Here is a 111770-nt window from a genome sequence, read left to right on the forward strand (position 1 = left end):
GTGTGCTTTGCATCCTTAACGCATCATAATCCGGGAAATTATACTGTTCGACCTCACCATCGGCAAAGGTGATCTCTTCTTGAACGGCGGCAGACAATCCGTAGATCATGCCGCCGATCATCTGCGCCTCGACCGTCGCCGGATCCAAAGCCAAGCCGACATCGCAGGCGATCCAGGCCTTGTTGATGCGGATGGTGCCGTCTTCGTCCACCACTTCGATGACCTGTGCGACAGGGGTGCCAAAGCTGTAGGCCATTGCCACGCCACGTCCGACACCATCGGGGGTTTTGCCGGTCCAGCCTGACATCTCTTTCACGGCCTCCAGGCACCCCGCAGCCGGGGCGAACTCGGACCTTGCCAACTCCAGCCGGAACTCCAGCGGGTCGCGCCCGGCGGCATGGGCCATTTCATCCAGGAAGGTCTCCTGGAAGAAGGCATTGTGGCTGTTGCCGACCGAGCGCCAGAAACCAACCGGTACAGCCAAATCGGCAACGTGACCACTCATTCTGTAGTTCGGCACCGCGTAGGGCTGGTTGAAAAAGCCTTCGACCAGAACCTTGTCGGGGCCGCCGCCAGAGAAACCCGTCACACGTTCGACCGCTTGGTGGGTCGGGGATTGCGAAGCAACCTTACCGTCGATCAGAACGGCCTTGCCATCCTTCACTGCCCCCCGCATGCGCGCCATCGCGCCGGGGCGGTAGAAATCGTGACGCATATCCTCTTCGCGGCTCCACGTCGTTTGCACAGGGGTGCCTGGAATGGCCATGGCGACCTTAGTGGCGATCTCGCCGAAATCCAACTCGCCCCGGCGGCCGAAACCGCCGCCCAGATAGGTGGTGTGAATCTCAACCGCTTCGGTATCTAGACCGGCGGTGTTGGCTGCGCGGATCTGGATCAGGGTCGGGGCCTGATTGCCGCACCACAGGTCCAGCTTGTTACTTGTATAGAGCGCCGTGGCGTTCATCGGTTCCATTGTGGCGTGGGCCAGATAGGGCACGGTATATTCTGCCGTAATCTCGGTGGCACCTTCAGGAAGCGTTTCGACATCGCCTTCATCGCGCATGGTCGAGTTCGGGGCGTCATCAAACGCCTTGGCAATTTGCGCGAATACCGCATCAGTATCGGGCGGATAGGGGGCATCGCCCCAATCCACGTCAATCGCCTCGACCGCCTGCATGGCAAGCCAAGTGTTGTTGGCAATCACCGCGACGCCCGTGCCCAGATCGACGATCTTTTCAACGCCGGGCATGGCTTCTGCAGCACTGGCGTCAAAGCCGTTCATTGCCCCGCCCAGCTTGGGGTTCATGCGGATCGAGGCGAATTTCAGGCCCTCGGGGCGCACGTCGATGCCAAAGGTGGCGGTGCCGGTGGATTTGCCCGGAATGTCGACGCGGGGCAGGGATTTGCCGAGCAAACGCCATTCGGACGGATCACGCAGGGAAACCTCGGGCGGTTCGATCTGGCCTGCGGCCTCGGCCAGTTCGCTATAGGGAATGCGCGTGCCATCCGGGGCAACCACAGCACCATTTTCGGTCATGAGTTGATCGCGATCGACCCCCAGTTGGTCCGCGGCAGCCTGCTTCAAGGTTTCGCGCGCAGTAGCGCCAGCCATCCGCATCCGTTCGAACCCGTCTTTCATCGAGGTTGAGCCGCCGGTAACCTGCAGGCTTAACGTTTTGCCCAGAACACCCAGTGCCTCACCCAGATTGTGCTGGAAATCCGAGATGTCATAGCCCTTGCCTGGCAGGCTTTCCCCCATAAGAGCATGGTTGTAATAGGCGGCAGCAGCAGGTCCGTGCAGCACACGGATTTCGTCCAGCTCAACATCCAGCTCCTCGGCGATCAGTGCTGCCCAGGTGGTCATAACGCCCTGACCCATTTCAGCGCGGGGTGCGAACAGGGTCACGCCCTGCTGGTCGATCAGAACAAAAGGGCTAAGCGCGGTTTCCCCGTCACGCGGTTTCAGCGGGTTCGCAGCTGGACGCGTGACGTAGTAGGCACCGAAGGCCACTCCACCTACGATGGCGGCAGATCCGATCAGGAATGTGCGGCGAACGATTTTACCGATACGTCCCATGGCTCAAGCCTCCTTCAACTTGGCAGCGGCATCATGGATGGCCGCGCGGATGCGAGGATAGGTGCCACAGCGGCAAAGGTTGCCTTGCATCGCATCGTCGATGTCTTCGTCCGTTGGGGCCGGGTTTTCAGCCAGTAGCGATGCGGCCTGCATGATCTGGCCCGACTGGCAGTAACCACATTGCGCCACTTGGTGGTCAACCCAGGCCTTCTGGATCGTTGCCATGGCGTCAGGCGTGCCAAGCCCCTCGATCGTGGTGACCTCACCCCAAACATCCGAGAGCGCTACCTGGCAGGACCGCACGGCCTCACCATCAATATGAACGGTGCAGGCACCGCAGGCAGCCACACCACAGCCGAACTTGGTACCGGTTAGTCCAACCTCATCACGCAGAACCCATAACAAGGGCACATCATCAGGCAGATCAACCTGATGGGTCTTTCCGTTGATCTTAAGGGCCGTCGCCATGGCGCACCTCTCTTAGCTTTGGCTGGTTTCTGACATAATTAATGAAAAGTGTCAGCTTGTCAATTGACAAAATGAACAAGAAGTGTCAGAGGTTCTCGCATGACGAGTGTAAGTGAAGATTCCAAGACAGCGGCCATTCTGAAATCGGCATTTCAGGCCTTTGCGACCTATGGGTTTAAGAAAACTTCGATGGATGACATTGCCAAAGGGGCAGGGATGTCCCGGCCTGCAGTCTATCTGCATTTCAAGAATAAAGAGGCCATCGTTCGCGAACTGACGCAGTTTTATTATGGCGAGAAAGTTACCCTAGTCGCTGAAGCCTTGGCCAGCGAAGGTCCTTTGCCTCAGATCCTCGCTCAGGCGATCGAGGCGCAATCAAACGGGATGGCTGAAATTTTGGCCTCACCTCATGGGCTTGAAATGCTGGACGCGACCAAATCCATGTCGACGGATATCGTTCAGGAGGGCGAGGCCAAATTGACGCGACTTTACGCCGAATGGTTACGGCGCGAGGATGCGGCAGGTCGCGCGCATTTGCCTGTCGGCCCGGATGAGGCCGCAAAGACAATCACCACATCGCTGAAGGGCGTCAAGATGACGGCCTCCAGCGCTGAAGAGTTCGAACAAGGCATTTCGCAATTGGCCACGCTTTTGGGCGCGGCGCTTGAGGTCAGGTGACGCGCTGACGGATTTTGTATTCCGGTTTGTCCCACAGCTTGTTGGTTATGATATCGGCCAGAATTTGGGCGGCCTGTTCTACATCCCCTTCATCGACATATAGCGGTGTGAAGCCAAACCGCATGATATCGGGCGCTCGGAAATCGCCGATCACGCCACGCGCGATCAAAGCCTGCATGGCAGCGTATCCTTCATCAAAATGAAACGATACTTGACTTCCGCGCTGGGCTGGATCGCGGGGGCTTGCGAGTGTCAATCCCGGGCAGGTAGCCTCAACCCGGGTAATGAACAATTCGGTCAATTCGATTGACTTGGCGCGCACATCGGCCATTTCAGCCATGTCCCAGATATCCATCGCTGCCGACAGCGCTGCCATCTGAATGACCGGAGGGGTTCCGACCCGCATCCTCTCGATTCCCGCGCCGGGGCGATAGTCGAGATCGAAGGCAAACGGGGCTTCATGCCCCAACCAGCCCGAAAGCGCCGGGCGCACGCGATCCGACAGACGCGGAGCGACATAGACGAACGCTGGCGCACCGGGACCGCCATTGAGATACTTATACGTGCAGCCAACAGCGAAATCCGCGCTGCAACCGGTCAGATCGACCGGGATTGCCCCCGCAGAATGGGCAAGGTCCCAGACGGTCACGACACCGTTCGCATGGGCCAGTTCGGTCAAAGCCTTCATGTCATGCATACGGCCGGAACGATAATCGACCTCGGTCAGCATCAGAACGGCGACCTCTTCGGTGATATGTGCAGCGACGTTTTCGGGATCGACCACGCGCAGTTCGTAATCCGTCCCCAGTGATCGCAACAGCCCATCTGCCATGTAAAGATCCGACGGGAAGTTGCCGTTGTCCGACAGGACCAGCTTGCGGGTCGGGTTCAGTTCCAGCGCTGAGGCGACCGCCTGATAAACCTTGATCGACAGAGTATCGCCTACCACGACGCTGCCGGGCTCTGCCCCGATCAGCCGTCCGATCCGATCCCCAAGGCCGGTCGGCATACCCATCCACCCGGCTTTGTTCCAGCCGGTGATCAGCAACTGACCCCATTCGTCCTTCATCATGCTTCCGACACGGTCACCGGCTGATTTCGGCAACGGGCCCAGAGAGTTACCGTCGAGATAAAGAATGCCCTCGGGCAGGTGAAACATGGATTTGGTTTTGGCGAAATCGGTCATGGCGAGGCTTTGTCTTTCTGAAACAGTCAGGTTGTAACTGGCTATCTGATCCCGTTGTGTCTGTCTATTGGTGCGGGTTGTCCAGCGCCCTGGGTCGATGCGACACCCTGCGCTTTTGCCAATGCGGTCAGAAAACGATAGGAGAGCGATCAGAAGCGACATCTGCCACCATGTGTCGCCGCGTGAAGGGACAGCCATGCGCCTGATCGACATACCACCTGTTTGGCTTGTGGGCTTTGCCTTGCTCGCCTGGGTCCAGGCGCGCGTGTTGCCGCTGGGGTTGTCTCTGGATGGAGCGGTGACAGATTTGCTCAGCGGCATACTGATCGGTGGCGGTATCATTCTGGCCGTGATGGCGGTGATCGAGTTCCGCCGGCACAAAACCACGGTCTTTCCGCACGAAATACCCTCGACCATGGTGCAGACTGGGATTTACAAGCGCAGCCGCAATCCAATCTATGTGGGTGATGTGTTGATCCTGACCGGGTTGATCCTGCGTTTTGACGCGGTGTTGTCGCTGGTGCTGATCCCGGTTTTTGTCTGGGTGCTGGAACGCCGCTTTATCATACCCGAGGAAGACCGTCTGCGCCGCACATTCCGCGCCGATTTCGCCCGGTATGAACGCAAGACAAGACGATGGATATAAGGGTGTGGTCATCATGACACAGCGTCATAATTGCTGCGCTTGCGAAATAATCTTGCGCAGGATACATGTCTGCTTGTCATTCTATGCTGAACACCCACCTGGCCTGAATCAAAAATTAGGGGGAACCGACTGGTGAAAATTGGGACGCCAAAGGAAACGTACAAGGGCGAGAACCGGGTCGCGATGACTCCGGACTCGGCTTTGCAGTTGCAGAAACTGGGCTATGAGTGCCTGATCGAAAAGGGCGCAGGCGCTGCTGCGGGGTTTTCGGACGCCGCTTATGAAGCCGCAGGCGTTGAGGTCATGAAGACCGCTGCCTCGCTTTGGAAGGCTGCGGATATCATTGCCAAGGTGCGTCAGCCCGATGCCACCGAGCTGAAGCGTCTGACCAAGAACAAGACCCTGATTTCATTCTTTAATCCGGCTGGGAATGAAGACGGGATGGAGGCCGCCAAATCCAAGGGCGCGACCGTGATCGCGATGGAGATGGTCCCGCGTATCTCGCGCGCGCAGAAGATGGACGCGCTGTCTTCGATGGCCAATATCGCCGGGTACCGTGCTGTGATCGAGGCAGGCAACAACTTTGGCCGTTTCTTCACAGGTCAGGTGACGGCGGCTGGTAAGGTGCCACCTGCCAAGGTGCTGATCGTCGGTGCCGGTGTGGCCGGACTGGCCGCGATTGGGACCTCAACCTCGCTGGGTGCGATCACCTATGCGTTCGACGTGCGCCCCGAAGTGGCCGAGCAGGTCGAATCCATGGGGGCTGAGTTCGTCTATCTGGATTTTGAGGAAGAACAGCAGGACGGTGCATCGACTGGTGGCTACGCATCGGTCCAGTCGGAAGAATTCCGCAACGCCCAGCTTGCCAAGTTCCGGGAACTGGCACCCGAGATGGACATCGTCATCACCACGGCGCTGATCCCCAACCGTGAGGCACCTGAGCTTTGGACCAAAGATATGGTCGAAAGCATGAAGCCGGGTTCGGTCATCGTTGACCTTGCAGCGGAAAAGGGCGGTAACTGTAAACTGACGGTGCCGGATGAGAAGATCGTGACCGACAATGGCGTGACCATTATCGGCTATACCGACTTCCCCAGCCGGATGGCGGCGCAGTCATCGTCTCTGTACGCGACCAATATCCGTCACATGATGGCTGACCTGACACCCGAGAAGGACGGCAAGGTCAATCACGACATGGAAGATGACGTGATCCGTGGCGCGACCGTGACCCATGAGGGCGAGATCACCTTCCCGCCACCTCCGCCCAAGGTGCAGGCGATTGCGGCACAGCCTAAGGCCGAGGTCAAGGAACTGACACCGGAAGAGAAAAGGGCGCAGGAAATCGCGGCCTTCAAAGCGCAGACCAAGCAACAGTTCACGTTGCTGGGCGTCGGCGGTGCGTTGATGTTGCTGGTGGGGTTGATCGCTCCGGCCAGCTTCATGCAGCATTTCATCGTCTTTGTGCTGGCGATCTTTGTGGGCTTCCAGGTGATCTGGAATGTCAGCCATAGCTTGCACACACCACTGATGGCGATCACCAACGCGATCTCTTCGATCATTATCGTTGGAGCCTTGATGCAGATCGGATCGGGGTCGTTCCTGGTCATTCTGCTGGCGGCGCTGTCAGTCTTCATGGCCGGAATCAACATCTTCGGCGGCTTCCTCGTAACCCGGCGCATGCTCGCCATGTTCCAGAAATCTTAAGGAGGCCGGGCAAATGGAATTTGGCTTCACTACTGCCGCCTATGTCGTTGCGGCTGTCCTTTTCATCCTGTCTCTGGGTGGATTGTCGAACCAGGAAAGCGCCAAGAGGGCGGTCTGGTATGGCATTGTTGGTATGGCGCTCGCGGTTTTTGCGACGCTGGTTGGTCCGGGTTCAGGCCTGTGGCTGCTGTCGTTGCTGCTGATCGCGGGCGGTGGTCTGATCGGTCAGTACGTGGCGCAGCGCGTCCAGATGACCGAGATGCCACAGCTTGTGGCCGCGATGCATTCGCTGGTGGGTCTCGCGGCTGTGTTCGTGGGATTCAATGCCCATTTCGAGATCGGCAATGTGGCACAAGTCATGGCGATTGCTGACAGTGCGTCTCAGGCAGACCTGTCCGATCTGGGGGCGTTCGCCAAGCTGATCGCGAAGAAGACCGCGGCCGAACTGGCGATCCTGCATGTTGAGCTGTTCCTCGGTATCTTCATCGGTGCGATCACCTTTACTGGATCGGTCGTGGCTTATGGCAAGTTGGCGGGCAAGGTGACCTCGGCGGCGACCAAGCTTCCGGGCGGTCATGCTCTGAACGCGGGTGCGGCTGCTTTGTCGTTGATCTGTCTGATCTGGTACACCAATTCGGGCGGTTTCTTCCCGCTGTTCCTGATGACGCTGGCAGCGCTGTTCATCGGCTATCACCTGATCATGGGCATCGGCGGGGCCGACATGCCGGTGGTTGTATCGATGCTGAACAGCTATTCGGGTTGGGCGGCTGCGGCCATCGGCTTCTCGCTAGGCAACGACCTGCTGATCGTGGTTGGTGCATTGGTGGGCTCGTCTGGTGCAATCCTGTCCTACATCATGTGTAAGGCGATGAACCGTCACTTTGTCAGCGTAATTCTGGGCGGCTTTGGTGGCCCGCAGGGCGAACAGATGGCTGTTGAGGGTGAACAGATCGCCATCGAGGCAGATGGTGTCGCGGCGGCGCTGAATGATGCAGATAGTATCGTCATCATCCCCGGCTATGGCATGGCCGTGGCGCAGGCGCAGCAATCGGTGTCCGAGCTGGTTCGCAAGCTGCGCGCCAAGGGCAAGAACGTGCGCTTTGCGATCCACCCCGTTGCCGGTCGTCTGCCGGGCCACATGAACGTGCTGCTGGCCGAGGCGAAGGTGCCGTATGACATTGTTCTGGAGATGGACGAGATCAACGACGACTTCCCGGATACGGATGTGGCCATCGTGATTGGCTCGAACGATATCGTGAACCCTGCGGCGCAGGAAGACCCGAACAGCCCCATCGCCGGGATGCCGGTGTTGGAATGCTGGAAAGCCAAGCAGGTGTTTGTGTCCAAGCGTGGTCAGGGCACCGGCTATTCGGGCATCGAGAACCCGCTGTTCTTCAAGGAGAACACCCGCATGTTCTATGGCGACGCCAAGGCTTCGCTCGACAAGCTGTTGCCCATGATCGATTGATCAGAAGGGACAATCTGATTGCAAAGGGCGCCTGAGGGTGCCCTTTTCTTTTGTGATGAGATGGGGGCTCGCCTCCAACCCCCTCAAGGATTTTTAGCCATTTGAAGCAAGCGGGCTGTGTTAAACTTGGCGAGTGCTCGGGATAGTAGGAGGCAGACCATGCAGAAGGTAAATGGAATTGGCGGGATATTCTTTCGGGCCCGTGATCCGCAGGCGTTGAGTGCTTGGTATGAGAAGCATTTGGGGGTCAATCACTACGATCCTGTGCCCTGGAAGCAGCGGGAAGGATATACGGTGTTCGCACCCTTTGCGCAGGACACCGAGTATTTCGGCCGCTCCGAGCAGCAATGGATGATCAATTTTCGTGTTGATGACCTGAGCGCGTTGATCGACCAACTACAGAACGCCGGAATCACCGTCGAGACGAACCCGAAGTGGGACAGCGAGGTCGGGAAATTCGCCCGCATCCACGATCCTGAAGGCAATCCCATCGAGCTATGGGAGCCGAATCAATAAGATAGCGGGATTGTATACCGTTGTATCCTTGTAAGTAATTGAAATAAATAAACAATTGATGTTGTGTCGGTCTGCCTTATAGTGCCGGTGATACACCGGAGCCTTACATGACGCCCATAGACAATCATCCGCTTCGCTATACGCTGGCCAATGAACTGCATGCACGCCCATTTCCGGTTGCACCCTTGCCCAGCACGGTTGTGTTTCTGGCGATCAAGAAGCCCAAAGAAGCGGTTACGCGCGATCGTGGCGAGGATATGGCCCACCTGATCAATCTGCTGGATCGCCACGGCGCGCAGCACCCTCAGCCAGCAGCCACTCACTACGCGGGTCAGATCGGGCGTCATTGGCTGAAATGGGAACAACATACCGAGTTTGTGACCTATACCGCGATCACTCCGAACGTCAGTGAACGTGCGTTCAATCCGGCAGACTTTGAGGTGTTTCCTCCAGACTGGTTGATTGCGAGCCCGGGGCAGCGGGTGACATCGGCCTTAATTCGCGTGGTCGAGTACGAGGGAGATGAGGCGGCAAAGGCTTCGCTGGCTCAGTGGTTCGAGCCGGAAAGCCTAGCAGTGGCGCGGGTGCTGGATGATGCCGCGATCTGCGCTTGTGATTTCCGAATTGATCCGGCGGGGCATATGCGCCTTGCGATGTTTGTCAAGAAAGGCACCGGGCGGCGTCGGACCGGGCGGATCGTTCAGCGGCTGTGCGAGATTGAGACCTACAAGGCAATGTCGATGCTGGGATTTGCGAGGGTCAAGCAACTGATGCCGCGCATCGGCGAACTGGATGGTCAATTGACCCGCCTGATGGGGCAGATGTCCGACGAAACAGCCCACCCGGACGAATTGTTGCCGGATCTTCTGTCTACCTCGATCGAGCTTGAGACACTTTCGGCACGGTGTTCTTTTCGGTTCGGCGCAACGGGTGCCTATGAGGCGATTGTCAATCAGCGCATCGAAGTGTTGCGTGAACAAAGATTCAATGGACGTCAGAGTTTTGCCGATTTCATGATGCGTCGTTATGACCCCGCGATGCGGACGGTGAAATCAACCGAGCGACGTTTGCAGGCCTTGTCCGACAGGGCTATTCGCGCCGGCGACCTGTTGCGTACCCGTGTCGATGTCGAACGCAGCGCTCAAAATCAGGCTCTGCTGGAAAGCATGGACCGGCGTGCTGATCTGGCCCTTAGATTGCAGCACACAGTCGAGGGATTATCTGTGGTGGCGATCAGCTACTATGCGGTGTCTCTGGTCAGCTACTTGCTCTACCCAATGACGCAGGCCGGGATTAGCAAAGGGATGCTGACGGCAATTGTGACCGTGCCTGTCATCCTTGCCGTTTGGTTCGGGGTGCGCCAGATCCGGAAGCGAATTGAATAAGCAGTCTATGCCGGGCGACGAATGATCTGTAGAACGGGTGGCGTTTGGCAGATTTTATGAGGATTTCCTGTGATCGGTATTGTTGCGGCGTGGCGGGCTGTGGCCGCCATGTTTATCCTGAACGGTGCGCTGTTCGGCATCTGGGCATCGCGCATACCTGCGGTTCGGGACAGGCTGGATCTGACACACGAGGCGCTAGGGCTTGGTTTGCTGTTCATGGCAGCAGGGGCCGTGTGTTCGTTTCCGATCACGGGCCGTTTGACGGACAAGTTTGGGGCGGTGGCGATCACGCGGGTGATCGCGGTTCTCTACACCTTTTCCCTGATCCTTTTGGCTCTCGCCGGCGGGTTCTGGTCGCTTGCGGCGTTTCTGTTTGTATTCGGAGCCTTCCATGGCTCGATGGATGTTGCGATGAACGCCTGGGCGGCAGAGGTCGAACAGGCCTATGACAAGCCGGTCATGTCGTCCTTTCACGCGATGTGGAGCCTTGGAGCCGGGCTGGGGGCGCTCAGCGGATACGGTGCCGTACAGATGGGGCTGTCGGTGTTGCAACATTTTCTGCTAGCAGGTGGCGTTGTCGTCGCGCTTGCGCTTGTTTTGTCTTGGGTACGCTGGACTTCGAAACGATCGGCTTCGAAACCTGGATCGGTGTTCGCCTTGCCATCGGGTGCCCTGATCCTTGTGGGTTTCACAGCGCTGTGCGGCGCTTTGGGCGAAGGGGCTGTTGCGGATTGGAGTGCGATCTTCCTGCGCGATGTCACCGGTGCGGCTGAGAGTATCGCGGCGTTGGGCTATGCGGTCTTCTCGGTCACGATGGTTGCGTTCCGGCTTGCGGGCGGGGTGGTGATCGCGCGTTTCGGGCCTGTTGCAACAGCACGATTTGGCGGCGTTTGCGCCGCGCTGGGCGTGTTTGGCGTAGTATCGGCGGGAGGGGCAGGATTGGCTTTGGCAGGTTTTGCTCTGATGGGAGTGGGCTATGCGGTAATCATGCCTCTGGCCTTTAGCCGTGCGGCCAACGACCCGCATGTCCCGCCCGGACAGGCGATCGCAAGCGTCGCGACTTTGGGATACGGAGGGTTGTTGATCGGGCCGCCTCTGATCGGATTTCTGGCCGAGTTGATGACGCTGAGATTTGCCTTTGCAGTTCTTTTACCGCTGGCCGTTCTTATCATCGTATTGGCCGGCGCGCTGAAGCGCGCCGACTAAGTTCGCTTATCGTCCGCGAATACGTGGATCCAGCGCATCGCGCAGGCCGTCACCCAGATAATTTACACTGAGGACGGTTAGTGAGATCGCCAGTCCGGGCCAGAACACGCGCTCGGGGTATTGCTGCAGATAGTCGACGCCATCGAAGAGCAGCCGACCCCATGTCGGGAAGTCCGGCGGAAATCCGAGGCCGAGGAAGGAAAGCGCGCTTTCGGTGATGATCGCAGTTGCAATCCCCAGCGTGGCCGACACCATGATCGGAGACAGAACATTCGGCAGGATGTGCCGGGTGATGATCTGGCCATTGCTGGTGCCGATGGACCGGGCGGCCAGAACGAACTCACGCTCTTTGATCGCCAGCACATCGCCGCGCACGATCCGCGCTGTGGGCATCCATGAGGTGATGCCGATGGCGCAGACGATCAGGATGAAGATTCCACGTTCTAACCCGAAGGCAGCAGATAGCGGCTCGCGGAAGAGCAGCATCATGACCAGCAGCAGCGGTAGCAACGGCAAGGCCAAGAACAGATCCGTCAGGCGCATCAGTGGGCCATCCAGCCGTTTGAAAAACCCGGCCAGAACACCGATGAACGAGCCCAGAAACAGCGCCAACAGCATCGCGGTGATGCCGACTGACACCGATGTCTGACCGCCTGACATCATGCGAGCTAGGATATCGCGGCCCAACTGGTCGGTGCCAAAGGGATGCGCCCAACTGGGGCCCTGATTGCGCGAACGGATGTCGATCTGAGTGGGGTCGATGCTCCATAAGTATGGTCCCAGATAGACGCCTGCGACGATGAAGATGAACAGAATCGCTCCGATCATCGCGCCTTTGTGGGTCTTGAACTGATCCCAGACATCGCGCCATTGGCTCCGTGGTGGGGTGGCCAGTTCTTCCATCACATCGGTGGTTGGCAGCGCTGTCGAGGCGGGCGCAAGCCCTTCGTCCGGGACCAGTGTATCGGTACGATCATGATCAGTCATAACGAATCCTCGGGTCCAGAATGCCATAGAGAACGTCGGCGATCAGATTGAACAGGACGATCAGCACGGCAAATATGAAGGTCAGGGTTTGGACCATCGGCAAGTCATTGGCCTGAATAGCCCCGATCAGCAACTGGCCGATGCCGTTCACTTTGAACACCTGCTCGGTAATGATCGCTCCGCCGAAGATGGCCGGAATACCCAGCGCGATAACGGTGACCACAGGGATCATCGAGTTGCGCAGGACGTGGACCATGACGACCGTGTATTCGCTGAGGCCCTTGGCGCGGGCGGTGCGGACATAATCCTGATTAAGGTTGTCCAGCATTGAGGCGCGCATGAATCGGCTGAGCTGCGCGGTGATCTGCAGCGCCAGAACCATTACCGGCATGATCATCTGTTTGAGCTGTACAACAAAGCTGTCCCAGCTATTGACCACATGGGTAGTGTCATAGATCGACGGGAACCACCCAAGCTGGACTGAGAAGATCACGATCACCAATACGCCCGAGAAGAACGGCGGTACCGAGAAGCCGACCATCGACACGAATGTGCCCATTTGGTCGAACCAGGAATACTGCCGGTAAGCCGAATAGATACCGATGGGCAGAGCGATCAGGATGGCGACCACATAAGCGGTGCCAACAACCCACAGGGTCTGCGGGATGCGCTGAACGACGATGTCCATGACGGGTGAGCGGGTCTGCCACGAAATCACGCGCAGGTCACCTTCGGAGAAGGTTGTACCAAAGATCGAGTCGACCAGTACCTGCGGTTCGATCCAGAAGAACTGCACGATCCATTTCCAGAACCGGATATGCATCGGCTGACCGAGGCCCAGTGCCTCGCGCATCTTTTCTTTGACTTCGGGGGGGACGGTAAGTGGAACCTGCGCCATCGGATCGCCGGGTGCGAGTTCGAGGAGCAGGAAGATGACGAGGCTGATGAACAGTAGCGTGGGAACGGCCAGCACCAGTCGTCTGATGGTAAAGTTGAGCATTAAGAGGCGCCTTTATATGCGTCTTCTTGTTGGAGTGGTCTGCAAATGACCGCGCCCCGATATGGGTCGGGGCGCGGTTTTGCAAGATTAACGCTTAGGAACCGGTCTTGCGGTACCAGTCCGCAATGTTCCACAGCTCGCTGTCCCAAACGTTCAGGACAACGCCACCCAGCGTATTGGCGTGTGCCGACAGACGACCACGGTGCACCAGCGGGATCATTCCGCCATTTTCAACCATGATGTCGTTCAGCTGACGCGCGATCTGCGCGCGCTCATCCGCACCTGCGGTTTCGGCCAGTTTGCCATGCAGCTTGTCGAACTCTTCGTTGCAGAAACGGCTGATGTTCTCGCCCTGCCACTGGCTTTCAGGCTTGGGTGCCTTGTCGCACAGGCCGTTGCCCAGATAGGACTGCGGGTCAGTGCCGTTGAAGGTGTTGGCATACATTTCAACGTCGGCATAGAACTTCTGGAAGGTGTCAGGCGAACCCGGATCACCACCAAAGAAGACCGAAGCATTGATGTTGCGCAGCTCAGTTTCGATACCGATTTGGCTCCACCATTCTTTGATCAGCGCCTGGAAGTCCTGGCGAACTGCGTTGGTAGAAGTCTGGTAGACAATCTTCAGCGGTACACCGTCTTTTTCACGGATGCCATCGCCATCGGAATCAACGATACCCGCGTCATCCAGAAGCTTCTTGGCACCTTCGATATCTTGAGTATCGCAGCTGAATGTGTCGGAATTCACCGCGGCAGGCGCAGGTACCCAGTTGCAGGTAACCTTACCGGCCTGACCGTAGCCGATTTCAACCAGCAGCGGCCGGTCGATGGCCAGCGACATGGCCTTGTAAACAGCAGGGTCCTGCAGGAACGGGTGCGGATGCGTTGCAGTCGAACGCTCGCCCTCCGGCAGATCTGGCGACGGGTTGGTCTGGTTCAGCATGATGCGTTCCACCAGCGGGCCGAAGCCTGCGACCGGAGTACCTTTGCCGCCTTCCTGCATCTGCGCGATCACTTCAGGCGCAAGCTGCAAGTTCCAGGCATAGTCAAATTCGCCGGTTTCCATGACCGCACGACCAGCAGCAGTTGCATCGCCACCGCCTTTGAATGTCACCGTTGCGAACGCAGGCTTTGCCGGGTCACGGTAGTTATCATTGGCCTTGAAAGTGATCACGTCATTTGGCTTGAACTCGGTGACAACAAACGGGCCTGTGCCGATCGGGTTAAAGTTCTGCTCGGTGCATTCGGGCGCTTTGGCTCCCATGCAATCCGCGAACTGTGCCGCCTGGATGATCGGGCTCTCACCACCCACGAACGGGCCGTAAGGGAACGGGGTCGGCGCATCGAATGTGACTTTGACGGTCAGATCATCGACAGCTTCGACATTGGTGACACCTTCAAATTTGGTCACCTGCGCACAACCGCCTTCTGGGTCCATGCAATAGTTTGCAGTGAACACTACATCAGCGGAGGTGAAAGGTGTGCCGTCTGACCAGGTGATTCCCGGCGCGATTTTCCAAGTGATCGAGGTCAGGTCTTCGCTGACGCCACCATTTGCAACTGTCGGAATTTCGGATGCCAGGAACGGAACCATTTCGCCATCTTGATTGTACCGGGCGAGCGGCTCAATCACTAGCGACGCGGATTCCACATCCTTGGTGCCACCCGAAAGGAACGGGTTCAGGATCGATGGGGCTTGCCAGTAAATGATGCTGACATTGCCGTCCGATCCACGCTCGGCCATGGCCATCGGGGCCATTGCCGTGCTTGCAATCGCACCAAGCAAAAGGGTTTTGATTTTCATCATACACTCCATGTTGGACACATACGTGTCTCGATTATCTCCGCGATGCCCGCGGGTTAGGCGTGGCCGTCAAAAGGGATAAGGATTTGGAATCAAACGGAAACGATTGTATCGCCTTCGTGTATTCAGACCTCTCCCCAGAACGGTTACGCGGCGTATCGAAACAGAGTTTTGGAAAATTGCAAGCCTTGCCTTGCGAAATTTGACCTATCGGTTTGACTTTTCACATCTGCCCGCCTTAGCGTTTGGCACCCAATCCGAAAAGCCGCCAAGGGGAGAGCGCGCGTGCTGGATCAGCCAATTGCCCAGATCAAAAAACTGCGGGTCGAATTTCAAACTAAAGATGGCCCAGTGGTGGGCGTCGAGGACGTCTCGTTCGAGGTCAACCCAGGCGAAACCGTCTGTATCGTGGGCGAATCGGGGTCGGGCAAATCAGTCTCATCTCTATCGCTGATGCGCTTGGTCGAGTTCGGCGGCGGTGAAATTGCTGGCGGGCAACTGCTTTTCGATCGCCGCGGCGGCGAGGAAATGGATCTGTCCCACGCCGATCAAGATCTGATGAAGCAGATTCGCGGAAATGAGATCGGAATGATCTTTCAGGAGCCGATGACGGCCTTGAACCCGGTTTTCACCGTCGGACGGCAGCTCACCGAAGGATTGCGAATCCACAAGGACATGAACAAAGCGCAGGCCGAAGAGCGAGCGCTGGAACTATTGCGTCAGGTGCGCATCCCTGAGCCCGAGCGACGTTTGAAGCAATATCCGCATGAACTGTCCGGTGGCATGCGCCAGCGTGTGGTGATCGCCATGGCCATGGCGTGTGAGCCTCGCCTGCTGATTGCGGACGAGCCCACCACCGCGCTGGATGTGACCATCCAGGCCGAGATTCTGGCGCTGATGGACCGCCTCAAACGCGAGACCGGAACGGCGGTGATGTTTATCACCCATGACATGGCTGTGGTCGCGCAGATGGCGGACCGCGTGGTGGTTATGTTCCGCGGCAACAAGGTCGAGGAAGGCACCGTCAAAGAAATCTTCGAAAACCCGCAGCACGATTACACCAAGGCGTTGCTGGCGGCGGTTCCGAAATTGGGCGAGATGCAGGGTAAAGCCGCGCCCGAGCCAATGAAACTGCTGGGTGAGGAAGGCCAGAAGATCGCTCCGATCCCGGGTACGAACGAAGTGTTGCTGACGGTCAAGAACCTGACCACGCGATTTGCGGTGAAAGGCGGATTGCTGCGCCGGACCATCTCGAACGTGCATGCAGTCGAAGATGTCTCGTTCACGCTGAACCGGGGGCAGACGCTCAGCCTCGTTGGCGAATCTGGGTGTGGCAAGTCGTCGGCAGGGCGCTCGATCCTGCGATTGGTGGAGCCGATGGCGGGTGAGGTTGATCTGGACGGTGTCGACATCATGAAGCTGGACCAGGCCGGCCTGCGCAAAGCGCGGCTGGACATGCAGATGATCTTTCAGGATCCGTTCGCCTCGCTGAACCCGCAGATGCAATTGGTTGATCAGGTCGCCGAACCGATGCGGAACTATGGGGTTGCGTCGGGGTCAGAACTGCAGGACCGCGTGGCGCAACTGTTCGACAAAGTGCAACTGCCGCGCAGCTTCATGCGCCGCTTCCCACATGAGATGTCGGGTGGTCAGCGGCAACGGATTGCGATTGCGCGAGCACTGGCGCTGAATCCCAAGCTAATCATCGCGGATGAGGCCGTTTCGGCGCTGGACGTCTCGGTTCAGGCGCAGGTGCTGAACCTGATGATGGAGCTGCAGTCCGAGCTTGGCCTCAGCTATCTGTTCATCAGCCATGACATGGCGGTGGTCGAGAGGGTCAGTCACCATGTCGGTGTGATGTATCTGGGCCGCATTGTCGAACTGGGCCCGCGTGCTCGGGTTTTTGAGAACCCACAGCACCCTTATACGCAGGCACTGATGAAGGCGGTACCAATTGCCGACCCGAACAAGCGCAAGTCGGAAAAAGACCTGAACTTCAAACCTATTCCGTCCCCGATTCATCCCATCGGCTACAAACCAGAGCCATCTGAATACAATGAGGTTGAACCGGGCCATTTTGTTTTGACCACTGACAGCGGATATTGACCCTCATGGCTGAGCGCCTGTCTCCGCTAGAGATCATGACTAAGCTGATCTCATTCCCGACTGTCAGTCGCGATACGAATTTACCGCTGGTGGATTGGGTCGAGGCGTATCTGCAAAGCCACGGGATCGAACCGCATCGTTGGCCTGATCCGGATCAGCCGCATAAGGCGGCTCTGTTCGCGCATGTCGGCCCGTGGGAAGAGGGCGCGATTGTCCTATCAGGTCACACTGATGTTGTTCCCATCGATGGCCAGCCTTGGGACACCGATCCATTTGTCGTGACCGAGAAAGATGGCAAGTATTTCGGGCGTGGCACCTGCGACATGAAGGGCTTTGACGCGCTGGCGATCTGGGCCTTGGTCGAGGCGCATCACGCTGACACCAAACGCCCCCTGCAACTGGCGTTGAGCTTTGATGAAGAGGTTGGCTGCACCGGCGCGCCGCCGATGATCGCCCACATGCAGGAGGTTCTGCCCAAAGGATCAGCCGTGATTGTGGGCGAGCCGTCGATGATGCAGGCCGTCACCGGCCATAAGGGCGGGTTTGGCTTTGACACGCATGTGGTGGGGTTCGAAGTTCACAGCTCAATCATGCACACAGGCGTCAATGCGATCATGGAGGCCGCGCCGCTGATCAATTGGGCCAATGATCGGAACGCCGAGAATATGGCGGCGCAACCTTCAGACATTGCGTCAGTGTTCGATCCGCCTTGGACTACCTGCCATGTTGGTATGATCGAAGGCGGAACCGCGCATAATATCACTGCCAAAGACTGTCGCTTCATGATGGATTTCCGCACCGTTCCGGACGATGAAAAATCGGTCTGGCAGAAGGCCTATTTCGATAAGGTTCGTGAAGTCGAGGCGCGGATGCAAGCGGTTCATCCCGACGCCCGGATCGAGCTGTCCGAGCATTTTTCGATCCCAGGTCTTGTGCCTGAAGAAGATGGCGAGGCTGAGACGCTGGTGCGCGCGCTCACCGGTGACAATGCGACACATGTGGTAAGCTATGGCACCGAGGCGGGGCAGTTTCAGGAAGCTGGTTATTCCGCTGTTATCTGCGGCCCAGGTGATATCGCGCAGGCCCATCAGCCGAATGAGTTCATTACGATTTCTCAATTCAACGCAGGTCAAAAATTTATGGAGCGTCTGGTAAAGAGGCTCTGCGAATAACATCTCAAAGGAGAGGTTAAAGATGCCCGTCAAGAACCGGCTCGCCGAAATGCATGGCGAGATCACCAAATGGCGTCGTCACCTGCATATGCATCCCGAGCTGATGTATGATGTTGAGGAAACGGCAGGGTTTGTGGTCGACCGACTGAAGGAGTTCGGTGTGGATGAGATCACGCCCGGCATCGGCAAGACTGGCGTGGTTGCCGTCATCAAGGGACGTCAGGATACGCTAGGCCGTGTTATCGGGCTGCGTGCCGACATGGATGCGCTGCCCATAGAAGAGGCGACGGGACTGGACTATGCTTCGACCGTTTCTGGTAAGATGCATGCCTGTGGTCATGACGGTCATACCTCGATGCTGTTGGGCGCCGCGCAGTATCTGGCCGAGACGAGGAATTTTGACGGTACCGTTGTGTTGATTTTCCAGCCTGCCGAAGAAGGCGGGGCAGGTGGTCTGGCCATGTGTCAGGACGGGCTGATGGAGCGCTGGGGTATTCAAGAAGTCTATGGCATGCACAACATGCCGGGAATGCCGGTTGGTGAGTTTGCCATTCGACCAGGCGCATTGCTGGCTTCTTCGGATGAATTCGAAATTGTTGTAACGGGTAAAGGCGGTCATGCTGCCGCCCCGCATGAGGCGGTAGATACAACGCTGATTGCGTCGCACATTGTTGTAGCTTTGCAATCAGTGGTGTCGCGTACCGTGGACCCTATCAAAAGGGTGGTGCTGACCGTCGGGACTTTTGAAACCGATAGTGTGGCCTCGAATGTGATTGCCCATACGGTGCGGTTGCGGGGAACTGTTCGTACACTTGACCCAGAATATCGAAAGGTCGCTGAAGAACGCGTGCGCAGGATCGCCGAGGACACTGCCTCGGCCTTTGGAGCTTCGGCTAAGATGACGTGGACACCGGGCTATCCGGTGACGGTGAATTCGGACGATGAAACCATCTATGCTGCTGAGGCCGCGCAGGCCGTGGCAGGCAAGGTCAATGACAGCACCGATCCAATCATGCCGTCAGAAGATTTTGCTTACATGCTTGAAGAACGGCCCGGAGCCTACATCTTTATCGGAAACGGGGACACGGCCATGTGCCATCACCCGGAATACAACTTCGACGACGACGCCATTCCCGCCGGTTGCAGCTGGTTTGCCGAGCTGGTGGAACGACGATTACCCGTCGCCTGATTTGGGAGGATCAGATGCCAATCAAGAACCGACTTGCCGAAATGCACGAAGAAATCACCGGTTGGCGGCGGGATATTCATCAACACCCTGAGATCCTCTATGACACCCACCGCACCAGCGCCTTGGTGGCTGAAAAGCTGAAAGAGTTCGGTTGCGATGAGGTTGTGACGGGCATTGGCCGCACCGGAGTTGTTGGCGTCATCAAGGGCAAGACCGACACGCAGGGTCGAGTGATTGGCCTGCGTGCGGATATGGACGCGCTGCCGATGCAGGAGCAGACGGGCCTTGATTATGCCTCGAAAACCGATGGCGCCATGCATGCCTGTGGCCATGATGGCCATACGGCGATGGTGTTGGGCGCGGCGAAATACTTGTCTGAGACGCGGAACTTCGACGGCACGGCCATTGTGATTTTCCAACCAGCGGAAGAAGGTGGCAATGGGGCCGAGGCGATGTGCAAGGACGGTCTGATGGATCGGTTCGGCATTCAGGAAGTCTATGCCATGCACAATGTGCCAGGTGTGCCGACGGGGCAGTTTGCGATCCGGTCTGGCCCGCTGCTGGCGGCTGCGGATGAGTTCGACATTCATCTGGAAGGCCGGGGCGGCCACGCGGCGAAACCGCATGAAACAATTGATACTACAGTGATGTTGTCGCAACTGATCGTGGCACTTCAGACCATCGTGTCGCGTAACGCGGACCCTATTTTACAAGCGGTTCTGTCTGTGACTTCGGTCGAGACCTCATCCAAAGCGTTCAATGTGATCCCTCAATCGGCGCAGGTGCGCGGTACTGTACGAACGCATTCGAACGAAATGCGCGACCTGATCGAGACGCGGCTGACCGAGGTGGCTGAGGGTATTGCTGAAACCTTCGGTGGCACTGTCAAAGTCTCATACACGCGTGGAGTTCCGGTGACGATCAACGCCGAAGAACAGACGGAATTTGCCGCTGAGGCCGCCATTTCCGTAGGTGGCAGCTGTGATGAGGCGCCGATGGTGATGGGGGGCGAGGATTTCTCGTTCATGCTGGAAGAACGCCCCGGGGCCTTCATCGTGCTGGGCAATGGCGACAGCGCCGGGCTGCACCACCCTGAATACAATTTCAACGATGAGATCATCCCGATGGGATGCTCATGGTTTGCCGAAATGGTCGAGCGCCGGATGCCGGCGGCTTGAATTAGGAGAGAGAAGACATGCCAGTTAAGAACCGCTTTGCCGAATTGCAGGCCGAAATCACCGAATGGCGACGGGATATTCATGAAAACCCCGAGATTCTGTTTGAAACCCACCGCACCAGTGCTTTGGTCGCGGACAAACTGAAAGAGTTCGGCTGCGACGAGGTCGTTACCGGGATCGGTCGCACCGGGGTTGTCGGTGTGATCAAGGGCAAATCAGACTCGAGTGGCAAAGTCATCGGTCTGCGTGCCGATATGGATGCGCTGCCGATTCACGAGGCGACGGGGTTGAATTACGCCTCGAAAACCGATGGGGCGATGCATGCTTGTGGCCATGATGGACATACGGCGATGCTGCTCGGGGCGGCGAAATACCTTTCGGAAACGCGTAATTTTGACGGTACTGTAGTGGTGATCTTCCAGCCCGCTGAAGAAGGTGGCGGCGGTGGTCGCGAAATGTGCGAAGACGGCATGATGGCGCGCTGGAACATTCAGGAAGTCTACGGCATGCACAACTGGCCGGGCCGTCCGGTCGGCAGTTTCTCTATCCGTCCGGGTTCGTTCTTTGCCGCGACCGATCAGTTCGACATCACCTTTGAAGGTCGCGGTGGCCACGCCGCGAAACCGCAGGAGACCGTGGATACGACCGTGATGACCGCGCAGGCCGTGTTGGCGTTGCAGACGATTGCCTCGCGCAATGCCGACCCGATCGATCAGGTCGTGGTGTCTGTGACATCGTTCGAGACATCCTCGAAGGCGTTCAATGTCATTCCTCAAACAGTGCAGATCAAAGGCACCGTACGCACCATGAGCAAAGAGATGCGCGATCTTGCCGAGAAACGGATCAACGAGATTTGCGCAGGAGTTGCAGCGACCTTTGGTGGCACGGCGGATGTGACCTATATTCGTGGCTATCCGGTGATGGTGAACAGTGACGAGCAGACCGATTTCGCGGCCGAGGTGGCGAAATCGGTCTCGGGCAGCTGTGACGAGGCGCCCCTTGTCATGGGGGGTGAGGATTTTGCCTTTATGCTCGAAGAGCGTCCGGGGGCTTATATTCTGGTGGGCAATGGCGATACGGCCATGGTTCATCATCCCGAGTATAATTTCAACGACGAGGCCATTCCTGCCGGGTGTAGTTGGTGGGCCGAGATTGTTGAGCAGCGGATGCCTGCTGCTTGATCGGAAGGGTGGGGGCTCTGCCCCCACACCCCCGAGGTATTTTTAGCCAGATGACGAGGGATCGGTGTGTTTTGTCAGCCGAGAGACAGGCGGGAGCAGAGCGTTTCGATCACCGCATCCAAAGCCGAACTCTGTGTTTTCACGCAGGCATCGGCTGCCATTCGAGCGGTGTGCAGTTCGGCTTTGTCCGACAGCCAGAGGGTGACAGCATCTGACAATGCGTTGGCCGAGTTGATCCGGACGGCGCCGCCTGTTTTGATGAGCGGCTCAAATGTCTCGGCAAAATTGAAATAACCAGGGCCGGTGATCACCGCAGCCCCCGCCTGAACCGGTTCGAACGGGTTGTGGCCGCCGATCTCTTTCAGCGACCCCCCCAGGAAAACAATGGGGCAGAGGACGTACCAGGTTCCGGTTTCACCCAATGTATCCGCGACATAGACCTGTATGTCTGATGTTATCTGTTGATCAGCGCTGCGTCGTGCATGCGAAAGACCAGCATCACTCACCAATTTAGCAACGTCGTCTCCACGCTCCGGATGGCGAGGGATCAGCAGCAATAGCAGGTCGGGCCAGCGCTGTAGCAACGCTTTGTGGGCTGCCAGAACCGTTTCTTCTTCCCCTGCATGGGTCGAACTGGCAATCCATATCGGGCGACCATCTATCTGCGCTTGGGTTTCGGTCAGGACATCCTGATTTACGGGCAGCGGGTCAGACATGGCCTTGAGGTTGGTGCCGGGCTGTACGCGATTCGCGTCGGCACCAATTGCGATCAGATTAGCGGCGGTTTTGTCGTTCTGGGTCAGAAATACCTTGAAATGATCCAGAATGAAGCGCGCCGTGTTCGGGCGCTTGTTCCAACTATCCACTGATTTGTCAGATAGCCGGGCATTCAAGAGCGCCAGTGGCGTGCCGCGATTTGCGGCCTCTACGATCAGCCGGGGCCAGATTTCACTTTCTACAAAGATGCCTGCATCGGGTTTCCAGTGGTCCAGAAACTCGCGCACCGGAGCGGCGCTGTCCAATGGCGGATACTGGTGGCGCGTCCGGGCAGGCAAGCGCTTAGCAATCAACGTCGCCGAGGTCGGGGTGCCTGAGGTGATGAGAAACTCAGCATTCGGCAGGCGCTGCCCCAGACGGTTGATCAGGCTTAGAACCGACAGGCTTTCACCCACACTGGCCGCGTGAAACCAGATCAGCTGCCCATCTGGGCGCGGCAAACTGGCATGGCCAAGCCGTTCTTGCTGGCGGCTTTCGGGAACACCCGCAGCGTGCAGTTTGTTGCGTACTTTTCGCCAAATCAGGGGTTCGGCAATAGATATGAGACCGCAGTACAGTTTGTACAGCAGCGTTGGCTGCGCGGGTGTGCCGGGCATCTCAGCCGCCCGTATGACTCATGTGGCGGCTCATCTGACCGTCGACGGCTTGCCGGGAATAGTCGAAATCATGGCCCTTGGGCTTGAGGTTGATGGCTGCACGGATCGCGTCTTCCAACGGTTTCTCGGTATCGGGATGATCGCGCAGGGGTGCGCGCAGATCAGCCATATCTTCCTGGCCAAGGCACATGTAGATCTCACCAGTGCAGGTCAGGCGCACGCGGTTGCAGCTTTCGCAGAAGTTATGGCTGAGTGGCGTTATGAAACCGATCTTTTGACCGGTCTCTTCAAGCCTGACATACCGCGCCGGACCACCTGTCCGTTCGGCCAGATCAGTGACCGTATAGTGGTTCTGGTATTCCTTGCGGACGTCCTTGAGCGACCAATACTGATCCAGCCGGTCTTCGTTGCCTATGTCGCCCATGGGCATCACCTCGATCCAGGTCAGATCCATATCACGTTCGGCACACCATTCGGTGATCTTGGGTAGCTCGGGCTCGTTGAACCCTTTCAGAGCGACAGCGTTGATCTTGATCCGCAGGCCAGCCTTTTGTGCTGCGTCAATGCCGTTCAGCACCTGTTTCAGGCGGCCCCATCGGGTGACCTTGGCAAATTTGTCTTCATCCAGCGTATCGAGCGATACATTCACGCGCCGCACGCCCGCTGCGTAAAGATCATCCGCAAATCGGTGCAATTGTGATCCGTTGGTTGTCAGCGTCAACTCCTTCAGGGCGCCGCTGTCCAGATGTCGGGTCATGCTGTTGAAGAATGACATGATGTTTCGCCTAACCAGAGGTTCGCCCCCGGTGATGCGCAATTTCTCGACGCCCAAATTGACGAAAGTCGTGCACATACGATCCAACTCTTCCAGAGTCAGAAGGTCTTTCTTGGGAAGAAACTTCATATCTTCGGACATGCAGTAGACGCAGCGGAAATCGCAGCGATCCGTAACGGAGACGCGAAGATAGGTGATGGCGCGGGCAAACGGGTCTATAAGCGGAGCTGTCATGGCTCATAGGTAAAGCGGAGGCATGTTCGCGGCAAGTGCCATCTGCGTTTTGGACTGGTACAGTTAGGCGCAGCGCTCTAGGTTTTGTGTTATGAAATATGTTTTGGTTTTAGCTTTTAGCCTCGTTGCCGGTTGCGATGCCGTTCGGTCCACGACGGATCGGGTGTTCGGAAGTTCATCCAACGAGACGGCGGCTGAACCCGTTACAGCAGAGGCGACGGAGGTAACTCCTGAACCTGTGGCTGCCGCAGGGTGGTCTGGCGCCAAAACGACCGTTGCCGGGCTGGGCGATCCCAACACACCGGGGCGCTGGTTGCAGACGCCTCTGGTGCAAACTGAAATCAACGGCCGCGTGGTTGTGCCGCGCACGGGTGCGCAGGCCTATGTCACGCTTGTTCCCGCACCAGGCCCCGAAGGCGGTGGCGGACGGCTGTCGCTTGAAGCCATGCGCGCGTTGTTGGTGCCATATGACGAGTTGGTGGAACTGGAAGTTTATTCCGACTGAGCGCGCAGGTATTTCCCAGCCTCTTTGCGGGCAAAGGGTTTCATGTTTGCGCCGTGCGTTTCCAGAAACGCGACTACGCGCTCTGGATCATGCTTTGACAATTCGCGCAGCCACCATGCGATGGCCTTCTGGATAAACCATTCCCGATCGAGGACATACGTAGCAGCCCAGCCGAGTATACGGTCGCGGCATGCCAGGTCTTCCGTTTTGGGATGATTCTGTTTGGTCCAGGGCAGGGTGGCGACCAGCGCGGCGCGTTTGGTCCACATGTGGCCCGACGTGGTCCAGCGTTCGACCTGATCCAGCCGGGTTGGATCAGCCGACAGGCGCTTTTGCATCGCCATACAGGCATGATCGGCCACTGCCCAGGCGTCAAAATCCGGTAGCCAGCTTTGCAGCAGGTCCCACATCGCGTCATCCGGTCGGATACGGGCTTGGGTCAGCAGCTTTGCTGCCGCGACCCGCGCTTCATGAATGTTGGTCTGCCATAAGCCATCGGCGACAGCGATGCGGTCGATGACTTCAAGTTCGCGCCGCCAAGCCTTGGTCAGATCATTCAAAACCGGGTTCGGAACGCCCAGATAGGTGCGGTCTACCTTATGGTAAGCCGCCACCTGTTCTGCGCGTTCGGGATCGGCATGGGCTTTGATCTGATCCAGATAGGCTTGCATGCCCGATCACTCAACCGTGACGGATTTTGCCAGATTACGGGGCTGATCAACATCTGTGCCTTTGGCCACCGCCGTGTGGTAGGCTAGCAATTGCGCGGGCACCGAATAGAGAATCGGGGCAAGGCTGGTGTGCACATGTGGCATACGGATCGTACTCCAAACTCCATCTTCTGCCTCAGCGATTCCATCATCGTCGGAGACGAGGATAACCTTGCCCTTGCGCGCCATCACCTCCTGCATGTTCGAAACTGTCTTGTCGAAAACTGCGTCGCGCGGTGCCATGACAACAACCGGCATATGCTTGTCGATCAAGGCGATGGGGCCGTGCTTCAACTCACCCGAGGCATAGCCTTCGGCGTGGATATAGCTGATTTCCTTGAGTTTCAGCGCGCCTTCCATCGCCAGCGGGTACATGAGGCCACGGCCCAGGAACAGCACGTCGCGCGCTTCGGACAGGCGTTGGGCGGATTGGCGAATAGCGTCGTTCTGATCCAGCGCAGCATTCAGAACAGTCGGCAAACCGCGAAGGGCGGCCGCGTGATCGGCGATCTCTTCATCGCTAAGCGTGCCTCGATCTGCAGCGGCCTTAAGGGCAAGCATGAGCAACACGCTAAGCTGGCAGGTGAACGCCTTGGTCGAGGCAACACCGATCTCAACACCCGCATGGATCGGCAACGCCACATCGCTTTCGCGCGCAATCGAGCTTTCCGCGACATTCACGACCGAGACAATCTTGTCCGCCTTGCCCTCGCAATAGCGCAGGGCAGCAAGCGTGTCGGCGGTTTCGCCCGACTGGCTTACAAACAGCGCCAACGTCCGGTCCGAGATCGGAGGTTCGCGATAGCGGAACTCGCTGGCGATATCGACTTCAACCGGCATCTTGGCCAGCTGTTCGAACCAGTATTTTGCCGTCAGGCAAGCATAGAATGCCGTGCCGCAGGCCACCATGGTCAGACGGTCCAGCTTGGTGAAATCCAGACCGTCGCCGGGCAATACAACCTGATCGCCTCCGGTCGGAAGATACGAGCGGATGGCTTCGGCCACCACAACAGGCTGCTCGGCAATTTCCTTGGCCATATAATGCTTGTGGCCGCCTTTGTCGGCACGGGTCTGATCGATTTGAATTTGCCGAATTTCGCGGTTGGCAAGCTCTCCCGATTCGGTTCGAATCTCAAGCGAAGTGCGGGTCAGAACCGCCCGATCGCCTTCCTCAAGATAGGTGATGCGATCCGTCAGGGGGGCCAGCGCGATCGCATCAGACCCAACAAACATCTCACCATCGCCGTGACCAATTGCAAGGGGCGAGCCCTTGCGCGCCGCAACAATCAGGTCTTCTTGACCGTCGAACAGAAAGGCGAGCGCAAATGCACCTTTGAGTCGATCAATGGTTTTAAACGCGGCGTCGACCGGAGACAGCCCTTCGGACATGTAGCGTTCCGTCATCAGGGCGACGGTTTCAGTGTCGGTATCCGTCACGAAACCGACCCCATTCTCGGCCAGTTCGGCCCGCAGTTCACGATAGTTTTCAACGATGCCGTTGTGCACTACGGCGACAGGCCCGGCCTTGTGCGGATGTGCATTGTTAACCGATGGGGCACCATGGGTGGCCCAGCGTGTGTGACCGATACCGGATTTACCTGGAAGGGGGTTATGAACCAGAAGGTCGCTTAGGTTCACCAACTTGCCGACAGCCCTCCGACGGCCCAATGCTCCATCGTTCACAGTCGCGATACCGGCGCTGTCATAACCGCGATACTCAAGCCGCTTCAGTGCTTCGACCAGGATAGGGGCAGCTTCGTGACTGCCCAGAACACCAACAATTCCACACATAACTCAGGCTCCTTTGTCGCGGCGAGCCTTCTTCGCCTTCAACATTTCAAACAATTTACGCGCATAGCCGGGTTTGTTTTCCTGCTTAGAACGCGCCACGGCTAGTGCGTCTGGCTCAATATCCTTGGTCACTACGGTCCCCGTGGCGGTCATTGCGCCATCACCCAGAGTGACCGGGGCCACCAGCATCGTGTTCGATCCAATGAACACGTTTTCCCCGATGGTTGTTTTATGCTTCATCACGCCATCATAGTTACATGTGATAGTTCCCGCGCCGATATTGGTCGCCGCCCCGACCGAAGCGTCGCCGATATAGCTAAGGTGATTCACCTTTGCGCCTTCGGCGATTTCGGCATTTTTGATCTCGACAAAGTTGCCAATTTTGGCGTTTTCAGCCAGCTCTGTACCCGGACGCAGCCGGGCATAGGGTCCGACCACCGAACCTCGGCTGACATGGCAGCCTTCGAGATGTGAAAACGCCCGGATCGTTGCGCCGCTTTCCACGGTCACTCCGGGGCCGAAAACCACATTGGGTTCAATGACCGTGTCGCGGCCAATGACGGTATCTGCGGCCAGATACACGGTTTCAGGGGCCATCAGAGTGACCCCCAGATCCAGCAATGCAGACCGTGCTTGCACCTGAAACACCGCATCAGCAGCCGCCAGGTCAGTGCGCGAATTGATGCCCAGCGTCTGAGCTTCGTCGCAGGCAACCGCAGTTACGGACAGCCCTTGGCTGCGGGCGATCTCGACTACGTCGGTCAGATAGTATTCACCCGAGGCGTTATCATTGCCAACTGCATCGATCAGTGAGAACAAGGTCTCGGAATCGCATGCCAAAAGTCCTGAGTTACAGAAGGTTATAGTGCGCTCTTCATCTGTGGCATCCTTGAACTCGACGATCCGCTCCAAGGCATCTCCGTTCATCACAAGGCGGCCATAACGGGCGGGGTCTGCAGCTTCGAATCCTAGAATGACCAGATCGTTTTTTGCGCGCGCTTCGATCATCCGCTGCAGGGTGTCGGGCTGTAGAAACGGGGTATCACCATAGAGGACGACCACATCCCCCTGAAAGCCCTCCAGCGCTGCACGCGCCTGCGCAACCGCGTGGGCGGTGCCCAGTTGTTCTTCCTGCACCGCAATGCTGGCGTTTTCATCTTCGGCTTCAGCCACACGCGCGACTGCTTCCGCACCGTGGCCGGTAACAATCACCGTGCGCTCGGGCGACAGGACAGCACCGGCGCGCATGGCGTGAACCAGCATTGGGGCCTGAGCGATCGGATGCAGGACTTTGGGAATATCAGAGTTCATCCTTGTGCCTTTTCCGGCGGCAAGAATGACAAGGGCAGTGCTCATGAAATCGTTTTCTCTTTTGTTTTGTCGCCGCCCGTTTTATCCGCTGTGGGCAAAGGCGCAAGCGGTTCAGCCATCAAAGAAGATTGCCGTTTGCAACACGACATGGCGGAAACCCGCCGGTTCAGGAGGTAAGCATGCGAACGGTAATCTTTGATCTGGATGGAACTTTGGCGGATACATCTGGTGATTTGCTGGCCGCTGCAAACCATTGTTTTCGCGAGATGGGTCATGGGGATGTTCTGTCGCCCGAGCTTGATGCGGCGGTATCGGTACGCGGTGCACGCTTGATGTTGTCCCATGGATTGAAGCGGGTCGGCGCCTATGACGCGGACGTTGTTGAAGCCTATTATCCGGTCTTTTTGGACGTCTATGGGCAGGCGATCGATACGCATACCTATTTCTATCCCGGTGCGCTTGAAGCCGTCGAAGCACTGAAAGATGCAGGTTATGGCGTGGGGATTTGCACCAACAAGCCCGAAGGCCTGGCTGATTTGCTGCTGACCCGGATGGGTGTCCGTGATCACTTTGCTTCACTGATCGGTGCAGACACATTACCGGTGCGGAAACCCGACCCTGAACCGTTACGCGAAGCAGCGCGTCGCGCCGGAGGGCACCCTGACCACTGCGTATTGATCGGCGACTCAGATACCGACCGAAATACGGCGCGGGCTGCGGGAGTGCCGTCGGTACTGGTGACATTCGGCCCGTCGGGCGATGAGATGGCTGCGCTGGAGCCCGAGGCGTTGTTGCATCATTTTGATGATTTACCGAAACTGGTCTCCGATTTGATCGGAGCGGCGGCCTGATCCCTTGACCCGCTTAACACTCAGCATAAAAACGGATTCATGACTGAGACATTCACAGGTAATTTCACCCAGCAAGAACCCATTCCCGAAGAGGCGATCGAGGCCGCCATGGCCGTTTTGCGCCATGGTCGTTTGCACCGCTACAATGTTGCCCCTGGCGAATTGAGCGAGACGGCTTTGTTGGAGCAGGAATTCGCCGCCCAAATGGGTGCGAATTACTGTCTGGCAGTCTCGTCGGGTGGCTACGCTCTGGCCACTGCGTTGCGTGCGGTGGGGGTCAAGCCGGGCGATCCGGTTCTGACCAACGCGTTCACTCTGGCGCCGGTGCCGGGGGCGATTGCGTCCGTAAGCGCAAAGCCGGTCTTCGTTGGTGTGACCGAAGCCCTGACCATCGATCTGGATGATCTTGAGGCCAAGCTGGATCAGGCGAAGGTGTTGATGCTGAGCCACATGCGAGGGCATCTATGCGATATGGATCGCCTGATGCAGATGTGTGATGCGGCGGGTGTGATCGTGATCGAAGATTGCGCCCATACCATGGGTGCCGCCTGGCGCGGGCAGCTGTCTGGGCGGCAGGGGGCCATTGGATGTTACTCGTGCCAGACCTATAAACATGTCAATTCGGGCGAGGGCGGGTTGCTGATCACGGATGATCCGGAACTGGCCGCCAAGGCTACGATGTTGTCCGGGTCTTACATGCTTTATGAACGCCATCTGGCCGCGCCTGGGCCGGAGGTGTTCGAGCAGATCAAGTACACAACCCCCAATGTCTCGGGTCGGATGGATAATTTGCGTGCAGCGATCTTACGTCCGCAGTTGCGTGATCTTGATCGGCAGGTACAGCGTTGGAATGAACGCTATGTTGAGATTGAGCATGGCCTGCGTGAAACGCCGGGTTTGACGATGGTGGAGCGGCCTGATGCTGAGACCTATGTCGGTTCATCGATACAATTCCTGTTGCTGGACTGGACACCCGAGCGCATTGCCGAGGTAATCCAGCGTTGCGCCGCGCGCGGGGTCGAACTGAAGTGGTTCGGGGGGGCTGAACCGTCGGGCTTTACCTCACGCTATGACAGTTGGCGTTATGCCGACAGCGCCCCGATGCCGGTCAGTGATCGGATATTGGCAGGGATCATGGATATGCGCGTTCCACTGACCTTTTCGCTGGAAGATTGTGCCCAAATTGCGCGCATTATCCGGGCTGAAGTCAGCGCTGTCTATCAGTTATAGTCCAGCGGAGTGCGCTTTCAACGCACGCTCGATTTATCTGAAAACGCCGCCCCTTGCCGGGCGGCGTTTTGCGTTGGCCTGCGTGTCGTCATTGACCCGAGGAGGAAACGCTGCTATCTGATTATTGAACGCTTGTTCATTAATGCAATCGGAGGAGCCCTGCATGTTTATGGCCACAATGCAATTCGATCTGGGCGAGGACGTGAACGCCCTGCGTGAGATGGTGCACCGCTGGGCTCAGGAGCGGGTCAAGCCGATGGCGGCCGAGATCGACGCGTCCAATGCCTTTCCGAATGAGCTGTGGAAAGAAATGGGTGAGCTTGGCTTGTTGGGCGTCACAGTCCCTGAAGAATATGGCGGGGCCGGTATGTCCTATCTGGCGCATACGGTGGCAGTTGAGGAAGTGGCGCGCGCCTCGGCCTCGGTATCTTTGTCCTATGGGGCGCATTCGAACTTGTGCGTGAACCAGATCAAGCTGAACGGAACAGAAGAGCAGAAGAAAAAATATCTGCCCCGTCTGATTTCGGGTGAGCATGTCGGGGCGTTGGCTATGTCCGAGCCCTCGGCTGGGTCGGATGTGGTTTCCATGAAGCTACGTGCTGAAAAGCGAAACGATCACTATCGGCTGAATGGCAACAAATACTGGATCACCAACGGGCCGGATGCAGACACTCTGGTCGTCTATGCCAAGACCGATCCGGACGCCGGGTCAAAGGGGATCACGGCCTTTCTGATCGAGAAAGATATGACCGGGTTTTCGACTTCGCCTCATTTCGACAAGCTTGGCATGCGCGGCTCGAACACCGCTGAGTTGATCTTTGAAGATGTTGAAGTGCCGTTCGAGAATGTTCTGGGCGAAGAAGGGCGGGGTGTAGCCGTTCTGATGTCCGGTCTGGACTATGAGCGTGTGGTTCTTGCGGGTATTGGAACCGGGATCATGGCCGCCTGCTTGGATGAAGTGATGCCCTATCTGGCCGAGCGTAAGCAGTTCGGAAAACCGATCGGGAGCTTCCAGCTCATGCAAGGCAAGATCGCGGATATGTACACAGCCATGAATTCGGCGCGGGCCTATGTCTACGAAGTTGCCAAGGCATGCGACCGCGGGGATGTAACCCGTCAGGATGCTGCAGCGTGCTGCCTATATGCCTCGGAACAGGCGATGGTGCAGGCGCATCAAGCCGTTCAGGCGTTGGGTGGTGCCGGATTCCTGTCGGATTCGCCGGTCAGCCGGATTTTCCGAGATGCAAAGCTGATGGAGATCGGCGCGGGCACCAGCGAAATCCGCCGCATGCTGATTGGGCGCGAAATGATGAACGAGATGTTGTGACGGAAAACCCCGCAGTTCATTGAACCACGGGGCTTTTTACGATTGGATCAGAAACGATGAACGTAGGACAGGCCAATCAGGAATGGGTCGATTTCGGCGGTGCCGATGTCGTTGCCGTCAAGTTTGACGTCCGAGTCGATGTCGAACCAGCGCACGTTCAGACGCACCGCGCCTTTTTCCGTGACCATGTAATCCAGACCGGCCTGCAGAGAAACGCCGAAGGAGTTGTCCAGATCGAGATCGCCCAAAGGCGAGTCTTCCTCGAAGAAGATGGTGTAGTTCAGACCGGCGCCGACATAGGGCTTCCACGCGCTATTGGTCGGGAAGTGATAGTTCAGCGACAGAGTAGGCGGAAGATGCTTGACGCTGCCCGCGTCAACGCTGCGACCGAGAGTGACGTCATGCTTGTAGGGGGTCGAGGCCAAGAGCTCGATCCCGAGATTGTCCTGAACGAAGTATTCGACGGTGAAAATCGGACGGGTGTCCGAGTCGATTTCGGCGTCGAACCCGGCCAGAGTCCCATTGTCGGATTTGGGGTCCAGATAGCCGACACCAACACCGACTGTCCAATCGCCTTGGGATTGGGCGAAGGCTGGGGCAGCCAGAGCGACAAGTGCGGTAGAAAGGGTCAAAGCGGCGAGTTTCTTTGTCATATTCGTGCCTTTGCTTGCGTTGATGCCGATGTTTTGGATGCCGCGGCGCAGAAATGCTCTGATCTGCATCAAACTCCGGAAATTGCTGAAGCGGGGAGGCTAGCTGCAACCGCTAATGAAATAAGGGAAAATCAGCATGCATCCCGCTGAGCGCATACCGGGTTTGCGCGGCGACCAAAGCTGGGCGATGCCTGATCGGCTGAACATGGCGCAGCAATGCCTGTCGCAACAATCCGATCGGGTTGCTTTGCTGGATCTGACCCGGGGCGATCCGAGCGTGGTAACATTTGGCGAACTGGAGCTTATGGTTGATGGCATCGCTCGCGCGTTGATAGCTCGGGTCCAGCCAGGAGACCGGGTTGGCGTCTTGCTCAGCCAGTCGCCGTGGTGTGCCGCCGCGCATCTGGCGATCTGGAAGATCGGCGCGATTTCGGTGCCGCTGTTCAAGCTGTTCAAGCACGATGCGCTGGCGTCGCGTGTCAGAGATGCAGGTGCGCGGATCGTTTTGACCGATGCGGAAGGGTCTGCGTTACTGGGTGAATTGGCCCAACCGCTTTTGGTTGATGAGATTAGGCAGGAAGGGGAACCAGTGCCCTTTGCTGATACCGGCCCCGAGGATCCGGCAGTCCTAATCTACACGTCCGGCACTACTGGCAGCCCCAAGGGTGCGCTGCACGGCCATCGCGTGCTGACGGGCCACCTGCCGGGCGTCTCGATCAGCCACAATCACTTGCGCGATGGGGATTGCCTGTGGACGCCAGCAGACTGGGCGTGGATCGGCGGTTTGTTCGACGTTCTGATGCCCGGGCTTGCGCTGGGCGTTCCGGTGGTCGCCACGCGGTTGGACAAATTCACCCCACAGGCCTGCGCCGATGTGATCGCGCGGGCGGGGGTGCGGAACGTCTTCTTTCCACCGACGGCTTTACGGATGCTCAAAGCTGCGGATCAGTCGATACCGGGATTGCGGTCGGTGGCGTCTGGGGGCGAGCCTTTGGGCGCGGAGATGTTGGCTTGGGGCCAGCAGGCGTTTGGTCTGACGATCAACGAGTTTTATGGCCAGACCGAGTGTAACATGGTCGTATCCTCCTGCGCCGAGGACTTCCCCGTCCGCCCCGGCTGTATCGGTAAACCGGTGCCGGGTCATGAGGTGGCGGTAATTGACGATCATGGCCAACCGACGACGGAGGAAGGCGATGTTGCCATCCGGCGCGGTTCGGCCTCAATGCTGCTGGAATACTGGAATAATCCGCAAGCAACGGCTGAGAAATTCCGAGGTGATTGGCTTATCACCGGTGACCGTGGCGTGTGGGAGGGCGATTATCTGCGCTTTGTCGGTCGTGATGATGACGTGATTACCTCGGCAGGATACCGGATTGGCCCGGCTGAGATCGAGGATTGCCTGCTGACCCATCCGTCAGTGGCAACGGTGGGCGTGGTCGGCAAGCCCGATGAGCTGCGGACCGAGATCGTGAAGGCCTATGTGGTATTGAAGCCGGGGGCTGAGGCGTCGGGCGCTGAGTTGCAGAATTGGGTTAAGGACCGTTTGGCGCAGTATTCCTATCCGCGTGAGGTGTCCTTTCTGGAAGAGTTGCCGATGACGGTGACGGGAAAGGTGATCCGGAAGGAATTGAAGGCGCGGGCTGCAGGGGAGGCAATTACATGATGCGAATTGCATTTGCTGCGATGCTAGTACCATCGCTTGTTTCCGCTCAGGGCGCTTGGGTAGACCAGTCGTATATTCAACAATGTTTTTCTCAGACGCAGCATGGCGATAGCTTGTCATCATGTCTCGGTACAGCTGCCAATGCCTGCCAAACTATACCGGGAAATGAAACAACCCTTGGCATCACCGAGTGTATTCAAGCCGAAACCCAAATTTGGGATTCATTTCTAAACGAACAGTATAAACTGCGTCGAGCAGAACTGGCTGAACAAAGTCCCGAACTTTCGGACCAGTTGCGAGATGCTCAACGCGCGTGGATCGGATTTCGGGATGCTGAATGTGCTCTGGCCTACGGCATATGGTCTGATGGAACGATACGCTCGATTGTTGCCGCAAATTGCCTGCTGACCGAAACCGCTGAACGCGCTGTGGAATTGCGCGACTTGGGGAATATGGAATGAAATTAAAATCCAAAGCCATACCAACCTCTGAGGGGTTTAAGGCGAACCGAGCCGCACATCTGGATGCGCTGGCACATATTGCGGATGCCGCCGAAGCGGCCCGCATGGGTGGCGGTGAAAAATCGCGGACGCGGCATGAATCGCGGGGCAAGATGCTGCCGCGTCGTCGGGTGGCGAACCTGCTCGATCCGGGTTCTCCGTTCTTGGAAATCGGCGCGACGGCGGCGCATGGGATGTATGGGGATGCCGCGCCCTGTGCTGGGGTGATCGCCGGGATTGGCCGGGTGCAAGGGCGCGAGGTCATGGTGGTGTGCAATGACGCCACAGTAAAGGGCGGCACCTATTATCCGATGACGGTCAAGAAACACCTCCGCGCGCAGGAGATTGCCGAGGAAAATCATCTGCCCTGCATCTATCTGGTCGACAGTGGCGGTGCGAACCTGCCCAATCAGGATGAGGTTTTCCCCGACCGCGATCACTTTGGCCGCATCTTCTATAATCAGGCGCGGATGAGCGCGAAGGGGATTGCTCAGATCGCCGTTGTAATGGGGTCGTGTACGGCGGGCGGGGCTTACGTTCCGGCGATGTCCGACGTGACGATCATCGTGAAAGAGCAGGGGACGATCTTTTTGGCCGGACCGCCTTTGGTCAAGGCCGCGACGGGGGAGGTTGTGACAGCCGAAGATCTGGGTGGCGGCGATGTGCATACGCGCCTGTCCGGCGTGGCGGATTATCTGGCCGAGGACGATGCGCATGCGTTGGCCCTGGCTCGGCGGGCCGTCGGGTCGTTGGGGGGTGCCGGGCTGAAGCCTAGCCTACAGTTCGAAACACCGGAAGAGCCTGCCTATGATCCCGAGGAAATTTTGGGCGTAGTTCCGGCCGATCTGCGGACGCCCTATGACATCCGCGAGGTGATTGCGCGGCTGGTCGATGGCTCTCGGTTCGACGAGTTCAAACCGCGATTTGGTGAGACGCTGGTGACCGGTTTTGCCCATGTCAAAGGCTGCCCGGTCGGGATCATTGCCAACAACGGTGTGTTGTTTTCTGAGGCCGCGCAGAAGGGTGCGCATTTTGTCGAACTGTGCTCGCAGCGCAAAACCCCGCTGGTCTTCCTGCAGAACATCACCGGCTTCATGGTCGGCCGCAAATACGAAAACGAAGGCATCGCGAGGCACGGGGCCAAGATGGTGACGGCGGTGGCGACGACGAGCGTTCCAAAGATCACAATGCTTGTCGGAGGGTCCTTCGGAGCTGGAAACTACGGCATGGCAGGACGCGCCTATCAGCCTCGGTTCCTGTGGACTTGGCCGAATTCGCGTATCTCAGTGATGGGGGGCGAGCAAGCTGCAGGTGTCCTAGCGACTGTCAAACGCGACGGGATCGAACGACAGGGCGGCACATGGTCGGCTGAGGAAGAAGCTGAATTCAAGCGCCCGACGCTGGACATGTTCGAAGAACAATCCCACCCGCTCTACGCGTCGGCGCGGTTGTGGGATGACGGCATCATCGACCCGCGCAAAAGCCGCGACGTGCTGGCCTTGTCGCTGAGCGCCGCACTTAACGCCCCGATCGAGGAGACACGTTTCGGCGTGTTCAGGATGTAAGATGAGCGTTTCATTGAATGAAGTAATGGCCCGCTACCCGGGCGCGCAGACCTTCAAGTTTGGAGACAGCGCATCGCTAAGCGCCGAGCTGCTGGCGTTGGTAAGATTAGGCCGAAAAACGGCGACATGTGGTGCTTTGCGAGACTACCCAGAAGGCAGTGCTGATACCCCGGTCGTTGGGCGTCAGGATATTGCGCTGGAATGGGATGATCGCCCGGCTTTGGTGATCGAAACGGTCGAGGTCTCGACCTGCCGATATTGCGATGTGACCGAAGACTTTGCGTTGGCCGAGGGTGAGAATGAAACGCTTGAGGGATGGCGCGAGGATCATCGCCGGTATTTCGAACGCAATGGCGGGTTCGATCCCGAGATGGAATTGCTGTGCGAACGCTTCCGCCTTGTCGAAGATCTGGCGGTTAAGGGGTAAGCTATGTTTAACAAAATCCTGATTGCCAACCGCGGCGAGATCGCCTGCCGGGTCATGGAAACTGCTCAGAAGATGGGCGTATCTTGTGTGGCTGTGTATTCGGATGCTGATGCATCGGCCAAGCATGCGCAAATGGCGGATGAAGCGGTGCATATTGGTGGCGCGGCCCCAGCCGAAAGCTATCTGAAGGGTGATGTGATCATTCAGGCGGCGCTGGATACAGGAGCGCAGGCGATCCATCCTGGTTATGGGTTCTTGTCCGAAAACCCGGATTTTGTGGATGCAGTCGAGGCTGCAGGTCTGACCTTCATCGGGCCATCGGCGGACGCGATCCGCAAGATGGGCCTTAAGGATGCGGCCAAGGTGTTGATGGAGGACGCAGGAGTTCCCGTCGTCCCCGGCTATCATGGCGAAAATCAGGACCCTGAACATCTGGCTGGCGCGGCAGACACAATCGGTTATCCCGTTTTGATCAAGGCCGTTGCGGGTGGTGGTGGCAAGGGGATGCGGCTGGTCGAGGCGCCCGAGGAGTTCTCGGCTGCATTGGACAGCGCGCGCGGTGAGGCAAAGACGGCGTTCGGTAACGATGCTGTACTTGTCGAGAAATTCGTCGCCAAGCCCCGCCATATCGAGGTGCAGGTGTTCGGCGATGGCACCCATGCGGTGCATCTGTTTGAACGCGACTGCTCGTTGCAGCGGCGACATCAGAAAGTGATCGAAGAGGCCCCAGCCCCTGGAATGACTGCCGAGATGCGTGAGGCGATGGGACAGGCGGGCGTGCGTGCGGCTGAGGCGATTGGATACAAGGGCGCAGGGACGGTTGAGTTCATCGTCGATGCCTCGGACGGGCTGCGCCCGGATCGGTTCTGGTTCATGGAGATGAACACGCGCCTGCAAGTCGAGCACCCGGTGACCGAGGCCATTACCGGCGTTGATCTGGTCGAATGGCAGTTGCGCGTAGCAGCGGGTGAAAGCCTGCCGAAGCGGCAGGGCGATTTGTCGATCCGCGGGCATTCCTTTGAGGCGAGGCTTTATGCCGAAGATGTACCCAAGGGCTTCCTGCCCGCGACGGGTACGCTGACTCATCTACAGTTCCCGGAAGGCTGCCGTGCCGACAGTGGCGTGCGCGCCGGGGATACGATCAGCCCATGGTACGACCCTATGATCGCCAAGGTCGTGGTGCATGGCCCGACACGCGCGGTCGCTTTGGAAAATCTCCACCGGACCTTGCGCCAGACCGAGGTCGCCGGGACTGTCACAAATCTCGCCTTCCTTGGTGCTCTGACGCGGCACAGCGGGTTTGCGTCGGGCGACGTGGATACCGGGCTGATCGGGCGGGATCTTGATGATCTGGTGCAGGAAGCTGGCGCAAGCAACGCGTCGGCAGTGGCTGCGGCGATGACGGCGTTGGGTCTGGCTGAGACGGTCTCTGAAACGGGCTTTACGCTATGGGCACCGTTACATCGCGCTGTGCAGTTACTGCGGGACGGAGAGGTTGTTGATCTGGATGTCCAGGTCGAAGGCCCGGATCGGCAGATTTGGGAGATCGAAGGTGCGCAGCTTGTTGCGCGGCGGCATGGCGCTGGCTGGACCATCGATGGGACACCCATGCCCAATGTTGTCATGGCCGGGTCACAGGTCACTGTATTCGACGACTATGGGCAGGTATTTGAGGTCATTGACCCTCTGGACCGCGATGCCAGTGCTGCAGGTGACACCAACGTGATCGAGGCGCCGATGCCCGGGCTGGTCAAGGCCGTCTTCGCCTCGGCGGGGCAGGAGGTGAAAGAGGGCGACCGGCTGGCCATCCTGGAAGCCATGAAGATGGAGCATTCTCTATTAGCCGCCCGCGATGGCGTGGTTGCAGAAGTGCTGGCCGAAGCGGGGGCACAGGTCGAGGCCGGTGCGGCGTTAGTTCGGTTGGCCGAGGATTGATCTGTTCGGCCCGCGGATTGCGTGGCACAGTCGGGCCATCCGTAATTGAAACGATAAGAAACCGGGAAGGGATGCGCTGATGAAAGAACGGGTCGAAATATTCGAGGTCGGGCCACGCGACGGCCTGCAGAACGAACAGCGCGAGATCCCGGTGGCCGAGAAGGTCGCCTTGGTCGATTGCCTCAGCCGGGCCGGTTTCAACCGGATCGAAGTTGCCAGTTTTGTCTCACCGAAATGGGTCCCGCAAATGGCGGGCAGCGGTGAAGTTATGGCTGGAATCACACGGACCGAAGGCGTGCGGTACGCTGCGCTGACGCCGAATATGCGCGGGTATGAGGACGCGTTGGCAGCCAAGGCAGATGAGATCGCGGTGTTTGCTTCGGCGTCCGAGGGATTCTCGAAAGCGAACATAAACGCGACGATTGCCGAATCCATCGAACGGTTTGTGCCCATTCTCGAAGCGGCACGACATATTGATCTGCCCGTCCGGGGCTATGTCTCGTGCGTGACCGACTGTCCCTATGACGGCCCGACCCCACCCGAGAAGGTGGCCGAGGTGGCGGACGCGCTGTTTGCCCATGGCTGCTATGAGATATCGCTAGGGGACACGATTGGGCAGGGAACGCCGGACAAGATTGCTCATATGCTGCTGGCCGTGCGCGAACGAGTGCCGGTTACCCGGCTTGCAGGACATTTTCATGACACCAACGGGCGGGCAATCGACAACATAGACGCTTCGCTTGCCTTGGGTGTGCGGGTATTTGATACCGCCGTGGGCGGGCTGGGTGGTTGCCCTTATGCGCCGGGTGCGGCCGGTAATGTCGCAACCGAAGCTGTGGCCGCACATCTGGAACGGTTGGGATATGAGACCGGTCTGGATGTGCCGGTTCTGGAACAGGCGGCGCGCATGGCGCGGGCAATGCGGGCGGAATAAGACATGTTCGAGACCATTACGCTGAACACAGACGCGCGTGGCGTGGCCACTCTGACGCTGGATCGACCCGAGAAGCACAACGCACTGTCGGCGCAGATGATTGCAGAGCTAACCCAGGCCGCTGGGCAATTGGCAAATGATGATGCGGTGCGGGTGGTGGTTCTGGCCGCCTCGGGCAAGAGCTTTTGCGCCGGGGGAGATCTGGGTTGGATGCAGGCGCAGATGGCTGCCGATCCCGAGACGCGTTTTGCCGAAGCGCGCAAGCTGGCTGAGATGCTGAATGCCTTAAATACGCTGCCCAAACCCTTGATCGGCGCGTTGCAGGGAAACGCGTTTGGTGGAGGTGTCGGGATGGCCTCGGTCTGCGATGTGGCGATCGGTGTGGAAAGCCTGAAGATGGGTCTGACCGAGACGCGGCTTGGCCTGATTCCGGCGACGATTGGACCCTATGTCATTGCCCGAATGGGCGAAGCACGGTCGCGGCGCGTCTTTATGTCTGCCCGCCTGTTCGAAGCGGCGGAAGCGGTCGAACTGGGCCTGTTGACCCGCGCGGTGCCCGCTGTGGCGTTGGCCGAGGCGGTCGACGCTGAAGTGCTTCCCTATCTGTCCTGTGCACCCGGTGCGGTGTCTTCGGCCAAGCAGCTGATCCAGTCACTTGGGCCGCGAATTGATGACGCGGTGATTGACCACACCATTCGACAGCTTGTCGCGCGTTGGGAAACTGATGAGGCGCAAGAGGGAATCGGCGCCTTTTTCGACAAACGAAAACCTGCATGGATTAGTTAGGTTTAGCCGATCACTTTGTTCCAGAAGTGTTCTCCGCAATCGCCCGCTAGATGATTGTAACAATGCCGACCTGCGCGTTTCTGTTCGGTTGACCCTCTGACCCCACAGGGATAGAGAATGTCCAGTCAAATCGCCAATTGACGGCGCACCCTTTCGGGACTTGCGCAGGAAAGGAGCTATACGTGGAAGACCTGCTGCGGGAGTACCTCCCGATTCTGGTGTTTCTGGCCGTTGCCGTAGGCCTTGGAATCGTACTGATTCTGGCTGCTGTGGTCCTGGCTGTCCGCAATCCCGACCCCGAAAAGGTCAGCGCCTACGAATGTGGTTTCAACGCCTTCGACGATGCGCGAATGAAGTTTGATGTCCGATTCTATCTGGTCGCGATTCTCTTCATCATCTTCGATCTGGAAATCGCCTTCCTGTTCCCCTGGGCCGTTGGCTTCAAAGACATCAGCGATGTTGGGTTCTGGTCGATGATGGTGTTCCTGGCGGTGCTGACCATCGGCTTTGCCTACGAATGGAAGAAAGGGGCTCTGGAATGGGAGTGATGACGGGCGCAAACACCGCGGGCGTCGACAAAGAAGTCGCCACCCAGGCCCTGAACGCCGAGCTGCAGGACAAAGGTTTCCTGTTGACCTCGACCGAAGACATCATCAACTGGGCCCGTACCGGTAGCTTGCACTGGATGACCTTTGGTCTGGCCTGCTGCGCGGTTGAGATGATGCACACGTCGATGCCACGGTATGACGCGGAACGGTTCGGCATCGCGCCTCGTGCGTCTCCGCGCCAGTCTGATGTGATGATCGTCGCTGGAACGCTGACCAACAAGATGGCCCCGGCGCTGCGCAAGGTTTATGACCAGATGCCCGAGCCGCGCTATGTGATCTCGATGGGGTCCTGCGCGAATGGCGGTGGGTATTACCACTATTCCTATTCCGTTGTGCGTGGCTGTGACCGGGTTGTTCCGGTGGATATCTACGTGCCCGGCTGCCCTCCAACCGCCGAGGCGCTTCTTTACGGACTGATGCAGCTGCAACGCAAAATCCGCCGCACCGGCACGATTGTACGCTAAGGGAGAGGGCAGATGAGCGAAGCACTCAAAGAACTCGGCGCGCAACTGGAATTGAAACGGGCCGATTGCGTTCTGTCTTGGGATGTCACCCATGGTGAGCTGAACGTTGATGTGGCTCCGTCGAACCTTGTGGAATTCATCGAATTCCTAAAATCCGACCGGACCTGCCAGTTCTCGACCCTGGTTGACATCACCGGCGTCGACTACCCCGAACGGGCCAAGCGGTTCGATGTGGTCTACCACTTCCTGTCAATGTATCAGAACCAGCGCATTCGCTTGCGAGTCTCTATCCGAGAAGATGACATGGTGCCTTCAATCGTGGACGTGCACCCCTCTGCCAATTGGTTCGAGCGCGAGGTGTTCGACATGTTCGGCATCCTGTTCTCAGGTCATCCAGACTTGCGACGCATCCTTACGGATTATGGTTTCCGCGGCTATCCGCTGCGCAAGGATTTCCCGACCACTGGCTATACTGAAGTCCGCTATGACGAAGCGCAAAAGCGCGTGGTCTACGAACCGGTCTCATTGGTTCAGGAATACCGTCAATTTGATTTCATGTCCCCGTGGGAAGGTGCGAACTACATTCTTCCGGGGGATGAAAAACAGGAGTCGTAAGTCATGGAGTTCCTGATCTGGATTGCCGTCACGGTTGCCACGATTATCCCGATGCTGAAGCTGCTACCGCATTTCGGGATCGAGAAATACTGGGTCGTAGCCTGCGTCATCCCGATTGGAACGCTGATCCTGATTTGGATCATGGCCATGAAACTGCAAGAGATGGAGCGCCGCTGATGGGTCTGGGGGAACTGATTGCGTTGGGGGCGCTTGGGGTTCTGCTGGCTGGGGCCGCTGCCAAGGCAGCTGAGGCGGAAAAGGTCCGGGTCCGGGCCGAAGCGAAGAAGAAACGAGGGCGTTGATGGACGGCTCAAGATACGATGACGGCAGCACGGACGCGCTGAGCGGAGAACAAAAGATCCGCAACTTCAACATTAACTTCGGCCCGCAACACCCTGCGGCGCACGGAGTTCTGCGACTTGTACTTGAGCTGGACGGCGAGATCGTCGAACGTTGCGACCCGCATATCGGCCTGCTGCACCGTGGCACCGAAAAGCTGATGGAAAGTCGGACGTATCTGCAGAATCTGCCGTATTTCGACCGTCTTGATTACGTGGCACCGATGAACCAGGAACATGCCTGGTGTCTGGCCATCGAAAAACTGACCGGTGTTGAAGTACCGCGTCGCGGCTCTTTGATCCGCGTTTTGTATTCCGAGATCGGTCGTATTCTTAACCACCTGCTGAACGTGACCACTCAAGCCATGGACGTTGGCGCGCTGACCCCGCCTCTGTGGGGTTTTGAAGAGCGTGAAAAGCTGATGGTGTTCTACGAGCGTGCTTGCGGTGCCCGCCTGCACGCTGCCTATTTCCGCCCCGGTGGCGTCCATCAGGACCTGCCGCCGGAATTGCTGGATGATATCGAGGCGTGGAGCCACGAGTTCCCCGCCGTTCTGGACGACATCGACGGTCTGTTGACCGAAAACCGCATCTTCAAACAGCGCAACGCCGATATCGGCGTCGTGACCGAGGATGACATTCAGAAATACGGCTTCTCGGGCGTAATGGTGCGTGGATCGGGGCTGGCATGGGACCTGCGCCGCGCGCAGCCCTATGAATGCTATGACGAGTTCGAGTTCCAGATTCCCGTCGGAAAGAACGGCGATTGCTATGACCGCTATCTGGTGCGCATGGAAGAGATGCGCCAGTCGCTGCTGATCATCCGTCAGGCCATCGCCAAAATCCGCGACTGTCCCGGAGACGTTCTGGCGCGCGGAAAGATCACCCCGCCGAAACGGTCGGACATGAAGTCCTCGATGGAAAGTCTGATCCATCACTTCAAGCTTTATACCGAAGGCTTCCACGTCCCCGCGGGCGAAGTCTACGCCGCCGTCGAAGCTCCCAAGGGCGAGTTCGGCGTATATCTGGTCGCCGACGGCACTAACAAACCCTACCGCGCCAAACTCCGCGCGCCGGGGTTCCTGCACTTGCAAGCCATGGACCACGTCGCCGGAGGCCACCAATTGGCCGACGTCGCCGCGATTATCGGCACCATGGACGTCGTATTTGGAGAGATTGACCGCTAATGCTCCGCCGTCTTCACGCCGAACAACCCAAAAGCTTCGCCTTCACCGCTGCTAACCAGCAATGGGCCGAAGCGCAAATAACCAAATATCCCGAGGGGCGTCAGGCCAGTGCGGTCATCCCGCTGCTGTGGCGCGCGCAGGAGCAGGAGGGATGGCTGAGCCGTCCGGCGATCGAATCCGTCGCCGACATGCTTGGTATGGCCTATATCCGCGTTCTTGAGGTTGCCTCGTTCTACTTCATGTTCCAACTGCAGCCGGTTGGTTCGGTTGCGCATATTCAGGTCTGTGGCACTACGTCCTGCATGATTTGCGGGGCCGAGGACCTGATTGCGGTTTGCAAGGAAAAGATCGCTGCAAAGCCGCATGAACTGTCTGCTGATGGCAAGCTGAGCTGGGAAGAGGTGGAATGCCTCGGATCTTGCACCAACGCCCCGATGGCGCAGATCGGTAAGGATTACTACGAAGATCTGACGACCGAGAGCTTTGGCAAGATTCTCGATGATCTGGTGGCGGGCAAAGTGCCGACTCCGGGTCCTCAGAACGGGCGCTATGCGGCGGAACCTCTGAAGGGGCTGACCAGCCTGACGGAGTATGACAGCGGCAGAACGCAGTATAACGCAAGTGTTCAGCTTGCGAGCGATCTGGGCGATACGGTCAAGCGCATCGACGGAACCGAAGTTCCGATCCTGACGCCGTGGCTGGGCAAGGATGGCAAGGCTGCTGCTACAAAAGCTGCGCCGAAGCCGCCCAAAGCGCCAGCCTCGGCGAAGCCAGCGGTGAAACAAGCCGCTGAGGCGAAAGCAGCGAAAGAGGATCAGCCGGAAACACTGAGCAGTGCGCGCGATGGCAAGCCCGATGATCTGAAGATGCTGAAGGGCGTAGGTCCAAAGCTGGAAGAGACTCTGAACGAGTTGGGCTTCTACCACTATGACCAGATCGCTGCCTGGACACCCGAGCAAGTGGCCTGGGTGGATGCGCGCCTGAAATTCAAAGGCCGGATCGAACGGGACGGGTGGATCGAACAAGCCGCGAAACTGGCTGCAGGTGAAGAAACCGAGTTTGCCAAACGTGCCAAAGAAGACGGCACTTACGAAGATTAAACGAGTGCCCGTTCGGGGCATCAGGACGAGATGGATACGGACAAGGAACTGGCCATAGCCCGCAAGGGCCGACATATCGGCATCGTCATTGCGGTGACGATGGTGATTTGGCTTGGCATGACCTTGTTCATCGGCCCAGCAATCGGATTGCCGGGGCGCTATGCGCTGCTGTTTGATTTCGCCGCTCTGGCGGGATTCATCTATGCGGGCGTCAACATATTTCAACTCTGGCGCATGCGTCAGGATAGCCAAGGGTAACTGAGCGATGCTGAAGGATCAGGACAGGATCTTTACCAACATCTACGGGATGCATGAGCGTACGTTGAAAGGCGCGCAGGCCCGGGGGCATTGGGACGGCACCGCTGGCCTGATCGAAAAGGGCCGCGACTGGATCATCCAGACGATGAAGGACTCAGGCCTTCGTGGTCGTGGTGGAGCGGGTTTTCCGACCGGTTTGAAGTGGTCGTTCATGCCCAAGGAAAGCGATGGGCGTCCAGCTTATCTGGTTGTGAACGCGGATGAATCCGAGCCCGGTACCTGCAAAGACCGCGAGATTATGCGTCATGATCCGCACACGCTGATCGAGGGCTGCCTGATCGCGTCCTTCGCGATGAACGCGCATACCTGCTATATCTACCTGCGCGGTGAATACATCCGCGAGCGTGAGGCGCTGCAGGCTGCGATCGACGAGGCTTACGATGCCGGTCTGCTGGGCAAGAACGCCGCTGGTTCGGGCTGGGATTTCGACCTGTTCCTGCATCACGGAGCCGGGGCCTATATCTGCGGCGAGGAAACCGCTCTGATCGAAAGCCTTGAGGGCAAGAAGGGCATGCCGCGCATGAAGCCTCCGTTCCCGGCGGGCGCGGGCCTTTATGGCTGCCCGACCACGGTGAACAATGTGGAATCCATCGCCGTTGTGCCTACCATCCTGCGTCGTGGCGCGGACTGGTTCGCCGGTTTTGGCCGTCAGAACAACGCGGGCACCAAGCTGTTTGCGATCTCGGGCCATGTAAACAACCCGTGCGTCGTCGAAGAGGCGATGTCGATCTCCTTCGAAGAGCTGATTGAAACCCATTGCGGCGGCATTCGTGGCGGCTGGGACAATCTGCTGGCGGTAATACCCGGCGGGTCTTCGGTGCCATGCGTGCGCGGTGAGAACATGCGCGACGCGATCATGGATTTTGACTATCTGCGCGGAGAACTGGGCTCGGGTCTGGGCACGGCAGCGGTCATCGTGATGGACAGGTCCACCGACATCATCAAGGCAATCTGGCGGTTGTCGAAGTTCTACAAGCACGAAAGCTGCGGCCAGTGTACGCCGTGTCGCGAAGGTACCGGTTGGATGATGCGCGTGATGGATCGTCTTGTACGCGGTGAAGCCGAACTGGAAGAGATCGACATGCTGTTTGACGTCACCAAACAGGTTGAAGGCCACACGATCTGCGCCCTTGGCGACGCGGCGGCCTGGCCGATCCAAGGTCTGATCCGCAATTTCCGAGAAGAAATAGAGGACCGCATCAAGGCCCAGAAATCGGGCCGCATGGGTGCGATGGCAGCGGAGTAAAATCGATGGAAGTCTATGCCGAATATTCCCACGCGATCGCCGCTTTGGTGATCTTTACCCTGATCGTTCTGTTCATGTCGCCGTTCTCGGCGCTTGCAAAGGCGAGCAAGGGGCTGGCACCGGGGGCCACTCCGGATCAGGATTATTCGGACAGGGCCTATCGTTTGAACCGCGCTTATCTGAACGGCACTGAAACTCTGCCTGCCTTTTTGACTGTTACAGTCGCGGCGATCCTGTTGGGGGCCAGCCCGTTCTGGGTGAACCTGCTGGCCTCAATAGCGCTGCTGGCGCGGGTTGTTATGTTGGTGATTCACCTGCGCGGGATCGGCAAGCCGCATAGCGGGGTCCGGTCTGTTGCTTATGTGGTTGGATGGGCCTGCATGTTCATTCTTGGCCTTATTGCTTTGGTGGCCGCGTTTTGATCCAGCCCGAAGGATATCATCTGGCCGAGTTGAATGTCGGCCGTTTGTTGGCGCCAACAGACGATCCGCGCGTGGCTGAATTCATGGCCAACCTGGATCGCGTCAACGGGCTTGGCAAGCGGATGTCCGGCTTTGTCTGGATGATGGAAGGGTCCGGAGAACCGGGAACAGGCAACACCGAAAACAGCATCGGGGATGATCCGCAATTCGTCGCGAACCTGACGGTTTGGGAAGACGTCGCCAGCCTTGAGAAATTTGTTTGGGGGACTATCCACAAACAGTTCTACGAGCGTCGGCAAGAGTGGTTCGAAATCCTTGGCGAACAACATTTTGTCATGTGGTGGGTGCGGGAAGGGCATTGCCCCAGTTTGGCCGAAGCGCTGGATCGTCTGGAAAAGCTGCGCTCGGAAGGACCCAGCGAGCATGCCTTTGGGTGGGCAGAATTGAAACAGGCCAGCAAGTGGCGCGACAATCGTTGCGTACAGGTCGCGGCGGAGTGAGCGGGATGTTGTTTCATACGCTTTCTCCTGCGCATCAGCGGATGCCACAAGCGCCAGCCACGAAACAGGAGTGGTCATGATGGCGAAACGCGTATTCGTAATGACAATGGTATTGGTGGGAAGCTTACTTGTATCTGCCTGCGGTACAGCGAAATCGAGGGCGACCCGCGTGGCGTTTGATGGCATTTTCTTCAACGCCAACGCTAAACACGTGGATAAGAAGACGACACCTACCGATTTCACTGTGACTGTGAATGGCGTTTCGCAGTCATTGGAAGGCGCACGCGAAGCGGGCCGCTATGAGGCGACAAAATTCTGCATTCAGAATTTTGGATCGTCCAGAATTGTATGGAAGGTTGGGCCGGAGACCGAGCCGCAAAATCTACGGATCGAAAACGATAAGCTGACGTATGCCGGAAGCTGTCAGCGACCATGAGCCACCGTATCGCATATCACGGCAAAACCCATGGGCTGTTATTGCATAGCAGCCCGGCTGACCGCCGTCTTGGGAATCCCAAGACGAAAGGAAATGTCATGACTGTTGTACGACTTCTGGCCGCGATTTGCGCGATTTCGATGCCTGTAATGGCCGAAGCCAAACCACCCTTGAGGGATGTCAAAGAGATCGACAACGAACTCTACTACATCGCGATCGCAAATGAGATTTCGGAGTACTGTCCGTCGATCAGCGGGCGTCGACTTAAGGCGATTGGGGTGATGTGGGATCTGCGGTCCAAGGCGAACAAACTGGGATATTCGGACAAGGAAATCCGCGCCTATGTGGACTCGGATGCCGAGAAAGACAGGATGCGTGCCAAGGGTGAGGCGTATCTGACCCAAAACGGCGTGTCTTATGAAAATCCCAATTCTTTCTGCACGTTGGGGCGGAAAGAGATTGAAAGAAACAGCGCCATCGGCGTGTATTTGAGGGCGAACTAGCGATGTCTGACCTCCGCAAAGTCAATATCGACGGGCAGGAAATCGAAGTCGATGGCGCGATGACACTGATCCAGGCCTGCGAGCAGGCCGGGGTCGAAGTGCCGCGCTTTTGCTATCACGAGCGTCTGTCGATTGCCGGGAACTGCCGGATGTGTCTGGTCGAGGTCGTGGGCGGCCCGCCGAAACCGGCGGCCTCCTGCGCGATGCAGGTGCGCGATCTGCGTCCGGGTCCGGAAGGGCAGGCACCGGTGGTCAAGACGAACTCGCCCATGGTCAAGAAGGCCCGCGAAGGGGTGATGGAGTTTCTGCTGATCAACCACCCGCTGGATTGCCCGATCTGCGATCAGGGCGGTGAGTGTGACCTGCAGGATCAGGCCATGGCCTATGGTCTGTCAGGGACGCGCTTCAAAGAAGCCAAGCGTGCCGTGGATGATCTGGACCTTGGTCCGCTGGTTGGCACCGCGATGACTCGCTGCATCAGTTGTACTCGTTGCGTGCGCTTCACCACAGAGGTCGCCGGGATCACCCAGATGGGTCAGACCGGACGCGGCGAAGATGCCGAGATCACCTCGTACCTGAACCAGACGCTGGATTCGAACCTGCAGGGCAACATCATCGATCTGTGCCCGGTAGGGGCGTTGACCTCGAAGCCATATGCATTCACCGCTCGCCCTTGGGAACTGACCAAAACCGAGAGTATCGACGTGATGGACGCTTTGGGCTCAAGCATCCGTGTAGATACCAAAGGGCGTGAAGTGATGCGCTTTCTGCCGCGCAACCATGACGGTGTGAACGAGGAATGGATCAGCGACAAGACCCGCTTTGTCTGGGACGGCTTACGGCGTCAGCGACTGGACAGGCCTTATGTGCGCGAAAACGGCAAGCTGCGTCCTGCCACATGGCCAGAAGCACTGAACAAAGCTGCTGAGGTTCTTAAGGGGGCCGAGAAACCGGCTGGGATCGTAGGTGATCTGGCTTCGGTTGAGGCCATCTATGCGCTGAAACAGATGATCGAAGGGCAAGGCGGTATCGTTGAGTGCCGCACCGACGGCGCCAAACTGCCTGCGGGTAACCGAGCAGCCTATGCCGGGACCGCGGCAATCGAAGATATTGATGCGGCTGAACGTATCCTGTTGATCGGGACCAACCCGCGTGACGAGGCTCCGGTTTTGAATGCTCGTATCCGCAAGGCCTGGGCACACGGTGCCGAGGTGGCCCTGGTCGGGCCTGCCGTCGATCTGACCTATGAGTATCACCATGTAGGCGGCGACCGTGCCGCGCTGCAGACCGTCGTTGATATGGGTGGTGACGATGAGATCAAGAGCAAGCGCTCTCTTGTCATCGTCGGGCAGGGCGCGCTGCAGGAGGCCGATGGCTCTGCCGTTCTGGCCGCCGCGCAAGCCATTGCAAGAAATACCGAAAGTGGGCTGATCGTTCTGCACACCGCAGCATCGCGCGTGGGTGCGATGGATGTGGATGCGACCAACGAAAGTGGCATGGAGGCGGTCAACGCGGCCGATGTGATCTATAACCTCGGTGCCGATGAGGTCGAGATCGGCGAGGGTGCTTTTGTGATCTATCAGGGTAGTCACGGCGATCGTGGCGCGCACCGCGCAGATGTGATCCTGCCGGGGGCGGCTTACACAGAAGAAAACGGTCTGTTCGTGAACACCGAAGGGCGTCCTCAACTCGCCATGCGCGCAGGCTTTGCACCGGGAGAGGCCAAGGAAAACTGGGCAATCCTAAGGGCGTTATCTGCCGAGCTGGGGGCTACTCTGCCCTACGATACATTGGCTCAATTGCGCACCTCCTTGCTCGAATCTGTTCCGCATCTGGCGCGCATTGATGAGGTGATTGAGAATGAAGCAGTGGCGCTACAAGCCGGAAAATTGGGTGAAGCCAGCTTCCGCAATGCAATCAAGGATTTCTACCTGACCAACCCGATTGCCCGCGCCTCGCAATTGATGGCCGAACTATCGGCACAGGCGCAGACCCGCAAGACTGAGAAGATTGCGGCTGAATGAACCAGAAACGTTTCATATCGCAGACGTACGCGGTGCCCGGGTGGCAGATAGCCGCGCCGGATTTGCGTGTGAAATTGAAGATTAAGGGTGGCGTACAGACGGCAGATGCTGTTTACACCAACGCGCCGACCCAGCCGCAGATTGCGCAGGCATCTGGCCTTTGCATCGCACGCGGAAACCAAAATACCCACGGTGTGAGGACCAATGGCTGACTTCTTTAACACCCCAGGCGGAATAGCCATCATCATTCTGGCGCAAGTGCTTGCTGTTGTTGCGTTCGTGATGATCTCGCTGTTGTTCCTCGTTTACGGCGACCGCAAGATCTGGGCCGCCGTCCAGATGCGTCGCGGCCCCAACGTTGTCGGCGTATACGGCCTGCTGCAATCGGTGGCGGACGCACTGAAATATGTGGTGAAAGAGGTCGTCATTCCCGCAGGTGCCGACCGTACAGTGTTTATCCTCGCACCATTGACCAGTTTTGTCCTCGCGATGATCGCCTGGGCGGTGATCCCGTTCAACGATGGCTGGGTCCTGTCGGACATCAACGTCGCCATCCTCTATGTCTTCGCAGTCTCATCGCTTGAGGTTTATGGCGTGATTATGGGTGGTTGGGCGTCGAACTCAAAGTATCCATTCCTTGGGTCGCTGCGCTCTGCCGCGCAGATGATTTCATACGAGGTATCCATCGGTCTGATCATCATCGGCATCATCATCTCGACCGGTTCGATGAACTTTGGTGATATCGTCCGCGCACAGGATGGCTCGTTCGGGTTCTTCGGCTGGTACTGGCTGCCGCATTTCCCGATGGTGTTCCTGTTTTTCATCTCGGCATTGGCTGAAACCAACCGGCCACCCTTCGATCTGCCCGAGGCGGAATCGGAACTGGTTGCAGGCTATCAGGTCGAATACTCGGCCACGCCTTTCCTGCTTTTCATGGCCGGTGAATACATCGCCATCTTCCTGATGTGTGCTCTGACCACACTGCTGTTCTTTGGCGGCTGGCTGTCCCCGATCCCAGGCCTGCCTGACGGCGTATTGTGGATGGTTGCCAAGATGGCGTTCTTCTTCTTCATCTTCGCGATGGTCAAGGCGATCACACCCCGCTACCGCTATGACCAGTTGATGCGCCTGGGTTGGAAAGTGTTCTTGCCGTTCAGCCTCGTCTGGGTCGTCTTCGTGGCCTTCGCGGCGAAATTCGGCTGGTTCTGGGGCGCGTTTGCCCGTTGGAGCGTAGGAGGCTGATATGACTCAAATCGACTACACCCGCGCCGCCAAATATTTCCTGCTGCAGGACTTCTGGGTCGGAATGAAATTGGGCTTGAAATACTTCTTCGCCCCAAAAGCCACCGTGAACTACCCGCATGAAAAGGGGCCCTTGTCCCCGCGGTTCCGGGGTGAACATGCCCTGCGCCGTTATCCGAACGGTGAGGAACGCTGCATCGCCTGCAAACTGTGCGAAGCGATCTGTCCTGCACAAGCCATCACCATCGATGCCGAGCCGCGCGAAGACGGAAGCCGCCGCACCACGCGCTATGACATCGACATGACCAAATGCATCTATTGCGGTTTCTGCCAGGAGGCATGTCCGGTTGATGCCATCGTCGAGGGCCCGAATTTCGAATTCGCCACCGAAACCCGGGAAGAGTTGTTCTACGACAAGCAGAAACTGCTGGATAACGGCGAACGCTGGGAAGCCGAAATTGCTCGCAATCTGGAAATGGACGCGCCGTACAGATGAGTGACAGTCCGACAAATCCGTTCGAGCTGATGATGAAGCAAGCTCAGGACATGGCCAAGGCGATGAACCCGGCGATGGAGAATTTCTCGCCCAAAGGGTTTGAGGCGTTGTGGCCGACCATGCCGAAAGAGGTCATGGAGATGATGTTCGGCAATACCGTCAACAAGGACGGGCTGGATGCCAAGACACGCCTGCTGCTTACGCTGGCCGGGCTGACCTGTCAGGGCGCTCAGGCAGACTCGGCGGTGCGTCAGACCGTGCGCCACGCGCTGGAAGCTGGCGCGAAGAAACAAGAGATCGTGGAAACGATCGGTCAGATGTCGGTCTTTGCCGGCATCCCGGCCATGACCCGTGCGCTGGATCTGGCGCAAGAGGTCATGGGTGATAACGAGGATGAGGATCAATGACCGTCTTTGCCTTCTATCTGTTTGCCATCAGCGCCATCACCGGCGGGCTGTTCACGGTGATCAGCCGCCAGCCGGTGCATTCGGTGCTGTGGCTGATCCTGTCCTTTCTGTCCTCGGCGGGCCTGTTCGTGCTGCTGGGGGCCGAGTTCGTGGCGATGCTGCTGATTATCGTTTACGTCGGCGCGGTCGCGGTTCTGTTCCTCTTCGTGGTGATGATGCTGGATGTGGACTTTGCCGAGCTGAAGGCCGAGATGGCGCGCTACATGCCGCTGGCGCTGTTGATCGGATTGGTGATCCTGATGCAGTTCGTCATGGCCATCGGAGCATGGGACAGCGCGCAGGGTGCCGCCGCCAATCTGGCGCAGCCGGTACCGAGCGACCGCCACAACACTGAGGCGCTCGGCGTCATTCTATACGATCAATACTTCCTTCTGTTCCAACTGGCGGGCCTGATCCTGCTGGTGGCCATGATCGGTGCCATTGTGCTGACACTGCGCCACCGTCAGGACATCAAGCGTCAGGACATCATCGGCCAGATGATGCGCGACCCGGCCAAAGCGATGGAGTTGAAGGACGTGAAACCGGGGCAGGGACTTTGAGACGATGATCGGACTTGAACACTATCTTACGGTCGCGGCGACGCTATTCGTCATCGGCATCTTCGGTCTCTTTCTGAACCGCAAAAACGTCATCATCCTGCTGATGAGCATCGAGTTGATGCTGCTGGCGGTGAATATCAACCTCGTTGCGTTCTCTAGTTTCCTCGGCGATCTGGTCGGGCAGGTCTTTACGCTGTTCGTGTTGACAGTTGCGGCGGCTGAGGCGGCGATTGGTCTTGCCATTCTGGTCTGCTTCTTCCGCAACCGTGGCACCATCGCGGTTGAAGACGTCAATATGATGAAGGGGTAAGAGAATATGGAAACCACCATCCTCTTTGCCCCGCTCGTGGGTGCGTTGATCTGCGGTTTTGGCTGGCGCTTCATTGGTGAGAAAGCCGCCATGTGGACCGCAACGGGCCTGCTGTTTCTGGCCTGCCTGCTCAGCTGGATCGTCTTCCTCTCATTTGACGGCCACACCCAGCAGATCGAGATCATGCGCTGGATCGAAAGTGGTTCGCTGTCGACAAGCTGGGCCATTCGTCTGGACCGTCTGACGGCGATCATGCTGATCGTGGTGACGACCGTTTCGGCGCTGGTTCACTTGTATTCGTTCGGCTACATGGATCACGACCCGCAATGGCGTGAAGGCGAAAGCTATAAGCCGCGTTTCTTTGCCTATCTGTCGTTCTTCACCTTCGCCATGCTGATGCTGGTGACGGCGGACAATCTGGTTCAGATGTTCTTTGGCTGGGAAGGCGTGGGTGTCGCCTCGTACCTGCTGATCGGGTTTTATTATCGCAAGCCCAGCGCCAATGCAGCGGCGATGAAAGCGTTCATCGTGAACCGAGTGGGCGATTTCGGCTTTGCGCTGGGGATCTTCGCGCTGTTCTTCCTGACCGACAGCATCAATTTCTCAGACATATTCGCGTCGGCCCCGGCATTGGCGGAGGAAAAACTGAGCTTCCTCTGGGGTGAGTGGACTGCGATTGAGGTGATCTGTGTTCTGCTGTTCATTGGTGCGATGGGTAAATCGGCGCAGTTGATACTACACACCTGGCTGCCGGATGCGATGGAAGGTCCGACCCCTGTGTCCGCGCTGATCCACGCTGCGACCATGGTTACCGCAGGTGTGTTCCTGGTCTGCCGTATGTCGCCGCTGATGGAGTTCGCACCGGGGGCCACTGGGTTCATAGCCTTCCTTGGCGCTTCGACTGCGTTTTTCGCAGCAACCGTGGGCTTGGTGCAGACCGATATCAAGCGGGTCATTGCGTATTCGACCTGTTCGCAATTGGGTTACATGTTTGTCGCCGCCGGCGTTGGCATGTACTCAGCCGCGATGTTCCATCTGCTGACGCACGCGTTCTTCAAGGCGCTGCTGTTCCTTGGTGCCGGTTCAGTGATCCATGCAATGCATCATGAGCAGGAGATGACCGAGTACGGTGGTCTGCGGAAGAAAATCCCCTATACGTTCTGGGCGATGATGATCGGCACGCTGGCCATTACCGGTGTGGGCATCCCGCTGACCACGTTTGGATTCGCCGGGTTCCTGTCGAAGGATGCCATCATCGAAAGCGCCTTTGTAGGTGGCACAGGTTATGCCTTCTGGATGTTGGTAATCGCAGCGGTGTTCACCTCATTCTACAGCTGGCGTCTAATATTCCTGACCTTCTATGGCGAGCCGCGTGGCGACAAGCATACGCATGAGCACGCGCATGAAAGTCCAATGGTCATGCTGGTCCCACTGGGCGTGCTGTCGCTGGGCGCGGTGTTCTCGGGGATGCTGTGGTACAACCAGTTCTTCGGCTACACCGATAAAGTGGCCAAGTTCTACGGTATTCCGCTGGCGGAAGAGACTGGCGGTCATGGCGAAGTTGCCGCAGACGCATCTCATGGTGAGGCCAAGGCAGATGACGCCCAAGGCGACGCGAAGGCTGATAAAGGCGAGGGTGGCAACAAGGCGGACAAAAAGCATGCCAGCTTTGGCGGTGAGCCGGGCGAAGGCGCGCTGTATATGGCACCTGACAACAATGTCCTGAACGATGCGCATGAGGCTCCGAAATGGGTCAAAGTATCGCCTTTTGTTGCCATGCTGCTGGGTTTTGTCGTCGCCTATTGGTTCTACATCGTGAACACGTCGCTGCCCGCTCGTCTGGCGGCGAACCAGCGGCCGCTGTACCTGTTTCTCAAGAATAAGTGGTACTTTGACGAGATCTACGACGCGATCTTTGTCAAACCTACCATTGCGCTGGGTCGGTTCCTGTGGAAACGCGGTGACGGCAACACGATTGATGGCTTCCTGAACGGGGTTTCGATGGGCGTCGTGCCCTTCTTTACCCGCCTCGCAGGCAAAGCTCAGACGGGTTACATCTTTACTTACGCCTTCTGGATGGTTTTGGGCATCGCCGCTCTTGTCACCTGGATGTCGATCGGCGGAGGCGCAAACTAATGGACAATATCCTATCTATTGTCACCTTCATCCCCGCCATCGCAGCAGGCATTCTGGCCCTGTTTCTGCATGGCGAGGACGTAGCCGCGCAGCGCAACGCCAAATGGGTTGCGCTGGTTGCCACAACCGTGACCTTTCTGGTCTCAATCGGCATCTATACCGGCTTTGATCCGTCCAACACCGGCTTCCAGATGGTGGAAGAGGGCGAGTGGCTGCTGGGCCTGAAGTACAAGATGGGTGTCGATGGTATCAGCGTTCTTTTCGTGCTGCTGACCACCTTCATCATGCCGCTGACCATTCTGGCCAGCTGGCAGGTCACGGACCGGGTCAAGGAATACATGATCGCATTCCTGCTGCTGGAAACGCTGATGCTGGGCGTGTTCATGGCGCTGGATCTCGTGCTGTTTTACCTGTTCTTCGAGGCGGGCCTGATCCCGATGTTCCTGATCATCGGTATCTGGGGCGGCAAAGACCGGATTTATGCCAGCTTCAAGTTCTTCCTCTACACCTTCCTCGGCTCGGTGCTGATGCTGGTGGCGATGGTTGCCATGTACGCGGATGCGGGTACCACGGATATCGTGGCTCTGATGAGCCATCAGTTCTCGTCGGATGGGTTCAGCGTGCTGGGCATCTATATCGTGGGCGGCATGCAGACGCTGATGTTCCTGGCCTTCTTCGCGTCGTTCGCGGTGAAGATGCCGATGTGGCCGGTCCACACCTGGCTGCCGGATGCGCACGTTCAAGCGCCGACCGCGGGTTCGGTCGTGCTGGCGGCGATCCTGCTGAAGATGGGTGGCTATGGCTTCCTGCGGTTCAGCCTGCCGATGTTCCCTGTGGGATCAGCAGTGATGACTGACGTGGTGCTGTGGATGTCGGCCATCGCCGTTGTCTACACCTCGCTTGTCGCGCTGGTGCAGGAGGATATGAAGAAGCTGATCGCCTATTCGTCGGTCGCGCATATGGGCTTTGTGACCATGGGTATCTTTGCTGCGAACCAGCAGGGCATCGATGGCGCAATCTTCCAGATGCTGAGCCACGGGTTCATCTCAGCCGCGCTGTTCCTGTGCGTCGGCGTGATCTACGACCGGATGCATACCCGCGATATTGACGCATACGGAGGTCTGGTCATCCGGATGCCTGCTTATGCGTTGGTCTTCATGCTGTTCACCATGGCCAATGTGGGCCTGCCGGGCACGTCCGGGTTTATCGGAGAATTCCTGACCCTAATGGGCGCCTTCCAGGTCAACACCTGGGTGACCGCTGTTGCGGCGACCGGTGTGATTTTCTCGGCAGGTTATGCGCTGTGGCTTTACCGTCGGGTTGTGTTTGGCGACCTGATCAAGGAAAGCCTGAAAGCCATCACCGACATGAGCTCGCGCGAGCGGCTGATCTTCGCGCCGCTGATCGTGATGACCATTCTGCTGGGTGTTTATCCGTCGCTGGTGACCGACGTGATCGGGCAATCCACCGCTGCGCTAATCTCGAACTATGACACGGCTCTGGCCGCGGCTGAGGCCGCAACCCAGACAGCCGCTTCGCATTAAGGGGGCTTTGGAGACATGATCCAGGCTGATCTGACAATCATCCTGCCGGAAATTGTTCTGGCAATTTATGCGATGGCGGCGCTGATCGGGGCTGTCTACACCACCAAGGATGCTCTGGCCCCCATGCTGGTCTGGGCCACTTCAGGTCTGATGGCGGTGTTGGCAATCTGGATTGCGATGAATGGCGAAGGTACCAACGTGGCCTTCAACGGCATGTTCGTGGATGACGGCTTTGCTCGATTTGCAAAGGTTGCGATTCTGCTGTCTGCCGCTGCGGTATTGCTGATGAGCCAGGAATATATGGCGCGCCGCAATCTGTTGCGCTTTGAATATCCTCTGCTGGTCGCACTTGCGGCTGTAGGCATGATGATGATGGTTAGCGCAGGCGATCTGATGTCGCTTTATATGGGGCTTGAGCTGCAGTCGCTGTCGCTTTACGTCGTGGCCGCCTTGCGGCGCGACAGTGCCAAATCCACCGAAGCCGGTCTGAAATACTTCGTGCTGGGCGCGTTGAGTTCTGGCTTGCTGCTCTATGGTGCGTCGCTGGTTTACGGCTTCACTGGCACCACGCTGTTCTCGGGTATCATCCAAACGGTGCATCATGGAGATGTCTCGATTGGCCTCCTGTTTGGCCTGGTGTTCATGATCTCGGGTCTGGCCTTCAAGGTCTCGGCCGTGCCGTTCCACATGTGGACGCCGGATGTGTATGAAGGGTCACCGACCCCGATTACTGCGTTCTTCGCAACCGCTCCGAAAGTGGCTGCGATGGCCTTGTTCGCGCGCCTGATGCATGACGCATTCGGAGGCGTGATCAAGGATTGGCAGCAAGTGATCGTGCTGCTTTCGGTCCTGTCGATGCTGCTGGGCGCGGTTGCGGCCATCGGGCAGCGGGACATCAAGCGGCTGATGGCGTTTTCGTCGATTGCCCATATGGGATATGCTCTGATCGGACTGGCCGCCGGGACCGAGATGGGCATCAAGGCAATGCTGATGTATCTGGCCATCTATGTGACGATGAACATCGGAACCTTCGCATTCATCCTGATGATGGAGCGTGATGGCAAACCGGTCACTGATATTGATGCGCTACGTCAGTTCTCGAAGCGCGATCCGGGCAAAGCTCTGGCGGTCCTGATCCTGATGTTCAGTCTGGCGGGCGTGCCACCGATGCTGGGCTTCTTCGCCAAGTTCGGCGTCTGGCAAGCGGGTATCGATGCCGACCTGTTCGGGCTGGTGATCGTCTCGGCCATCGCCTCGGTCATCGGTGCGTTCTACTATCTGCGGATCGTGTTTTACATGTATTTCGGGGCGGAGAATGAAGACCCGATCGAGATCCGCTCGACCCCGGTTTTGTGGGCAGCGCTGATGGGCTCTGCGGCTCTGATGTTGATTGGCGTATTTTATCAGTTCGGTGTGGAAGGGGCAGCTGCAGCTGCTGCGGCGACGCTTGTCAACTGATACTGCCGCGTTTCGATCAACCGAGGCTCGGTCGCGCGACCGGGCCTTTTTGACATGAGCGAATGGCCGCAGGGATATGGCCTGCATATACTGAAAGAAGTCGACAGTACTCTGAATGAGGCGGTGCGGCTTGCGCCAACAGCGACCGGTCCGGTCTGGATCATGGCACATCATCAGACCGCCGCGCGTGGTCGGCGCGGGCGAGCCTGGGCCAACCCCAAAGGTAATCTGGCAGCGACTTTGCTGATGCGCCCGCCGGGTGATCCGGAACAGGCGGCCCTTCGAAGTTTTGTCGCAGCGCTCGCCCTGTATGATGCGTGTGTGGCGGTAACGGGGCGCGCAGTAGGTTTGGCACTGAAATGGCCCAATGACGTACTGCTCAACGGCGGAAAACTAGCGGGTATCCTGCTAGAAAGCACGGGGCAGGGCCGGGGTGTGTCACATCTGGCGATAGGTATTGGGGTGAACCTGTCCGAGGCACCGGGCACTGATCGCGTCGAAGCCGGAGCGGTGCGACCTGTTTCTCTGCTTTCGGAAACCGGCGCGCTCACCACCCCCGAGGATTTTCTAACCGAACTGGCGGTAGCCTATGCGCATTATGAGACCCAGTTCATGACTTACGGGTTCGAACCTATCCGCACCGCCTGGCTATCCCGAGCAGCGCGGTTGGGCGAAGTCATAACCGCTCGTACAGCCACGTCCGAAACGGTTGGAACCTTCGAAACGGTAGACGTGGGTGGCAGCCTTGTCCTAAACACCGCCAAGGGCCGGGTCAGCATTCCGGCTGCGGATGTGTACTTCTGAAAGGGGCGCGGGATGCTTCTGGCGATTGATTGCGGCAATACCAACACCGTTTTCTCGATCTGGGATGGCGAAAAGTTCCTGTGCACTCTGCGCACCTCAACCCACCATGCCCGCACAGCGGATGCCTATTTCACCTGGTATTCAACCTTGGTGAAACACTACGGTATCGAAGCTGATATCTCGGATGTGATCATCGCCTCAACCGTGCCACGCGTGGTGTTCAACCTGCGGGTCTTTGCTGATCGCTTTTTTGGATGCCGGCCGATTGTTGTTGGCAAGCCAGATTGCCTGCTGCCGGTCAATCCGCGCGTGGACGAAGGCACCGTGCCCGGTCCGGACCGGTTGGCCAACGCGGCGGCGGCGTTCGACCGCCATGGCGGCAATGTGGTTGTGGTTGACTTTGGGACGGCCACGAATTTCGACGTGGTCGCAGCCGACGGCGCCTACGTCGGTGGTATCATCGCCCCTGGCGTGAACCTGAGCCTTGAGGCACTGCATCAGGGTGCCGCGGCGTTGCCGCATATCGACATCACGAGGCCCGAAAAAGTGATTGGAACAAACACGGTTGGCTGTATCCAGTCCGGCGTGTATTGGGGATATTCCGGCCTGATCGAAGGGCTGATCTCGCGCGTGAAAGCTGAATACGGAATGGCGATGAAAGTCGTCGGTACCGGGGGCCTGGCGCCTCTTTTTGATCAGGCCGACGTGGGTTTCGACGCTATCGAGGATGATCTGACGATGCACGGGTTGACCGTGATACATCGCTATAACAAGGAAAATGGCTCAACATGAGCAGTGAACGACTGATCTATCTGCCGCTGGGCGGTGCAGGCGAAATCGGCATGAATGCCTATGTCTATGGTTACGGTAAGCCGGGGCAAGAGCGGTTGATCCTTGTGGATCTTGGCGTTGCCTTCCCGGACATGGACACCTCGCCCGGCGTGGATCTGATCTTTGCAGACATCACCTGGTTGAAAGAGCGTGCCGATCAGCTGGAAGCAGTTTTTGTCACCCACGCGCACGAAGATCATGTCGGGGCGGTGGCCCACTGTTATGAGGCTTTGGGCGCGCCGGTCTACGCGCGCGCTTTTACCGCCAATATCGCACGTCGCAAGATGGATGAACGCGGCCACCCGACCGAGGCGGTGCAAACTGCGTCTCCATGGCCCGAACAGATCAAGGCTGGCCCGTTTACCGTTGGTTTCCTGCCGGTTTCGCATTCCATCCCTGAAAGTGCAGGGCTCGTTATCGACTCGCCTGCCGGACGCGTGGTGCATACGGGGGATTTCAAGCTCGATTCCAACCCGGTCGTGGGCGAACCATTCGATCCCGATCTGTGGGCCGAGGTGGCAAAGCCCGGCGTCAAAGCGTTGGTCTGTGACAGTACCAATGTGTTCTCAAGCCATCCCGGGCGTTCGGAATCCGAAGTCGGCCCCGAGATCACCCGTCTGGTTCAAGAGGCCAGCGGCATGGTCATCGCAACCACGTTTGCCTCGAACGTGGCACGCGTGAAAACGCTGGCAGAGGCGGGACAGAAAGCCGGCCGTTCGGTCGTACTGCTGGGTCGTGCGATGCGGCGTATGATCGAGGCGGCGACCGAGACCGGCATCCTGACCGATTTTCCAAAGGTTATCAGCGCCGAAGAGGCCGTCGACGTGCCACGCGCGAACCTGATGTTGATTGTGACTGGCAGCCAAGGCGAACGCCGCGCAGCCAGCGCCCAACTGGCGCGCGGTAAGTATCGCGGACTAGAAGCGAAAGAGGGCGATCTGTTTCTGTTCTCGTCCAAGACTATTCCCGGCAATGAACGTGGCGTGATCCGCATCATGAACCAGCTCAGTGAGAAGGGCGTGGATGTGGTCGATGACAGCTCTGGTCTGTATCACGTCTCGGGTCACGCCAACCGGCCTGATCTTGAGAAGGTTCACGCCCTGATCGATCCGCAGATGGTTATCCCGATGCATGGCGAACACCGCCACTTGCGTGAGCATGCCAAACTGGCCGAAACGGGTGGTCGCACTGGGATTCTCGCTGTTAACGGCACTATGCTGGATCTGACTGGGAATGCGCCCAAAGTGGCGGATTATATCGAGACTGGCCGGACCTATCTGGATGGTACAGTCAAAATCGGCGCCTTGGACGGCGTGGTGCGCGACCGGATTCGGATGGCGCTGAACGGCCATATCATCATCACCGTGATATTGGACGAAGAAGACGAACCGCTGGGTGAGCCGTGGTGCGATACGATGGGCCTGCCCGAAATGGGATCATCCCGCGCGGGGCTGATTGAGGTGCTGGAAGAGGACCTGAACCAGTTCCTGATGCGTGCGGGTGCAAAGACGCTGCGTGATGACGACAAACTGGAAGAAGGGTTGCGCCGGATCGCACGTCAGACCGCGCAGGCCGAGATCGGCAAGAAACCCGAGGTAACAGTGGTTGTTAGCCGAATGCGTTAATCTGCATAGGGCATCGGATAGCCCCGAAGCTGCAGGAAAAGGCTGGCCTCTTCGTTGTTGAGAAAGAAGGGAACAGTTTCAGGCGGGTTCGGGTCCTCTGCACGGGCGGCGACTTCGGCCAGAACAACTTCGGTGATGAAGGGCAGGTCGAACTCTCGCGCTTGGCTGATCTTGACCCATTGCAAATGCGATAGCTCGTCCGAGGCATGGGTGAAGTCGTCAAGATCCCCCTGAATCGCGTCCGCATCGACCAGAAAGAACCTGGCGTCGAACCGGCGGGGTCGCCCCGGTGGTGTGACTGCGCGAAAGACAAATTGCAGTGCTTCTGCAGACGGCAGGTAGCCCATCGCCGCAAAGCTTTGCCAATCGGCCGGGATCGCGCCTTGCCAATCCCCTTGTTGCCCCAGAACAAGCCCGGTTTCTTCCCACAACTCTCGGATCGCCGCGACAGCCAGAGAGGTCTGCAAGTTTGGCGCTGATTGTTGTGACAGGCGATCGGTGCATAGATCGGGCAATGGCGTGCTGAGCGAGATGCCCGCATCGGAAGCATCAACCGCGCCGCCCGGGAACACGAATTTGTTCGGCATGAACGCAGCCTTGGCACCGCGTTGGCCCATCAGGATCGACGGGTCTGTGAACCGATCACGCAATACGATTACGGTAGCAGCATCCCGGATTGCGGTTTTATCCGCCGTCATCCGGCCTTGCCAAACCCGTGCATCCGCCGCGCCCATTGATAGGCGACAACGGCCCCTTTGAGACGGGGCAGAAGGAACAGGGATAGCGCGACGCAGCCGATCGAGAATGCAATCGCCATGGTCCATGGATCGGGACGCCACTGCACGTAAGAGACATGAAGGGCGGGTGCCAGAAGGTGCCCCACCAGCAGGATCGTCAGGTAGGCCGGGCCGTCATCAGCGCGATGATGGAACAATTCCTGCCCGCATTCCGAACAGGTGTCATTCACTTTGAGATAGCTGTGCAACAGCGCACCCTCACCGCAATTCGGGCATTTGCACCGGAACCCTCGGATCAATGCGGGTTTTGTTGGGCGGTCTTCTTCGAGCGAACTGTCAATAGTTTGGTCAATCATATGTATCTCGCGCATCTTTCCTGAAGGCATATAGGCAGGATCAGACCCAACGGAAAAGGGGGGTGCGTCGCTTTGTGGCGCTGCTGCTTAGCGTATCATTTTCTATTGGCGTTTCAAATAAAGCAAAAAAAGTTGTGCCGGAAGCGACGGAAACCCGCCCAAGCCGCGTTTGAATAAGTATCAACAGCGGCAAATGGCCGCCAAATTCAGGGAACTATGTAATGAAAACCAAAAGCTTCATTTCGGCAATCGTCGTAGCTGCAGTTACTGTGACCGGCACTTCCGCTTTGGCCAAGGGCCCGCGTGCGACATTTCAGGAACTGGATGCCGACGGGGACGGGCAGGTGACTCAGGCCGAGATCGAGACACATCGCAACCAGAAATTCACCGCTGCCGATACGGATGGCGACGGCCAACTGAGCGTCGAAGAAATGCAGGCCGCGGCGCAGACCAAGGCCAACGAGCGTGTTACCAAGATGTTCGAAAAGCACGACGCAAATGCGGATGGTTTCCTTAGCGAAGATGAATTGCCGAAACCGCGCCGCGCCTCCAAGATGTTCGAGCGCATCGATGCCGACGGCAACGGTTCGATCTCAGAACAGGAATACGCGGATGCAAAAGACAAAATGGGCCGGAAACACAAGCGGCATCAGAAGTCGGACACCGACAACAACTGATGCGGGATGGAGGATCTGACCTCTTATCCCGACATCGAGCATGGCGGAACACCTGCCATGCCCGAGCCCAGCGACGAAGAGTTGCTGGGCCGGTTTTCTGATGGCGATGCTACGGCGGCCCGCCTGCTGACCGGGCGGTTGGGGCCGCGAAGTTATTCCGTGGCTTTGCGAATGCTGGGAAACCCAGCAGAAGCAGAGGACGTGACGCAAGAAGCGATGATGCGCCTTTGGAAGATGGCACCTGACTGGGTGCCGGGGCAGGCGCAGTTATCGACCTGGCTCTATCGCGTAACACTGAATCTATGTGTGGACTTGCGCCGGAAAAAGCGGCCTCAAGCGTTGGACAATGTGGCCGAACCCGAAGATGAGACTGCCAGTGTGGTCGACCAGATGCAGGAGAGTGCCCGCAAGGACGCGTTGCAGGCTGCATTGGAGCATTTGCCGGACCGGCAGCGGCAGGCTGTGGTTCTGCGGCACATCGAAGAATTGTCCAATCCCGAAATCGCGGGGATCATGGATATTTCGGTCGAGGCGGTTGAAAGCCTGACCGCGCGTGGCAAACGATCTCTGACCGCGATACTGGCGGGGCGTCGGGATGAACTGGGGTACGAACATGGCTGATCAAGATAACGAACTCGACCATCTGTTTGCACGGGCGCGTGCGGCGCGGGATACGTTTCCTGACGATCTTGCTGTTCGCATCGAAACGGATGCTGAAGCCATACGTCTGGCCCGAACCGCAAGACCGCAGCGGCGGACATGGCGGCAAAAGATAGGCGTTATCGGGGGGTGGCAAGGGTTGAGCGGTCTTGTGGCCGCAAGCGCAGCTGGCGTCTGGATCGGGTTCTCCGCTCCGGCCTTCTTGCCGGACCCTGTTGATTATTTCATCTCACAAGAGACGACCTATCTGATGGCCGATCTGAATTTAGACGAAAACTATCTGGAGGACGCAGAATGAGCGATCATCCCGCACCCAAACGCAAATGGATGCCGATATTGCTGGTTGTCTCTCTTGCTTTGAATCTGCTGATTGTCGGAGTCATTTTGGGTGCGGCATTGCGCTTCAAAGGAAGCGCTCATGCCGATGCGCCTCCGGGATTTGGCCCGGCGCTGTATTATGCGCTGCCAAAGTCGGATCGAAAGGCTCTGAGAGGTGAGTTGTCGGACCTGCGCGGAAAAGGATCACATCGGCGCAAGCAGGATTTTACTGCTCTTAGTCAAGTGCTTAGGGCCGTGCCTTTCGATCCCGCAGCGGTTGCGAGTCTTTTGGCACAGCAGTCGAAGGCAACTGCTGATCTGCAGACTGCGCTTCATCAGCAATGGCTGGCCCAGATCTCGGCCATGAATGATGACCAACGTGCCGCTTACGCGGACCGGCTGGAGGACGTAGTTAAACGCGGCCCGCGCAAACACAAAAAACGGGACTGACTAGTCACGCTGCGCTTTGCCGAATCTGTACCTGGTTGCGGCCCGCTTTTTTGGCGGCATAAAGTGCTTTGTCCGCCGAGCTGATCAATCGACCAACCGGGTCTGTTTCGCCTGGATGAGAAAGTTCGGGCGGGGTACATAATTTCACCCCCACGCTGATCGTTACGGGTACTGGGGCTGGACGATCCGGCAGCTGAAAAGGTTTTTCGCAAATTGTTTCACAAATCTGTTTCGCTTGCTTCAGCGCTTGGTCGGTTGAGGTATTCGGTAGCCCGATCATGAACTCTTCGCCGCCGATACGCGCGACAAAACCGGTTTTTCCTATCACGACTCGCAGCCTTTTCGCGGTTTCGGTCAGAACCAAATCCCCCGCGGCGTGACCGTAACGGTCATTGATTGCCTTGAAGTGGTCTAGATCGGCCAGCATCACAGCGAATCCGTGTTCCGTTTCTGGGGCCTGAAGCGCGATCTGGTCCAGCGCGCGCATCGCATAGCGGCGATTGAACAGTCCGGTCAGCGGATCGATCAGGGATTCGGCCAAATCCCTGCGCAATGTCGCTCGCAATCTGTCGTCTCGGGTCTTGCGGGCGATCAGAGTTTCAAGCCGCAAGCATATCTCATCTGTCTGAAACCCGCCCATGCAGACCGCATCAGCGCCTCGGTCCAGCGCCTCGGCCGCAAGTGCGGGATTACCATCAGGCAACACACCGATCAGCACCGTATTTCGTGTCGCACCGCGCGACCGAAGATCTGCCAGTAGGTTCCGCCCCGAGCTATTCGGTGCAAGCTCAACAACAATCGCGTCCGGGATCGTTCCGGACAGGATGCCTTTGAGATCAGGCAGAGTATGGCCGGTCACACGATGCCGAGTTTGATGGGTCAGAGCATTACTCCACAACGCGCTGGTTCGAACTGTTTGCGTCAGGATCGCGATCTCTGCCGTCGATGGCGGGGCGATCAACACCTGTGGCGCCTCGCCAAAGCCAATGGTTTGGACCGAACCTTCGATGTTTAATTCCTGCCGTTCGGCGCGCGTACGTAACAAGCTGCGCACGCGGGCCAATAGAAGAGTATCTTTGAACGGATAGCCAAGCACATCGTCCAGCCCGTCCGACAGTGCTTTCAACCGCGCTGCTTTGTCGTTTTGCGGTGCAATCGCCACAATCGGCACATCGATCAGGGCAGGATCTGCCGTCATCACTTTCTTAACATCCACAGCGGTTCCGTCGGGCAGAGTTTGCGCTGTAAGAACCAGATCAGGCCGTGTCCGCCGCAGCAATGCACCAAGCCCGGCCAGTTTCTCACCCTGCACGACATGGTACCAGGCGGCCGTCAACTGAACCTTGAGCATTATGCGATTGGTCGAAACACCGTCGAGGACGAGTATGGTGCCTTGTACAGACATAGCCATTCACCGTTTGATTGCATGCGTTGCTAAAGTGTTTATGAGTCTGGTTAACAAACCCTTTCCAACACAGTGTCCGAGGCCAGTTTATGCCGATCTCCGCCAATTCCGCTGAAACTCTGGCCCTGAATGTGCTGGGCTGGCTGGTGGGAAATGATGAGTTGCTGCCCGTTTTCCTGGGGGCGACAGGTGCCTCGGAACAAGATTTGCGCGACCGTGCGGGTGAGGCTGAATTTCTTGAGTCTGTGTTGGACTTTCTGCTGCTTGACGATTCATGGGTGATCGCTTTTTGTGACGCCAATTCCGTGCCCTACGAAGAGCCGGGTCAAGCCCGTGCCGCGTTGTCCGGAATTTCGGATATGCACTGGACCTAACCCAAAGGAAATTTGTTTCATGGCAATCGACGCCCTCGTGTTCGACAAGGACGGTACTCTTTTTGATTTTGCAGCCACTTGGGGTGCGTTCGGGCGTATCGCGATGCTGCAGCTCTCTGATGGAGATGTGCAGCGCGCGACCGAGTTGGGGAAGGCCATCGGATTTGATTTTGAACAAGAGAGCTACGACCCGAATAGCGTAGTCATCGCCGGAACAGTCGATGAAGTTGCTGCAGCCCTGACACCGCATTTGCCTGAGGTATCTCTGGGGCACCTGATCGAAACACTCAACCGGGCGTCAGCGAACGCAGAGCAGATCCAAGCCGTTCCCTTGGCACCATTCCTTGCCGAGCTGCGGCGCGCCGGGCTGAAACTGGGCGTTGCGACGAACGATGCTGAAATGCCGGCCCTGCAGCACCTGCAGTCCGTTGGTGTGCGGGACCATTTTGATTTTGTAGCCGGATATGACAGCGGACATGGTTACAAGCCAGGTCCGGGGCAGCTATTGGCCTTTGCTCAGCATGTCGAGGTCGCGCCATCTCGTGTTGCGATGGTTGGTGACAGTCTTCACGATCTAGAGGCGGGACGCGCCGCAGGGATGGTCACCATCGGGGTTCTGACCGGCATGGCGACGGCCAAAACACTCGAACCGCTGGCGGATGTCGTCTTGCCCAACATCGGGCACATTCCCGGCTGGTTGTCGAAAACCGAATAACCTCGGTTCCAAATCGCCGGGTTGGATAATAAAACCGACAACTCTTGTCGCAGACAGAACGGCGATACTGAATCTTCGGGGCTTTCATAGGAGTGAAAGCGCGGAGGATGGTGATGGCTGAGAGCAAGACACGCAAACGTCGCGGTGGTGGACGCGCGGGCGCAGCCGCGAGGCGCGGCGCGGCGGTGATCGAGCAGATGCCCTGGAACCCGCCCACAAACATCGACAAGCCAATCGAGCCGTTGGGACCCGAGGGGATCGAAGCGGTTCACGAAGGTGCCATGCGGATTCTCGAAGAGATCGGCATCGAGTTCTACAATCAAGAAGCCATCGGGATCCTGCGCAAGGCGGGCTGTACAATTTCCGGCGACAACGTCCGTATGGACCGGGATTTCGTGATGGAAATGGTGGGCAAGGCGCCCAGCAAATTTACCATCACGCCGCGCAACCCGGAGCATCAGATCGAGATTGGTGGCAGGACCATTCTGTTCGGCAATGTTTCATCCCCACCAAATTATTGGGACATGGAAATCGGAAAAAAAGTGCCCGGCACCCGGCGGATGTGTCAGGACCTGCTGAAGCTGACGCAATACTTCAACTGTATCCACTTTGCAGGTGGATATCCGGTTGAGCCGGTCGATATCCACGCCAGCATACGGCACCTTGATGTGCTTTATGACAAGCTGACCCTGACCGACAAGGCAATGCATGCCTATTCGCTGGGGAAAGAGCGCGTCGAAGACGTGATGGAGATGGTGCGTATCGCGGGTGGCCTGAGCCACGAGGAATTCGAGGCCACGCCCCGCATGTACACTAACATCAACTCGACCTCACCGTTGAAACACGACCATCCAATGATCGATGGCTGCCTGCGGCTTGCGCGGCGTGGGCAGGCAATTGTCGTGACGCCTTTCACTCTGGCCGGGGCGATGGCCCCTGTGACGATGGCTGGCGCAGTGGCACAATCGCTTGCCGAAGCGCTGTGCGCGATTGCGTTGTTTCAGTACGTTCGCCCGGGTATTCCATGCGTGATCGGGACCTTTACTTCGAATGTCGATATGAAATCCGGTGCGCCTGCATTCGGGACACCGGAATACATGCGCTCGACCCAGATGACTGGGCAGATGGCACGGTATTATGGCTTGCCTATGCGGTCCTCGGGCGTTTGCGCGGCAAATGTGCCCGATGGGCAGTCGGTTTGGGAAACCTCGAATTCCCTTTGGGCGGCGGTGCAGTCAGGCACCAACATGGTATATCATGCGGCAGGCTGGCTTGAAGGAGGCCTTATCGCAAGCCCCGAGAAATTCATCATGGATTGCGAAATCCTGCAGCAGATTCAGCGGTATATGCAGCCGGAACTGACAGCAACGGGCCCGGATGACATCGCCCTTGAAGCGATCCGGTCTGTTGGAAACGACGGGCATTTCTTTGGCATCCAACATACGCAAGATCGCTATACCACCGCATTTTATCAGCCGTTCCTGAGTGACTGGAAAAACTTCGAAGCCTGGGAAGCAGCTGGTGGTATCTGGACTGCGGAACGTGCCCATCGGATGTTCAAGGAGATAGTGAACAATTTCGAAGCCCCGAAGATGGATGAGGCGATCCGCGAGGAGCTGGCCGAGTTTGTTGAGCGCCGCAAGGCCGAAGGCGGTGCGCCGACCGATTTCTGATCGCTGCCCAATCCGCCCTTCAGTTTGGGATTAGATCGGATTCTCATAATCCCGTATCGGATTTTGGGTGTTTGTTAAGCTTTCTGCGATCACTTGAGAGTGTCTTTCAATCTGAGGCGACACATGCACGGGCTGATCAACAGGGCGATCCAATCCTTTGTCTGCGCCACCTACGGGCGTCAATGCTGGTTGCGCGCGACTCATACGGCCGGGCTGGGATTTGACGAGTTCGAGGCGATGTTGATCTATGACACGGAGATATCGACCCGAGTGCTCGACGCTTTGTGCGCTGACTTGAGCCGCCCAAAATCCGAATTTCTTGAGGATTTGGGCACTTATCTGGTCTCACACTCGAACATGGAAGATCTACGCAGGTTATTGCGTTTTGGCGGGGTAACCTATTTGGAATTTTTGCATTCGCTTGATGACCTGTCGGATCGTGTCCGCCTTGCCGTGTCGGATCTGAGGTTGCCTGATTTGGAATTGCAGGAACATTCACCCGGAGAATATCACTTGCACTGCTCTGCTGATTTGCCGGGATATTCCAGCGTCATGACCGGTGTGCTGCGCGCCATGGCGGATGACTACGGCGCGCTGGTGATCCTATCCAATGAAGGTCACCAAAGCGGGGCCGAGGTGATTTCGATCACATTGATCGAAAGCGCGTTTGCCGAAGGGCGTCACTTTGATCTCGGGGCACGTAAATCATGATCAAGACCGCGGAGCTTGGACAGTTGCTGGACACCTTGTGCCCGATGTTCGTTCTTGTTGATGGCAAGGGTCGGGTCGAGCAGGTTGGACCAACCCTGCAGAAACTGCGCCCGGATCAACCGATGGCGGGCCAAAATTTTCTGGATATCTTTGAACTGGTGCGCCCCCGATCCATCAAGACAATTGCTGCGCTGATGACGGTGCCGGACCGAAAATTGCATCTCAGGTTTCAAGACCAGCCGCAGACGGCGTTCAAAGGTCTGATCGCGCCGTTTCCTGGCGGAAGCGGGGCGGTCATCAACCTGTCGTTTGGAATTTCGATACTGGATGCGGTACGCGACTATTCTCTGACCAGCACCGATTTCCCGGGCACTGATCTGGCCATAGAATTGTTGTATCTGGTCGAGGCAAATTCTGCCGCGATGGAAGCGTCACGCTCGCTGAACTTGCGTCTGCAAGGTGCGATGCTGGCGGCAGAAGAACAAGCCTACACGGATACGTTGACCGGGCTGAAAAATCGACGTGCGATGGATCATATTCTAGGGCATTTGATTTCGGCGAAATCGAGTTTTGCAATGATGCATCTGGATCTGGATTTCTTCAAATCAGTCAATGATCGATTGGGGCATGCTGCAGGGGACTATGTTCTGCAGCAAGCTGCAAAGATCATGCTGGACGTCACACGCAGCGACGACACGGTTGCCCGAGTCGGGGGTGATGAGTTTGTCTTGATTTTTAAGGGCATGAACGATCGTACAAAGCTTGATGGTATTGCAGGGCGCCTGATTTCACGCCTGTGCAAGCCGATGCAGTTCGATGGGGCAACCTGCCGAATATCGGCAAGTATTGGTACAGCACTCTCGACACAATTCGAAGTGCCCAAGGCCGAAGATATTCTTCATGCCGCCGATCTGGCTTTATACGCAGCGAAACGAAGCGGGCGATCCTGCCACCGTTTCTATTGCGAGCTATCGGATGCGCAGCATTCCGGTTGACGCAGGTGGCCCCCCTTTGCTTCGCTACAGTGTATCCAACATCGCCGCGATGTGTCGCTTGACCTGAGGAAGCTCTGAAATCACGGGCATTACGTGTCCGTGAAAGCTGGCGCGGGCAAGTTCCTCGGGTACATCTTCCAAAACATGGCCTCCGGTGCAGGCAAAAAACGGCAGGCACAGCGCCTTGCCACCGCACCCGGTGGCGGCGTCCGCAATTGATGGGGTTTGCTCAACGAACCCGGTGCGAATGCTATTGAACGCGGTAAGCCGACCCAGATTCTCGGCGAAACCCTTTGCGACAATGGCCGGATTGGCGCTGCGGCCCGAGCCATGTGCAGCGATCACAAGATCTGTGTCCGCCGCGCTCCAAACCCTGTTCGTCAGTTCCTGATGTATGGCCGCTGTAATCAGGGCAGGCAGTTCGGGATCGATACCCATGGGGTCCAGAATCGTGACAGAACGCTGGCCAATCCGCTTTGGCAGAGCGCTGGTGACAAACCAGCCGCGCGCCATGAATAAGGGGTAGATAACCGTGTCGCTGGTCAATCCATCAAGGCAATTTTCCAACGCCTGCGGGGCTGCCAATGTGGCCGACGATACCGAAACCCGTTGACATAACTCATCTACCTCTCGCGCAAAGGCTGCTAGCGCAGCTTCTGCAGGTGCAGGGTCCGAGGGTTGGCCATGGGCGACGATAACGGCGTGTGTCATGCAGGGCTCCGGATAGGTTCTGCGATAGATGTATTGCTGGTGGGCAGAGTCAATGCGGTGTTGGCAATTTCGTCATCCCAGTAGAGTCAGCCACAACCAGACCGTCAATATTGACGCGGTTGTTCCGATCAGAACCGACGACGCGGCCACACGTTTGGCATGTCCGTACATGTTCGCGAAGATGTAGCTATTGATCCCCGGCGCCATCGCTGCGGTAAGAACGCCCGAGCGGAACAGGTCTTGCGGCAGCGCCAGAGTTGACCCGAAGAACCAAACCAGGCTCGGGTGCAGCATCAATGAGATACAGCAGACGAAAATAATGGTACGCAGATCGCCCTCGGGTCGGTACTTAACCAGCACGCCCCCCAGCGCGAACAGGGCACCGGGCAAGGCCGCGCGGGTGATCAGGTTCAAGGCTTCGTCTACAACTCCGGGTATGGCCAGTCCAGTGAGGTTTACGACAAACCCCAACGAGATCCCAAGAATGAGTGCATTCTTGAACATGGCCGACAGCACGGATTTCAACATCAGCACTCCGCCGTTGCCGCGGTTTCGAAGCACCTCCATCACCGTGATGCCGAGGCAATAGCAAAAGGGTGAGTGGAACGCGATGATTGTGAAGTTGCCAACTAAATTTTCGACCCCATAGGCGCGCTCGGTAATAGGCAACCCCAAGAGGACCGAGTTTGAAAACAGACAGCAAAATCCAATAGCAACCGAATCCTCCCACGCTCGTCCGAAGATCAGGCGCGCGCCGATCATACCAGCGACGAAACACAGACCAGCTGCTGAATAGAAACTGACCAAAAGCCGAGGATCGAAGCTGGTGCCGAGATCGAGATTGGCAATGGCGAGAAACAGTAGGCAGGGAATTGCAAAGTTCTGCGTGAAACTCATTAACCCATCGATATGGGTTTCGCGAAAATAGCCGAACTTCGTCGCCGTGTATCCGGCACCGATGACCAGAAACACCGGCAGGATGACATCAATCAGGCTTTGTAACATGGCGGCGCCATATGGGGTATCGTAAGCGCGTGCAGCAGCATGCCTTACAGGGCGTGCCGGATCACCATGCCATCATAGGCAGGCGTGATATGATCCGGTGTTTCCGCATCGACCGTCGCATAATCCAGATCGATATGCATGTTGGTCAAAACGGCGCGTTTTGGTTTCAATTGGTCGATCCACTCCAGCGACTTTTCCAGATGGGCATGTGTCGGATGCGGGGAACGACGTAGAGCGTCAATAATCAGGCAGTCCAGATTCGCCAGTTCAGTCATGCTCTCATCATAAAGCTCTGCTACATCAGGCAGATAGACGATGTTTCCCATTCTGAAGCCAAGCGCATCAATCGATCCGTGGTTCACGCGAAATGGCCGAAGTGGGATCGTGCCGCCTGGGCCGGGAATTTCGAACGGCCCATTGATTGTCTTGAGGTCGAGTATGGGCGGATAGGGCGATCCCTCGGGCTGAACGAAGGCATAGCCAAACCGGCTGAGCAGATCGTTCTGCGTGTCACCATCGGCCCAGACGGGGACGCGGGTTTTCATATTGAAAACGATCATCCGCAGATCGTCGATCCCATTCATGTGGTCCGCGTGGGAATGCGTGTAGACGACACCGTCCAATCGCCCAGTCCCGGTGTCCAGCAATTGGCTACGCATATCAGGTGAGGTGTCGATCAGAACCGACGTAGTCCCGTCCGGCCCGTCCCGTTCGACCAGTAACGAGCATCGCCGACGCTGGTTTTTCGGGTTTTCCGGATCACAATCGCCCCAATGTCCCCCGAGACGGGGGACGCCACCGGATGACCCGCAGCCCAGAATTGTCAGGCGCAGCTCGCTCATGCAGCCGCCTTGTATGTGGCGGCTTTAGTGAAGAGCCGATCAAAATTGGCCTGCGTTTTTGCGGCGAAATCTGCGTAATCCAATCCGAAGACCTCAGCCCCTTTACGGGCGGTGTGTGCGGTATAGGCGGGCTCATTCCGTTTACCGCGATATGGTGGGGGGGCAAGATAGGGCGCATCGGTTTCGACCAGAATACGATCAACCGGAGCTGAAGCGAAGATATCGCGTAGTTCTTGGCTTCTTGGGAAGGCCGCGATGCCGGACATGGACAGGTAAAAGCCCAGATCAAGCGCGGCCCGGGCCAGTTCAGCCGATGAAGAGAAACAATGCATGACACAGGAATAGGGCGTATTACGATGCTCTTCGGTCAGAATGCGGGCCATGTCGTCATCAGCAGCGCGCGCGTGGATGATCAATGGCAGGCCAGTGCGCTGGGCGGCCTCGATATGGATGCGCAGCGATTGTTTCTGAACATCTGCCGACTCGGCCGTGTAGTGATAATCAAGCCCGCTTTCCCCAATGCCCACGAACTTGGGATGCTTAGCCAATGCGACCAGCTCATCGACCGTGGCCATCGGCTCATCAGCGGCGCTCATCGGGTGGGTGCCTGCAGCGTAGAAGACTGGGGCGTGAGCCTCGGCGATGGCGCGCACAGCGGGTTCGTTGCGCAGCCGGGTGCAGATGGTCACCATGCGGGTCACGCCAGCCTCGGCAGCGCGGGCGACGATATCATCCAACTGACCGTCGAAATCAGGGAAATCCAGATGGCAGTGGCTGTCGGTAATTTCGGGGGTGAGGCTCATCAGCTGTGACCGGCGGTTTCCTGTATCTTGAACACCGTATCTAGGACAAGCGAGGCAGGGTCAAGGTTCACCGCCTGCCCGTGTCGTGCGCGCGCCGTGATGAGCGCGGCGACCTCCGCCCATTGGCGGGCCTTGTGCTGCGAGTTAGAGAGGCGCGACAGAGTTTCAGCCTCATTCGGGGCGGCCTCGGGTATGGGGGCGGCACCTTTTGCACCTGTCAGCGCCAAACGCGAGAGCGCAACGTCGATCAGCGAAAGCAGCAGATCAAACCGTTCCGCAGCACCTCGCTGAGCAGCCGCTTCTGCCAGTTTCAGGGCGCGCTGGCGGTCGAGCCGGGGAAGGGAGCCCAGAACTGCAATCAGCTCGGCATAAAGCTCTAGCCCGCCGAGATTGATCAAGCGGACGGCATCACCCACTGAACCGGCGGCGAGGGCTGCCAAATGCTGGGCCCGACTAGGGATTTCTGTGCCGGTCTGCGCTAGCGCGGCCTGCATGTCATCTGCGCCAAGGGGTGAAAGCCGCAGCGTGCGGCAACGCGAACGGATGGTCGGCAGCAGGCGCGAAGGTTGGTGTGAAACCAGCAGCAGCGTCGTGAGCGCTGGGGGTTCTTCGAGCATTTTCAGCAGCGCATTGGCGGCGCTGACATTCATTTCATCCGCTGAATCGACGATAACAATACGGCGACCACCATCGGCAGAGGACAGGCCGAAGAACTTGCCCAGTTTGCGGATGTCATCGACAACGATTTCGTTGCGCAGCCGTCCCTGATCGTTGACGGACCGGGTGATTGCGGCAAGGCCGGGCTCGGCCCCCGCCTGGATACGGTGTGCGACGGGGTGGTCCGGGTCGATGTCCAACGTCTCAGGCGCAGGAGGGGCACCAAACAACCCGCCTTCATCTGCCGGAGGTGTGGCCAACAAAAACTGTGCAATGCGCCAGGCAAGGGTAGCCTTGCCCACGCCGCGCGGCCCCGTTAGCAACCAGCCGTGGTGCAGCCGGTCCGAGTTATACGCGGTTAAAAACGCCTCTTGGGCCGCATCCTGTCCGAACAGCTTGAGAGTTTCGCGCGGATGCGGGGCACCAGGGGCCTGATCCGGTGTTTGGATATCGTCGCTCATGTCAGCTCAATTGCAGGGACGCCATGACAATATCTGTCACATCCCGCGCAACGCTGTCCATGTCCCGATTGCCGTCGACCACGTGGAAACGGTCAGAGAATTCTTGGGCCAGACCCAGAAAACCTGCCCGCATCTGTTGTTGAAGATCCAAACCGAAATCTTCGAATCGTTCTTCGGTGCCCTGACGACCTTTGGCGCGCAACAGACCGGTTTCCGGGTCCATATCGATCAGCAAGGTCATATCTGGCTCTCGCCGGATCATCAAGCTGTGCAACTGATCCACCAAACCCCGCAGATCGCCGCGCGACAGACCTTGATACATCCGGGTACTGTCGGCAAAGCGATCGCAGATCACAACCTTGCCCTCTGCCAACGCGGGTTCAATCGTGCGCTCAAGATGATCGCGCCGGGCAGCGGTGAACAGCAGGATCTCGGTCTCGGCCGACCAGCGGTCCGGATCACCCTGCAGCACAAGGCTGCGAATTTCTTCTGCCCCGTCCGATCCGCCGGGCTCGCGCGTCAGAACGACGTCGCGGCCTTGATGCCGCAAGTGCTCGGCCAGCAGGCGCGCCTGCGTGGACTTGCCTGATCCGTCAATGCCTTCGAAGGTCAGAAACGTTCCGCGCGCTGTCACATTTGCTCCAGCGGGGTGTTGATCACTTCTTTCAGAACGATGCCACCCACGGTCAACATACGCACGACAAACCCGCCCAAGGGAACATCCTTTTCCGCAACCAGCGGGCGGCGGATTTCGGGCAATCCCTCGGGTTGGATCACAAGCTCGGCCAATTGCTGGCCCTTGCTGACCGGTGCGTTGATAGGGCCGTCATAGACAACCTCGGCCTTGATGTCCTTGTCGCCCAAAACGGGGAACAGCAGGGTCAGATCACCCTCGGGCACCAATCCCACAGTCTTTTCCGCCCCCATCCAAAGCTTGGCCTGGGCTACCGGTTCTTCTGATTTGGCAACTGTCCTCTCGACAAAATTTCGAAACGACCAGTTAACCACGGCCTCAGCCTCCTCTGCGCGCTTGGCAGTGCTGTCGAGCCCTGAAAGAACAAAGACAACCCGTCGGTCGCCTTGTTTGGCAGAACCGACCAAACCATATCCTGCCTCTTGAGTATGGCCCGTCTTGAGGCCATCGGCCCCGATATCCAGCTTCAGCAGCGGATTGCGGTTCCGCGCGTTCGAGGGCGCTCGGCCATCGAATTCGAACTCTTCTTCGGCAAACAGGGGATAGTACTCGGGGAAATCGGTGATCAGCCGGTCGGCCAGAACTGCCAGATCGTGCACTGACATCATGTGCCCAGCAGCAGGCCAGCCGTTGGAATTGGCAAAGTTCGAGTTGTTCATGCCCATCTGCTGCGCCCGCTGAGTCATGAAACGGGCGAATCCGGCTTCGCTTCCGTCGGGGCTGAGCGCTTCGGCGATCACGACACAGGCGTCATTGCCCGAAAGCACGATGATCCCGCGCAAAAGATCCTCGACCCGGACACGATCCTGCGTGTTCAGGAACATGGTCGAGCCGCCATAGCTCATTGCATGTTCCGAGACGGGCAAAGTTTCGTCCAGCGTCAAACGGCCATCGCGCAAGGCTTCAAACGCCACATAAAGCGTCATGAGCTTCGACATGGACGCTGGAGGCAGAGGCTGATCGGCGTCTTTAGACAACAGCACAGTGCCGGTTTTCTGGTCCATCACATAAGCCGCACGCGCGGTGGTGTCGAAGGCATGGGCGGGCAGTGCCAACAGCGCCAACCCGAGGGCCAGTGTGGTGGATCGCAAATCGGAAAGCATCATGGGCCTCCTGTTTGATCAGTTCTTTGCCGTGAAAGCATCGGTAAACCCAAGGTCTTTCACATCGTTCAACATCGCCCGGCGTTCCGCGCGGGTTGCAACGGGTCCAACCAAAACGCGCCAGACCGACTTGTCCTCGCTTTTCAGTTCCATGACTTCGGCAGCCATGCCATTGCGCCGGATCTTGTCTGCCGCGCTCTTGGCATTGGATTCGACGCTGAAGGTGCCCGCCTGAACAAAAGGTTTTGCCAACCCACTTGTCGTCGCAGCACTCGCCGTCGCTGGTGCCGCCGCCGTTGGTTCAGAGGCCTCGATGGCCGCTGCCGCTCCGGCAATCGGGTCCAGAGGCGTTTCGGTGATCGCGTCAGGGTCTTTCTTTTGCCACCACTTGCGTTTGGCCGGTTTTTCAGCCGGTGCCGTCAGTTCGGGATCGGACAGGGCAGCGGTCTGCGCAGCCGTCTGCGTTTCTGACGGCGCGGCCTCGGCCTCGGCAGCCGCTGCGGTTGCTGCGCCAGCAGCTGCGCCTGCAGCTGCGCCAGCTGCGGTCTCATCGCTTGGCTTCTTCTGCCACCATTTGCGTTTGGCCGGTTTCTCAGGGGCGGGGGCCTCGGTCGCGGCTAGTTCTGTGGTCGGGGCTTCTGCACTGGGCGCTTCTTCATCCGACGAGGCAACAACCGCTGCACCGGCAACGACCGCAGCCCCGGCGGCTGTTTCGGTGCTGGGCTTTTTCTGCCACCACTTGCGCTTTTGAGGCTTCTCAGCAGCGCCCGTTTCCGAGGCGTCCGCTGTGACAGTGGCATCCGCATCCTCTGCACTATCTGTGTCGTCGGTTGGTTCCGCCGCGACCGGCGCAGGGGGTTCTTCAATGGCCTCACGTCGCAGCGCGACGACCTGAACCTTGGTCGGAGCGCCAGCCAGCATTCCCAATTGCTCAGCAGCAGAAGAAGAAACCTGCAGCGCGGGACCCGGCAAATTCCGTTCACGGCGGAACAGAGCGCCCGTTACCGATTTGTTGTTGGCCGTATTCTTGATCAGCACCCGTTCGGGTTGCGTTACATCGGGATGTGCCACCCAGATACCACCCAGCGACGGCCGTCCATCCCACAGCCCGGCTTCGGTGACCTGAAACACCTCGGGCGCTTCGACATCGCGCTGATTGGTCGAGGCGGCCTCCGGGAACAGTTCGAACCGGTTGGTGTTGTCCGCATCTTCGGTTGCGGTATCCTCAGGCGGGTCCTCTGTTGTAAGTAACCCTTCTTCGCATCCAGCCAATGCTGTCATGGCCACGACCAAAATTGCCAGCCGTTGTGGCCCAAAGCGTGTGCCCGTAGCTCGCTCCATTTTCTCAATCCCTTGCCTGACAAGGCCATTCCGGCCGCGCCCCACCGCGTCATTGCTGGTTCTTGTTGCCAGTCTTGTGCGGTCTTTCCCGCAGATCATAGCGCGGGCATCGGGCCATGGAAAGACTGCTACATTCGCTTCGGCAAGATTTCCCGCTTTATGGCTTGCCTCCGCGCTCAACTCGTCTTAGACCCAGCCTCACGCGGGGAGGTGGCAGAGTGGTCGAATGCGGCGGTCTTGAAAACCGTTGAACGTGAGAGCGTTCCCAGGGTTCGAATCCCTGTCTCCCCGCCACTCATACCTGTCTCACTTCAGTTGTGATTTCTGATCCGGAATTGTTCCGCAATTCTCGCGCGTTGACGCATGCGCTTTCAATCAGAGACAGAGCAGACCGTACACTCAGTGCGCACTTCCGGCTGCAGTCTCAGTGGCGTATTTGGGCGGAGTCGCTTTGGGCGGGATTTCCCTGATAACCGGCAGATTACAGGGAAATTTCGTTGAACAGGTCTGATTTTCGTCATTTTTCTATCGGAACTGCATGTTTTTCAGAGGTTTATGTTGCAAATTCTCTAATAAGTGGAACAGGGAATTCTCTCGCGCGAACAGGGAATTGTGCCTACGGATCAGGGAGCGCGAACCCTGTAACAGGGACGAAGGACTTGGAGATGTCAGAAGCCGAACATGCGTTCCTGTTCAGCCCAGTCAAGTGTGTGGGTCACGCTGACCTGGCGCTTGAGTGTAAGTTCGGGCGGCTGAATGCCGTCGAGAATCGCGGTCTGAATCTTCGGTGAGAGAAAGGCGAGCTGAGCGCGGGTACGGACAAAGGCGCCTGAGAAGCCTTCGCGCCGCGCAATTTCCATCAGTTGAACTCCGGCTTTCAGATCACGGGTCCAGCCATGGGCGCGGATCAACATGGACCGGAGGCGGGGATCGGGTTGGGGTGCCATATCTCCGGCGATGACCTTGACCTCAACGCCGCGGCGGCGCAGATCGAAGGATGTGCTGATGTGTGTGAGATCCGGGTGCAGATGGTCCGCAACAATGCCAAATGTGCGCGCCAGAGTTCTAAGGTTCAACTCGAGGTCGATCTGTCCTCTTACAATTCTGCTGCTGGCCAGAATATCTGCACCGGCCTGACCGGCTTGGCGTTGGAGTCGGGTTACTAAAACCGTGATTGAAGTCTGCACTGCCTCCGCTGACCCGGCCTCCGGTTGCGCCAGCACCTGGTGCGCGGCGGTGGCGTCTTTCAGATGTCTGACGATGACATCCATGACAGCGTGTTCCAGCGCACGGCCGGGCAGTCGCCAGCCCGAGATATCCTTGCCACCCGAGATCAACCGATTGGAGACGTAATAGCGCAACCGTCGACCTTTGCGCGTGGTGTGGGTTGGCGTCAAGCGATCACCAGTTTCGTCCTGCAGCAGACCGTTGAGCCAGGAGCCGGAGTCAGTGGTACGTTGGCGCGTATCGGGCGCAGGGTCTGCACGGGATCGCTGCGACGCTTTGCGCATTTTTTCCTGCATCCGTTCTTAAACGCTTTGGTCGATGATCACCGGGTGTTGTCCGTCCCAGATCTTACCCTTGTGGCGGATTTTTCCGAGATAAACTGGGTTGCGCTGCAGTTAATAGATCTGGCCACGTGACAGTGGACAACTCCCCTTCACGCTGCCATCTGTCCGAACAACCCGTTTTGACCGCAGCCCTTCTGCCGTTGCCCGTTCCACTACTTTGCGCAGGCAACCCGGCTCGTCATAAAGACTGAAGAGTCGCCGGACGGTTATTGCCTCGTCTTCATTCACCACCGGCGTTCTTGTTTTTGGATCGGGTTGCGATCATAGCCAAGTGGTAGGTTGCCACCCATCCAGAGCCCCTTTTTCTTCGACGCCGCGATTTTGTCGCGAATACGTTCGGCGGTGACTTCCCGTTCAAACTGAGTGAAGGACAACAGCACATTGAGTGCCCGTTGCCCCATGGAAGATGAGGTGTTGAATGCTTGTGTGACGGACACAAAAGAACAGCTCGTCCGTTCAAGCCGTTCGCCCAGCTTAGAGCAGTCGGCAAGCGACCGGGTCAGCCGGTCGATCTTGTAGACCACAACCATGTCGATGCGCCCTACATCTATCTCTTCAAGAAGACTTGAAGGGCGGGGCGCTCGAGTTTGCCTCCGGACAGCCCGCCATCATCGTAGCGCCCTGGCAATCGGGTCCAACTTTCGTGTCGCTGGCTGGAGACATAAGCCAAGCAGGCCTCATATTGCGCGTCCAGTGAATTGAAGTCCTGGTCCAGATCATCTTCTGAGGACTAGCACCTGTAGATGGCGGATCGGATTTTATGGCGAAGGCTCATTTGGCGATCTTTCCGGTGAGCCCGAAGAAACGCGGCCCTGACCAATGCGCGCCGGTAATCTCTCGGGCGATGGCCAAGAGCGAGCGATAGGACCGACCGCTCCAAGTGAAGCCGTCTTCTGTAACGTCCACTACATGGGTCGTGCCATTCCACTCGCGCTGTAGGCGCCCGCCGGGTTTAAGGGCAGGGCAGGTAGGTCGGGGTCTCTTCTCAGAACCTTTTTTCCAGCGTGGCTTTCACCTGCCGCGACAGCCCGCCACGATTGCGAGACTGCATCTCAAAGGCAATGAAGCGGCGCAGGAAGGGTTGGCTGAGCATGGTGGGGGCGGCTTAATCAAACAGTTGTTGCCAAATCGTGACCAGATCCGATCGATCCATGGCGGCGAGATCGGCGACATCGCTAGTCTTGGTCATGACTCTTCTCTTGTTCCCACCGTCAGGTGATAGGTGGAAGACACATGTCCCATCTTCGGGCCGATATGGCCGACGTGAAAGAACATCCACTGCATGACCTCGGACCGTTTGACCGGGTCTGGTGATAGGAATTTCCATTATTTTTCAGTCAGGTGCCACAGTGTCGCACCGGATTCGAAGATCGCTCGCCCATCCGAGCGGTCTTCGATTGTTGGGATTTTTCCGTTTGGGTTCAGCGCCAGATAATCCGGCGCTTTTTGTTCCTGCTCGGGAAAATTGATGTGAGACAGGTCATAGGGGACACCTGCCTCTTCCAAGAAGATGACCGGCTTGTAACCGTTCATCGTACCCGCGGTGTAGAGATGAATATCAGGCTGGGACATGTTCAACCTCTGTAAATGCTGTCTTAAGATGCAACTTAAATCGGGCGAAATCAGTTTCGATTTCCGGGTTCTTCATTACGTCAAATGCCGCAAACGTCGGCAATGGCTTCAAGTTGAGGAACTTTGCGGTCAGGTGTATCGGGCGCAAAAGGTCATCAACGCTGTCACCGGCAAAGAACGGTTCGGTCACGGCGTCGAACGCCTCTTTTGGCGCGTTGAACGTCACCGAAAGCATGTACGTCTTGTCGTTCAGCGCGCCTCCCATCCCATAATTGGCCTTCGGCGCGTCAGCCGTCCGACCATCACCGGTACTTAGCCGCCCATCCATACCGGCGGTGTACACCTCATCCATGTATTTCTTGAAAACCCATGGAACTCCCATCCAGTTCACCGGGAACTGCATGATGACTGTGTCGGCCCAAAGGTGCGCCTCGACCTCAGCATTGGCGTCATAGCCATCGGCAACGGTGGTCACGCGCACTTCGTGGCCCATTGCGGCCAACGTGTTACGCGCGTGTTCGGTCAGGCTGGCGTTCAATTGTCCGGGGGCGAATTCGTAGGGCTGGGTGCCGTTCACGATCAGGATTTTGCTCATGTCTATATCCAATAAGTGCAAATTTTGAACCCTTGACTCTGGGCGGGTTCAGAGAGCATTTGATTGTGCGGGTGTAAGAAATCAACTAGTATACTTTTAGTAACCTAGTTGCCTGGGTGAAAGGGCGGTAATGCGAGCGCGGATTGACGAGGATGCAAAGGGGCGTCGACGGGTCTCGGAGGCCTGTCTGGAGCCGTGTGCAATCGAACGCGGTATGCGGATCATTGGCGGAAAATGGACCGGATCGATCTTGTGGCACCTTAAGGATGGCCCGGTGCGCTTCAACGACCTGTCGCGTATGATCGGAGGGGCCAGCAAGAAGATGATCACCGAACGGTTGCGTCAACTTGAGGAACGGGGCCTGGTGCATCGGCAGGTAATGGATACATCCCCTGTTTCCGTGCAATACTCGGTGACCGATTTTGGCCAGACAGCGCTTGGTTTTCTTAATGAGCTTCGAAAGTGGAGCGAAGAATTGCCTCAAGAGCTGGACCGAACCATTTGATTTTGAAAGGGAACGAGTCTGTGGGCGGTCTGAAAGCAATCCACCATGCTGCAGTCATTTGTTCGGATTATGAACGGTCCAAGGCGTTTTATTCAGAAACGCTTGGGTTGAAGATAATTGCGGAAAACTTCAGGGCAGAGCGGCAATCCTGGAAGCTGGATTTGGCGTTGCCGGATGGTTCTCAGATCGAGTTGTTTTCCTTTCCCAACCCGCCCAAACGCGCGTCCCGCCCCGAAGCGCTGGGTCTGCGGCATCTTGCGTTTGTTGTAGATGACATCGAGACGTTGAAAGACAGTCTGGAACAGAAGGGTGTTTCCGTCGAGGACATCCGTGTCGATGAACACACCGGACGTCGGTTTACCTTTTTCAGTGATCCGGACGATCTTCCATTGGAATTGTATGAAGTAGCGCCGATAGCGTTGAAGTGATATTCCTCGTTCTTTAGACTGAGAGAAGCAGGGAGGAAGGCGCATGGAAGTAAAACCTCTCACCGGTGGATTGGGCGCGGAAATCGTCGGGGCGGACATCCGGCGCGAAGATCAATTCGATGCGATCAATTCGGCCTTTGCAGAGTATTCCGTAATCGTTCTGAGGGCCCAAAGCGTTAGCCCGCAAGAGCATCTGTCCTTTGCGCGAAGGTTCGGCCCGATCAACGTGAACCGCTTTTTCAAACCGGTCGACGGCCATCCCGAGATTGCCACGGTTTTGAAAGAGGAGGATCAGAAAGAGGCTGTGGGAGAGGGCTGGCATACAGACCACTCCTATGATCAGGAACCGGCCATGGGCTCAATTCTGCACGCCTTGGAAGTCCCGCCGCACGGGGGCGACACGCTGTTTGTGTCGATGGCTGCTGCCTATGAGGCTTTGTCGCCCACGATGCGTGGTTTTCTGGATGGCCTATGGGCGGTGCATTCCTCTCGCCATGTCTTTGGCGCCGGCATCGTGGATTCGGAGGCCGCTAAAAGCGGCAGGCTGGGTAATGCCGAAGCTGCCACGCAAGACGCTTTGCACCCCGTTGTAATCACGCATCCGCTGAGCGGCAGGCGAGGGCTGTTCGTCAATCCTGTGTTTACCACCGAAATCAAGGGGTTGAGCTCAGATGAGTTTGCAGCTGTGCTTGGGATGCTCTATGATCATTGTAAGCAGCCCGAATTCCAATGCCGCCTCCGTTGGCAGACAGGGGATATCGCCATTTGGGATAACCGAGCCACGTGGCACAAGGCAATCAACGACTACCACGGTTTTCGACGCCTTATGCACCGGGTGACGGTTGAAGGGGTTGCCTTGACGCAGTGAGGCAAGTGGCGCAAAGCGGACCTCAGCGACTCAGTTTGGGCGTGACGACACTTTAACATCTGTCGATTCCCGACGCCCCTATTCAACACAGCGGTTGATGTCTAATTTACTGCTTTATTTCTTATACTTAGGGCACGCTAAGGAAATTCTCTTGTAAAAATTGGAACGTTCCATTAAAGACTTTGGAACCTTCCAATTTTGGAGAAAATGGATGAATTGGGCATTTGTCGGAGCGAGCACAATAGCTTCGCAATACATGTTGGTTGCAGTGCGCCAGCAGACAGGTAACGACGTGACCTGGGTCGTCAGCAATTCTCCTGAGCGGGTTAAAAGCTGGGCGAGGGAACATGGAATTCCCAACGCAACCACAGACTTGGGCGCTGCCCTGACTGACGAGAACGTTCAGGCTGTCTACGTCTCCTCGACCAATGAGAAACACCACGGTCAGGCAATTGCAGCCATTTCGGCTGGCAAGCATGTTCTATGTGAAAAGCCGCTTGGGATGACCCAGGCGGAAGCGGTCGAAATGGTGCGCGCAGCCGAAGCGGCTGGCGTGACTTTTGGTACAAACCACCACCTGCGATGCTCTGGCAGCCATCGTGCCATTCGTGACCTCATTGCAGACGGGCGCGTCGGCGACGTTCTTTCGCTGCGTATACATCACGCGGTACATTTGCCCGGGAACCTACAGGGGTGGCGCATTAACTCTGCAGATGCCGGCGGCGGCGTGATCCCCGACATCGTCGTTCATGATGCGGATGTCACGCGGTTCCTGCTCAATGAGGACCCGATTTCCGTCGTCGCGCAAATGGCCAGCTCTGGGATGGGGCAGGGGGTCGAAGACTCGTGCATGTCCGTGTGGACGATGCCATCGGGGGCGATGGTCACGACGCACGAAAGCTTTACGCACCCCTTTGCCGGGTCGGGCCTGCAAGTGCACGGGACCAAGGGCTCGATTTTTGCGGATGGCGTCATGACGCAGCGCCCTGTTGGGGCAATAAAACTGGTGACTGAAGCCGGAAGCGAAGAGATTCCGTTTTCGGACCACTCTCTCTATGTTCAAGGCGTTTCGGAATTTGTCTCCGCAGCGGCGGGACAAGGCCGTCCTGCTGCCGACGGACCTGACGGAGTGAAATCGCTGTCAATCGCGCTGAGCGTTCGTGAGGCCGCAGCGTCGGGTGAACGTATCAACATAGATTATGGCGGTTTCTGATGACCAAGCTTGTTTCCGTTTCCGAGGCCGTTTCTCGTATCCCAGACAATGCGGTTGTCACCGTGTCGTCGTCCTCTGCGCTCGGGTGCCCTAACCTCGTGCTGAAGGCACTTGGAGAACGGTTTCGCACAGAGGGGCATCCGCGCAACATTACAACGCTGCACCCTATAGCCGCCGGTGATATGTATGGCGTGAAGGGCATGGATTATCTGGCGCAGGATGGATTGCTAAGCCGCGTTCTTGCCGGATCTTACCCGTCGGGCCCTTCCAGCCTTGAGATGCCGGAAATCTGGAAAATGATCGTCGAGGATCGGGTCGCCGCATATAACGTGCCGTCGGGAATTCTGTTCGACATGCATCGCGAGGCCGCAGCGCATCGGCCTGGTGTTCTGACGCAAGTCGGGCTTGAAACCTTCGTGGACCCTGTCCGCGAAGGGTGCGCGATGAATGCGCGTGGCGCGGCAACGCCCATCGTGAACCGGAGAGAGTTCGACGGTCAGACCTGGCTGCACTTCCCAAACATCAACCCGAACGTATGTATTTTGCGCGCTACCACAGCGGATGAGTTCGGAAACCTGACCTATGAGCATGAAGGCGCTTATTTGGGCGGGCTAGAGCAAGCGATCTGCGTCCGCAACCACGGTGGGATCGTGATCGCACAGGTTCAACGTGTGACTGCCGCCGGAAGCCTGCGCCCCCATGAAGTGCGCGTGCCGGGGCATCTGGTCGACCTGATCGTTGAAGACCCGGAGCAGATGCAAACGACTGAAACGTCTTATGATCCTGCGATTTCTGGCCAGATCATGCGCCCTTGGGACAGCTTTTCACTGGCCGAGCATGGCGTCGAAAAGGTCATCGCGCGTCGCGCCGCCCAAGAACTCCGCAGCGGCATGAGCGCCAACTTGGGCTTTGGAATCAGCGCTATGGTCCCGCGTGTTTTGTTGGAAGAGGGGCATCCTCAGGCTGTGACATGGGCGATTGAGCAAGGGGCCGTTGGAGGCGTCCCATTGACCGGATTTGCCTTTGGCTGCGCGTCCAACGCACATGCTTTCGTGCCGTCCCCACAGCAGTTCATTTATTTCCAGGGCGGCGGCTTCGATATGTCGTTCCTCTCGTTCCTCGAGGTTGATGTCGAAGGCAATGTGAACGTCTCCAAACTGGGTAAGAAGCCCTACCTGACCGCAGGATGTGGTGGGTTCGTCGACATCACGGCACGCGCCAGAAAGATCGTATTCTCGGGCTGGTTCGAAGCCGGCGCTAAGATCGACCTCGCAGAGGACGGTATCCGGGTGAATGCCCCGGGCAAGTTCACCAAGATGGTGGATCAGGTTGAACACGTCACATTTTCAGGTCGCCGTGCCCGGGAAACCGGTCAGGACGTTCTGTATGTGACGGAGCGCTGCGTCATTCGCCTTACGGATCAGGGTCTGGTTGCTACGGAAATCATGCCCGGCATCGAGGCGCAGCGCGATATTGTCGAAGCATCGGGTGGTCGCGTCAAAGTCGCGGAAAATGCGGTTCAGATGCCCAAATCTCTGTTCGCGTTAGGCCCGATGGGGATGACCCTGTGAGCAAACTTGGGTTTCATATCGAGGGTCCGACAGCCGTACTTACATTGGACAACGTGCCCAAGCTCAATGCTCTGACCGTAGACATGCTGGATGCGTTGGAGGCTCGCTTGCGAGAGGTCGAGCGTGACGCGTCCATTCGTGCGCTTGTTCTGACTGGCGCAGGAGAAAAAGCGTTCTGTTGCGGAGCCGATATTGAAGCATGGGGTGGTCTGAGCCCCGCCGAGTTTGCGCGTCACTGGGTCCGAGACGGACACAGAATCTTTGATCGGTTGGCACGGATCGGCAAACCGACTATCGCTGCGATCAACGGTCACGCCTTCGGCGGCGGTCTGGAGTTGGCCAGTTGCTGCGATCTGCGCTTGATAACTCCGCGTGCAACGCTGGCTTTACCTGAAGCTCGGGTTGGGATCGTGCCGGGCTGGTCGGGGACGCAGCGGTTGACCCGGCTGCTTCCCGAGGCTGCGGTGAAAGAGATGGCACTCTTTGGGCGCCGTATTGGTGCTGACCGCGCCGTCGCCTTGGGCTATGCGACCGAGGTGACTGACGACGTTCTGGCGCGCGCGCTTGAGATCACCGCCGAACTTAGCGACCTTTCGCCTCGCGCCACCGAAATCTCAAAAAACATGATCCATGCAGCGGTCGGTGAAGACACTCATGCCGTGGTCGAAACCCTTGGTAGCGCAGCGATTGCCGCCTCAGCGGACCGCGAAGAAGGCGTTGCCGCATTCATGGAAAAACGTAACCCCACATTTTCGGGCCTTTGACAATATGAAAGATATCACCATCAACCCTGCCATCCCGTTCGAGTTGCCGCCGTTGTTCGAAGGTCGGCATCTCATCGATGGCAGGTGGCAGAATAGCGCGTCTGGTGAGACGTTCGAACGGCGCTCGCCCTCGCACGGGCACATCGTCAGCCGTTCGGCCTTGGGTGGCGAGGCTGAAGCCGAGGCCGCGATCCAGGCGGCGCGCAAGGTGTTCGACAACGGTGATTGGAGCCGGGCATCAGGCAAAGAACGGGCCACCGTTTTGCTGAAGGTTGCCGACCTGATTGAGCAGAATGTCGACCGGATCGCACTGATCGAAACGCTGGAAAGCGGTAAGCCGATCAGCCAATCCAAGGGCGAGGTCGGCGGTGCAGCAGACCTTTGGCGCTATGCGGCCTCATTGGCACGCAGCACACACGGCGACAGCCACAACACTCTTGGCGCAGACATGATGGGTGTCGTGCTGAAGGAACCCATCGGTGTCGTGTCCATCATTACGCCGTGGAACTTCCCCTTCTGGATTCTCAGTCAGAAGCTGCCCTTCGCGTTGGCGGCTGGTTGCACCGTTGTTGTGAAGCCGTCTGAGATGACACCGTCGACAACCTTGATGCTGGGCGAGTTGCTGGTCGAAGCTGGATTGCCCGCCGGTGTATGCAATATCGTTCTGGGCTACGGAGTTCCCGTTGGCAGTGTGATGTCGAGCCATGACAGCGTGGACATGATCAGCTTTACGGGCTCAACGGCTGTGGGCAAGACGATCAGCGCAGTAGCATCGGATACACTCAAGAAAGTCGCGCTTGAGCTTGGGGGCAAGAACCCTCAGGTCATCTTTCCCGACGCCGATCTAAATGCAGCCGCTGATGCGGTTGTGTTTGGTGTCTATTTCAATGTTGGCCAGTGCTGCAATTCAAGCAGTCGCATCATTGTGCACGAAGACATAGCCGACGATTTCCGTGAGCGTGTCGTTGCCCTGTCGCGCAAAGTCAAATTCGGCGATCCTCTGGACCAGACGACGCAGGTTGGTGCTATCGTAACGTCCGAGCACAACTCAAAAATCGACGCGTACGTCAAGCAGGCGCAGGCTTCGGGTGCAACTATTGATCTGGGTGGTGAGCCGCTGGAGGTCGAAGGCTTGGGCGCTCAGTTCTACCAGCCGACGGTGATTTCTGATGTCTCGCCCGACATGCCAATAGCCCGGGATGAGGTATTCGGACCAGTTCTGTCTGTTTTGACGTTCAAAACACTGGACGAAGCAATCGCGCTAACCAATGATAGCGCTTACGGTCTGTCGGCAGGGGTCTGGAGCGAAAACGTTCACACCTGCCTCGAATTCGCCCGTCGTGCAGAAACGGGAACGGTCTGGACCAACACCTGGATGGACGGGTTCCCCGAGGTTGCATTCGGTGGGTTCAAGCAATCCGGGCAGGGGCGGGAAATCGGACGTTACGGGTTCGAGGAATTCTTCGAAGTGAAATCAGTGGTCATGCGCATCGGCAACAACCGAGCGCCATGGGTTCCGCAAGACTAAAGCCGGGCACCGGATTGGTCCCGAATAAGAAGAACGCATTAAGGGAGGAAACAAGAATGCGTAAATTTATGAAGACAAAATCGCTGTTTGTAGCCGGTCTACTGTGCACAACCAGCCTTGCGCATGCTGAAGACGTGGAAGTTTTGCACTGGTGGACTTCAGGTGGTGAGGCCGCAGCGTTGAATGTTCTCAAGGACGACCTGTCCGGGCAAGGAATCGGCTGGACCGACATGCCAGTAGCGGGCGGTGGTGGTGAGCAGGCGATGACCGTTCTGCGGGCGCGCGTCACTGCTGGCAACGCACCAACAGCCGTTCAGGCCCTGGGCTTTGACATTATCGATTGGGCCAATCAGGGTGCGCTGGCCGATCTGAACGAAGTGGCCGCCAAGGAAGGTTGGGATGATGTCGTTCCAGATGCTCTGAAAGCCTTTGCCAAGCATGACGGCAAGTGGGTCTCGGCACCAGTCAATGTGCACTCCACTAACTGGGTCTGGGCCAACAAAGCGGTGCTGGACGCTAACGGCCTTGCACAGCCCACCAACTGGGACGAATTCGTCGCAGCGGTTGAGGCATTGAAAGCCGCCGGAGTCACTCCGATCGCGCATGGTGGTCAAGCCTGGCAGGATGCGACCATTTTCGATGCGGTGGCGATGTCGACACTTGGACCCGATGGCTACAAAGCAGCCTTCGTTGACTTGGACGAGGAAACACTTGGCGGCGACGCCATGAAAGAAGCGTTCGACCGTATGGCATTCATTCGCGACAACGTGGATGAGAATTTCTCGGGCCGAGACTGGAACCTGGCGACAGCGATGGTCATCAACGGTGAAGCCGGTTTCCAGATGATGGGGGATTGGGCCAAGGGCGAGTTCCTGAACGCGGGCAAAGTGCCGGGTGAGGATTTCCTGTGCTTCCGCTTCCCGGGTACTCAGGATCAGGTCACCTTCAATGCTGACCAGTTCATGATGTTCGATCAGGGCGGTTCGGTATCGGCTGAACAGGCCGCTCTGGCCAGCGCGATCCTGTCGCCATCCTTCCAGATTGCCTTCAACAAGGTGAAGGGCTCTGTCCCGGCTCGTACTGACGTGGACGGTAGTGATCTGGATGCTTGTGGCCAACAGGGCATGAAGGATCTGGCAGCAGCGGCTTCGTCGGGTAACTTGTTTGGCTCGATGGCGCACGGCCATGCCGCGCCGGCATCGGTGAAGAACGCGGTTTATGACGTCGTCACAGCCCATTTCAACGGTGAGTATGACAGCGAGACAGCTGTAGTCGAACTGGTCGACGCAGTTTCGATCGCCAAGTGATCTTAACGTGATCCTCCCGATGGGGCGGCAGGTTGGCCGCCCTGTCACCAAGTGGGCGCATTCGCTCCGACCTACAACTACTCGAACGAGGAGGGCGCGCCATGGCTGGTTCAGCCGACGCGGATTTCAAGACACGCCTTCAGAACTGGATTCCCAAGCTAGTCCTGTCTCCATCGATCGCGATGATGACGGTCTTTGTCTACGGTTTCATTCTGTTTTCGGTCTACCTGTCCTTTACTGACAGCCGCATTCTGCCGACCTTTGGTTGGGTCGGGTGGGAAAACTACGACAAGCTGTGGCGGCTGAGCCATTGGGAAACATCACTGATCAATATGGGCATCTACGCCAGCCTGTATATCGTGATCTGCACATGCTTTGGGCTGGGTCTTGCAATTTTCCTCGACCAAAAAATCCGCGGTGAGGGGCTGCTGCGCCCGATCTACCTGTACCCGATGGCGCTGAGCTTCATCGTCACCGGCACCGCGTGGAAATGGTTTCTGGATCCCGGCATCGGCTTGGAAAACGTGATGCACACATGGGGTTGGACCAGTTTTGAATTCGACTGGATTAAGAATCGCGACTACGCCATCTACACAGTTGTTCTAGCAGCCGTCTGGCAGACGAGCGGCTTCGTGATGGCAATGTTTCTGGCTGGCCTGCGTGGGATCGACAATGAAATTCTGCGGGCTGCGCAGATGGACGGCGCGTCGAACTGGAACCTCTATCGCCGGATCATTATCCCGCAACTACGACCAGCCTTCTTGTCGGCCTTCGTGATCCTCAGCCATCTGGCGATCAAGACCTTTGACCTTGTCATCGCCCTGACCGGGGGTGGCCCCGGTCGCGCCACAGAACTACCCGCGACCTTCATGTATTCTTACACGTTCACGCGAAACCAGATGGGGATCGGTGCGGCCTCGGCCACGATCATGCTGATGACCATTGCCGCGATCATGATCCCGTATCTTTACGCCGAATTGCGGGAGAAACGCTGATGTCTCAAGCTACTCAGGATACCGCAATCCGAACGGGCCGCGTTACGCGCACGTTGATATATCTGGTGCTGCTTCTGTTCGGTCTGTTCTACCTGCTGCCGCTTTATGTCATGCTGGTGAACTCGGTGAAGCCATTGGAAGAGATCACCGGCGGCGGCATGATGAACCTGCCGCAGGTATTCACGATTGAGCCGTGGCTCAAGGCGTGGTCTTCGGCGCAGATCGGCGTCGATCCGACAGGGCTGAAGCCCTACTTCTGGAACTCGATCAAGATGGTGGTTCCGGCGGTGATCGTCTCGACCATTCTTGGGGCGTTGAACGGCTATGTGCTGACCAAATGGCGCTTCAAGTACGACACCATCTTATTCGGTCTGATGCTGTTCGCCTGTTTCATCCCTTTCCAGATCGTGCTGATCCCGATGGCGCGGATGCTGGGTATCATCGGGCTGGCAGGTACCACGTGGGGTCTTGCGCTGGTACACGTGGTCTATGGGATCGGCTTCACTACGCTGTACTTTCGCAACTACTATGCCGTGTTCCCGACCGAGCTGATCCGTGCGGCGCAGATTGATGGCGCCGGGTTCTTCCAGATTTTCTGGCGCATTCTTCTGCCCAGTTCCGGGCCGATCGCCGTGGTTTCGATCATCTGGCAGTTCACCAACATCTGGAATGACTTTCTGTTCGGCGCGTCCTTTGCCGATGCCAACAGCCAACCGATGACGGTGGCACTGAACAATCTGGTGCAGTCATCAACCGGTGTGAAGGAATACAACGTTCATTTTGCAGGCGCCATTCTGGCGGCCATGCCAACTCTGCTCGTCTACATCGTGGCCGGTCGATACTTCGTCCGCGGCCTGATGGCGGGTTCGGTGAAAGGATAAGACCTCATGGGTTTTCTAGACATAGACAACGCGACCAAATCCTACGGGGCGGTCGAGGTTCTGCACAAAGTCGACATCTCGGTGCAGGAAGGAGAGTTCCTGGTTCTGGTCGGCCCCTCGGGCTGTGGCAAATCCACTCTGCTGAACATGATCGCGGGGCTGGAAGAGATCACCAGCGGCGAAATCCGCATCAAGGATCAGGTGATGAACGGGGTGCACCCGTCCAACCGCAACATTGCCATGGTTTTCCAAAGCTATGCTTTGTATCCTAATATGACGGTCGGGCAGAACATCACTTTCGGTCTTGAGATGCATGGTGTGCCCAAGCCTGAACGCGACAAAGCGATGCAAGAAGTTGCCAAGCTCTTACAGATCGAGCAGTTGCTGGATCGTAAGCCCGGTCAGTTGTCGGGCGGTCAGCGCCAGCGGGTTGCAATGGGTCGCGCGTTAGTACGGAACCCTGATGTCTTTCTGTTCGATGAACCGCTCTCGAACCTAGATGCCAAGCTACGTGTCGACATGCGGACCGAGATCAAGAAGCTGCATCAGAACCTCGGGACCACCATCGTCTATGTGACGCATGACCAGATCGAGGCGATGACGCTTTCAAGCCGGATCGCCGTGATGAACGGCGGTTATGTCCAACAGCTGGGTACGCCGCAGGAAATCTATGACACGCCTGCGAATATCTTCGTTGCAACATTCATGGGCTCGCCTGCGATGAACGTGGTACCGGCCAAGGTTACGGTTTTGAATGGCCACCCTCATGCAGAGGTCGCCGTTCACGACGGATCTATGGCGCAACTTCCGTTCAGCCAGGACAACTTGGCCGCATGGGATGGGCGCGAGATCTTGTTGGGAATCCGCCCAGAGACTATCACCGATATGGACGGTGCGGATCGAAAGTCGTCGAACATCGCGCAGATGACCAACCGTATCGTGGTGACGGAGCCCGCTGGATCGGACACCTTTGTCTCGATGCAATTGGGCGGACGAGATGTGATCGCGCGTATGCGTTCGGATGCCGAAGTGGCACCGGGTCAAGATTTCAACTTTGCAGTGAACATGGAAAAGGCCGTGGCTTTTGATCCCGAAAGCGAGATGCGGATCCTTCCATGAATCGAGCTGACGTCATAATCATTGGGTCGGGTATCGGGGGGGCAACGCTGGCTGCGGCGTTGGCTCCGTCCGGTCGTCGCATTCTGATCCTTGAACGAGGAAAGCGGTTGCAGCCTTCACCGCAGGATCGAGACCCAAAAGCGATCTTTGCCAATGGGCACTTTCGCCCCGATGAAACATGGCTGGATGGAGCAGGCAAACCTTTTGACCCCGGAAACTACTACTGCGTTGGTGGAAATTCTAAGTTCTACGGCGCAGCTTTGATACGCTATCGGAAAGAGGATTTTGAGCCGCGTCAGCACATGGGTGGTTACTCGCACGGCTGGCCCATGCCCTATGAAGAGCTTGAGGCGGATTACACCACCGCGGAACAGCTTTACGACGCACGTGGGACCACCAAAGAGGACCCCACCGAACCGCCGCACAGTAGGGGTTACCCGCACCCACCTGTGCCGGATGAGGTTGATATTGCAGACCTGAGGAACCGGCTAAGCCACGCAGGCCTGACGCCATCCTCAGTGCCGTTGGGCGTGGATATTGAAACCTGGTTGCGGGCTGGGCAAACAACTTGGGATGCGTTTCCCAATACATGCGGCGGCAAAATGGACGCCGAAACCTGTGCCCTCGCCGAGGCATTGAAGCATGGGAATGTCGAGCTTTTAACTGACGCGCGTGTCCGAAAATTGAAGGCTGATGCCATTGGTCGTGTCACAAGTGTCGAAGTTGATGGCCACGGTACCCTGCATGCGCCGGTCATCGTGCTTGCAGCAGGTGCGGTACAGTCCTCGGCACTGTTGCTGCAGTCCGCGAACGACAATTGTCCAACCGGTCTTGCCAATCGGTCCGATCAGGTCGGACGGAACTTTATGAACCACAATTGTTCGGCGGTGCTGGCCCTTCATCCGCTGCGTCGAAATAGGGCGGTCTATCAGAAAACGTTGATGTTTAACGACTATTACAACAGCGACGGGCAGGGTGGTTTGCCATTGGGCAATATTCAGATGCTGGGAAAGATCACCGGGTCGATCCTTTCGTCGCAAACCAGCCTGCCGGGGCCAATTGCAGCGCTAATCGCCAATCGCAGCTTTGATTTCTATGCCATGTCCGAAGACCTGCCGAACCCAGACAGCCGGGTGACGGTCGAAGGAGACCAAATCACGCTGGACTGGAAACGCTCGAATTGGGCGGCGCACGAGGCCTTGGTTGCGCGGCTAAAGGCGCATCTGAAGCAGGCGGGGTTTCCTGTGGTACTGTCGCGACCATTTGATCGGCGCACTCCGTCGCATCAATGCGGCACAGCGCGGATGGGTAATGACCCGGCAAGCAGTGTCGTCGACACGTTCTGCCGCAGCCACGACCACAAGAACCTGTTCATCGTCGACGCGTCAGTTCTTCCGACATCTGCGGCAGTGAATCCGGCTCTCACAATAGCCGCACTCGCGCTCCGGGCAGGTCGTCACATTATTGAAACGGAGTTCGCCGCATGACCGGAACAGCATTGGTGACCGGAGGACAACAGGGCATTGGACTCGGGGTGGCGCGCGCCTTGATCGCCGCAGGGTACAAGGTCGCAATAGCCTCTCGCTCGGCGCCCTACAAACCGGTCGTTGAGGCGACTTTGGCAGAGCTTGGCCCAAGCGCAATTTATGTGCAGCACGACGTGTCCGACATTGATCACATTCCGGAGCTACTGGATCAGATCGAAGCCGATTTGGGCCCGATCACCGCGTTTATAAACAACGCAGGCGTAGGGGCGCCAGTGCGTGGTGACATGCTGGACCTGAAGCCCGAGAATTGGGATTTCGTCCAGAACATCAACCTGCGTGGCGCGTTTTTTCTGGCGCAAGAGGTGGCCCGGCGCATGTTGGAGCAGCCGCAAGATACCTATCGTTCGATCACCTTTGTCACCTCTGTCAGCGCGACAATGGTATCGATCGAACGCGCCGAGTACTGCGTGTCCAAGGCGGCCGCAGCGATGATGGCTCAGTTGTTCGCAGTACGCTTGGCCCCCGAAGGCATCGGTGTCTTTGAGCTGCGACCGGGCATCATCGCGACCGAGATGACGGCGGGCGTGCGCGACAAGTATACCGACCGTATCGAGGGCGGTCTTGTTCCCGCGGCACGCTGGGGTGAGCCCGAGGATATTGGGTCCGTTGTCGTGCCACTGGTTCAGGGGCACATGCACTTTGCAAACGGCGCCGCCATCCCGGTGGATGGTGGCTTGTCGATTTCACGTCTGTAAGTCAGGGCACACGAGAATGTCTGAAGGATATGATTTCATTGTCGTTGGGGGAGGCTCGGCAGGCTCGGTGATCGCTGCGCGTCTTTCCGAAGAACCATCGACGCGTGTGCTGTTGCTAGAGGCTGGCTCCACCGACCGTCACCCGTTCTTTCACCTGCCAGCCGGGTTTGCGAAGATGACCAAGGGTATCGGCAGCTGGGGCTGGTCCACGGTTCCGCAAAAGCACATGCAGAACAAGGTCTTCAACTACACCCAGGCCAAGGTGATCGGCGGAGGGTCTGCAATTAACGCGCAAATCTACACGCGGGGTGCAGCTCAGGACTACGATGACTGGAGACAGATGGGGTGCGAGGGGTGGAGTTATGCCGACGTGCTGCCCTATTTCAAAAAGTCCGAAGACAACGACACCTACGACGACGAATTTCACGGCAAGGGCGGACCGCTGGGCGTGTCCATGCCCGCAGCCCCTTTGCCAATCTGCGATGCCTACATCAAGGCCGCTGGGGAAGTGGGGATTCCTGAAACACGCGATGTGAATGGGGCCAAACAAGATGGAGCGGGGTACTATCAGCTGACCCAGCGCAATGCGCGACGATCCTCTGCTGCGATGGCGTTTATCGCGCCGAACCGCAGCCGCCCGAACCTGACAGTGCGCACTGGCGCACAGGCCCGCCGCATTATGGTGGACAAGGGCAGGGCGACTGGTGTCGAGATGATGAACGGGGACAAGATCTCCGCCGCGAAAGAAGTCATTCTGTCCTCAGGTGCTATCGGTTCGCCGCGCTTGTTGCAACTGTCGGGAATTGGCCCGGCGGATCATTTGGACAGCCTTGGCATCGACGCAGTTTTTCATCAGCCGCAGGTGGGCGCGAATTTGCAGGACCATCTGGATTTGTATTCCATCTGCGAAGTGACCGGCCCGCACACCTACGACCGTTTTGCTAAGCTGCACCTTTCAGCTTTTGCAGGCCTGCAATACCTTTTCACCCGCAAGGGACCGGTCGCGTCCAGCCTGTTCGAAACGGGTGGGTTCTGGTACGCAGACCCGGATGCGCGTTCGCCGGACCTTCAGATGCATCTAGGGCTTGGTACCGGCATTGAGGCAGGGGTCGAGGCGATGCCCAACGGTGGGGTTACACTGAACGCCTGTTTTCTGCGACCCAGGTCACGCGGATCCGTCCGATTGCAAAGCTCGGACCCTGCGATGATGCCGCTGATAGATCCCAACTATCTGGCGGATCCCTACGATCGCGAGATGTCCACTCGGGGCCTGAAGCTGGTGCAGAACATCCTCGCTCAGGATGCGTTGAAGCCGTACATCTTGGCAGAACGTTTGCCGGGCCCGGACGTGCGGACCGAGCAGGAGTATTTCGATTATATCTGTGTACACTCCAAAACATCGCACCACTGCGCTGGTACCTGTCGTATGGGCAGCGATGCCGAAGCCGTTCTGGACCCGCGCCTGCGGTTCAATGGGATCGAAGGGCTTCGCGTCGCGGATGCGTCGATTATGCCGACGGTCAATTCATCGAACACCAATGCACCTACAATCATGATCGGAGAAAAAGCTTCCGACATGATCAAACAAGATCAGGGTTTCTAAAAATGATCCGCCATATCGTACTGACCAAATTCCGCGCCGACGTGACCGAGGAGACTATCGGAGCCATCTACAAAGGTCTCGAGGACGTGTCCAAGGCCCTTCCCGGGGCCAGCGGGTTTACCGGGGGCCGCAGTGAGAGCCCCGAGCAGATCGAACGCGGATACATGCATGGGTTCGTGATCGACTTCAACGATTGGGGCGTGCTGGAGGCCTATCAGAACAACGAAACGCACAAAGCGCTGGGCGCGCAACTGGTCGAGAACGCCGTGGGTGGCATCGACGGCATTCTGGTTCTGGATTTGGAGGTTTGAGACAGTGAAATTGATTTTGCCAAACCCTGAGGGGCAGCTGGAACCCTATGCGCTGACCGGAACGCCGTTAGTACCGCGCAAGCCGCAGGTGCCTCTGACGCGCACGGCGTTTGCAGCGGCGCATGTGGTCTCGGACCCGCTGACGGAACGCGACCCCTGGGATGGCCGTCCGGCGGTGGATTGGGACGCAACGTTGCGTTTCCGACAAGGGCTCTGGGATCAGGGGCTGGGTCTGGCCGAGGCGATGGACACTGCTCAGCGGGGGATGGGCGTCGATTGGGCGACTGCGTTGGAGCTGATTCAGCGCACCATGGCGGCAGCAAAGGCGCACCCAATGTCACCCCGCGTGGCCTGTGGGGCAGGGACAGACCACCTGCCGCTGAGCGCATTGAACACCGCTGGCGAAATCCTGTCGGCTTACGAACATCAGGCCGAAGCGATTGAGGCTGCCGGTGGCCAATTGATCCTGATGGCCTCGCGCGCTTTCCCGGCGATCAACGCTGGCCCCGATACCTATCATGACGTCTATCGCGCGTTGATCGATGGCGCGGCTCAGCCGGTGATCCTGCATTGGCTGGGCGACATGTTCGACCCCGCTCTGACTGGCTATTGGGGTAGTTCGGACGTAGACACCGCCAGCAATTTCGTCCTGTCTTTGATCAATGAGAATCCGGCCAAAGTGGACGGGATCAAAATTTCTCTGTTGGATCAAGCGCACGAAGAAGCCTTCCGGGCGCGGCTGCCTGAAGGCGTGCGTCTGTACACCGGCGATGACTTTAACTATGCGGACCTAATTGCCGGGGATGGCACACATTTTTCCCATGCACTACTTGGAATTTTTGCCGCTATTGCCCCCGCCGCCAGTCAGGCGCTTGAAGCGCTGGCGATGGGAAACATGGATCTCTACAACGCGTTGTTCGCTCCGACCGTTCCCCTCAGCCGAGAGATATTCAAGGCTCCGACCCGGTTCTACAAAGGAGGGATCGCATATCTGGCGTGGCTAAACGGGTCGCAGTCTCATTTCATCATGCCGGGCGGGTTCCAATCCAGCCGCGATATCTGCCACTTCGCGCAAGTCTTCAAACTTGCGGATCAGGCCGGTTTGCTCTCGGACCCGGAACTGGCTAAAGCACGGATGACCACGCTTCTCAGCCTGCATGGAGTTGAACAATAGCCTGAATGCGCAGACCCACGATCATAGATGTCGCCAACTCGGCGGGTGTTTCCAAATCGACTGTAAGCCTAGTGCTGCAGGGTAGTCCGCAGGTGAAGCAGGATACGCGCAAGCTGGTTCATGCTGCGATGAAAGAAATTGGGTATGTCTACAACCGGTCGGCGGCAAATCTGCGATCCACGGGAACGGCGCTTATTGGTTTGGTAATCAACGACCTGACCAACCCATTTTTCACTGAGTTTGCGACTTCCTTGCAGATGGCACTGGGGTCGCGAGGCTATGCAGTCGTTGTGGCCAATACAAACGAAGACCCCGAGCTTCAGGACCAGGTGGTGGGCGCGATGCTGGAGCATGGGGTTTCCGCCTTGATCCTATCGCCTGCTTATGGCGATGTCTCTAACACCTTGTCCGCGGTCGAGCGAGCCGGCATCCCTTTGATGCAGGTCTTGCGGCAAGTTGACAGCGAAACGGCCAGATTCCCCTTTATCGCCCCCGATTATTCAGAGGGTGGGCGCGCGGCGACGCAGTACCTGATCGACACAGGCGCGAGGAACATCGCCTTTATCGGAGGCCTGGATGGCGCTGAAGTCACTCAGGAAAGACTGTCTGGCTACATTGGTGCAATGAAGCGCAATGGCTTGCAGCCTATTGTGAAGACAGGGAAATCCAGTCGGTCATTTGGGCATGAAGCAACGATCAGCCTTTTCAAGGAGCATCCGGAGTGCGACGCGGCAGTTTGCTTTAATGACCTTGTTGCTTTCGGGATGATTAATGCCTGCCATGAAACTCAGGTTAAGATTGGCACGGAGTTTCAGATCGTTGGTTTCGACGACATCAAGGAAGCCTCGGAATGCTGGCCAGCACTGTCGACGGTACACTGCGGCGTCTCTGAGTTTGGCGAACAAGTGGCGGACACTGTATTGCTATGGCTGCAGGATGGAGTTACGCCGGCACAACATGCTCGCACCTCCACGCGCTTGGTTTTGAGGCAAACCACGAAAGACAAAGAATAACCAAAGGCAATACAGGCCATTGTTACGTGGCGCCTTGTTCTAAAAGTGTTGGAAGGGTCTGGTTCGTCAAAAAATTGCTTCAAATGCGCATGGATCATGCCGATAAAGTCATTTGAATTCCGCTCTGGTCCGAAAAGCAGTACTGGGTTCTGAGGTGGTTGCAAACTGGCCAGACAAAAGCCCCCACAATCCCGCAGGGGCTTTCACGCTTTGTATCATCAATTCGCTTATGGCTTTGTCGGTCAGTTAGCCGTTCGCTGGGCTGACCCAAAAACGGTTTGTTTGCGCACAATGCCGTCATTTGCCTTAGGCTAGCATTGAACCTGGGGGATGTGCTCGACCCTGGATGAACCAACGGTGATCATTCGCACAACCTTGTCACAAGGGTCAAACAGCACGTACAGATCTGCATTTCCACCTAGATAAAGCGCTTCCAGCGGTCCGAAATTTTCGTTTATGTCGGTCACCATTATAGGCAGTGCAGAAAGGTCGAGGACTTTTGGGGCAAGAAACCCGTGCAGCCCGTCCTGGCGAAGATCTGGTCCCAACAGGAAGACTTCAGCGCTCAATACGAGCAACAGGACCAAGAACAGCATTCCATCTATAACCAGCGCTTTCCCGATGTTTTGCTTAGATGGGCGCAACAATTCGGGAAGGTAATCTTCCAATAAAAACAGGTTTGCGAGCATTACCAGCGCGACGACTGCGCCCAAGATGATCGTAAGAATTCTGCCGCCAGAAAAGTCTAGTGGAACAGTGATTGCCAGAACGATCGCCGCGACGGCAACCCATTGGACTCGCTCGTTGGCAATGATAACTCCAAGCGTAGTTTTCCCAATTCTTACGGGTTTGATTTTCTTGCCTAGCATCCGAAGTCTGGGGCGGCCGTTTGCCCATGACTTCAATGCCCCGCGCCAGTTTTCTACAAAGTGAAGTGGACCCAGAAACCCCAAAGGCACAAGAAACGTCAGAACAAGCTCTGCTACACGGGTGCTCGCATCCACGCCGATATCCACCACGCGAACGCCAATCTGCCCCCAGTATTCTCGCAACAGAAAACCGGTAACCGCGGCAATAAGGCCTGCTGCCGGAATTAACCCTAGCAGTACCTGGAACATAAAGTTCAGTATCTTCTTGGCTGAAGCAGCGAGTTCAGGCGCGGTAGCTTTGAGCACACCGATAGTGGTGTCGACCGGAAAGTAAGACTTCCCCTGTAGCACTTCGGAAATCGCCTCTTGAACCTCTGCGGGTCTTGTCAGAAGAACTTTGCTTGAGCGGGGCAGGGTGGTTGCGTAGCGTTTCAAGATGATCAAACCGGCCGCTTTCAAATACTTCAAAACCAGTCCAGAGATCATCCGCCTTGCGGTGATGTTGTACATCCGTTTCCCGCTCTCGCTTCGGAATGTCGAAGATCTGTTGCACGAGCGAGGCATCGACGTGAGCCACGAGACCGTCAGATATTGGTGGAACAGGTTCGGGCCGGTGTTTGCTGTTGAGATCCGAAAAAAGCGTATTCAGCAACTGCGCGTGTTCTCCAAATGGAAGTGGCACGTGTATGAGGTTTTCGTGAAGGTGAATGGCAAGAGACACTACCTTTGGCGGGCCGTTGATCACGAAGGTGAAGTGCTGGAAGCAGTTGTTACCAAACGCCGAAACAAAGCTGCAGCACTGAAATTCCTCAAGAAATTTTTGAAGCGGCACGGTTGCGCCGAAGAGATCGTCACAGATCGCTTCGCTTCCTACAAGGCTGCGCTCAGAGAAATGGGCGCGCTCGAAAAATAACAGACGGGCAGGTGGCTCAACAACCGCGTCGAGAATTCGCACCTGCCGTTTCGACGACGCGAACGCGCGATGCTGCGTTTCAGGCGCATGCGAAGTTTACAGAATTTCGCCTCCGTCTATTCCTCAGTCTACAACCACTTCAACCAGGAAAGATCACTAGCCAGCCGAGACACCTTCAAGCTGATCCTCACCGACGCTCTTAGCGAGTGGCGTCAACTTTGTTCCGGATAGGTTTGCGGTTTTCGCGGCAAACTGAGATTGGTTCGAATTAGTCTGACAGCACTATTGATTTTACTTTAGCTGCCATTTCAATAGTGCACACGTTTTTCCATTTGCGTCTCAAAGTCCTTCCATCATGTCGGCTGAACTCTAAGAGAGTTTCCATTCGCCTAAAGTGTGGAATATTTCGAGAGAAAACCCAAAGCAAAGATCGCATCCAGAAAGCGATGTCATTCCTTTTGAACTTTATTTGTGTTCTTATATCGACTGCCTTCGCCACTACTGCAGTTGTAGAATATCCGGAACGCAAAGTTTTCTTTTTGCCGGCATTTTGTCCGCACCATCCGATCGTTTCAGTCGCTTGGGACCGTCTTTGACCTTGATCTTCGGCTTTGCTAGTGGGCCCTTCAAGGTCACGGGCCAGGGACTCTTCGAAAGCGGTTCGCCAATCTTGCGGGGCTGCAGATTTAGGTCCAAAACCTTCCCCGCCACATTAACACCGCCAAAGACGACAACTTGGACATGATCTGTTTCCAATGTGGTTTGTTTCGTCGAAATACTTCCATTTGAAATACTAATCGGTGCACGCAAACATACGATCGGAGCAATCTTTTGTTTCTCTTTGGTAAACACCCAAGGTAGTATCCCTAGCCCTGCCAGATCCAAAAGCTGGGTCTCGATCGAGCCGTCACGCATTGAGACCGTGGCATTGCCGTTCATGCTGTTGGCAAAATGCTTAGGTGAATCGGTTCCGCCGGTCACCGAAAAATCTGCATAGATGGTACCGCTTGCGCCCTTTTTGAAGTTCAGGTTGTGAAGAATTTCATCCAGCTGCCAGCCGCCTGCTGTGCCGGTCAGCGTGAGCAGATGCGCGTCGTTCGATAGATCCATTTGTCCGCTGACATCGAAATGAGCACCTCCGTATTCAAAATTCAAAGGTCCGGCCTTGAGTTCATTTTCGTTGAGCGTCAGTTCACTCTGCAAACTGCTTATGCCTTTGGCACCCTCTATGTGCCGAAGGTCAACGTCGACATCCATATCCACACCGGACAAGAGAATTGAACGCCCAATAGGTTTAAGCGTTACATCTGTTAGAGGACTAGTGTCGCCGGATTCTTCAATGAAGTCTTCCTCGTCGGGGTCTAGACCGCCTATTTTCCTCAATTGTGCAGCGGCCTGAACGATGGTTCGGATCTGATCTATCTTTATCAAGTCACTCTCTATGGAACCCTGCAGTACAGGATCACTCGTTGCATCATCAAGATCGGCCATAATTTGCAGGACAGAGTCGGCAACCTTGACTTTGGCATTCGCATCCCAATCGGTTCCTTCGCTGGCAAGGCCAATTTCAAAGATAGCCTGTCCAGTTTCCACCCGTTCAAGCGATAGGGCTTCTAACAGGTCCGCTCCGGAGGGGACTTCTACTTGAATTGCCAAGTCCAGGTTCTCGAATTTGAGCACATTTTTGACAGAGCCATGCACCTCAAGGTTCCAAAGTTCCGTTTCGCTTGTCTGGCCATCCAAATTTGTCAGCGAAAGCTGATTGATGTCGCCGTTCAAATGAAAGTTACCAGAAAATCGACCAAGTTGATCATCCGGTCCCAGAAGCTCTGATGAGATCAAGCTGCTTGCGGGTATATCCATTAACCCGTCGGCCGATATGCCTTGTAATTGCAACGCGTCTTCGACCGAACCGTCCAAAATGATAAATGGATCAGCAGGGTTCCCAATTCTCAAATTGATGTTTCCAACACTCAAGGCGCCTTCGGGTGTTCTGGAAAGCTCGGAAAACTTAATCGGGGGCGGCCCTTCACCAGAGGTATCCAATGTGAACCCGTTGGTTTCAATGACCATTTGCCGCTGCGGGACCTGCCCGGGTACGCTATCGATAACCATGTCAACTGCTATTAGTTTTAGATCATACCGCGACGCGGCTGGGGCGGGTTCAGCATCTTCAGGGTACAACCGAATGCGGGTTGTCAGGGATACGTCTTCTGGGTTTCCCAACTCTCCGATTTGTCCCGTCAGCGAAAGGCTTTGCCCACCATCCAATTCAGTCAATACAGCCAGGTCATCAATCCGGGCTACGCCGTCGACTGATTTGAATGTTGCACCAATGCTTCCTGAACCCTCCAGAACGCGATTGAGTTTCAGGATATCAAGAAGCTGACCAAGTTCGGCAACCTCTATGGTCGTATTCACTTGTAGCCCGTTCTCTTCAGGGACTTCTTCGGCGGCAATCGCAATCTGTTCGAAGTTCACTGCGACCTGAAACGGGTCGTCCGCGGGAATGCTCGCGTTCAGATCAAACTTCTCTCCATTTAGTGAACCAGCCCCAACCGCGGTCGCAACGTCGGTTTCCGTATCACGCTTTAAAAACAGCTCAGGAAGCTGCAGATCCAGCACAAGCCCGTTTAGATCGTTCTGGTAAAGAACGGCAACATCGGTCAGGTCAATTTTTTGGTCCGTTAGAATTCCAGCCACAGACAGGTTTGCAGGTTTGGCCGGATCCCCGGCTTTAGCGCCCGTTTGGGAAGCGGACTGCCAGTTTCCGACACCGTCTTTGTCCGTGATCAAGTTGAGGTGAACACCCGAGATAGAAAGCTCACTCAGCGACAATTTGCTGTTCCAAAGGTCGCGGGCAGAAATATTGAACTCAAGTTTGTCGATTGCCGCCAGATTCGCTTTAGTCTTGATCGCGCCGGGTAGTACCAATCCCGCTGCGGATACCTGCAGTTGCCGACCAAGGCCTAGACGCACTTCATCTTCTATTAACACGTCCTGACCAAGTTTCTTCGAGATCAGGTTTTCAACAAAAGTGGTTCTGACAGAAGAAAACAACGCAGAGGACAGGAAAAGCCATGCCACAACAACCGCGACGAACGCGACAGCGCAACAAACCATTACACCTCTTGTGATGAACCGCACGCTTTTCTCCTAAGGTTCTGATTCCTTTCTTGGGCAGACTAGACCATTAAAGCATCATGTTAATGGAATATGTGGCTTCTTATTTTGCTGAACCCTAAATGACCTTGACCATTTAGCCGACTTCTCTTGCGGAATTGGTCGGGCGGCCAAGAAACGGTTAAAGGACTAAATTTAGGATGTGCTGCTGATCCAGTTTCAAAATAGCTGGCTTGAAACGCGTTTAACGTTTCATAAACGAGCACATTGCATTAGCTTTGACGACTGCGCCTGGACGCCCCAATTAAACTAGACGCGGTTAAAATGCTTCAATTTCCCACATCCATCTAATTACTGTTATATGTGAATTCTTCAAACGACGGGGACACAATGAATTCGCTAACTAGAATAACACGTGGGATAGGCGTCGCTTTCAAGGACGGTAGAGTGAAAGGCCTTCTTGCCTTCACAGTCGGAATGATTTTATGGGCCTCGGTCTTCTACCACTTTGTCGAAGGTTGGAGTTGGCTAGACTCGATCTACTTTTCCGTAGTGACAATTTCGACCGTAGGGTTCGGTGACTTCTCACCTGAAACTGCGGCGGGGAAAATCTTCACAATGGTGTATATCATTGTAGGCTTGGGTGTTTTCGTGACTGCGGCGACCACAGTGGCAGATACAATCTTGTCCCAAGACGACGAAAAAACGGACAAATAGATTATCCCAAATTAAGGCAATTTGAGTTCATGCGCAGGTATCAGTGCGACCGCGCATCTGAAGCCGTGCCTCGGATTCACTCGTACCTTCAAACTGATAGATGATCGCCGAAAACTCAAAAAATATACATATTACGTTTTTTGAGTGTATTGTTTGGAAAACAGATAGTGGAGGGATGGAATGGAAAAGACCCAGGACGCGAAGATTGTCGACCTCGCGATACGATTGCTCTTTCTCGGATTATTCCTCTACAGCGCCCTGGTCATGGTGGCTCCGCTTGCAAGTGTGGTTATCTGGGCAACGATACTCTGCGTCGCGCTCTACCCGGCATTTGATTGGCTGCAATCCAAGCTGGGAGGACGTAAGAAGCTTGCCACAACAATTATCGTTCTGTTGGGCCTTGTTCTGACCCTGGGGCCAGTCGCAACTGCGGTGTCTGGTGCTGCAGAACTAGGGTCTGAATTCGCGGAACAAGCAGACAAGGGTGAATTGAAAATCCCCCCTGCGCCCGAGGGCCTCAAGGAATTGCCGTTGGTTGGAAATAAAATCTCCGATGTCTGGGGAATGTTTGAGCGCAATCTTGACGGCGCGCTTGCAAAATACGGCGCGCAAATCCTTGAGATCACCAAATCGCTCTTCGGAAAGGTGTTGGGCATTGGTATCGGGCTTCTTGGCTTAGCTCTGTCCGTATTGATTATGGGGGCATTGTTCAGCCCGGGGCCAAATTTGGTCCAGGGTCTTCAGCGCTTTGCCAACCGTGTCTTTGCACCACGCGGCGGTGAATTCGTGACACTGGCAGGCGCAACGATCCGGAACGTTACAAAAGGCGTGATTGGCGTAGCAGCCATTCAGGCTGTTTTCGTTTGGATACTGCTGGCTTTGTTTGGGATTTCTTCGGCCGCCACACTGGCATTTGTCTGCCTCATACTCTCAATTATCCAAATCGGGCCCGGATTGGTTCTTATACCGGTAATTATCTACGCATGGAGCTCCATGTCTGGCGGAACTGCTTTGATCTTCACCATACTGGCCGTTCCAGTCATGATAATGGACAGTTTCCTAAGACCTGTGTTCATCTCAAAAGGCCTTGAGACTCCCATGTTGGTCATCCTCATCGGTGTTCTCGGAGGTATGATGGCCTACGGTTTGATCGGCGTCTTTATGGGGCCGGTTCTCTTTGCTGTCTTCTATGAGCTGTTCAAGGTTTGGATTGATGCGTCGCCCGAAGCCGATGACGCTGCTGAAGGTGCGTTGAAATGAGAAAGACAATATGGACAACCCTCGCTGTCATTCTGTTTTTTCTTGTTTGGTACTTGGTCGCTGATCGAAAAACGCCATTTACCGGGAACGCCAGAGTAAAAGCTGTGGCCACCCAAATCGTGCCTCAGGTGACCGGAACGGTAACGGAAGTTTTGGTAGAAAACGGCCAAGTCGTTTCGGCAGGTGATGTTCTGGTTCGAATAGATTCCAGACCCTACGAAATCGAGCGTTCAAAGGCGGAAGCTGATCTTGAAGCGGCAACCCAAGAGGTGGGTGCGTCTTCGGCAGAGGTAAGTGCGGCACAAGCCAAACTCGCAAGGGCGCAGAGCGATCTGGATACGATGCGCATTCAGACGGAACGTGTATTTGCGCTCGAAAAGAAAGGGTTGATTGCCGTCTCAAAGGCCGATGATGCACGAGGACAACTGGCAGAATCTGAGGCAAACTTTGAGAACGCAAAAGCTGATTTGGAAAAAGCGAAGCAAAGGCTTGGTGACGATGGGATTGAAAACCCGAAAATCCAGCGCGCACTGGCGGCCTTGGCGGATGCGGAATTGAACCTTGAATGGACCGAACTGCGTGCTCCGGCGACAGGTGTCATTTCTAATCTGCTGATTGCCCCCGGAACGTATGCGCGATCCGGTCAGGATCTTTTGACGTTTCTGGATGCAACCGACGTCTGGATAGAGGCGTATTTTACCGAAAACAATCTGGGAAGAGCTTCAATAGGGTCTCCGGTTGATGTGGTGTTGGATATGCATCCAGGTAAGATTGTTCCGGGCGTCATTGAGAGCTTTAGTGCTGCTGTTTCTTTGAGTGGCGGTGATGAGCCGGGGCAATTGGCGAGCCCGCCAAGCACCAAGGGATTTTTGCGGGAGCCTGAAAGGTTTCCGGTCAGGATTGTTTTACCCGGCTATGAAGCTGGAAGTGCCGAAGACGATCTTCGCTTTCAACTGAACGGGCAGGCCGATGTGATCATGTATCTAAGCGACAACTCGTTGCTGAACCTCGTGGGCCGCGCCTACATCCGCGTAGTTTCAATCTTCTCCTATGCGTACTGAGGATCAAAGCTCTGTCACCCGGCTTGCGCTGGGTGTTACGGGTGTCTTTGCATTGGGCCTATTTCTTGGATGGCCCCTTGCCGTTGTTGGGGCGGTGTTCACTGCCCTTTTCCTTCAAGCACCTGCGGCACTACCTATGGCAGCATTTGGTAAGCTGTTTGTCTTCTCGATTGGATTGATGTTCATTTCATTCCTTTTGTCGTCAATCTTCTCACCTTATCCTCTTGTGTTTCTCATTCTGGTGGCCATTGGAATAATCCTGTCTTTCATTTGGTCAGTTTCCGGTGCCGGAGTATTGCCGGGTGTCATCGCTCTCATGGGGGCGTTGATGATTCCGAATTTGGTGCTGCAATCACAGGATCTGGCTTTGGTGCTTGTGTATTGGATCCCGTTGAACCTGCTGTTTGCTGGCTTCGTATCGACGCTGATGTTCGTGTTGATACCCGCTGCACCTCAAACGGCACCTCAAAAGAAAGCGGCAACATCGCCGGACTTCGACTCACATCGCCGAATAGTCAGGATGTCTCTGGTCACAGTGCCCTTTGCTATGGCGTTCTTTATTTCCGGCGCTTCTGCTTTGTTGGTTCTGTTTTTTGTCGCCCTGCTGAGCCAGCAACTTGCGGCAATGCCTGCTGCAGGCAAAGCAGTTGCAAAAGCAATGCTGACGGCAAATCTACTTGGGGCGGCAGTCTCCATCATATGCTATGAAATAAACGTAATAGCTCCGGTTATTCTAACCCCCATTCTGCTGTGTTTTTTCTTTTGCCTAACACTCGGAGCACTTGGAAAGTCAAAAGTCCCGCTCGCCGCCGCCGCCGGTTCCGCTATTACAACAGCTCTGATTGTATATGGCGGTTCGGTTGCGCCGTTTTCAGACGAAGCTGACGTCAAGAGCATCACTCGCGTATTGCAAGTCGCCAGCGCCGCTTTCTTTGTAATTATCGCATATGTCGTGGTAGATGAATTCTGGCCAGAAAAAGAGCGCCAGGCGACTCCATGAAGTTAGTTGCGATAAAGCTTGGCGCTGAAACCAGCAGAGTTCCCAGTTTGATCGATTTTTGCAACCATCGCTCGAATTGCAGCGCCATAATAAACCGCGAACATTGCTGAAGCGGTTTTATGTCAAGCGATCTCTGGTTGAGCGATGGCCGTTCTGTAAAACGAATACGAAAGGCAGCCTCGCTGACGAAGCCGACCTAGGAAGCTGCTGCATCAATGTCCGCTTTTATTGTCGGCGGTGTAATCAATGCTGCTTCCAGCTCCACACTCAGACTCGCGGCCAAATCGAAATACTGTCGTCGCACGGTCTCGGCGTAGGGATTGGCCTTCTCAGTCGCTTCGAATACTTCTGGCGCATCGTTCTGAACCATGGAAATCGCCTCAGACAACAAGTCGAAGCTCTTCGTTGTCATGCGCGTCGGCAGCGGTCCCATTCTCAGCAGTACTTTGGCTATGAGGTGCGTGAGCCCCTGAACGACAGCAGTTTCTTTGTCATGTTCTTCTGGTGTCGTCATGATGACATTCAGACCCAGAGTCTTGCATAAAAAACACGGCCATTGCGCTGGTCGCGCAAAGCTTCGCGACTCTGCTTACAAAGACAGATCTGAAACGGATCAGGAAATGAGTACATGCTAAATACGTGTTGGTGTTTCGCGTCATCTCAAAGAGCGGACGTCGCCGGTGGTGTAGCATGGAAACCTGCGGCAACCGAAGCATGACTGCCACTTTCCGGGCAGCATCGCACAAATAGCTCTCAGCTTAGGAACTGCTCAATCACGGCTGCTTGTTGCTTTTTTCCATCCGGGTCTGCTTCGGTTTTCAGGCGAGTAAACGCCTCACCCCAGTTTGAAGTGCGAACGCGGATCGGCGGGTCTGAGGCTTCAATCACGCCCATGACAACTGATGCCACTTGTTCCGAAGTTTGATAGATATCGCTGCCATCCATTCGCGCCTGAGCGCCGCCAATATACTTCTGGAGAATAGGTAGATACTCATCCTCAAGCATCCCGCCCGTGGCCTCGACATGTTTCAGCACATTGGTCGCAAACTCGGATTGAATACCGCCCGGTTCAACTGTCGAGAAATGGATACCGAAATTGGGCGTGACGTAGCTGGCCAGAGCCTCAGTGTATCCCTCAACGGCGAACTTTGCGGCGCAGTAGATCTCGTTGAACGGCTGACCCACAAGGCCGCCTACGGATGAGATTGTGATAACATGGCCCGAGCGCGCTGCGCGCATGTGTGGCATCACCGCTTTTGTGCAGCGCACGACACCCATGAAATTCACATCCATGACCCAGGCGACGTCTTCTTCGCTGGCTTGTTCGGTTGTGCGAACAAATCCAGCACCCGCATTGTTGATCAGCTTATCGATCCGCCCCTCGTTCGCGATGATCTGATCGACTGCGGCGTTTACGCTGGCGCTGTTCTGCACGTCCAGCTCAAGCACGTTGAAATTGACGCCAGCGTCAGAGGCGGCCGCATCCAAGATGCCACGCTTGGCGAGGTTTCGCATAGTAGCGTAGACAGTATGGCCCGCTTGGGCTGCTTGTACGGCGATTTGAACACCAAGGCCGGTTGACGTGCCGGTGATCAGAATGACTTTGGGCATAATGGAAGCTCCGAATATCAAATGAATTGCTTGCGGCAACGATCCGATGTGTCGGGGCGAAGGTCAACAGCGGGACTTTAAAACGCCCAAAGCCTCATCGAAGGTATTCACATTCTCTTCTGCGCGCGCGGTCAGATGCGCGCCTTCCAAAAGGGCCAGTACCGCGCGGGACTCCGAGGTAGGATCGGTGATGCCGGTGATTGATTTGTCTTCTTGGCCAAGCTTCAGGATCTCTTCGATTTGGGTAACCATCATGGCGCGGAATTTTCTGATCTTTTGGATCACGTCATCCGAAAGGCTTTCACGGCTGCTGATGAGCGACACGCAGAGACACAAGGTTTTCCCGTCATTGAGTGCATCCCGGTAGAGGTCGATCAGGGCCAGCAATTGCTCGGCCCCGGTTTTGTGTTCTAACCGGATGCGGTTGCACTCTGCTTGCAGGGTCTCATGATAGCGACCCATGAGTGCCGCCGACAGCGCTGCTTTGGTCGGGAAATGATAGTGGATTGACGCCTTGCGAATACCCACCGCCTCTGCCAGATCGGCATAGCTGAACCCGTCAAACCCCCTCGCGCGCGCAGCGTGTTCGGCAACATCCAAAAGGGCAGTCTTGGTATCACTCGTCATACGTGCTCAAACCTTTTCCGTCATGATCAGGGCCAGCGCGTTTTCCGCAGACTCCAGGGCGCCTTCGATATAGCCCCCGAACTGTGGTGCAACTTCGGTCCCGCCAAAGATTAGTCGGCCATCCCACAGACGGGTCATCGCATGGGGCAGCCCGTATTGCGGATGAGCGTATAACGGCTGTTGATCCGCTTCGATAGAGGTGAACGGGTCAAAGGCCCAATCTTTAACAAAGAGTGTCTTTGGCTCCGCAGCTTCGGCGCCGAACAGCCTGGACAGTTGCTCTTTGAGCAACTGCCGCAGCCGTTCTTCGTTACTGCGGGTGCGCGGGGGTAAGCCGATAAAGCCGAACAACGCATAAGGTCCGCCCTCGGCAGGGGAGGCGTCGTGTATTTCCACCATCGGCCCCCTGCGGCTCATCGCGTCACCGGACAGCCCGGCCGTGCGCCAGAACGGGGTATCATAGACAGCGATGACTTTGGCCTGGCCGGCCATCCAAGTCGCCATCCCAGTCATTGCCGCTAAAGCTTCATCTGGTAAAGCAGGTGAGAACGCGATCTTGCTCGCCACGCGAGGAGGGAGGGCCAGTACGACTTCCTGAGCATGGATGACCTGCCCAGTTTGAGCGGTCGCGGTGATCCCAGACGCAGACTTCTCTAACCCGACGATAGGCGCGGATAAAATGAGCCGCTTCGGCGGTATCTCAGCGGCAAGCGCATCAGTGAGGGCGCCCAGACCACCTTTCAAGCGATAAGATCCTTGCATCGAGGCAAACCCGCGATCGCGCTCGACCTGACCGATCTCGTTTTCAAAGCTGAGAGCGCCTGTTGAATATTGCTCGAACCACTCCAGTCCGAGCCGCTTTATTAACGCTGCAATACGCGGCTGCCCGGGCCAGAACCAGGCGGGACCT

The 111770-nt window shown here is 57.1% G+C and carries 112 protein-coding genes, 1 tRNA gene and 2 pseudogenes (2 of these 115 only partly in view); 81 read left to right on the forward strand and 34 right to left on the reverse strand.

What is annotated here, in order from left to right:
• Both ACR0MJ_RS01385 and ACR0MJ_RS01390 read right to left on the reverse strand, forming a co-directional pair.
• Positions 1–2077, reverse strand: the 5' portion of a protein-coding gene (locus tag ACR0MJ_RS01385) for a xanthine dehydrogenase family protein molybdopterin-binding subunit (protein WP_480758618.1). The gene continues 164 nt to the left of window position 1, outside the view; 2077 of the gene's 2241 nt are visible here — the first part of the coding sequence; its start codon is at positions 2075–2077; its stop codon lies beyond the left edge, outside the window.
• 3 nt (positions 2078–2080) lie between these two features.
• Positions 2081–2545, reverse strand: coding sequence for a (2Fe-2S)-binding protein (locus tag ACR0MJ_RS01390; protein ID WP_480758620.1), 465 nt, complete (start codon positions 2543–2545; stop codon positions 2081–2083).
• A gap of 99 nt (positions 2546–2644) precedes the next feature.
• Here ACR0MJ_RS01390 and ACR0MJ_RS01395 point away from each other — a divergent pair, with 99 nt between their 5' ends.
• Positions 2645–3223 carry a TetR/AcrR family transcriptional regulator gene (locus ACR0MJ_RS01395; RefSeq protein WP_170397125.1) on the forward strand — a complete coding sequence of 193 codons (579 nt, stop codon included), beginning with the start codon at positions 2645–2647 and terminating at the stop codon, positions 3221–3223.
• Here the strand turns inward: ACR0MJ_RS01395 and kynU are convergent.
• The gene (kynU, locus tag ACR0MJ_RS01400; RefSeq protein WP_170511577.1) at positions 3216–4409 is read right to left on the reverse strand and encodes a kynureninase; all 1194 of its coding nucleotides are present in this window, start codon (positions 4407–4409) and stop codon (positions 3216–3218) included. The two genes, ACR0MJ_RS01395 and kynU, sit on opposite strands and share 8 nt — an antisense overlap.
• A gap of 196 nt (positions 4410–4605) precedes the next feature.
• Between kynU and ACR0MJ_RS01405 the strand changes: the two genes are divergently transcribed.
• The 6 genes from ACR0MJ_RS01405 to ACR0MJ_RS01430 all read left to right on the forward strand — a co-directional run bounded on the left by ACR0MJ_RS01405 (position 4606) and on the right by ACR0MJ_RS01430 (position 11334).
• On the forward strand, positions 4606–5055 hold the full coding sequence (locus ACR0MJ_RS01405) for a methyltransferase family protein (protein WP_480758623.1): 450 nt from the start codon (positions 4606–4608) through the stop codon (positions 5053–5055).
• Between the two features lie 132 nt (positions 5056–5187).
• Entirely contained in the window at positions 5188–6759 is a 1572-nt protein-coding gene (locus ACR0MJ_RS01410; protein WP_480758625.1) for a Re/Si-specific NAD(P)(+) transhydrogenase subunit alpha, read from the forward strand.
• A 13-nt stretch (positions 6760–6772) separates the two neighbouring features.
• The gene (locus ACR0MJ_RS01415; RefSeq protein ID WP_170404102.1) at positions 6773–8227 is read left to right on the forward strand and encodes an NAD(P)(+) transhydrogenase (Re/Si-specific) subunit beta; all 1455 of its coding nucleotides are present in this window, start codon (positions 6773–6775) and stop codon (positions 8225–8227) included.
• Between the two features lie 159 nt (positions 8228–8386).
• Positions 8387–8743 carry a VOC family protein gene (locus ACR0MJ_RS01420; protein ID WP_170397115.1) on the forward strand — a complete coding sequence of 119 codons (357 nt, stop codon included), beginning with the start codon at positions 8387–8389 and terminating at the stop codon, positions 8741–8743.
• Between the two features lie 107 nt (positions 8744–8850).
• Entirely contained in the window at positions 8851–10128 is a 1278-nt protein-coding gene (locus ACR0MJ_RS01425) for a DUF3422 family protein (RefSeq protein ID WP_480758628.1), read from the forward strand.
• A 69-nt stretch (positions 10129–10197) separates the two neighbouring features.
• A complete protein-coding gene (locus ACR0MJ_RS01430) occupies positions 10198–11334 on the forward strand; it encodes an MFS transporter (RefSeq protein WP_170397111.1) in 1137 nt (378 codons plus the stop codon).
• A gap of 6 nt (positions 11335–11340) precedes the next feature.
• On the opposite strand, the gene ACR0MJ_RS01435 is transcribed toward ACR0MJ_RS01430, so the two are convergent.
• From ACR0MJ_RS01435 to ACR0MJ_RS01445, 3 genes are all read right to left on the reverse strand, one after another.
• Complete coding sequence (locus ACR0MJ_RS01435; protein WP_170397109.1) at positions 11341–12321, reverse strand: ABC transporter permease; 981 nt, start codon at positions 12319–12321, stop codon at positions 11341–11343.
• On the reverse strand, positions 12314–13321 hold the full coding sequence (locus ACR0MJ_RS01440) for an ABC transporter permease (RefSeq protein WP_170397107.1): 1008 nt from the start codon (positions 13319–13321) through the stop codon (positions 12314–12316). Before ACR0MJ_RS01440 ends, ACR0MJ_RS01435 begins: the two co-directional genes overlap by 8 nt.
• A 94-nt stretch (positions 13322–13415) precedes the next feature.
• Positions 13416–15122 (reverse strand): peptide ABC transporter substrate-binding protein, encoded by a 1707-nt coding sequence (locus ACR0MJ_RS01445; RefSeq protein WP_170397105.1) that lies wholly within the window; start codon positions 15120–15122, stop codon positions 13416–13418.
• Positions 15123–15407: 285 nt separating this feature from the next.
• Between ACR0MJ_RS01445 and ACR0MJ_RS01450 the strand changes: the two genes are divergently transcribed.
• From ACR0MJ_RS01450 to ACR0MJ_RS01470, 5 genes are read left to right on the forward strand one after another with little or no spacing between them, the layout of a single operon-like run.
• Positions 15408–17228, forward strand: a complete 1821-nt coding sequence (locus tag ACR0MJ_RS01450; protein ID WP_170511545.1) for an ABC transporter ATP-binding protein — start codon at positions 15408–15410, stop codon at positions 17226–17228.
• A gap of 5 nt (positions 17229–17233) precedes the next feature.
• A complete protein-coding gene (gene argE / locus ACR0MJ_RS01455; RefSeq protein WP_170397101.1) occupies positions 17234–18400 on the forward strand; it encodes an acetylornithine deacetylase in 1167 nt (388 codons plus the stop codon).
• 22 nt (positions 18401–18422) lie between these two features.
• Entirely contained in the window at positions 18423–19589 is a 1167-nt protein-coding gene (locus ACR0MJ_RS01460; RefSeq protein ID WP_170424149.1) for a M20 aminoacylase family protein, read from the forward strand.
• A 14-nt stretch (positions 19590–19603) separates the two neighbouring features.
• A complete protein-coding gene (locus ACR0MJ_RS01465; RefSeq protein WP_480705463.1) occupies positions 19604–20767 on the forward strand; it encodes a M20 aminoacylase family protein in 1164 nt (387 codons plus the stop codon).
• Between the two features lie 17 nt (positions 20768–20784).
• Positions 20785–21948 carry a M20 aminoacylase family protein gene (locus ACR0MJ_RS01470; protein ID WP_170404069.1) on the forward strand — a complete coding sequence of 388 codons (1164 nt, stop codon included), beginning with the start codon at positions 20785–20787 and terminating at the stop codon, positions 21946–21948.
• A 74-nt stretch (positions 21949–22022) separates the two neighbouring features.
• Here ACR0MJ_RS01470 and ACR0MJ_RS01475 read toward each other — a convergent pair whose 3' ends face one another.
• Entirely contained in the window at positions 22023–23321 is a 1299-nt protein-coding gene (locus ACR0MJ_RS01475) for a 3-deoxy-D-manno-octulosonic acid transferase (RefSeq protein WP_480758632.1), read from the reverse strand.
• A 1-nt stretch (position 23322) separates the two neighbouring features.
• Complete coding sequence (moaA, locus tag ACR0MJ_RS01480; RefSeq protein ID WP_170404063.1) at positions 23323–24330, reverse strand: GTP 3',8-cyclase MoaA; 1008 nt, start codon at positions 24328–24330, stop codon at positions 23323–23325.
• A 91-nt stretch (positions 24331–24421) separates the two neighbouring features.
• Here moaA and ACR0MJ_RS01485 point away from each other — a divergent pair, with 91 nt between their 5' ends.
• Positions 24422–24835 (forward strand): hypothetical protein, encoded by a 414-nt coding sequence (locus tag ACR0MJ_RS01485; protein WP_170635381.1) that lies wholly within the window; start codon positions 24422–24424, stop codon positions 24833–24835.
• Here ACR0MJ_RS01485 and ACR0MJ_RS01490 read toward each other — a convergent pair.
• Genes ACR0MJ_RS01490 through glmU form a run of 3 tightly spaced genes read right to left on the reverse strand, consistent with a single transcriptional unit; the run spans position 24823 to position 28692 of the window.
• A complete protein-coding gene (locus ACR0MJ_RS01490; RefSeq protein ID WP_480758636.1) occupies positions 24823–25506 on the reverse strand; it encodes a DNA alkylation repair protein in 684 nt (227 codons plus the stop codon). The two genes, ACR0MJ_RS01485 and ACR0MJ_RS01490, sit on opposite strands and share 13 nt — an antisense overlap.
• 6 nt (positions 25507–25512) lie before the next feature.
• Positions 25513–27336, reverse strand: a complete 1824-nt coding sequence (glmS, locus tag ACR0MJ_RS01495; protein ID WP_170511558.1) for a glutamine--fructose-6-phosphate transaminase (isomerizing) — start codon at positions 27334–27336, stop codon at positions 25513–25515.
• A 3-nt stretch (positions 27337–27339) separates the two neighbouring features.
• A complete protein-coding gene (gene glmU / locus ACR0MJ_RS01500; protein ID WP_170424135.1) occupies positions 27340–28692 on the reverse strand; it encodes a bifunctional UDP-N-acetylglucosamine diphosphorylase/glucosamine-1-phosphate N-acetyltransferase GlmU in 1353 nt (450 codons plus the stop codon).
• Between the two features lie 134 nt (positions 28693–28826).
• On the opposite strand from glmU, the gene ACR0MJ_RS01505 reads away from it, so the two are divergent.
• From ACR0MJ_RS01505 to ACR0MJ_RS01515, 3 genes are all read left to right on the forward strand, one after another.
• Entirely contained in the window at positions 28827–29498 is a 672-nt protein-coding gene (locus ACR0MJ_RS01505) for an HAD-IA family hydrolase (protein WP_170424133.1), read from the forward strand.
• Between the two features lie 39 nt (positions 29499–29537).
• Positions 29538–30728 carry a DegT/DnrJ/EryC1/StrS family aminotransferase gene (locus tag ACR0MJ_RS01510; protein WP_480758643.1) on the forward strand — a complete coding sequence of 397 codons (1191 nt, stop codon included), beginning with the start codon at positions 29538–29540 and terminating at the stop codon, positions 30726–30728.
• A gap of 163 nt (positions 30729–30891) precedes the next feature.
• Entirely contained in the window at positions 30892–32055 is a 1164-nt protein-coding gene (locus ACR0MJ_RS01515; protein ID WP_170647673.1) for an isovaleryl-CoA dehydrogenase, read from the forward strand.
• A 47-nt stretch (positions 32056–32102) separates the two neighbouring features.
• On the opposite strand, the gene ACR0MJ_RS01520 is transcribed toward ACR0MJ_RS01515, so the two are convergent.
• Positions 32103–32708 (reverse strand): OmpW/AlkL family protein, encoded by a 606-nt coding sequence (locus ACR0MJ_RS01520; protein WP_480758647.1) that lies wholly within the window; start codon positions 32706–32708, stop codon positions 32103–32105.
• 136 nt (positions 32709–32844) lie between these two features.
• Between ACR0MJ_RS01520 and ACR0MJ_RS01525 the strand changes: the two genes are divergently transcribed.
• The 32 genes from ACR0MJ_RS01525 (at position 32845) to ACR0MJ_RS01680 (ending at position 61731) form a co-directional block, all read left to right on the forward strand.
• Complete coding sequence (locus ACR0MJ_RS01525) at positions 32845–34371, forward strand: AMP-binding protein (protein ID WP_170818022.1); 1527 nt, start codon at positions 32845–32847, stop codon at positions 34369–34371.
• Positions 34368–34832: a lysozyme inhibitor LprI family protein gene (locus ACR0MJ_RS01530; protein WP_480758650.1), complete on the forward strand. Its 465-nt coding sequence runs from the start codon at positions 34368–34370 to the stop codon at positions 34830–34832. The genes ACR0MJ_RS01525 and ACR0MJ_RS01530 overlap by 4 nt, the downstream gene beginning before the upstream one ends.
• The gene (locus ACR0MJ_RS01535; protein ID WP_170612229.1) at positions 34829–36436 is read left to right on the forward strand and encodes a carboxyl transferase domain-containing protein; all 1608 of its coding nucleotides are present in this window, start codon (positions 34829–34831) and stop codon (positions 36434–36436) included. Before ACR0MJ_RS01530 ends, ACR0MJ_RS01535 begins: the two co-directional genes overlap by 4 nt.
• Before the next feature lies 1 nt (position 36437).
• Complete coding sequence (locus tag ACR0MJ_RS01540; protein WP_170465996.1) at positions 36438–36863, forward strand: ASCH domain-containing protein; 426 nt, start codon at positions 36438–36440, stop codon at positions 36861–36863.
• A 3-nt stretch (positions 36864–36866) separates the two neighbouring features.
• The gene (locus ACR0MJ_RS01545; RefSeq protein WP_480758654.1) at positions 36867–38798 is read left to right on the forward strand and encodes an acetyl/propionyl/methylcrotonyl-CoA carboxylase subunit alpha; all 1932 of its coding nucleotides are present in this window, start codon (positions 36867–36869) and stop codon (positions 38796–38798) included.
• Positions 38799–38877: 79 nt separating this feature from the next.
• Complete coding sequence (locus tag ACR0MJ_RS01550; RefSeq protein ID WP_170564923.1) at positions 38878–39732, forward strand: hydroxymethylglutaryl-CoA lyase; 855 nt, start codon at positions 38878–38880, stop codon at positions 39730–39732.
• Positions 39733–39735: 3 nt separating this feature from the next.
• Complete coding sequence (locus tag ACR0MJ_RS01555; protein WP_480758658.1) at positions 39736–40518, forward strand: crotonase/enoyl-CoA hydratase family protein; 783 nt, start codon at positions 39736–39738, stop codon at positions 40516–40518.
• 182 nt (positions 40519–40700) lie between these two features.
• The gene (locus tag ACR0MJ_RS01560; protein WP_010442778.1) at positions 40701–41066 is read left to right on the forward strand and encodes an NADH-quinone oxidoreductase subunit A; all 366 of its coding nucleotides are present in this window, start codon (positions 40701–40703) and stop codon (positions 41064–41066) included.
• Complete coding sequence (locus ACR0MJ_RS01565; protein WP_010442777.1) at positions 41057–41590, forward strand: NuoB/complex I 20 kDa subunit family protein; 534 nt, start codon at positions 41057–41059, stop codon at positions 41588–41590. Before ACR0MJ_RS01560 ends, ACR0MJ_RS01565 begins: the two co-directional genes overlap by 10 nt.
• Before the next feature lie 12 nt (positions 41591–41602).
• Positions 41603–42205, forward strand: a complete 603-nt coding sequence (locus tag ACR0MJ_RS01570; RefSeq protein ID WP_170404009.1) for an NADH-quinone oxidoreductase subunit C — start codon at positions 41603–41605, stop codon at positions 42203–42205.
• A 3-nt stretch (positions 42206–42208) separates the two neighbouring features.
• Entirely contained in the window at positions 42209–42382 is a 174-nt protein-coding gene (locus tag ACR0MJ_RS01575) for a hypothetical protein (protein WP_170397057.1), read from the forward strand.
• The gene (locus ACR0MJ_RS01580; protein ID WP_010442774.1) at positions 42382–42507 is read left to right on the forward strand and encodes a hypothetical protein; all 126 of its coding nucleotides are present in this window, start codon (positions 42382–42384) and stop codon (positions 42505–42507) included. The genes ACR0MJ_RS01575 and ACR0MJ_RS01580 overlap by 1 nt, the downstream gene beginning before the upstream one ends.
• Positions 42507–43730: an NADH-quinone oxidoreductase subunit D gene (locus ACR0MJ_RS01585; RefSeq protein ID WP_480758662.1), complete on the forward strand. Its 1224-nt coding sequence runs from the start codon at positions 42507–42509 to the stop codon at positions 43728–43730. The genes ACR0MJ_RS01580 and ACR0MJ_RS01585 overlap by 1 nt, the downstream gene beginning before the upstream one ends.
• Positions 43730–44830, forward strand: a complete 1101-nt coding sequence (nuoE, locus tag ACR0MJ_RS01590; protein WP_480758665.1) for an NADH-quinone oxidoreductase subunit NuoE — start codon at positions 43730–43732, stop codon at positions 44828–44830. The genes ACR0MJ_RS01585 and nuoE overlap by 1 nt, the downstream gene beginning before the upstream one ends.
• Before the next feature lie 30 nt (positions 44831–44860).
• Entirely contained in the window at positions 44861–45088 is a 228-nt protein-coding gene (locus ACR0MJ_RS01595; RefSeq protein ID WP_480612897.1) for a DUF5337 domain-containing protein, read from the forward strand.
• Positions 45089–45095: 7 nt separating this feature from the next.
• Positions 45096–46394, forward strand: coding sequence for an NADH-quinone oxidoreductase subunit NuoF (gene nuoF / locus ACR0MJ_RS01600; protein WP_170403997.1), 1299 nt, complete (start codon positions 45096–45098; stop codon positions 46392–46394).
• A gap of 5 nt (positions 46395–46399) precedes the next feature.
• Positions 46400–46816 (forward strand): MAPEG family protein, encoded by a 417-nt coding sequence (locus tag ACR0MJ_RS01605; RefSeq protein ID WP_170733155.1) that lies wholly within the window; start codon positions 46400–46402, stop codon positions 46814–46816.
• Positions 46813–47316: a DUF3291 domain-containing protein gene (locus tag ACR0MJ_RS01610; RefSeq protein ID WP_170403991.1), complete on the forward strand. Its 504-nt coding sequence runs from the start codon at positions 46813–46815 to the stop codon at positions 47314–47316. Before ACR0MJ_RS01605 ends, ACR0MJ_RS01610 begins: the two co-directional genes overlap by 4 nt.
• A 76-nt stretch (positions 47317–47392) precedes the next feature.
• Entirely contained in the window at positions 47393–47752 is a 360-nt protein-coding gene (locus ACR0MJ_RS01615) for a hypothetical protein (RefSeq protein WP_170397047.1), read from the forward strand.
• Positions 47753–47850: 98 nt separating this feature from the next.
• Positions 47851–48255: a DUF5333 domain-containing protein gene (locus ACR0MJ_RS01620; protein WP_170424103.1), complete on the forward strand. Its 405-nt coding sequence runs from the start codon at positions 47851–47853 to the stop codon at positions 48253–48255.
• Positions 48256–48257: 2 nt separating this feature from the next.
• Positions 48258–50279 carry an NADH-quinone oxidoreductase subunit NuoG gene (nuoG, locus tag ACR0MJ_RS01625; protein ID WP_480758668.1) on the forward strand — a complete coding sequence of 674 codons (2022 nt, stop codon included), beginning with the start codon at positions 48258–48260 and terminating at the stop codon, positions 50277–50279.
• Between the two features lie 204 nt (positions 50280–50483).
• Positions 50484–51521 carry an NADH-quinone oxidoreductase subunit NuoH gene (gene nuoH / locus ACR0MJ_RS01630; RefSeq protein ID WP_480758670.1) on the forward strand — a complete coding sequence of 346 codons (1038 nt, stop codon included), beginning with the start codon at positions 50484–50486 and terminating at the stop codon, positions 51519–51521.
• Position 51522: 1 nt separating this feature from the next.
• Entirely contained in the window at positions 51523–52017 is a 495-nt protein-coding gene (gene nuoI / locus ACR0MJ_RS01635; RefSeq protein WP_170397042.1) for an NADH-quinone oxidoreductase subunit NuoI, read from the forward strand.
• A complete protein-coding gene (locus tag ACR0MJ_RS01640) occupies positions 52014–52424 on the forward strand; it encodes a carboxymuconolactone decarboxylase family protein (protein ID WP_010442761.1) in 411 nt (136 codons plus the stop codon). The genes nuoI and ACR0MJ_RS01640 overlap by 4 nt, the downstream gene beginning before the upstream one ends.
• Positions 52421–53023 (forward strand): NADH-quinone oxidoreductase subunit J, encoded by a 603-nt coding sequence (locus ACR0MJ_RS01645; RefSeq protein WP_170397038.1) that lies wholly within the window; start codon positions 52421–52423, stop codon positions 53021–53023. Before ACR0MJ_RS01640 ends, ACR0MJ_RS01645 begins: the two co-directional genes overlap by 4 nt.
• A gap of 4 nt (positions 53024–53027) precedes the next feature.
• Positions 53028–53333, forward strand: coding sequence for an NADH-quinone oxidoreductase subunit NuoK (gene nuoK / locus ACR0MJ_RS01650; RefSeq protein WP_005984024.1), 306 nt, complete (start codon positions 53028–53030; stop codon positions 53331–53333).
• A gap of 6 nt (positions 53334–53339) precedes the next feature.
• On the forward strand, positions 53340–55469 hold the full coding sequence (nuoL, locus tag ACR0MJ_RS01655) for an NADH-quinone oxidoreductase subunit L (RefSeq protein ID WP_480758672.1): 2130 nt from the start codon (positions 53340–53342) through the stop codon (positions 55467–55469).
• Positions 55469–57013 carry an NADH-quinone oxidoreductase subunit M gene (locus ACR0MJ_RS01660; RefSeq protein ID WP_480758675.1) on the forward strand — a complete coding sequence of 515 codons (1545 nt, stop codon included), beginning with the start codon at positions 55469–55471 and terminating at the stop codon, positions 57011–57013. The genes nuoL and ACR0MJ_RS01660 overlap by 1 nt, the downstream gene beginning before the upstream one ends.
• A gap of 15 nt (positions 57014–57028) precedes the next feature.
• A complete protein-coding gene (gene nuoN / locus ACR0MJ_RS01665) occupies positions 57029–58471 on the forward strand; it encodes an NADH-quinone oxidoreductase subunit NuoN (RefSeq protein ID WP_480758678.1) in 1443 nt (480 codons plus the stop codon).
• 54 nt (positions 58472–58525) lie between these two features.
• A complete protein-coding gene (locus ACR0MJ_RS01670; RefSeq protein ID WP_170397030.1) occupies positions 58526–59275 on the forward strand; it encodes a biotin--[acetyl-CoA-carboxylase] ligase in 750 nt (249 codons plus the stop codon).
• 12 nt (positions 59276–59287) lie between these two features.
• Complete coding sequence (locus tag ACR0MJ_RS01675) at positions 59288–60067, forward strand: type III pantothenate kinase (RefSeq protein WP_170397028.1); 780 nt, start codon at positions 59288–59290, stop codon at positions 60065–60067.
• Positions 60064–61731 (forward strand): ribonuclease J, encoded by a 1668-nt coding sequence (locus tag ACR0MJ_RS01680; protein ID WP_480758681.1) that lies wholly within the window; start codon positions 60064–60066, stop codon positions 61729–61731. Before ACR0MJ_RS01675 ends, ACR0MJ_RS01680 begins: the two co-directional genes overlap by 4 nt.
• On the opposite strand, the gene ACR0MJ_RS01685 is transcribed toward ACR0MJ_RS01680, so the two are convergent.
• Together ACR0MJ_RS01685 and ACR0MJ_RS01690 are read right to left on the reverse strand one after the other, a co-directional pair.
• Positions 61728–62429, reverse strand: a complete 702-nt coding sequence (locus ACR0MJ_RS01685) for an NUDIX hydrolase (RefSeq protein WP_170626401.1) — start codon at positions 62427–62429, stop codon at positions 61728–61730. The genes ACR0MJ_RS01680 and ACR0MJ_RS01685 overlap by 4 nt on opposite strands.
• On the reverse strand, positions 62426–62824 hold the full coding sequence (locus ACR0MJ_RS01690) for a DUF983 domain-containing protein (protein ID WP_170397024.1): 399 nt from the start codon (positions 62822–62824) through the stop codon (positions 62426–62428). Before ACR0MJ_RS01690 ends, ACR0MJ_RS01685 begins: the two co-directional genes overlap by 4 nt.
• Before the next feature lie 221 nt (positions 62825–63045).
• Between ACR0MJ_RS01690 and ACR0MJ_RS01695 the strand changes: the two genes are divergently transcribed.
• From ACR0MJ_RS01695 to ACR0MJ_RS01710, 4 genes are read left to right on the forward strand one after another with little or no spacing between them, the layout of a single operon-like run.
• Positions 63046–63501 carry an EF-hand domain-containing protein gene (locus ACR0MJ_RS01695; RefSeq protein WP_170403961.1) on the forward strand — a complete coding sequence of 152 codons (456 nt, stop codon included), beginning with the start codon at positions 63046–63048 and terminating at the stop codon, positions 63499–63501.
• A gap of 6 nt (positions 63502–63507) precedes the next feature.
• Positions 63508–64122, forward strand: a complete 615-nt coding sequence (locus ACR0MJ_RS01700; RefSeq protein ID WP_170403958.1) for an RNA polymerase sigma factor — start codon at positions 63508–63510, stop codon at positions 64120–64122.
• Entirely contained in the window at positions 64115–64459 is a 345-nt protein-coding gene (locus ACR0MJ_RS01705; protein ID WP_170397018.1) for a hypothetical protein, read from the forward strand. The genes ACR0MJ_RS01700 and ACR0MJ_RS01705 overlap by 8 nt, the downstream gene beginning before the upstream one ends.
• On the forward strand, positions 64456–64929 hold the full coding sequence (locus tag ACR0MJ_RS01710) for a periplasmic heavy metal sensor (protein WP_170397015.1): 474 nt from the start codon (positions 64456–64458) through the stop codon (positions 64927–64929). Before ACR0MJ_RS01705 ends, ACR0MJ_RS01710 begins: the two co-directional genes overlap by 4 nt.
• Before the next feature lie 4 nt (positions 64930–64933).
• On the opposite strand, the gene ACR0MJ_RS01715 is transcribed toward ACR0MJ_RS01710, so the two are convergent.
• Entirely contained in the window at positions 64934–66334 is a 1401-nt protein-coding gene (locus ACR0MJ_RS01715; RefSeq protein WP_480758684.1) for a diguanylate cyclase, read from the reverse strand.
• Between the two features lie 89 nt (positions 66335–66423).
• Between ACR0MJ_RS01715 and ACR0MJ_RS01720 the strand changes: the two genes are divergently transcribed.
• From ACR0MJ_RS01720 to ACR0MJ_RS01740, 5 genes are all read left to right on the forward strand, one after another.
• Entirely contained in the window at positions 66424–66708 is a 285-nt protein-coding gene (locus ACR0MJ_RS01720; RefSeq protein WP_480758688.1) for a DUF3572 domain-containing protein, read from the forward strand.
• Positions 66709–66727: 19 nt separating this feature from the next.
• Complete coding sequence (locus tag ACR0MJ_RS01725) at positions 66728–67423, forward strand: HAD family hydrolase (protein ID WP_170424087.1); 696 nt, start codon at positions 66728–66730, stop codon at positions 67421–67423.
• A 113-nt stretch (positions 67424–67536) separates the two neighbouring features.
• Entirely contained in the window at positions 67537–69096 is a 1560-nt protein-coding gene (locus ACR0MJ_RS01730) for a trimethylamine methyltransferase family protein (RefSeq protein ID WP_170403942.1), read from the forward strand.
• Positions 69097–69219: 123 nt separating this feature from the next.
• The gene (locus tag ACR0MJ_RS01735) at positions 69220–69807 is read left to right on the forward strand and encodes a heme NO-binding domain-containing protein (protein ID WP_480758691.1); all 588 of its coding nucleotides are present in this window, start codon (positions 69220–69222) and stop codon (positions 69805–69807) included.
• Positions 69804–70802 carry a GGDEF domain-containing protein gene (locus tag ACR0MJ_RS01740; protein WP_170818011.1) on the forward strand — a complete coding sequence of 333 codons (999 nt, stop codon included), beginning with the start codon at positions 69804–69806 and terminating at the stop codon, positions 70800–70802. Before ACR0MJ_RS01735 ends, ACR0MJ_RS01740 begins: the two co-directional genes overlap by 4 nt.
• Before the next feature lie 24 nt (positions 70803–70826).
• Here the strand turns inward: ACR0MJ_RS01740 and ACR0MJ_RS01745 are convergent, their stop codons facing one another.
• The 8 genes from ACR0MJ_RS01745 to ACR0MJ_RS01780 all read right to left on the reverse strand — a co-directional run bounded on the left by ACR0MJ_RS01745 (position 70827) and on the right by ACR0MJ_RS01780 (position 78419).
• Positions 70827–71513, reverse strand: a complete 687-nt coding sequence (locus tag ACR0MJ_RS01745; RefSeq protein ID WP_170397003.1) for a CbiX/SirB N-terminal domain-containing protein — start codon at positions 71511–71513, stop codon at positions 70827–70829.
• A 72-nt stretch (positions 71514–71585) separates the two neighbouring features.
• The gene (locus ACR0MJ_RS01750) at positions 71586–72518 is read right to left on the reverse strand and encodes an AEC family transporter (protein WP_480758697.1); all 933 of its coding nucleotides are present in this window, start codon (positions 72516–72518) and stop codon (positions 71586–71588) included.
• Positions 72519–72562: 44 nt separating this feature from the next.
• A complete protein-coding gene (locus ACR0MJ_RS01755; protein ID WP_480758699.1) occupies positions 72563–73360 on the reverse strand; it encodes an MBL fold metallo-hydrolase in 798 nt (265 codons plus the stop codon).
• A complete protein-coding gene (locus ACR0MJ_RS01760) occupies positions 73357–74163 on the reverse strand; it encodes a TatD family hydrolase (protein ID WP_170424075.1) in 807 nt (268 codons plus the stop codon). The genes ACR0MJ_RS01755 and ACR0MJ_RS01760 overlap by 4 nt, the downstream gene beginning before the upstream one ends.
• Positions 74163–75281: a DNA polymerase III subunit delta' gene (locus tag ACR0MJ_RS01765; protein ID WP_480758704.1), complete on the reverse strand. Its 1119-nt coding sequence runs from the start codon at positions 75279–75281 to the stop codon at positions 74163–74165. Before ACR0MJ_RS01765 ends, ACR0MJ_RS01760 begins: the two co-directional genes overlap by 1 nt.
• A 1-nt stretch (position 75282) precedes the next feature.
• Positions 75283–75915 carry a dTMP kinase gene (tmk, locus tag ACR0MJ_RS01770; RefSeq protein ID WP_170403915.1) on the reverse strand — a complete coding sequence of 211 codons (633 nt, stop codon included), beginning with the start codon at positions 75913–75915 and terminating at the stop codon, positions 75283–75285.
• The gene (locus ACR0MJ_RS01775; protein ID WP_170597077.1) at positions 75912–77078 is read right to left on the reverse strand and encodes a D-alanyl-D-alanine carboxypeptidase family protein; all 1167 of its coding nucleotides are present in this window, start codon (positions 77076–77078) and stop codon (positions 75912–75914) included. Before ACR0MJ_RS01775 ends, tmk begins: the two co-directional genes overlap by 4 nt.
• A gap of 18 nt (positions 77079–77096) precedes the next feature.
• On the reverse strand, positions 77097–78419 hold the full coding sequence (locus tag ACR0MJ_RS01780) for an SPOR domain-containing protein (protein WP_480758706.1): 1323 nt from the start codon (positions 78417–78419) through the stop codon (positions 77097–77099).
• 204 nt (positions 78420–78623) lie between these two features.
• Between ACR0MJ_RS01780 and ACR0MJ_RS01785 the strand changes: the two genes are divergently transcribed.
• Positions 78624–78713, forward strand: a tRNA-Ser gene (locus tag ACR0MJ_RS01785).
• 374 nt (positions 78714–79087) lie between these two features.
• Here the strand turns inward: ACR0MJ_RS01785 and ACR0MJ_RS01790 are convergent.
• From ACR0MJ_RS01790 to ACR0MJ_RS01810, 5 genes and pseudogenes are all read right to left on the reverse strand, one after another.
• Positions 79088–79930, reverse strand: coding sequence for a hypothetical protein (locus tag ACR0MJ_RS01790; RefSeq protein ID WP_480758708.1), 843 nt, complete (start codon positions 79928–79930; stop codon positions 79088–79090).
• 284 nt (positions 79931–80214) lie between these two features.
• Entirely contained in the window at positions 80215–80520 is a 306-nt protein-coding gene (locus ACR0MJ_RS01795) for a recombinase family protein (RefSeq protein ID WP_480758710.1), read from the reverse strand.
• A 241-nt stretch (positions 80521–80761) separates the two neighbouring features.
• Positions 80762–80920: pseudogene (locus tag ACR0MJ_RS01800) on the reverse strand (DUF2924 domain-containing protein); the annotation flags it as partial.
• A gap of 396 nt (positions 80921–81316) precedes the next feature.
• Entirely contained in the window at positions 81317–81562 is a 246-nt protein-coding gene (locus ACR0MJ_RS01805; RefSeq protein WP_480758712.1) for a glutathione S-transferase N-terminal domain-containing protein, read from the reverse strand.
• Positions 81549–82157: an NAD(P)H-dependent oxidoreductase gene (locus ACR0MJ_RS01810; RefSeq protein WP_480758715.1), complete on the reverse strand. Its 609-nt coding sequence runs from the start codon at positions 82155–82157 to the stop codon at positions 81549–81551. The genes ACR0MJ_RS01805 and ACR0MJ_RS01810 overlap by 14 nt, the downstream gene beginning before the upstream one ends.
• 130 nt (positions 82158–82287) lie before the next feature.
• Here ACR0MJ_RS01810 and ACR0MJ_RS01815 point away from each other — a divergent pair, with 130 nt between their 5' ends.
• The 17 genes from ACR0MJ_RS01815 to ACR0MJ_RS01895 all read left to right on the forward strand — a co-directional run bounded on the left by ACR0MJ_RS01815 (position 82288) and on the right by ACR0MJ_RS01895 (position 99679).
• Positions 82288–82662 carry a winged helix-turn-helix transcriptional regulator gene (locus ACR0MJ_RS01815; RefSeq protein ID WP_480758719.1) on the forward strand — a complete coding sequence of 125 codons (375 nt, stop codon included), beginning with the start codon at positions 82288–82290 and terminating at the stop codon, positions 82660–82662.
• Between the two features lie 20 nt (positions 82663–82682).
• Positions 82683–83090, forward strand: coding sequence for an SMU1112c/YaeR family gloxylase I-like metalloprotein (gloA2, locus tag ACR0MJ_RS01820; protein WP_480758721.1), 408 nt, complete (start codon positions 82683–82685; stop codon positions 83088–83090).
• A gap of 43 nt (positions 83091–83133) precedes the next feature.
• Positions 83134–83958 (forward strand): TauD/TfdA dioxygenase family protein, encoded by an 825-nt coding sequence (locus ACR0MJ_RS01825; protein WP_480758724.1) that lies wholly within the window; start codon positions 83134–83136, stop codon positions 83956–83958.
• A 211-nt stretch (positions 83959–84169) separates the two neighbouring features.
• Positions 84170–85171 carry a Gfo/Idh/MocA family protein gene (locus ACR0MJ_RS01830; protein ID WP_480758726.1) on the forward strand — a complete coding sequence of 334 codons (1002 nt, stop codon included), beginning with the start codon at positions 84170–84172 and terminating at the stop codon, positions 85169–85171.
• Complete coding sequence (locus ACR0MJ_RS01835) at positions 85171–86742, forward strand: acyl CoA:acetate/3-ketoacid CoA transferase (protein ID WP_480758729.1); 1572 nt, start codon at positions 85171–85173, stop codon at positions 86740–86742. The genes ACR0MJ_RS01830 and ACR0MJ_RS01835 overlap by 1 nt, the downstream gene beginning before the upstream one ends.
• Positions 86739–87506 (forward strand): enoyl-CoA hydratase/isomerase family protein, encoded by a 768-nt coding sequence (locus ACR0MJ_RS01840; RefSeq protein ID WP_170511638.1) that lies wholly within the window; start codon positions 86739–86741, stop codon positions 87504–87506. The genes ACR0MJ_RS01835 and ACR0MJ_RS01840 overlap by 4 nt, the downstream gene beginning before the upstream one ends.
• Before the next feature lie 4 nt (positions 87507–87510).
• On the forward strand, positions 87511–89034 hold the full coding sequence (locus ACR0MJ_RS01845) for an aldehyde dehydrogenase family protein (RefSeq protein ID WP_480758734.1): 1524 nt from the start codon (positions 87511–87513) through the stop codon (positions 89032–89034).
• A gap of 68 nt (positions 89035–89102) precedes the next feature.
• Positions 89103–90341, forward strand: a complete 1239-nt coding sequence (locus ACR0MJ_RS01850) for an ABC transporter substrate-binding protein (protein ID WP_170512117.1) — start codon at positions 89103–89105, stop codon at positions 90339–90341.
• Between the two features lie 101 nt (positions 90342–90442).
• Complete coding sequence (locus ACR0MJ_RS01855) at positions 90443–91336, forward strand: carbohydrate ABC transporter permease (protein WP_170511643.1); 894 nt, start codon at positions 90443–90445, stop codon at positions 91334–91336.
• Complete coding sequence (locus ACR0MJ_RS01860) at positions 91336–92217, forward strand: carbohydrate ABC transporter permease (RefSeq protein WP_068340098.1); 882 nt, start codon at positions 91336–91338, stop codon at positions 92215–92217. The genes ACR0MJ_RS01855 and ACR0MJ_RS01860 overlap by 1 nt, the downstream gene beginning before the upstream one ends.
• 6 nt (positions 92218–92223) lie before the next feature.
• Positions 92224–93336 (forward strand): ABC transporter ATP-binding protein, encoded by a 1113-nt coding sequence (locus ACR0MJ_RS01865; protein WP_480758737.1) that lies wholly within the window; start codon positions 92224–92226, stop codon positions 93334–93336.
• Positions 93333–94823, forward strand: a complete 1491-nt coding sequence (locus tag ACR0MJ_RS01870) for a GMC oxidoreductase (RefSeq protein ID WP_480758739.1) — start codon at positions 93333–93335, stop codon at positions 94821–94823. The genes ACR0MJ_RS01865 and ACR0MJ_RS01870 overlap by 4 nt, the downstream gene beginning before the upstream one ends.
• Positions 94820–95578, forward strand: coding sequence for a 3-ketoacyl-ACP reductase (locus ACR0MJ_RS01875; RefSeq protein ID WP_170424024.1), 759 nt, complete (start codon positions 94820–94822; stop codon positions 95576–95578). The genes ACR0MJ_RS01870 and ACR0MJ_RS01875 overlap by 4 nt, the downstream gene beginning before the upstream one ends.
• 16 nt (positions 95579–95594) lie before the next feature.
• Entirely contained in the window at positions 95595–97181 is a 1587-nt protein-coding gene (locus ACR0MJ_RS01880) for a GMC family oxidoreductase (RefSeq protein WP_480758743.1), read from the forward strand.
• A gap of 2 nt (positions 97182–97183) precedes the next feature.
• Complete coding sequence (locus ACR0MJ_RS01885; protein ID WP_170424020.1) at positions 97184–97492, forward strand: Dabb family protein; 309 nt, start codon at positions 97184–97186, stop codon at positions 97490–97492.
• A 4-nt stretch (positions 97493–97496) separates the two neighbouring features.
• Positions 97497–98666 carry a dihydrodipicolinate synthase family protein gene (locus ACR0MJ_RS01890; protein WP_480758745.1) on the forward strand — a complete coding sequence of 390 codons (1170 nt, stop codon included), beginning with the start codon at positions 97497–97499 and terminating at the stop codon, positions 98664–98666.
• A gap of 5 nt (positions 98667–98671) precedes the next feature.
• Positions 98672–99679, forward strand: a complete 1008-nt coding sequence (locus tag ACR0MJ_RS01895) for a LacI family DNA-binding transcriptional regulator (protein ID WP_480758746.1) — start codon at positions 98672–98674, stop codon at positions 99677–99679.
• Positions 99680–99990: 311 nt separating this feature from the next.
• On the opposite strand, the gene ACR0MJ_RS01900 is transcribed toward ACR0MJ_RS01895, so the two are convergent.
• The gene (locus tag ACR0MJ_RS01900) at positions 99991–101058 is read right to left on the reverse strand and encodes a hypothetical protein (protein WP_170402967.1); all 1068 of its coding nucleotides are present in this window, start codon (positions 101056–101058) and stop codon (positions 99991–99993) included.
• Between ACR0MJ_RS01900 and ACR0MJ_RS01905 the strand changes: the two are divergent.
• A pseudogene (locus ACR0MJ_RS01905) lies at positions 100985–101692 on the forward strand (IS6 family transposase). The gene ACR0MJ_RS01900 and the pseudogene ACR0MJ_RS01905 sit on opposite strands and share 74 nt — an antisense overlap.
• Positions 101693–101959: 267 nt before the next feature.
• Here the strand turns inward: ACR0MJ_RS01905 and ACR0MJ_RS01910 are convergent.
• Entirely contained in the window at positions 101960–104608 is a 2649-nt protein-coding gene (locus ACR0MJ_RS01910; RefSeq protein WP_480758749.1) for an AsmA family protein, read from the reverse strand.
• Between the two features lie 423 nt (positions 104609–105031).
• Here ACR0MJ_RS01910 and ACR0MJ_RS01915 point away from each other — a divergent pair, with 423 nt between their 5' ends.
• The 4 genes from ACR0MJ_RS01915 to ACR0MJ_RS01930 all read left to right on the forward strand — a co-directional run bounded on the left by ACR0MJ_RS01915 (position 105032) and on the right by ACR0MJ_RS01930 (position 108622).
• Positions 105032–105301, forward strand: coding sequence for a potassium channel family protein (locus ACR0MJ_RS01915; RefSeq protein ID WP_480439390.1), 270 nt, complete (start codon positions 105032–105034; stop codon positions 105299–105301).
• Between the two features lie 180 nt (positions 105302–105481).
• A complete protein-coding gene (locus ACR0MJ_RS01920) occupies positions 105482–106561 on the forward strand; it encodes an AI-2E family transporter (RefSeq protein ID WP_170511664.1) in 1080 nt (359 codons plus the stop codon).
• A complete protein-coding gene (locus ACR0MJ_RS01925; RefSeq protein WP_170597638.1) occupies positions 106558–107622 on the forward strand; it encodes an HlyD family secretion protein in 1065 nt (354 codons plus the stop codon). The genes ACR0MJ_RS01920 and ACR0MJ_RS01925 overlap by 4 nt, the downstream gene beginning before the upstream one ends.
• Positions 107612–108622: a DUF2955 domain-containing protein gene (locus ACR0MJ_RS01930; RefSeq protein WP_480758754.1), complete on the forward strand. Its 1011-nt coding sequence runs from the start codon at positions 107612–107614 to the stop codon at positions 108620–108622. Before ACR0MJ_RS01925 ends, ACR0MJ_RS01930 begins: the two co-directional genes overlap by 11 nt.
• Before the next feature lie 196 nt (positions 108623–108818).
• Here ACR0MJ_RS01930 and ACR0MJ_RS01935 read toward each other — a convergent pair whose 3' ends face one another.
• Entirely contained in the window at positions 108819–109136 is a 318-nt protein-coding gene (locus tag ACR0MJ_RS01935; RefSeq protein ID WP_480758758.1) for a hypothetical protein, read from the reverse strand.
• A gap of 131 nt (positions 109137–109267) precedes the next feature.
• Here ACR0MJ_RS01935 and ACR0MJ_RS01940 point away from each other — a divergent pair, with 131 nt between their 5' ends.
• Entirely contained in the window at positions 109268–109372 is a 105-nt protein-coding gene (locus tag ACR0MJ_RS01940; protein WP_480760263.1) for a CGNR zinc finger domain-containing protein, read from the forward strand.
• Positions 109373–109375: 3 nt separating this feature from the next.
• Here the strand turns inward: ACR0MJ_RS01940 and ACR0MJ_RS01945 are convergent, their stop codons facing one another.
• The 3 genes from ACR0MJ_RS01945 to ACR0MJ_RS01955 all read right to left on the reverse strand — a co-directional run.
• Positions 109376–110233: an SDR family oxidoreductase gene (locus ACR0MJ_RS01945; RefSeq protein WP_480758762.1), complete on the reverse strand. Its 858-nt coding sequence runs from the start codon at positions 110231–110233 to the stop codon at positions 109376–109378.
• Between the two features lie 63 nt (positions 110234–110296).
• Positions 110297–110860, reverse strand: a complete 564-nt coding sequence (locus ACR0MJ_RS01950) for a TetR/AcrR family transcriptional regulator (RefSeq protein WP_480758765.1) — start codon at positions 110858–110860, stop codon at positions 110297–110299.
• 6 nt (positions 110861–110866) lie between these two features.
• On the reverse strand, positions 110867–111770 hold the 3' portion of the coding sequence (locus ACR0MJ_RS01955) for a flavin monoamine oxidase family protein (protein ID WP_480758768.1). The gene runs 158 nt beyond the window's last position; the window shows 904 of its 1062 coding nt (coding positions 159–1062); the start codon falls outside the window, past its right edge; the stop codon is at positions 110867–110869.

The sequence above is a fragment of the Ruegeria sp. C6 genome (assembly GCF_056537625.1).

Bases quoted from the DNA above. Each gene is read 5' to 3' on its own strand.
- ACR0MJ_RS01545 (WP_480758654.1), top strand. From the start codon at position 36,867: ATGTTTAACAAAATCCTGATTGCCAACCGCGGCGAGATCGCCTGCCGG.
- ACR0MJ_RS01550 (WP_170564923.1), top strand. From the start codon at position 38,878: ATGAAAGAACGGGTCGAAATATTCGAGGTCGGGCCACGCGACGGCCTG.
- nuoN (WP_480758678.1), top strand. From the start codon at position 57,029: ATGATCCAGGCTGATCTGACAATCATCCTGCCGGAAATTGTTCTGGCA.
- ACR0MJ_RS01845 (WP_480758734.1), top strand. From the start codon at position 87,511: ATGAAAGATATCACCATCAACCCTGCCATCCCGTTCGAGTTGCCGCCG.
- nuoL (WP_480758672.1), top strand. From the start codon at position 53,340: ATGGAAACCACCATCCTCTTTGCCCCGCTCGTGGGTGCGTTGATCTGC.
- ACR0MJ_RS01925 (WP_170597638.1), top strand. From the start codon at position 106,558: ATGAGAAAGACAATATGGACAACCCTCGCTGTCATTCTGTTTTTTCTT.
- ACR0MJ_RS01935 (WP_480758758.1), bottom strand. From the start codon at position 109,136: ATGACGACACCAGAAGAACATGACAAAGAAACTGCTGTCGTTCAGGGG.
- ACR0MJ_RS01900 (WP_170402967.1), bottom strand. From the start codon at position 101,058: ATGTACAACATCACCGCAAGGCGGATGATCTCTGGACTGGTTTTGAAG.
- ACR0MJ_RS01515 (WP_170647673.1), top strand. From the start codon at position 30,892: ATGTTTATGGCCACAATGCAATTCGATCTGGGCGAGGACGTGAACGCC.
- ACR0MJ_RS01615 (WP_170397047.1), top strand. From the start codon at position 47,393: ATGATGGCGAAACGCGTATTCGTAATGACAATGGTATTGGTGGGAAGC.
- ACR0MJ_RS01420 (WP_170397115.1), top strand. From the start codon at position 8,387: ATGCAGAAGGTAAATGGAATTGGCGGGATATTCTTTCGGGCCCGTGAT.
- ACR0MJ_RS01805 (WP_480758712.1), bottom strand. From the start codon at position 81,562: ATGTCCCAGCCTGATATTCATCTCTACACCGCGGGTACGATGAACGGT.
- ACR0MJ_RS01460 (WP_170424149.1), top strand. From the start codon at position 18,423: ATGCCCGTCAAGAACCGGCTCGCCGAAATGCATGGCGAGATCACCAAA.
- argE (WP_170397101.1), top strand. From the start codon at position 17,234: ATGGCTGAGCGCCTGTCTCCGCTAGAGATCATGACTAAGCTGATCTCA.
- ACR0MJ_RS01695 (WP_170403961.1), top strand. From the start codon at position 63,046: ATGAAAACCAAAAGCTTCATTTCGGCAATCGTCGTAGCTGCAGTTACT.
- ACR0MJ_RS01445 (WP_170397105.1), bottom strand. From the start codon at position 15,122: ATGAAAATCAAAACCCTTTTGCTTGGTGCGATTGCAAGCACGGCAATG.
- kynU (WP_170511577.1), bottom strand. From the start codon at position 4,409: ATGACCGATTTCGCCAAAACCAAATCCATGTTTCACCTGCCCGAGGGC.
- ACR0MJ_RS01680 (WP_480758681.1), top strand. From the start codon at position 60,064: ATGAGCAGTGAACGACTGATCTATCTGCCGCTGGGCGGTGCAGGCGAA.
- ACR0MJ_RS01465 (WP_480705463.1), top strand. From the start codon at position 19,604: ATGCCAATCAAGAACCGACTTGCCGAAATGCACGAAGAAATCACCGGT.
- ACR0MJ_RS01645 (WP_170397038.1), top strand. From the start codon at position 52,421: ATGACCGTCTTTGCCTTCTATCTGTTTGCCATCAGCGCCATCACCGGC.
- ACR0MJ_RS01530 (WP_480758650.1), top strand. From the start codon at position 34,368: ATGATGCGAATTGCATTTGCTGCGATGCTAGTACCATCGCTTGTTTCC.
- ACR0MJ_RS01710 (WP_170397015.1), top strand. From the start codon at position 64,456: ATGAGCGATCATCCCGCACCCAAACGCAAATGGATGCCGATATTGCTG.
- ACR0MJ_RS01475 (WP_480758632.1), bottom strand. From the start codon at position 23,321: ATGCCCGGCACACCCGCGCAGCCAACGCTGCTGTACAAACTGTACTGC.
- nuoE (WP_480758665.1), top strand. From the start codon at position 43,730: ATGCTCCGCCGTCTTCACGCCGAACAACCCAAAAGCTTCGCCTTCACC.
- ACR0MJ_RS01675 (WP_170397028.1), top strand. From the start codon at position 59,288: ATGCTTCTGGCGATTGATTGCGGCAATACCAACACCGTTTTCTCGATC.
- nuoI (WP_170397042.1), top strand. From the start codon at position 51,523: ATGACTCAAATCGACTACACCCGCGCCGCCAAATATTTCCTGCTGCAG.
- ACR0MJ_RS01415 (WP_170404102.1), top strand. From the start codon at position 6,773: ATGGAATTTGGCTTCACTACTGCCGCCTATGTCGTTGCGGCTGTCCTT.
- ACR0MJ_RS01835 (WP_480758729.1), top strand. From the start codon at position 85,171: ATGACCAAGCTTGTTTCCGTTTCCGAGGCCGTTTCTCGTATCCCAGAC.
- ACR0MJ_RS01540 (WP_170465996.1), top strand. From the start codon at position 36,438: ATGAGCGTTTCATTGAATGAAGTAATGGCCCGCTACCCGGGCGCGCAG.
- ACR0MJ_RS01425 (WP_480758628.1), top strand. From the start codon at position 8,851: ATGACGCCCATAGACAATCATCCGCTTCGCTATACGCTGGCCAATGAA.
- ACR0MJ_RS01780 (WP_480758706.1), bottom strand. From the start codon at position 78,419: ATGGAGCGAGCTACGGGCACACGCTTTGGGCCACAACGGCTGGCAATT.
- ACR0MJ_RS01875 (WP_170424024.1), top strand. From the start codon at position 94,820: ATGACCGGAACAGCATTGGTGACCGGAGGACAACAGGGCATTGGACTC.
- ACR0MJ_RS01850 (WP_170512117.1), top strand. From the start codon at position 89,103: ATGAAGACAAAATCGCTGTTTGTAGCCGGTCTACTGTGCACAACCAGC.
- ACR0MJ_RS01595 (WP_480612897.1), top strand. From the start codon at position 44,861: ATGGATACGGACAAGGAACTGGCCATAGCCCGCAAGGGCCGACATATC.
- ACR0MJ_RS01700 (WP_170403958.1), top strand. From the start codon at position 63,508: ATGGAGGATCTGACCTCTTATCCCGACATCGAGCATGGCGGAACACCT.
- ACR0MJ_RS01815 (WP_480758719.1), top strand. From the start codon at position 82,288: ATGCGAGCGCGGATTGACGAGGATGCAAAGGGGCGTCGACGGGTCTCG.
- ACR0MJ_RS01825 (WP_480758724.1), top strand. From the start codon at position 83,134: ATGGAAGTAAAACCTCTCACCGGTGGATTGGGCGCGGAAATCGTCGGG.
- ACR0MJ_RS01830 (WP_480758726.1), top strand. From the start codon at position 84,170: ATGAATTGGGCATTTGTCGGAGCGAGCACAATAGCTTCGCAATACATG.
- ACR0MJ_RS01790 (WP_480758708.1), bottom strand. From the start codon at position 79,930: ATGCGCAAAGCGTCGCAGCGATCCCGTGCAGACCCTGCGCCCGATACG.
- ACR0MJ_RS01405 (WP_480758623.1), top strand. From the start codon at position 4,606: ATGCGCCTGATCGACATACCACCTGTTTGGCTTGTGGGCTTTGCCTTG.
- ACR0MJ_RS01510 (WP_480758643.1), top strand. From the start codon at position 29,538: ATGACTGAGACATTCACAGGTAATTTCACCCAGCAAGAACCCATTCCC.
- ACR0MJ_RS01885 (WP_170424020.1), top strand. From the start codon at position 97,184: ATGATCCGCCATATCGTACTGACCAAATTCCGCGCCGACGTGACCGAG.
- ACR0MJ_RS01525 (WP_170818022.1), top strand. From the start codon at position 32,845: ATGCATCCCGCTGAGCGCATACCGGGTTTGCGCGGCGACCAAAGCTGG.
- ACR0MJ_RS01725 (WP_170424087.1), top strand. From the start codon at position 66,728: ATGGCAATCGACGCCCTCGTGTTCGACAAGGACGGTACTCTTTTTGAT.
- ACR0MJ_RS01470 (WP_170404069.1), top strand. From the start codon at position 20,785: ATGCCAGTTAAGAACCGCTTTGCCGAATTGCAGGCCGAAATCACCGAA.
- ACR0MJ_RS01735 (WP_480758691.1), top strand. From the start codon at position 69,220: ATGCACGGGCTGATCAACAGGGCGATCCAATCCTTTGTCTGCGCCACC.
- ACR0MJ_RS01750 (WP_480758697.1), bottom strand. From the start codon at position 72,518: ATGTTACAAAGCCTGATTGATGTCATCCTGCCGGTGTTTCTGGTCATC.
- ACR0MJ_RS01690 (WP_170397024.1), bottom strand. From the start codon at position 62,824: ATGATTGACCAAACTATTGACAGTTCGCTCGAAGAAGACCGCCCAACA.
- ACR0MJ_RS01755 (WP_480758699.1), bottom strand. From the start codon at position 73,360: ATGAGCGAGCTGCGCCTGACAATTCTGGGCTGCGGGTCATCCGGTGGC.
- ACR0MJ_RS01605 (WP_170733155.1), top strand. From the start codon at position 46,400: ATGGAAGTCTATGCCGAATATTCCCACGCGATCGCCGCTTTGGTGATC.
- ACR0MJ_RS01715 (WP_480758684.1), bottom strand. From the start codon at position 66,334: ATGTCTGTACAAGGCACCATACTCGTCCTCGACGGTGTTTCGACCAAT.
- ACR0MJ_RS01485 (WP_170635381.1), top strand. From the start codon at position 24,422: ATGAAATATGTTTTGGTTTTAGCTTTTAGCCTCGTTGCCGGTTGCGAT.
- ACR0MJ_RS01775 (WP_170597077.1), bottom strand. From the start codon at position 77,078: ATGCTTTCCGATTTGCGATCCACCACACTGGCCCTCGGGTTGGCGCTG.
- ACR0MJ_RS01670 (WP_170397030.1), top strand. From the start codon at position 58,526: ATGAGCGAATGGCCGCAGGGATATGGCCTGCATATACTGAAAGAAGTC.
- ACR0MJ_RS01520 (WP_480758647.1), bottom strand. From the start codon at position 32,708: ATGACAAAGAAACTCGCCGCTTTGACCCTTTCTACCGCACTTGTCGCT.
- ACR0MJ_RS01570 (WP_170404009.1), top strand. From the start codon at position 41,603: ATGAGCGAAGCACTCAAAGAACTCGGCGCGCAACTGGAATTGAAACGG.
- ACR0MJ_RS01740 (WP_170818011.1), top strand. From the start codon at position 69,804: ATGATCAAGACCGCGGAGCTTGGACAGTTGCTGGACACCTTGTGCCCG.
- ACR0MJ_RS01930 (WP_480758754.1), top strand. From the start codon at position 107,612: ATGCGTACTGAGGATCAAAGCTCTGTCACCCGGCTTGCGCTGGGTGTT.
- ACR0MJ_RS01580 (WP_010442774.1), top strand. From the start codon at position 42,382: ATGGGTCTGGGGGAACTGATTGCGTTGGGGGCGCTTGGGGTTCTGCTG.
- ACR0MJ_RS01620 (WP_170424103.1), top strand. From the start codon at position 47,851: ATGACTGTTGTACGACTTCTGGCCGCGATTTGCGCGATTTCGATGCCT.
- ACR0MJ_RS01535 (WP_170612229.1), top strand. From the start codon at position 34,829: ATGAAATTAAAATCCAAAGCCATACCAACCTCTGAGGGGTTTAAGGCG.
- ACR0MJ_RS01795 (WP_480758710.1), bottom strand. From the start codon at position 80,520: ATGGTTGTGGTCTACAAGATCGACCGGCTGACCCGGTCGCTTGCCGAC.
- ACR0MJ_RS01705 (WP_170397018.1), top strand. From the start codon at position 64,115: ATGGCTGATCAAGATAACGAACTCGACCATCTGTTTGCACGGGCGCGT.
- ACR0MJ_RS01855 (WP_170511643.1), top strand. From the start codon at position 90,443: ATGGCTGGTTCAGCCGACGCGGATTTCAAGACACGCCTTCAGAACTGG.
- ACR0MJ_RS01575 (WP_170397057.1), top strand. From the start codon at position 42,209: ATGGAGTTCCTGATCTGGATTGCCGTCACGGTTGCCACGATTATCCCG.
- ACR0MJ_RS01730 (WP_170403942.1), top strand. From the start codon at position 67,537: ATGGCTGAGAGCAAGACACGCAAACGTCGCGGTGGTGGACGCGCGGGC.
- ACR0MJ_RS01760 (WP_170424075.1), bottom strand. From the start codon at position 74,163: ATGAGCCTCACCCCCGAAATTACCGACAGCCACTGCCATCTGGATTTC.
- ACR0MJ_RS01505 (WP_170424133.1), top strand. From the start codon at position 28,827: ATGCGAACGGTAATCTTTGATCTGGATGGAACTTTGGCGGATACATCT.
- ACR0MJ_RS01765 (WP_480758704.1), bottom strand. From the start codon at position 75,281: ATGAGCGACGATATCCAAACACCGGATCAGGCCCCTGGTGCCCCGCAT.
- nuoG (WP_480758668.1), top strand. From the start codon at position 48,258: ATGTCTGACCTCCGCAAAGTCAATATCGACGGGCAGGAAATCGAAGTC.
- ACR0MJ_RS01920 (WP_170511664.1), top strand. From the start codon at position 105,482: ATGGAAAAGACCCAGGACGCGAAGATTGTCGACCTCGCGATACGATTG.
- ACR0MJ_RS01895 (WP_480758746.1), top strand. From the start codon at position 98,672: ATGCGCAGACCCACGATCATAGATGTCGCCAACTCGGCGGGTGTTTCC.
- nuoF (WP_170403997.1), top strand. From the start codon at position 45,096: ATGCTGAAGGATCAGGACAGGATCTTTACCAACATCTACGGGATGCAT.
- ACR0MJ_RS01555 (WP_480758658.1), top strand. From the start codon at position 39,736: ATGTTCGAGACCATTACGCTGAACACAGACGCGCGTGGCGTGGCCACT.
- ACR0MJ_RS01585 (WP_480758662.1), top strand. From the start codon at position 42,507: ATGGACGGCTCAAGATACGATGACGGCAGCACGGACGCGCTGAGCGGA.
- ACR0MJ_RS01490 (WP_480758636.1), bottom strand. From the start codon at position 25,506: ATGCAAGCCTATCTGGATCAGATCAAAGCCCATGCCGATCCCGAACGC.
- ACR0MJ_RS01720 (WP_480758688.1), top strand. From the start codon at position 66,424: ATGCCGATCTCCGCCAATTCCGCTGAAACTCTGGCCCTGAATGTGCTG.
- ACR0MJ_RS01880 (WP_480758743.1), top strand. From the start codon at position 95,595: ATGTCTGAAGGATATGATTTCATTGTCGTTGGGGGAGGCTCGGCAGGC.
- nuoH (WP_480758670.1), top strand. From the start codon at position 50,484: ATGGCTGACTTCTTTAACACCCCAGGCGGAATAGCCATCATCATTCTG.
- glmU (WP_170424135.1), bottom strand. From the start codon at position 28,692: ATGAGCACTGCCCTTGTCATTCTTGCCGCCGGAAAAGGCACAAGGATG.
- ACR0MJ_RS01440 (WP_170397107.1), bottom strand. From the start codon at position 13,321: ATGCTCAACTTTACCATCAGACGACTGGTGCTGGCCGTTCCCACGCTA.
- ACR0MJ_RS01660 (WP_480758675.1), top strand. From the start codon at position 55,469: ATGGACAATATCCTATCTATTGTCACCTTCATCCCCGCCATCGCAGCA.
- ACR0MJ_RS01745 (WP_170397003.1), bottom strand. From the start codon at position 71,513: ATGACACACGCCGTTATCGTCGCCCATGGCCAACCCTCGGACCCTGCA.
- ACR0MJ_RS01945 (WP_480758762.1), bottom strand. From the start codon at position 110,233: ATGCCCAAAGTCATTCTGATCACCGGCACGTCAACCGGCCTTGGTGTT.
- ACR0MJ_RS01390 (WP_480758620.1), bottom strand. From the start codon at position 2,545: ATGGCGACGGCCCTTAAGATCAACGGAAAGACCCATCAGGTTGATCTG.
- ACR0MJ_RS01395 (WP_170397125.1), top strand. From the start codon at position 2,645: ATGACGAGTGTAAGTGAAGATTCCAAGACAGCGGCCATTCTGAAATCG.
- ACR0MJ_RS01640 (WP_010442761.1), top strand. From the start codon at position 52,014: ATGAGTGACAGTCCGACAAATCCGTTCGAGCTGATGATGAAGCAAGCT.
- moaA (WP_170404063.1), bottom strand. From the start codon at position 24,330: ATGACAGCTCCGCTTATAGACCCGTTTGCCCGCGCCATCACCTATCTT.
- ACR0MJ_RS01810 (WP_480758715.1), bottom strand. From the start codon at position 82,157: ATGAGCAAAATCCTGATCGTGAACGGCACCCAGCCCTACGAATTCGCC.
- ACR0MJ_RS01950 (WP_480758765.1), bottom strand. From the start codon at position 110,860: ATGACGAGTGATACCAAGACTGCCCTTTTGGATGTTGCCGAACACGCT.
- ACR0MJ_RS01870 (WP_480758739.1), top strand. From the start codon at position 93,333: ATGAATCGAGCTGACGTCATAATCATTGGGTCGGGTATCGGGGGGGCA.
- ACR0MJ_RS01685 (WP_170626401.1), bottom strand. From the start codon at position 62,429: ATGACGGCGGATAAAACCGCAATCCGGGATGCTGCTACCGTAATCGTA.
- ACR0MJ_RS01865 (WP_480758737.1), top strand. From the start codon at position 92,224: ATGGGTTTTCTAGACATAGACAACGCGACCAAATCCTACGGGGCGGTC.
- ACR0MJ_RS01860 (WP_068340098.1), top strand. From the start codon at position 91,336: ATGTCTCAAGCTACTCAGGATACCGCAATCCGAACGGGCCGCGTTACG.
- nuoK (WP_005984024.1), top strand. From the start codon at position 53,028: ATGATCGGACTTGAACACTATCTTACGGTCGCGGCGACGCTATTCGTC.
- glmS (WP_170511558.1), bottom strand. From the start codon at position 27,336: ATGTGTGGAATTGTTGGTGTTCTGGGCAGTCACGAAGCTGCCCCTATC.
- ACR0MJ_RS01435 (WP_170397109.1), bottom strand. From the start codon at position 12,321: ATGACTGATCATGATCGTACCGATACACTGGTCCCGGACGAAGGGCTT.
- ACR0MJ_RS01565 (WP_010442777.1), top strand. From the start codon at position 41,057: ATGGGAGTGATGACGGGCGCAAACACCGCGGGCGTCGACAAAGAAGTC.